Origin of the sequence: Devosia sp. ZB163, from assembly GCF_028613635.1 — a bacterium.
GTDB lineage: Bacteria > Pseudomonadota > Alphaproteobacteria > Rhizobiales > Devosiaceae > Devosia_A.
The window spans coordinates 393,749-504,129 of record NZ_JAQRMY010000004.1 but is presented as its reverse complement, the minus strand read 5'-3'; the positions used below and the strand labels follow the sequence as shown (position 1 = coordinate 504,129).

The following is a 110,381-nucleotide window of genomic DNA, read 5'->3' as shown; positions in this document are numbered from 1 at the left end:
ACGCCCAAGGGCTCGGCCTTCCTCTATGCCCGGCCGGAGGTACAGGGCCTGCTCAATCCGCTGGTCATCAGCCACGGTTGGACCATCGACAGCAAGCAGCCCGATGCCAAGGGCGCCTTCGGCAACTCGCCGTTCATCGACGAGATCGAGATGCAGGGCACGCGCGACCCTTCCGCCATGCTTGCCATCCCATCCGCCATTGCCTTCCGCAAGGAGCATGACTGGGCCTCGGTACAGCGCGCCTGCACTGCACTGGCACAGGAAACCGCCCTCCGTCTCAGCGAACTCACCGGCCTCGCGCCCCTGTCGTCGCCCGAGTTCTCGGCACCGCAGATGGTGGCGATGCCCATCCCGGAATGTGATCCGCAGGAGATCCACAAGCAGTTGTGGGAGCGCTACAAGATCGAGATTCCGGTCCTGAAGTGGAAGGACCACTGCATCGCGCGGCTGTCCGTACAAGGTTATAATAGCAAGCCGCAGATGGACTATTTGCTCGAAGCCCTCACAGAACTCCTGAACTTGAACGCCGAGCCGCAGTTAAAGCGTCAGCACGGCTGACAAATCTGCGGAATTATGCTGAAGGTGCGTCGGACATAGGCCCTGAGCTTGGGGAGCCGCAGTGACGCGAGACGGAGCATTGGACTTTCTCGAACCGCTCGAGACCCGCACGCGTGGCGTGGCGGTGCTGGATGCGCTCGCCGCGATGATCGAGCGCGCCGGCCTCAAGGTGGGCGACCGCCTGCCGCCGGAGATATCGCTTGCCAATACCCTCGGTGTTGGCCGCTCGACCATCCGCGAAGCCCTCAACCGCTGGGAGGGGCTCGGCATTATCAAGCGCCGGCGCGGCGACGGCACTTACCTCGCCGCGCGGGTGCAGACGTCCCGGAGTCTGGTCCCGACCATGATCCGGCTCGAGGGCGAAGCGCTCATCCGCCTCATCGAGGTCCGGCGTGCGCTCGAGAAGGATGTCGTGCGCAAGGCGGCCATCAACGCCACTCCCGCGCAGCGCGCCGAGATATCCCGTCTGGGCGATATCCTCATCGCCGACGTCGACGCACGTCGCAACTGGCACAAGTCCGACTTTGCCTTCCACGGCGCCATCTATGAGGCATCGGGCAACCCGATGTTCGGCCAGATCCTGCAGCGCCTGGACGCGGCGCTCGAACGCTCGAGCGAATCCCCGTTCGGCCGCGACGACTTCGGCCTCGATTCGTTTCCGCCGCACCGCGAGCTCGCCGATGCGATCGTCGCAGCCGACCCCGATGCGGCAGTCGCGGCCATCAACAAGATCCTCGATCTCGTCGAAGCCGACGTCCGCGACATCATCACGGGATAAGCGCTTCGGACTGGCCGTCGCAGCTAGACGGAACAATCAGCCCCTTCATGGCCGGGTTGTCCCCGCCATCCGGCCAAGCGCGCCGTTTGGCGATGACCTACTCTAGAAGTGGTAGCTCACACCCACGTTCACGGCGTGCGTGACGAGGTTCGTCTTCAGCCGCTCGCCATTGTCGATCGCCACGTCGACCATCGAGTAGTTGCCCTTGTACTCGGCGAAAGCCGACCAGCTCTCGTTGAACCGGTACTCGACGCCGAACTGGGCCTGGATGGCCGGACCGCCATACTGGTACTCGAAGGTCTCATCGGCACCGCGAGTGACCTCGACATGCGGGATGGTGATACCCGCGCCGGCGCCGACATACGGCCGGAACGCGCTTTCGGGCCAGAACTTGTAAAGCGCGTTGACGGTCAGGACGTTGAGTCCGTCCGTGAACTCCAGCACCGAGTAGCCCGACTCGGCCAGCGTCTCGTCGTCCGCGTAGACCTTGACGTGGGCGAAGTCGATCGAAAGCCCGGTATTGGGCAGGCCGACATCATCCAGCCACCACGTGCCGCGCACGCCATAGTAAGTGGGGAACTGGAAGGGCTTGCCTTCCCACCCCGCGGTGAAACTGTCGCCGTCGGTCGTCGTCACGCCACTGTGCGACGCGCCCTGGTAACCGCCATAGACTGAAACCTGAAACTGCTGTTGCGCCACAGCCGGGCCAGCGCACAAAAGCGCCACGCCCAGCGTCGCAAGCCAGATCGACTTGTTCGATATCATGTCGGAAAAATGCCCCGTTTCCGACACGCACTCTCGACTCACGCGGGCACGGTGGTCAAGCCCCGCAAGGACACACTGTTCGGCGAAAGTGCAGCAATGTCAGGCCGGATCCGGCGGGCGCCTCGGATAGGTGATCCGCGGCGGGAGCCGGTGATGGATCATGGCCACGGCCACGAGGCACGCCGCCCCGACGACCACCACCACGAACAATGTCTCCGCCGGCATGTGCGTCGAGAACGCCACCAGCGGCACCGCACCCGCCGGCGGGTGCGTTACCCTCAGAGCCAGCATCGTGGCGATCGAAAGCCCCACCGCGATCGTCGCCACCCACCAGGCGTTGGGCAGGACCGCGAGCACGGCCACCGAGATCGCTGCCGCCAGCAGGTAGCCGCCGAACACGTTGGCCGGCTGCGCCAGAGTGCTCTCGGCCTGCCCGAACAGCAGTACCGCCGTAGCGCCGAACGGCGCGAGCAGCATCGGCAGGCCGGTAAGCGCTGCAAGGGCGCCCACCAGCGTCATGGCGACGATGGCGCCGATGCCCGATTTCAGGTGCGAGAGGGCCTGGCCGCGCGGCTCATGCCGGTGGAGAAAATCGAGTAGACGGCGCACGGGGAGGAACTCGGCGGGACGAAATGCACTTTTCAAGCGCAGTTTGCCGCCCGTTTCAAGGGCATACCGCCCATCTGATGTGCAACCTGTGTCTCAGCCGCCACGCTTGGCCCGTTGAACGGCAGCGTCGAAGGCATGAAGGAAGTTCGAGCGGTCCTTGCCGGTGAAGCCTGCGTTGAGCCCCCTGCTCTCCCCCGTTTCCCGCAGGTGCTGGTTCAGCTCACGCATCGCCAGCGCCATGCCGATGGATTGCTCCGTGAACGGCTTTCCCGTCGGTCCCATTACCGTCGCCCCCTTCTTGAGCGACCGGCTCGCGAGTGGAATGTCCGACGTGATCACCACGTCGTTCGCCCCGACATGCTCGACGATCCAGTCGTCCGCCGCGTCGGCGCCCTGCGGCACGACCACATTGCGGATCCTCGGATCGCGCGACGGCCTGAGGCCGAAATTGGCAACGAACGTGACCGCCAGCCCGTGCCGCTCGGCAACGCGGACAATCTCGTCCTTCACCGGACAGGCATCGGCATCCACGAAAATCTGCGGCTCGGTCACAACGTCTTCTCCCGTCAGCACATTCACGCCGCAATAGCCGCGCACCGATGCGACGACAATACAACGACACCGGATTCGCCGATGCGCCTCGCTTCCCTTAGCCTGCTTCTCGTCCTCCCGCTCCTCGCCGCCTGCGACAACTCCCCCAAGGCCCCGACCGGCAACGCCGCGGCGCCCGCCAAGCCCGCAGCAACGAAACCAGCTGCCACCGTTCCCGCCACCTTCCCCCTCGGCGCCCGGCCGATGCTCGGCACCTGGGCAGCCGATGTCAGCGCCTGCGCCGACCCAGCCCTCGTCACCACGGTGTCGGCCACCAGCTGGGATGTGGGCGGCAAGTCCTGCGAGCTCGCGCTCAAGGACAACAAGGACGGCACCTTTGCCGCCACTTGCGGCAAGCAGAACATGACGCTGACGCCCATCTTCGGCCCCACCGGCGAAGGCATCCGCGTCGCTGCGGGCGAAGGCAAACCGACCAACGTCTTCCGCTGCCGGCGCTAGTTCATTCCCTCGACGAAGCCGAGGATGTTGCCTTCGGAGTCCTTGGCCCAGGCATTCTTCACCGACCCGAAGTCGGCGACCCCGTCCTCCGTCTTGAGGTCGGGCAGGTCGTAGTCGATGAACTCGACACCCTTGCCGCGCAGATCCTTCATATCGCCGGCTAGGTCGGCGGTATCGAAGCTCAGCAGCGTGTGCTCGGCGGTGCCGGCATAGTCGGATTTGTAGAGGAACGCGCTCACGCCGTTGAACTCGTAGGTCGCGCCATACTCTTCCTGGCGCGCGGGCCGGAAGCCCAGCTTCTCCTCGTACCACCTGACGGCGCGCTCGATGTTGTGCGCCGGGATCATGGCCGTGACCTTGGTCTGCGAATTCATGGGTTCCTCCATCGCTATCGTGCGGCAACGCATCAGCCAGCAGTAGGGTTTCGCTCGCCTATCGATCCTGCCATCATCGTCGAGGCAAGGAGGCCTGCCCATGACCCCGTTCGAGCGCATCACCACCCAGGTCCAGGCACAGATCCCGCTGGTCCGCGCCATGGAGGCAGCGCTCGGCAAGGAGGTCGCCCACAGGCTGGTGCGCGAGGCCCTCGACAAGGCCAACCGCGAGATCGTCGCCCAGCGCGGCTCCCTCCTCGACATCCCCACGCTCGCCTCGGAGTTCGCCGGCTTCGGCGAAGGCATCCGCTACGAGTTCGAGACCATCGAGCAGACCGACATCCTGCTGCGCAATCAGGTCAACCACTGCGACTACGCCGAGTTCATGGAACAGATCGGCGCCCGTGACCTCGGCGAACTCCTGATCTGCAATGGCGATTTCGCCATGGCGGACGAGTTGGGCCTGAAGCTCGAGCGCACCAAGACCTGCATGAACGGCGATGGCATGTGCAACTTCTGCTACCACCTCAAGCCCGAGCGGCTTGAACCCAACCCCACCTGATCGCAGCGGCTACCGCCCCCACTTCTCCCGCCAGGTCGGCACCACGTCGCCCGGCGCTGGCGTCGCATGATAGATAGCCCGCGCCATCGCCCGACTCAGGCACACCGCCGCCGCGTGCCCCAGCTGCAGCACGTTGAGCACCGGCGTCGAGATCGGCCTGGCCCCCGTCGAAACCGAGAAGATGAGATCGCCGTCCACGGGCGTGTGCGATGGGCTGGATCCGCGCGCGATGCCGTCCTGCGCCGCCACCGCGAACCGCTTCAGCTGCGCCTTGCTGAGATCGGCGTCCGTAGCGACGATGGCGATCGTCGTGTTCGAAATCGGCGTCACCCAGTCGCGCTTCGAGCGCACCGACTGCTCGAAACTCATCGCCGTTGTGAGCGGCCCCAGGCCGCCGAACTCGCCCTCCACCTCGAACGGCGCCGCCCAGAAGTGGGCCGAGTCCCCCATGGTGACGCTGCCGGTCGGGTTGGCCACCACCAGCGCGCCCACCGTGTAGCCGCCCGCGATCTCGAGCGAGGCTGAACCAAGCCCGCCCTTGAGGTTCGCGGTCAGCGCCCCCACGCCCGCCCCGGCGGTGCCTAGCAAGAAGTGCTCGCCCGCGTTGGCCAGAGCCTTGGCTCCAAGCTCGGGATACGGATTCTTGTCCCAATCCTTGTCGCCATTGTTCAGCAGGTCGAAGATGATCGCGCCTGGGACAATCGGCACAGTCGCCGTCTCGACCCGGAAGCCACGCCCCATCTTCCTCAACACGTCGCTTACGCCCGACGCGGCATCGAGGCCGAAAGCCGAACCGCCCGAAAGCACCAGCGCATCAACTTCTTCTACCAGCTTGTCGGGCGCCAGCAGCTCCGTCTCGCGCGCACCGGGCGAGCCGCCCATGACGTCGAACGAGGCTCGGAACGGCCTGTCCGCCACCAGTACGGTCGATCCCGTCTTGATCCTGTGGTCTTCGGCGTTGCCGACCCGGAGGCCTTCCACGTCGGTGATGAGGTTGCGTGGTCCGGTTCGCATCCGGGCTCTCCTTGTCGTCTATGCGGCCGCTCCCAGCCGCTCGTTCACCAGCTTCAGCGCCGCATTCACCGGCACCCCGTCCGGATCCCAGATCCGGCGCATCTCGAGCATCTGCCGGGCAATCGCCCAGTTGCCGAGCTTCAGATGCGCATCCAGCAACAGCTGCCCGAACAGGTCACGCTGCGCATGGCTCCCGCCGATCTCAGTCATCCGAGGATTCGCCACCGAAAGCCACTTCACCGTCGCCGCATAGTCACCGCGGGCATGGCCCACGACGCCCTTCGCGGCCGGCAGCGCCACCTCCCGCCACACCACGCGATCCCAGTCAGCCGAGCGTGCCGCCCGGTCCTCGATCGCCTGCATCAGCTCGACTGCTTCCGCCCGCTCGGCCCGGGCAAGGCCGTAGAGATACTGCAGCGTCAGGAACGGCAGGGTGGTGTCGTGCGCCCTGCCCTTCATCCGGTCGGCCACGTCCTCCCACCGGTTGCCGACATCCATGCCGGCAACCTCCATCCGTGCGAGCAGCGAAACCGCCCCCACCTGGTCCTGCGGCAGGTCCGGCTCGATGCCCCAGACATGGTTGTCATAGGCGTCGAACACGGCCGCGTTGTCGCCCTGGCTGATGTGGAACAGCGCCTTGTGCCACCAGTTGTGCGTGTACATGAACGAATTGAGGTCGACCCAGGTCCTGGAGGCCTCGTCGAGGAACTCGACCCCCTCCGCCACGCGCCCGGTTCCGAGCATCACATGCGCTAGCGCGTGCTGTGCCCACGGCTCCTTGGTCTTCAGCTTCAGCGCCAGCCGAGCCTCCCGCTCGGCCGTCTCGAGGTCGTGCATCTGCTCGTAGCCGAACGCCAGCATGCCATGCAGATACGGGTTCTCGAGGTTGTGCGCCTCTGCCGCCCTGGCGATGCGGAGCATGTTCTTTGCATCGCCGCGGTTGAAGCTGAAATACTGGTGCAGCTTCACCGACAGCAGGTCGCGCGGATACCGCGCAACGATCTCGTCGCCGATGGCCTGCACCGCCGGGATGTCCCCCGCGATCCAGCGCTCGAGCTGCTTGAGGATCATCCGCTCCCGCTCGTTGGCGCTTCCAGCGGCGGCCTCTGCGCGCTTGAGGTAGCGCGAGGCCATCCGCGTCGCTCCATCCGCTTCGAGAAGCATCCAGATGAAGCCGGCATATGTGTTGGCCAGCACCGCATCCGGTTCGCCGTCGGCCGCTCCGATGATGTTGGTGGCCTTCTTCTCGTAGCCGAGGAACGCGGTGACGAAATCGTCGATCCCCCTGAGCGTCGCATCCGACGCCCGGCTCACTTCATTTCCGAAGGCATCCTGTGCCATGCTCGCAATGCCATTTTGTCCAATCGGTCAAACATATACCTGCCATTCGGCCTGTCCACGCCGCCATCAGGCAATTGCTTTCAGGAAGTCGCCATGCCGCAGTTTGAGAACGGCGCTGCCAGCGTCTACTACGAAACCACCGGCTCCGGCCGTCCGCTGCTGCTGATCGCCGGCACCGCGACCGACAGCACTAGCTGGGGGGCTCTCCTGCCCCTCCTGCAGAGCCGCCAGTACATCCTCATCGACAACCGCGGCTCCGGGCAGACGCGCGTCGATGGGCCGATCGAGCTCGCGGAAATGGTCGATGATTGCGCCGCGCTGCTCGATCACCTCGGCCTGGAGCGCGTCGACGTGGTCGGCCACTCGCTCGGCGGCTTCCTGGGCCTGGCCCTCGCCGCAACCCACCCAAAGCGCGTGAACCGGCTCGTGACCCTGGGCGCAGGCACGATCAGCCCCAAGACCCGCGTGCTGTTCCGCGACATGTCGCGACTCTACTTCACCGTGCCGGCGACGGACTGGTTCCGACTGCTCTACCAGTGGCTGTTCTCGACGCCGTTCTTCGCCGACGAGGCGAATGTCGCCGCGGCGGCGGCCACGTCCGCGACATATGCCTACCGCCAGTCGCCGGGAGATTTCGCGCGGCAGGTGGCCGCTATCGATCGCGGCATGGCCGTCGATCTCTCGACCGTCGCCTGCGAAGTCCTGGCTCTCTCCGGCGACTTGGACCTGCTGGCGCCGCCGGGCGCGGTCGAGGAACTGCACAGCCACGTGCCGCGCTTCAGCCATGCGCCGATCGCCAACGCTGCCCACTCGCTTCACTGGGAGGCCCCGGCGGCGGTAGCACGTGAGATCAACGCGTTCCTGCGCTAGATCACCCGGCCGCCGTCGACCTCGAGCGCCACGCCCGTGATCATCGACGCCTCGTCCGAGCAGAGGAAGCACGCAGCATTGCCCATGTCCTCGGGCGTCGAGAAGCGCCCCAGCGGGATGGTCGAGAGGAACTTCGCCCGGATTTCCGGCGTGTCCTCGCCCATGAAGGTCTTCAGCAGCGGCGTCTCACCAGCCACCGGGTTGATGGCGTTGACGCGGATGCCTAGCGGCGCCAGTTCGACGGCCATCGACTTGGTCGCCGTGACCATCCAGCCCTTCGAAGCATTGTACCAGCTGAGCCGTGGCCGCGGGCTTACTGCAGCGGTCGAAGCCACGTTGAGGATCACCCCGGTCCTCCGGGCCTTGAAGTGTGGCACGAGGTGGCGGGCCGTCAGGTAGACCGACTTCATGTTCACGTTGAACACCCGGTCGAAATCCGCCTCGGAAATCTCGTCCAGCGCTGCCGGCTGGTGTGAAACGCCGGCATTGTTGACGAGGATATCCACCTTCCCGAACGCCATCAGCGCCGCTGCCGCCAACTGATTGACGCTCGCATCCTTGCTGACGTCGACATGCCCCGCCTTCTGGCCCAGCTCCCGCGCCAGCGCCTCGGCGCCCTCGAGGTTGATATCCGCAATCAGCACCCGCGCGCCCTCGGCCGCGAACTTGCGCGCGATGCCCGCGCCAAACCCCGATGCACCGCCCGTTACGATGGCGACCTTGCCTTCCAGTCTCATGAAATCACCCGTGCCATGCGGCCACTGTCTTCAACACCGAGAAGCCGTACAGCGCCTCGAAACCCTTCTCCCGGCCATGCCCGGACTTCCCAACCCCGCCGAACGGCAGCTCGACGCCGCCGCCGGCGCCATAATTGTTGAGGAATACCTGCCCGGCCTTGATGGCCTTGGCCATCCGCATCTGCCGCCCGCCATCGCGCGTCCACACGCCCGCGACAAGCCCGAAATCCGTGCCGTTGGCGATCGCCACCGCCTCCGCCTCGTCCTCGAACGGGATCACCACCTGTACCGGCCCAAAGATCTCGTCCTGCGCCAGCCGGTTGTCCGGCCGCACGTTCGCAACCAGCGTCGGCGCCTGATAGTGCCCGCCGCGCGGCGCATCCCCGACAATGATCCCCTGCCCGGCCACCTCGCCGCCGCCGAGATCCCCCAGGAACCCGCCGACTATCTCCTTCTGCCGTTCCGACACCAGCGGACCGAGATCGAGATCTGCCACCGCAGGTCCCACCCTCAGCGCCCGGTAGCGTGCCGCCATCCGGTCCAGCACCTCATCGTGGATCGAGCGGTGCACCAGGATGCGCGAGCTGGCCGAGCAGGTCTGGCCCGCATTCTGGATGCCCGCATTGATCAGGAACGGCAGTGCCCGATCGAAGTCGGCGTCCTCGAACACCACCTGCGGCGATTTCCCGCCCAGTTCCAGCGTCACCGGCACGACATTCTCGGCCGCCGCATGCTGGATCAGCTTGCCCACGCCCACCGACCCGGTGAACGAGATGTGGTTCACCCCCGGATGCGCCGTCAGCGCCGCGCCGGCTTCCTCGCCCAGCCCCGGCACCACGTTCAGCGCCCCGGCTGGCAGTCCGGCTTCCTCGGCGATCTTCGCGAAGGCGATCGCCGTCAGGCACGCCTCCTCCGCCGGCTTCAGCACCGCGGCGTTGCCCATCGCCAGCGCGCCCGTCACCGAGCGGCCGATGATCTGCATCGGGTAGTTCCAGGGGATAATGTGCGCCGTAACCCCGTGCGGCTCGCGCAGCGTGTAGACGGTGTACCCCTCGAGATACGGGATGGTCTCGCCATGGATCTTGTCGCAGGCCCCGCCATAGAACTCGAGATACCGCGCCAGCGCCACGGCATCGGCCCGCGCCTGCTTCAGCGGCTTGCCGACATCCATCGCCTCGATACGCGCGAGATCGTCGACCCGCTCGAGCACTGCGCGCCCGATTTTGCTGAGCAGCCGCCCCCGCTCCGCCGCCGGCATCCGGCCCCACTCACCCGCCAGCGCGGCTTTGGCCGCGCTTACCGCGGCGTCGACGTCCGCCGCCTTACCACGCGCGATCTGCCCGATGGTCTCGCCGGTCGAGGGGTTCTCGATCGGCAGGGAGTCGCCACCTTGCGGCGCCACCCAGCGACCGCCGATGAAGCACTTGGTCGGATCGAAAAAGAGGTTCAGCTCACTCATGGAAACACTCGGCAGATCTTTCGCAGCAGGCTATGCCCCCGCGGTCTCACGCTTGGCAAGCGCGCCTTCGAGGTCCGGCGTCGCGGCCAGCAATTCCTGCGTGTAGGGGTGCTTGGGCGCCCGGAACACCTCCTCGGTCGCCCCCTCCTCGACGATCTTGCCCGCCCGCATCACCAGCACGCGGTCGGTGATCGAGCGCACCACGGCGAGGTCGTGCGAGATGAACAGGTAACTCAGCTGCAACCGGTCGGAGAGATCGGCCAAGAGGTCCAGCACCTGCGCCCGCACCGACACATCCAGCGCCGACACGGCCTCATCGAGGATGATCAGGCTCGGCTCGATGATCAGCGCCCGCGCAATCGCAATGCGCTGCCGCTGCCCGCCCGAGAACTCGTGCACATACTTGCCGGCATCGGCCGCCGAGAGCCCGACCTCCTCCAGCGCCCTCGCCACCCGCTTCTCGCGCGCGACACCCGTCGGCGCACTCGAGCCCAACAGATGGAACGGCTCACTCACCAGCCGGTCGACCCTGTGCCGCGGATTGAACGAGCCGTAGGGGTCCTGGAACACCACCTGCAGGTGCCGCCGGGTCGCGAAGCTCGCACCCCGCTTGGGGTCGATCGGCTCGCCCGAAATCGCGATGCGACCGCCCTGGGTCGGCTCCAGCGCCATGATTGCCCGCGCCAGCGTGGACTTGCCGCAGCCGCTCTCGCCCACCAGCCCGACATTCTCGCCGCGCTCTATCCGAAGGCTCACCCCGTCGACCGCCCGCAGGACCTTGCGCTTCTCGAACAGGCCACGCTTCGGCAGCGGGTACTCCCGCACCACATCGTCCACCGCCAGCACCGGCGTTCCGCCCGTCACCGCCGGCGGTATTCGCGGCGGTACGTGCGAGGAAGCCTCGAACAAGGCCCTGGAATAGGGATGCTTGAGGTTACGGAACAGCTCGACCGTCGGCCCCGCCTCCACCACCTCCCCCTTGCGCATGATCGACACCTTGTCGGCGATCCCCGCAATCACGCCGAGGTCGTGGGTGATGAACATCATCCCCATCCCGTCCTCGTCGACCAGCCGCTGCAACAGCTTGAGGATCTGTGCCTGCGTCGTCACGTCGAGCGCCGTGGTCGGCTCATCGGCGATCAGCAACTTTGGCCGCATCGCAATCGCCATCGCGATCACCACGCGTTGCCGCTGCCCGCCACTCAGCTCGTGCGGATAGCGGTCGAGCGGGAACCGGTTCGCCGGCAGCTCGACGCGATCAAGCGTCTGCCGCGCGACCTTCAGCGCCTCGCTCCGGCTCATTCCGCCATGCACCATGGCCGTCTCGGCCACCTGGTCGCCAATGGTCTTGACCGGGTTCAGCGCCGTCATCGGCTCCTGGAACACCATGCCGGCCGTGCCGCCGCGGATCTTGCGCATCTCGGCATCGGGCAGGCCCAACACCTCGCGACCCTCGAGCTTCACCGATCCCTTCGCCACTGCACTCGGCGGCAGCAGCTGCATCACCGTCAGCGCGGTGATCGACTTGCCCGAGCCGCTCTCGCCGATGACGCCGACGATCTCGCCGCCGTCCACCGTAAGATCGATATCCCTCAGGATCTCGAACGGCCCGATATCGAGCGACAGGTCCTTGATCTCGAGCAGCGGCATCAGCGGCTCCGCCTCAGGCGCGGATCGAAGATGTCGCGCAGCCCGTCACCCATCAGGTTCACGCCCAGCACCATGAGGACGATCGTCAGTCCTGGCACCAGCGCGACATGCGGGGCGATGGCGATCATGGTTTGGCTGTCGGCCAGCATCTTGCCCCAGCTCGGCGTTGGCGGTTGTACGCCCAGCCCCACATAGGCCAGCGCCGCCTCGGCGAGGATGCCGAGCGCGAACTGGATCGTCGCCTGTACCACCAGCGTGTTGAGGATGTTGGGGAGAATGTGCTCCCACGAAATCCGCGCCGCGCCCTTGCCGGCGACACGCGCCGCCATGATGAACTCGCGGTTCCACAGGCTCAGCGCCCCCGCCCGCGCCAGCCGCGCGAACACCGGCATGTTGTAGAGCCCGACCGCGATGATCGCGTTGATCGCACCCGGGCCGAACACCGCCGTGATCAGGATGGCGATCAGCAGCGCCGGAAAGGCGAATACCAGGTCATTGGCGCGCATCAGCACGTCATCGAGCAGGGTGCCGCGGTTCGCCGCCGCCCAGAGCCCGATCGGCACACCAATCACCATCGCGACCGTCACCGCGACGAACGCTACCGCGATCGAGGTCCGCGCCCCCACCATGATCATCGAGAGGATGTCGCGCCCGAAATGGTCGGTGCCGAGCCAATGTGCCGCCGATGGCGGCTTGAGCTTGTTGGGGATGTTCTGCAGCGCCACGTCGTACGGCGTCCACACGAAAGAGATAAGCGCGGCGAGCACGAAGACCATCGTGATTGCCGCCCCGATCAGGAAGCTCGGCGAACGCAGCGCCGCCCGCACCGTGCTGTCCTTGCTGCCGGTCGCTACCGCCGCACTCATCGCGTCGCCCTCCTCAACCGGGGGTCGACCAGCGCATAGGTCACGTCGACGAGGAAGGTGACGAGGATCACCGCGAACACCAGCAGCATCACCACCGACTTCACGACGATCAGGTCGCGCGAGGTGATGCCCTGGAACACCAGCCGGCCGAGGCCGGGCAGGAAGAACACGTTCTCGATGATGATCGCGCCCGCGAGCAGGAACGAAAACTGCAGCCCGATGATGGTCAGCACCGGGATCAGCGCGTTGCGCAGCGCATGCCGCCACAGCGTCTGCCCCTGGCTCAGCCCCTTGGCCCGCGCCGAGCGGATGTAGTCCTCGCCCAGCGTATCGAGCAGCGAGCTCCGCATCACGCGCGCGAGGATCGAGGCCTGCGGCAGCGCCAGCGCGACCGCCGGCAGCGTCAGCGCCTTCAGCGCCAGCAGTGGATCCTGCCAGCCGGGAAAACCACCGGCGGAAAACCATCGGAGCGTGATCGAGAACAGCAGCACAAGCAGCATGGCAAACCAGAAGTTCGGCACCGCGAGGCCGACCTGTGTCGCTCCCATGATGCCGACATCGGTCGCCGAGTTACGCCTCACCGCGGCGAGGATGCCCACCGGGAAAGCGATCAGCGTCGATAGCGCCAACGCGTAGAGCGCCAGCGGCAGCGAAATCCAGATGCGGTCCGCAAACAGCCCCGCCACCGGCACCTTGTAGGTGTAGCTGATGCCGAAATCGCCGTGCAGCAACCCCAGCACCCAGCTGAAATACCGCTCCAGCAGCGGCCCATCGAGCCCCAGCGATTGCCTCAGCGTCGCCACCGCTTCCGGCGTCGCGTTCAGCCCCAGCATGAACTGAGCCGGATCCCCCGGCACCACCTCGAGCACGAGGAAGATGACGATCGAAGCAGCGATTAGGCTGAGAACGAGAGAGACGATGCGACCGAGGAGGAACGAGGGCATCAGCCAACCCTCTCCACGCTCAGGCGTATCCTTGCGTCCCTCATCACCGGGCTCGTCCCGGTGATCCAGCCACCCGCCGTCGGGCGGGTGAAACGAGCTTGTCCGCACCGCAGACGCGGAGCGGCTGGATTGCCGGGACGAGCCCGGCAATGAGGGGCAACTTGGACTGCAAAGGGGTGCAACCGGTCACGAGGATCAGGTATCGGGGCGGGCTTTCACCCCCGCCCCGAACAACTCACTCTTCCCAGGCCACGGCCGTGAGATCGGTCGCCTGCGTCGGCGCGTTCTCCCACAGGCCGGTCAGCTTGGCGTTCTCGACACCGACCTTGGCGAGCTCGAACAGGAAGCCCGCCGCGTAGTTGTCGGCAAGGTTCTTCTGCGCCGCCTTGAGCAGTTCGGAGCGCTTCGCCGGATCCGAGGTCACGGAGAGTTCGGCGATGATCTTGTCGAAGTCGGCGTTCTTGTACTGGAAGTAGTAGTCCGGCCGGGCAAAAATTCCGATGTCGTTCGGCTCGGTGTGCGAGATGATGGTGAGGTCGAAGTTCTTGTCGGTGAACACCTCGCTCAGCCACTGCGCCCACTCGAGGTTCGTCACCTCGGTCTTGATGCCGACGGCCGCGAGCTGGTTGGCGATGATCTCGCCGCCGCGACGGGCGTAGCCCTCGACCGGCGGGAGCTTCAGCGACAGGGTCAGGTCCGTGACACCCGCCTCGGCCAGCAGGGCCTTCGACTTCTCTGGGTCGTAGTTGGACTGTGCGGTCAGGTCGACATAGTCCGGGTTGGCCGGCGACAGGAACGTGCCGATCGGCGTGCCATAGCCGAACATGGCGCCGTCGATGATCGCCTGCCGGTCGATGGCATGGGCGATGGCCTCGCGCACCTTCACGTTGTCGAGCGGCGCCTTGCCATTGTTCATGGCGAGGATGGTTTCGCCCTCGGTGGCGCCGATCACCACGCGGAAGCGCGGATCGTTCTGGAACTGGGCCACGGTTTCGGGCGCCGGGAAGTTCGGGAACGCGTCGACGTCACCCGCCTGCAGCGCCGCGAAGGCAGCGGTCGGGTCCGGGATGAAGCGGAAGGTCGCACCCTCGAGCTTCACCGGCGTGCCCCAGTAGGCGCCGTACTTGCTCAGCGTGATGCTGTCGCCTTCGACGCGGCTGGCGAAACTGAACGGCCCGGTGCCGATGGGGTTGGTCTTGTTGTTCTCGGCGCTCTCCGGCGCCACGATCACCGCGTCGCCCCAGGCGAGGTTGTAGATCAGATTGCCGTCCGGCTGCTTGAGCGTGATCTTGACCGTGGCCGGGTCGACGACCTCCACCGACGCGATCGAGGTGTAGAGCGCCTTCTGCGCGTTCAGCGAATCCTCGGCATTGATGCGGTCGAGCGAGAACTTCACGTCCTCGGCGTCGAAAGCCGAACCATCGTGAAAGGTGACGCCTTCGTTGAGGTGGAAGGTGTAGGTCAGGCCGTCTTCGGAGATGTCCCACGACTTGGCGAGGCCCGGCACGATCGAGCCGTCAGCCGCAAACTTGGTGAGACCCTCGAACACGTTGGAATACAGGACCTCGTCCACCGCCGCCGCTGCTTCGGCGGTCGGGTCGAGGCTCGGCGGCTCGAGCACGAGGCCGATCTTCACGTCGGTCCGCGCCTGGGCCAAAGCCGGAGTCACAGCGGTGGTCATTGCCAGGGCGCCGGCGAGAGCCAGCACGGCCAGTGATGTGCGCATGATTATCCCTTCTGTTTCAGGCCGCTTTACCCCGGCGGCCTTGGGCTGATCCTAGGATGCTTCCGTCGTGAGGTGAACCGGTTGCGAGACCGGAAAATCGCCACCTCTGGTCGCAGTGAGAAACTCTGTTCCACGCCGCGCTCAACTCGCGCGATGCGGGCCCAGCAGGTCGAGCAGCGCCAGCGCCATCACCTTGGCCGAATCCAGCATGTCGTCGACGCCGACCCACTCGTCCGGCTGGTGGGCGAGGTCGAGGATGCCCGGCCCGTAGGCAATGCAGTTCTTCAGCCGCCCGATCCGGTCGATGTGCTTCTGGTCGTATGTCCCGGGCGAGACGACATACTCCGGCGAAACGCCCATCACGTCGCCGATCGCCTTGGCCACCGAGCGCACCACCGGTGCCTCGCGGTCGGTCATGGTGGGCGAAATCGTCCACAGGTCGCGGATTTCGTAGCTGAAGCCCTGCCGCTCGGACTTCAGCCGCTCCAGCAGGTCCACCACCTCCTGTCGCACCGCTGCCGGGCTCTCCTCGATGAGATAGCGCCGGTCGATCACGATCCGCGCCGAATGCGCCACCACCGGCGCAGGAAAGCCGGTGAACCCACCCTCGGGCTCCGCCTGCCCGCCATGCATGGAATTGATGTTCATGGTCGATTGCCGCGCCCCCGGCGGCACCACCGGCATCGCCGTCCGCTTCTCGCTCAGCGCCGGATAGAGCACGTCCTCGAACTCGCGCAGCACCGCCGCCATATGGCGGATGGCGCTGTCGCCGAGGAATGGCATCGAGCCATGGGCAATCCGCCCATAGGTCTCGATCTCCGCCCACCACACGCCGCGATGGCCGAGGCAGATGCGGTCCTTGTTGAGCGGTTCGGGGATGATCACGTGCTGCACGCGCTCGGGCGAGAAGTAGCCCTTCTCGGCGAGATAGGCGACGCCGCCGAATCCCCCCGTCTCCTCATCGGCGGTGCCGGAGATCTCGATCGCCCCCGCATAGTCCGGCACGACGTCCGCGAACGCCTCTGCCGCGATTATCGAAGCAGCCAGCCCGCCCTTCATGTCGCAAGTGCCGCGCCCGTAGATCTTGCCGTCCTTGAGCTCCCCACCGAACGGATCGAACGTCCAGCCCCGGCCGATCTCGACCACGTCATGGTGCGAGTTGAAATGCACCGTCTCGCCCGGTAGCCGCCCCTCACGGCGCGCGACGACGTTCCACCGCGGGTACTTCTCACTGTCGCCTGGTTTCCCCTCGCCGCGCACGAGCTCAACGGCGTAGCCGCGTTTGCTCAAGCGGTTCCTGAGGTACTCGCAGATCTCGAGATAGTTCTCGCCCGGCGGATTGACCGTCGGAATGCGGATCAGGTCCTGCGTCAGTGCGATGAGGTCGTCACGCCGGGCATCGATCTCGGCGGTAAGGCGCGGCTTCACGTCAGCCGCAGCGGAAGCAACAGAGGTCATGGCGCGGCAGACTGTTGGCCGCCGCGCGCCCTGTCAATGCGCCATCCGCGATTTCAGTTCGGCTCGTCGCCGATGGCGAGGATGTTTCCCTCTGAGTCCTTGAACCACGCGCCGTGGTATGGTCCCATCGTGGCCATGCCATTGTCGGTCTTGAGGCCGGGCATGTCGTAGTCCTCGAACTTGACCCCGCGATCGCGCAACATCTTCATGTCGCCCGCCATATCGTCGGACGCAAAGAACATCGCGGTATTCTGCGCACTGCCGGCATACTCGGACTCGTACAACTGGAAAGCCGTGCCTCCAGCGAGGCGGTAGATCGTTCCGGTCGGGTGCTCCTCGGCAGGGTCGAGGCCCAGCTTGTCATGGTACCAGGCCTTGGCTCTGGCCAGATTTGCGACTGGGAGCGTGGGATAGGCACGATGGTCAGCCATCAGCATTTGGCTACCTCCCTTGCAAAAGCCCTCGCCTCAAGCTTACGCCTCTGCGCCAGCCCGTCAAAGCCGTAGAGGACCCTGCATGCCCTTCGCCACCCGCAAGCCTGGTTCCGCCGACATCCTCTACGTCATGGCGCTCGACAACGAGTACGGGCCGCACCTCCGGTCGCGCATCACCCCGGTGATGACCGGCGTCGGCCCGGTCGAGGCTGCCATCGTCGTCACGCACGCACTGAGCAAGCTGGAACAGTCGGGCAAGCTGCCTGCCCTCGTCGTCTCCCTCGGCTCCGCCGGCTCAGCGAAGCTCGAGCAGACCGGAGTCTACCAGGCGACGTCGGTTGGTTACCGCGACATGGATGCCTCGACCCTCGGCTTTGAGCCCGGCGTAACGCCGCTTCTGGATCAGCCCGCCATCATCCCGCTGGGCCCGTTCGTTCCGGGCATCGCGGGAGCCACCCTCTCCACCGGCGCCAATGTCGTCTCCGGCGCCGCCTACGACAGAATCGACGCGGACATGGTGGATATGGAGACCTACGCGGTCCTCCGCGCCTGCCAGCGCTTCAACGTCCCGCTGATCGCCCTGCGCGGCATATCCGACGGCGACGAGGAACTGGGTCATCTCGATGACTGGAAGCGCTACCTGCACATCATCGACGAAAAGCTGGCCCACGCCGTGGACCTGCTCGAAGCCGCCATCGCGAACGGCACGCTCGAATAGGGTCAGCCGCCCTTCTTGGCCCTGCGCGCCCGCTGCCAGTTGATCCACTTGCGCTCCGCCCAGAAGCTGATGCGATTGATCGGCCCCTGCAGGAACGGCAGGTCGATCGCGATGAGGAAGAGCCCGAGCGGCAGCATCCAGACGCCGAGCACCGGCAGGAAGCTGAACACGCCACCGAGGATCAGCAGTATCCCGAGTGGAATTCGGACGAGGCGTGCCGCGGGGCGCCGGATCCACGACAGGAAGCCGGACGTCGCCGGAACGGCCTTGCCGATCCGGTCGAACTGGCGGTGAAGGCGTGCCTCGTGCTTGCTCATCGTCTCTCCCTTTTTGACGGTATCCCTGCATTTGGGGGCGCAAGCCGCCCTGTCAACCCTGCGGCGCCGTGCAGCACCCCTTGAAAATCGCAGGCTGGGTACCGTTACGGCGCCGTTCGGCTGGCCCTTCGACATCGCCCAAGAAGCGCGCTACAGTGACACTACGACGCAGAGGCGGTTACCGCCCGGCGTTCTTGAGCGCCCGCGGCGACTTCCGCCTCCCCGATCGGAAGGAGGATGGAATGACTGGTTTCCACGTGCTTACGAATGCGGGCGAGCGCCTCGACATTCCTCAGGTCCGCTCGATCGGTCCTGCAGACCTGATCGAAGCGCTCAAGCTCGGTTGGCGAGATTTCTGGGAGAAGCCCTCCCACCTCGCGTTCCTAGGACTGATTTACCCGCTTTGCGGCGCAATCCTCGCCGTCTGGTCGTCGGGCAACAACTCCTGGCCCCTGCTCTTCCCGCTCATCTCGGGCTTCGCCCTGGTCGGGCCCTTCGTCGCCCTGCCCATCTACGAGATGAGTCGGCGCGAGGAACTCGGCCTCGATACCCACTGGAGCGCGGCCTTCGACGTGTTCCGCACCCCCGCCTTCGCCTCCATCGCCGCGCTGGGCGTGATGATGCTCATCACCTTCACCGTCTGGCTGATGGCAGCGCAGTTCATCTACGAGCAGCACTTCGGCCCGGGCTCACCCCCGACATTCGCGGCCCTCGTCTCCGAGGTCCTCAACTCGCCGCAGGGCCTGTCCCTGATGATCTGGGGCAACCTGATCGGCTTCCTGTTCGCTGCAGGCGTCCTGGCCAGCATGGTCGTTTCCATCCCGCTCCTGCTGGATCGCGACGTCGGAGCCGCCGTAGCGGTGATGACCTCGCTGCGCGTTACGCTCAAGAACCCGGTCACGATCGCCCTGTGGGGCGTGATCGTCGCCGCACTGCTCGTCATCGGCGCCATCCCGCTGCTGGTAGGACTTGCTATCGTCGTACCGGTTCTTGGTCATGCGACCTGGCACCTCTACCGTAAGGCAGTCGTGCCACCCGGAGAGGCGCATTAACGACTCGTTAATTCGCTCGGCTCAATCTGAGCGGGCTTAAGTAGAGGGCAGGACAATGCCACCGCAGGTGGCCCTGCCCTCGCCCAGTTTCTGGAACCCGGAAATCCTTGGCTGCGTTAGCTCCCCGACCTCTTCAAGGAGCTCCCGTAATGGCCCATTCCAGTGGTTTCGATCTCTCGCATTTCACCGACGGTGCGCAGCAGCGCTTTGGTCGCCAGTTCGCCCACCTTGCCCGCGACGCACGTAACCTGTCCGACACCCTGTCGCACTACACCAACAATTCCCACCACGGCTTGGGCGGCATCGCCCACGATCTTGCCGATGGTGCGAGGCACCAGGGTGCCGTGGCCGCACACGTCCTCGGCAAGCAGGCCTACAAGGCCGGCACGGCCATCCGGCGTGATCCGATCCCAACCATCGTGGCCGTTGCCGGGCTCGCCTGCCTGGTCAGCCTGATGATGTCCTCGAACTCTCGTCGCTGACATCCTCAACGACCTCTTAACTCCAGTGCGTGCATTCTAGGGAGGGCGGGCGGCGTCAGCCCGGCTCCTTAGTTGTACTCGCGTTCTGGAGTCATCGTTGGCAGGGTCCCTGAAGCTGCTGTTCGCGGCGCCGTTGCTGTTGAGTCTCGCCGGCTGCGCCACCTTCTCCCCATTTGGCCTCTCCTCGCGCGATTGCCTCGCGCGGGCCATGTACTTCGAGTCCAACCGCTCGAGCGAAGACGGCATGCTTGCAGTCGGCACGGTGGTGATGAACCGCGTGGCTGACAGGAAGTACCCGCAGTCCGTCTGCGGCGTCGTCGGACAGAAGAACCAGTTTGCCCCGGGCGTTCTGTCCAAGCCCATGAAGGAAAAGCGCTCGGCTGCCCTCGCCTACAGCGTCGCGGACCGCATACTGCGCGGCGAACGGCACCAGACGCTCACCACCGATGTGAAGCACTTCCACACCGCCGGATACCGCTACCCGTACACCAATATGTTCTATGTGCTCGAAGCGGGCGGGAACAACTTCTACGAGAAGCGCAAGTCCGGGACCTTCACCAACGACCCGTTCACGGCCCTCGCCTACTGGTAGCCGCTAAACGTCAGGCTTCTGCCTGGGGACCGGCTCCTGTCGCCGGTCTTGTCCCTGCAACCCAGCCCGCTAGAACGAGAACCCGAACCAGTTCGTGATCACGAACAGCGCGCCGAACACGATCGCCCACAGCACGCCCCAGACGATCATGACCGACGCGACGGCTGCTCCCAGCCCGATCAGGATCCACACCCCGTCACGCTCCAGAATCCCGAGTGCGAGGATGCAGAGCACGAGCGACGGCAGCATGTTGCCGAGCGGAATCGGCAGGAACAGGATGATCGCCATGATCAGGCTCACCAGCCCGACCAGATAGACCGCCGGCCGGTGGGCCATGAAGGTCAGCCGCGGCCGCATGATGCCCTCGGCCTTCTCCAGCCACGGCGCCACCGTCGTCACGACGCGATGGAAATCCACCCGGCTCAGCGAACGGTCGGTAATCACCTTGGGCAGCCAGGGCTTCATCCCGAGCATCAGCTGGAGGGTGAGGAACAGAAGCGGCGCCCCAACGATGGTCGAGAGGCCCGGGGGCATGGGCAAAGCCGTCGGCACCGCGAAAATGAAGATCAGTGCCCCGAGCGCCCGGCGACGCAGAGCCTCAAGCAGATCCCCAATCGAGATGCGCTCCTTCTCTTCGGCGGCTGCAATGGCCGTCAAGATAGCCGAGAGCCTGTCGGCGCCCTCGGCCTGATCTACATGGGAGAGGTCTATCTCGATATCGTTTTGTGTCATCGGAACCGATCATGCAGCGATTCAGATGACCGGCAAGTGAATAACGGCGGCTAGAAGTCGCCGCCGATGTCAAATCCACCGTCACCGCCGCCGAAATCGCCCCAGTCGCCTCCGTCATTGCCAGAATCCTGGTCGTTTTCCGCCTGGTCCTGGTCGTTGACATTGTCGTTACCTTGGTCCTGCGGCTGGTCGTTGGCACCTGCTTCCGACGCATTTGCACCCCCAGCTCCAAGCAGGGAGCCAATGGCGCTGCCGAGCAGAACGCCGCCAGCGACGCCCAGAGCAGTCTGCATCGCACCGGCAAGGAATCCGCCGCCGCCGCCCTGCTGGCCACGCTGAGGGCTTCCGTCGCCGGCATCGCTCGGCCGGTCCCATGGGCTGCGCTGGCGCTGCGCCTGCTGGCCACGATCGCCAAACTGGCCATAGCGGTCCTGGCGCTCGCGTCCGCCGCGAAAGACGTCTTCGAACATGCCGCCGCCACGTCCCCGCTCCTGCCCCTGCCGCTCGAGTTCCTCGATACGGCGCTCCGCCACCTCCAGTGCATGCTGCTGCACGAGGATGGTCTGGGCCATGTAATATGGGGCGCCCGGCTGCCGCGCGATCTCACGCTCGATCAGTTCCTGCGCCTCTGGATCACGCTCCGGGGCCCGGCGCTCTGCGGCGCTCAAGCGGTCGAACAGGCCTTCGATGGCGCGGCGATCTTCCGGGTTCAGCATTTCGGTTCTCCCAATGTTGAACGTCGAGCATTCACTTGGGGACCAACGCCGGCACCGACAATGGGTTCGCCCGGCAAAATCGGACATGCACCCGACGCACACGAAATCAGCGCCATCGTGCATTGACTTGGCGGCCCGCACGCGGAACCCTTCGCCAATCAGGCAACGAGGTCATCATGTCCGACGACGATCTCCCCGAAGACAGCAAGCTGACGAGAACAAAATCCCGCTGGGCCGAACTCGGCAAGTTCCTCACCGGCCACCAGTCGCGGCCCGAGGATGCGCGCTTGCCCCCCGGCCAGCATCTGGTCAAGAACTGGCCCGTCCTCGATCTCGGGCATACGCCGAACGTACCCACTGAGGCCTGGCGGCTCGATATCGCCGGCGAGGTGGAGCACCCGCAGAGCTGGAGCTTCGCCGACCTGATGGCCCATCCGCAGCTCGACAAGGTCAGCGACATCCACTGCGTCACCAGTTGGTCGCGCTACGACAACCACTGGAAGGGCGTCTCGACCCAGCACCTGATGGAGGTGGCCGGCGTGAAGCCCAGCGCTCGCTTCGTGCTTCTTTCCTCGAACGACGGCTACACCACCAACATGGCCATCGAGGACTTCGCATCCTCCGAGGCGCTCATCGCCCACAGCTGGGAGAACGAGCCGCTCACCCGCGATCATGGGGGCCCGGTGCGCCTCGTCGTCCCGCATCTGTACTTCTGGAAGAGCCCCAAGTGGCTGCGCGGCATCGAGTTCGCCGAGCGCGACCACCGCGGCTTCTGGGAAGTCCGCGGCTACCACAACCACGCCGATCCCTGGAAGGAAGAGCGCTACAGCTGAGGGCAGCCCCACGGGGCCGCCTGCCGGATTCTCAGTCGGATATCCTTCCGGCCTCAGCCCGTGAAGTCGCGCTTCCCGACCGGCACGCCGTTGTGCCGGAGGATCGCGTAGGCCGTGGTGAGATGGAAGAAGATCTGCGGCACGGCGTTGAGGGTGATGTGCTCGACTGCCGGCACCTGCTTGTCCTCACCGCGCACCTTCAGGGTCAACACCTTGTTCTCGGTGCCGGCCAGGTCTGCCTCGGAGAAGCCCGATACGAAGTCGAGCCCCTTCTTCACCCGTGCGCGGAGGTCGGCGAGCGTCACCTCCTTGTCTTCCCAGCTCGGGGCTTCGCGGCCGGTCAGGCGCGAAAGGGCAAACTTCATGCGGTCCGTGGTCGATTGCACCTGGAACGTCAGCGGCAGCATATCCGGGGCCAGTCGCGAGGCGCCCAGCACCTCCGGCTTGATCTTGCGCTCGGCGGCATTCGCTTCGGCCTGGGCCAGGATGGCATCCAGGTTGTTGAGATAGCGCGTGAACACCGGAACGGTGATCGCGTACATCGAAATCGACATAAGTATCCTCGGGTTGATCGACGTCAGGAAGGTATCACCAGCTGTGATCCACGCTGCGTTCGCGTGCCACGGGCTGGGCAATGGAGGGCCAGTAGTAGTCCTCGGGAAGGACGACGGTGAAGTCGTATGTGGTCAACACTTCGCCGTCCACGGCGACTTCGATCGAGTGCGCTCCGACAGGGTCGCCGGGGGCCACGCACCACAGGTGGCTGAACCAGCCCTCCTCGTCGATCTCCGGCACGAAGGTGCGCACCGCCACCTTGCCGTCGGCCGAGATATCGATCCCGTCGTCGGGGTCGGTGGCAAGCGTGCCCCAATCGTCGAGCGCCACGGGCAGCGTCAGTTTCTCGGTCGCTGTCTTGGGCGCATCGCCTTCGGCCAGCCGGATATACCAGTTGTAGCAGGCATTGTCGGGCAGGAGCGGAACGACGGTGTCGTTGAGCGTCTCGTCGTTGCCGGCATAGTGGAACGTCACCTGAAACACGGAATCGACCAGCTCCGACGCCTGAGCCGTCGCCGTGCCGAAGCCCGCCAAAGCCACCAGTCCGAGAACGCCGACCCGCATTGTCCCCTCACCCTTGTCGCGGCCGAACTTATCTCCCCAGGCCACTCACCGGAAGTGGATTTGACGCTCACCCGCTTCTGGTGCTTCGCTAGTTCGAAGGAGAACGGCTATGCCCGAGCAGAAGACCAGGCCGGGTGGCGATGTCGGGGAGTTCCTCGCCTCCATCGAGGGCGAGCAGAAGCGCGCCGATGCAGCTCGCCTGGTGGCGATGATGCACCGCGTCACCGGTGAACCGCCCATGCTCTGGGGTGGCTCGATGGTCGGCTTCGGCAACTACCACTACATCTACGACTCGGGGCATGAGGGCGACAGCTTCCTCGTGGGTTTCGCTCCACGAAAGGCCGAGTTCAGCATCTACCTGATGGGCATCTACTTCCCCGACAGCATCGACGCCGCCCGCCTCCTCCTCGAGCATCTCGGCAAGCACCGCATGGGCAAGGCATGCCTCTATGTGAAGAAACTCGCCGATATCGACGAGAAGGTCCTCATGCAGCTCATCGAGCTCTCGGTTCAGAAGCTCCGCGAGCATTATCGCTGAACGCTGGCAATACCTGGCTAAGCTTGTTCCCGTTGGTCATATTCTTACCAGTATCAACGTGTTAGCGTCATCTTGCGGACGCTGCCGTTCCCAGGCGGCGCATTGGAGGGAAGCCAAATGAGCGCCATTCGCCACCTCGCCGGCCTCGCTGCCGGCCTCTTCGCCGTTCTCGCCTTGCTCGCCCCCGTCTACGCCCAGGACATGAGCACCCGCGTCATCGTCCCCGATGCACCGGGCGGCGCCCTGTTCAGCGGCTGCTACCGCGTTCAGCAGCGCCTCTATGGCCCCTATCGCATGGATTTCTGCCTCGAGCAGCGCGGCACCTACACGGTGCGCGGCGGCGGCGTCCGCTGCGACGGCCGCCTCACCTGGTCGGCCCGTGGCCGCGACATCAACATCCAATTGCGCCGCACGCCCTGTGGCAACGGCGTAGCCTGGAGCGGCGACACCATGACCTGCCGCGGCGGCAACCTGCTGCCGGCCTTCCTCGCGCGCATCATCGTGCCGGATGTCCCGGTGCTGCAGACCCTGCGCTGCACCTACACGCCCTCCGTCAGGACCGAGAAGCCGGTCCAGATCACCGCCCGTCGCATCGACTGACGCTTCGCCTGTCCCTCAAAACAAAAGGGGCCACGAAACCATCTCTGGTCTCGCGGCCCCGAAGAGCGCCCACCGCACTGTTGAGGGCTTGGGGGCAGCGGCGGGCTACTCTTCGCGGTTCACCGGATGCATGGGTCGTTTGCAGTAATTCCAGCGAACTACCCATAAGATGGGACATCGAATGGGACAGAAACACCCCCCTCACCGGAACTTGAAGATCATGAACGGCCTGTAACATGCCCGGATTGCCCAACCCCTTCCAGTTCCCTAAGGATGGCCCGCAAAGCGGTCCCCGCCGCCTTGCCAACGAGACCCGCATGGACACGATTACTCCCCCGCCGCTGCCGCAGAAGGCCTTCACCGATCCCCATGCTGCCTGGGCCTATGTCGCCGAGATCTACCACCGCAATACCGGCTTCATCCGCGACCAGTTGCTCGCCCTGACCCGCGGCCAGGTGCCCAAGGGCCGGGTCCGCGCCTTCTATCCCGAAGTCCAGGTCACCTCGCGCAGCTACGGCAAGACCGACAGCACGCTGCCCTACGGCTACCTGCATACCCCGGGCATCTACCGCACCACCGTCACCGCGCCCGACCTGTTCAAGTCCTACCTGATCGAACAGTTCGATGTGATCCTGCGCAACCATGGCGGCGCCATCGAGGTCGGGGAGTCGTCCACCCGCATCCCCCTCCACTTCGCCATTCCGTCGACCGAGCGCATCGACGGCGAGGCCCTCAACGCCCTCCCCATCCCGCTGCGCGACCTGTTCGACGTGCCGGACCTGCAGGACACCGACGACGAGATCGCCAACGGCACCTTCGTCCCCCCGCCCGGTGGCCCCTACCCGCTCGCCCACTTCACCGCGCCGCGCGTCGACTACTCGCTGCAGCGCCTCGCCCACTACACCGGCACCGGACCCGACCACTTCCAGAACTTCGTGATCTTCACGAACTACGCCTTCTACATGGATGAGTTCGCTCGGGTCGCCGAGACGTACATGGCCGAGGGCCATCCCGAGTACGACAGCTTCATCGAGCCCGGCGGCTTCACCACCACCAACAGCCGGCTTGGCGGCGGCACGTCAGGCATCCGCGCCACGCGCATCCCGCAGATGCCGGCACTGCACCTCACCATGCCGCGCAACCGTGGCATCACCATCGTCAACATCGGCGTCGGCCCCTCGAACGCCAAGACGATCACCGACCACATCGCGGTGCTGCGCCCGCATGCCTGGATCATGCTCGGCCACTGCGCCGGCCTCCGCAACTCGCAGGAGCTTGGTGACTACGTCCTCGCCCATGCCTACCTGCGCGAAGATCACGTGCTCGACGCCGACCTGCCCGTCACTGTCCCCATCCCGGCGCTCGCAGAGGTTCAGGTCGCGCTCGAGCAGGCCGTGGCGCAGGTCACCCACCTCGAGGGCATCGAGACCAAGCGCATCATGCGCACCGGCACGGTCGCCACCTTCGACAACCGCAACTGGGAACTGCGCGACCAGGCCGAGATCAGCCGCCAGCTCTCGCAGTCACGCGCCGTTGCCCTCGACATGGAATCGGCCACCATCGCCGCCAACGGCTTCCGCTTCCGCGTCCCCTACGGCACCCTGCTCTGCGTCTCGGACAAGCCCCTCCACGGCGAGCTCAAGCTCCCCGGCATGGCCTCCGACTTCTACCGCACCCAGGTCGCCCGCCACTTCCAGATCGGCTTGCGCGCAATGGAGATATTGCGAGATCAACCCCCGGAGCGCCTGCACTCGCGCAAGCTCCGCAGCTTTGCGGAAACGGCGTTCCAGTAGCCCGCCGGCATCAGGGACGGGGCGTGAAGCGCATGCCCCTCACACCGGCTCGTAGTCGATCTCCAAAAACTTCTCCACCTCGCGCTCCCAGCGCTCCCTGACGAACTTCACGTGCTTCGGGTGCGCATTGTAGGCGTCGTAGGCAGCCTGGTCGGCAAACTCCATCGAGAAGCCGAACTCGTAGTCGTTCTTCTTCGAGGTCTGCCGTAGCTGTTCGAACTTCTCGACGCCCGGGATCTCGGTCAAGACCATGGCGTCGCGCAGGAAGGCCTTCTCCTGCAACGACCCGCGTGCGTGCTTGAGATTGAAGACAACGGTGTGCCGGATCATCCGACTTTCTCCCCCAGAGCCACCGCTTCACTTGCGGCTATTGCCGTCATATTGACGATTCCGCGGCTGGTGGTCGAGGGGGCGAGGATGTGCGCTGGCGCACGCGGGCCCATGAGTATGGGGCCGACCGCGAGTGCGTTGTTCATCTCCTTGAGCAGCGTCATCGAGAGGTTGGCGCTATCGAGGTTGGGGAACAGCAGCAGGTTCGCCTCGCCCTTGAGCACCGAATCCGGGACGTAGCGGCTGCGGAGGTCCTCGTTCAGCGCCACGTCGCCCTGCATCTCGCCCTCGAGGATCATGTCGGGGGCAACCGCCTTCAGCTTCTGATAGGCCTCGCGCATCTTGTAGGCGGTGTCGCCATCGCGCGAGCCGAAGTTCGAGTAGCTGAGCAGCGCGGCCCGTGCCTCGATGTTGAAGCGCTTGAGATGGTCGCGCGCCTGCAGCGCGATCGCGACCAGTTCATCGGACGTCGGGTCCATGTTGACGTACGTGTCGGCGAGGAAGAACGCCCCGCGCGGCATGATCAGCATGGAGAGCGCCGAGACGTCCTGCACGCCGTCCTGCAACCCGATGATCGAGCGGATGTCGCGGACGTGCTTGATGTAGCGCCCCTGGAAGCCGCACAGCATCGCGTCGGCCTCCCCGCGCTTCACCGCCAGCGCCGCGATCACCGTGGTGTTGGTGCGCACGATCGTCCGCGCGATGTCCGGCGTCACCCCATTTCGCCCCACCAGCGAGTGGAACAGCGCGACGTAGTCGCGATAGCGCGGATCGTCCTCGGGATTGATGAGCTCGAAGTCGCGACCCGGCTTGATGGTCAGCCCGAAGCGCTGCAACCGGCTCTCGATCACCTGCGGACGGCCGATCAGGATCGGCTGCGCCATCCGGTCCTCGATCAGCACCTGCGCCGCGCGCAGCACGCGCTCGTCTTCGCCGTCGGCGAAGGCCACGCGCTTCTGCTGGCCGATGACCCGGTCGATCACCGGCTTCATGACGAGGCCGGAGCGGAACACGAACCGGTTGAGGCTGTCCTGGTAGGCCTTGAAGTCCTCGATCGGGCGCTTGGCCACACCGCTGTCCATGGCCGCCTTGGCGACAGCCGGCGCGATGCGGAGGATCAGCCGCTGGTCGAACGGGTTGGGAATGATGTGCTCGGGTCCATACACCGCCGGCTGGCCCGACGGCGACACCTCGAGCCCCGGGTCATGCGCAAGCTTGGCGATCGCCTGTGCGGCCGCGAGCTTCATCTCCTCGTTGATCGTGGTCGCGCCCACATCGAGCGCGCCACGGAAGATGAAGGGAAAGCACAGCACGTTGTTGACCTGGTTCGGATAGTCCGAGCGGCCGGTGCAGACCATGGCATCGGGCCGGATCTCCTTGGCCAATTCGGGCATGATCTCCGGGTTGGGGTTTGCCAGCGCCAGGATCAGCGGATTGGGAGCCATCTTCTGCAGCATCTCGGGCTTCAGGGCCCCCGCCGCCGAAAGCCCGAGGAAGATGTCCGCCCCGTCGATCACTTCGGCAAGAGACGTGGCCTCGCTGTCGTGCCGGCAGAACTTGCCGCGCCATTTGTCGTTCACGTCATTGCGCCGGTAGGTCAGCAGCCCGTCCTTGTCCGCGACCCAGATATTCTCGAGTTGTGCGCCCAGCGCGAGCAGGATGTTCAGGCAGGCGATCGCCGCCGCCCCAGCCCCGGACGTGCAGATCTTCACGTCCTCGATCTTCTTGCCGCTCAGCTCCAGCCCGTTCAGCACCGCGGCGCCGACGATGATCGCCGTGCCGTGCTGGTCGTCATGAAACACCGGGATCTTCATGCGCTCGCGCAGCGCTTCCTCGATGGCGAAGCACTCGGGCGCCTTGATGTCCTCGAGGTTGATGCCGCCGAAGGTCGGCTCCAGCGGCCGCACAACTTCGATGAACTTCTGCGGATCGGTCTCGTCGATCTCGATGTCGAATACGTCGATACCGGCGAACTTCTTGAAGAGCACGGCCTTGCCCTCCATCACCGGCTTGGAGGCCAGCGCACCTATGTTGCCGAGGCCGAGAACAGCGGTGCCGTTCGAGATCACCGCCACGAGGTTGCCGCGCGACGTGTACTTGGTCACCGCCTCGGGATTTTCGGCGATTTCCTCGCAGGGCGCCGCCACGCCAGGGGAGTAGGCCAGCGACAGGTCGCGCTGGTTGCCCAGCGGCTTGGTCGCCTGGATCTCCAGCTTTCCGGGCTTGGGATACTGGTGAAAATGCAGCGCCGCCTCGCGCAGCGCCTTCCTCTGCTCAGACACATCTGACGACATAGTACCCCTCCCGAAACGCGGAGTGAGTGAGTGCCACTAATCTCGGGCGATGAAAAGTGGAACAGGAACCCAATCTCGCGAGTGGCGTCAGCTTGCGGCTGCGCCAGCGGTCGCGTCACCCCACTTAGGCCGCCGCAACCTGCGCCACAAGCGCCGGGTCGACCTCACCTGAACCATTCAGTGCCCGCGCCAGATCCTTGAACGGGGCAGCCTTGAGCGGCGGTGCAAACAGATAGCCCTGGGCCTGCACCACGCCGCGCCCGCGCAGGTAGAGCGCCTGGGCTTCCGTCTCGACGCCCTCGGCGACCACGTCGTTGCCGAGCTCCCGCGCCATCGAGATCAGCCCGTCCAGCACCGGCACCGCCGTCGTGTCGGGCTTGATCATCTCGACGAACACCCGGTCGATCTTGATGATGTCGACACCCAGTGTCTGGAGGTAGGCGAGGTTTGAGTGACCCGTCCCGGCGTCGTCCATGGCGATGCGGCAGCCGAGGGCATGGAGGCCCGCGATCACGCTCTGGGCCTGCTGCATCCTCTCGATCGGCTTGCGCTCGGTCACCTCGAACACCAGCTGGCGAAACTGGATCGCCGAGTTGGCGAAGATCGTCTGCACGTCGTCGACCACGCTGCCGTCACGGAAGTGACCTTCGAACAGGTTGATCGAAATCTTCAGCTCCGGCATGTCCGCACAAAGCCGCTCGAGGTCGACCTTCATCTGCTGCATGAGGCTCAGCGTCATCGGCAGCGCCAACCCCGTCACCTCGGCATACTCGATGAAGGCCCCCGGCGAGACGACCTCGCCGCTCTTCTTTTCCCACCGGCACAGCACCTCGCACCCTGCGAGCGCACCTGTCCTCAGGTTGATGACCGGCTGGTAATACGGCTTGAGCTCGCCCGCTGCGATGGCCCGCTCGAGGTCGAAGGCCGGCAGGTCGGATTTGCGCACATACTGCAGCGCCAGCACCAGGAAGGCGCCGCACATCAACGCCGCCACGACGGTGAAGCTCGCATCGAGGTCGGCATAATCCGCACGCACCATCGCGAACGGCACTGCCGCAGTCACGTGGATCGGCAGCTCCCCGACAAAGCTCTCCGCCCGAACGAATTCCGTCCGCCCGCGCTCGTCATAGGCACGCGCATCGCCAACGGTGATGATCTCGGCGCCATCCGCCAGTGTCAGCCTGACCATCGATGTCGGCTTCAGCCCGCCCACCAGGCTCTCGGCCTCCGCCGCCAGCACGGGCACGAAGGCAGACACCTTGCGCGCCGTCCCGAACGACTGGGTCACCTTGAGGGCCGGCACGCGAAGATCGGCATACTGCACCACTTCCAGCGTCTCGGTGTGGTTCGGCACCGTCAGCGGTCGGCTCAGCGCCGAGTATTTCACGTCCTTGCCCAGCGCGTCGCAATACTGCACGCCATCGGCATTCTCGACCAGAACCTGCTTGAGATAGATGCTCTGCTCGAGCTGCCGGTGCACGTTGGCGACGAAACTGGGCGTACAGAGCGACGGGCTGTCGGCGAGTATCCGCCGCAACGAGGCGATGGCCTCGTAGGCGGTGGCCTGGACCCGCGCCGCCACCGCATCCGCCGATTGCTGCAGAACGGCCCGCTCACGCACCCGAACGTAGGAATCGAGCACGAAATCCACCGCCAGCACCGGCAGGAATGCCGCGATGGCTGCAAGCAGCATCAGCGCATGCGAGTATTTAGACTTCACCCGACCGAATCCGAGCCCACGGAACTAGGCAGAATGTGCCTAGGTCATGGTTTACGGAATGTTAACGCGGCGAGAGAGTCAGTCCCAACCTGAAACGAGAAGGGCGCCACTGGCGCCCTTCGTTCAGTCCTTGACGATGACCCGGATGCCCAACTCGCGCAGCTGCTTGGGATCGGCCGGGCTCGGGGCGCCCATCAGCAGGTCTTCGGCCTGCTGGTTCATCGGGAACAGTGTGATCTCGCGCAGGTTCTGGGCGCCGCAGATCAGCATCACGATACGGTCGATACCGAAGGCCGCGCCGCCATGCGGCGGAGCGCCGTAATGGAAGGCGCGGTAGAGGCCGCCGAACTGCTGCTCGACCTCAGCGCGCGACTTGCCGGTCAGCTCGAACGCCCTCACCATGGTCTCGGGCAGCTGGTTACGGATCGAACCCGACGCGATCTCGAAGCCGTTGCACACCGCGTCGTACTGGTACGCCTTGATGGTCAGCGGATCCTGCGAGTTCAACGCCTCGATCCCGCCCTGCGGCATCGAGAACGGGTTGTGCGCGAAGTCGACGCGCTTCTCTTCCTCGTTCCACTCGTAGAACGGGAAGTCGACGATCCAGCAGAGCTTGAACTGGTCGAGCTCTGTCAGGTTCAGGTCGAGCCCGACCTTCACCCGCGCTTCGCCCGCGAACTTGTACATCTTGTCCGGCCGGCCGAGCACGAAGAACACGGCATCGCCATCAGCGAGATCGAGCTGGCTGCGGATCGCCGCCGTGCGCTCTTCGCCGATGTTCTTGGCCACCGGGCCCGAGCCCGCGCCATCCTTGAAGAAGATGTAGCCGAGGCCAGGCTGGCCCTGGGCCTGCGCCCAGGCGTTCATGCGATCGCAGAAAGCGCGCGAACCACCGGTCTTGGCCGGAATGGCCCAGACCTCGACCTTGTCGTCACTCGCGATCTGGTTGGCGAACACGCCGAAGCCCGAGCCGCGGAAGTGCTCGGTGACGTCCTGCATCTCGATCGGGTTGCGCAGGTCTGGCTTGTCCGAACCGTACTTGCGCACAGCGGTATCGTACGGGATGCGCGGCCATTCCTTGGTCACGGGCTTGCCGTCGGCAAACTCCTCGAACACCCCAGTGATCACCGGCTGCATGGTGTCCCAGACTTCTTCCTGGGTGACGAAGCTCATCTCGAGGTCGAGCTGGTAGAACTCGCCCGGCAGGCGGTCGGCGCGCGGGTCTTCGTCGCGGAAGCACGGCGCGATCTGGAAGTAGCGGTCGAACCCGGCCACCATCAGCAGCTGCTTGTACTGCTGCGGCGCCTGCGGCAGCGCAAAGAACTTGCCCGGGTGGATACGGCTCGGCACGAGGAAATCGCGCGCGCCTTCCGGCGACGACGCCGTCAGGATCGGGGTCGAGTACTCGGCAAAGCCGATATCGCCCATGCGCCGGCGCATCGACGAGATCACCTTGGTGCGCTTGACGATATTGGCGTGCAGCGTCTCGCGGCGGAGGTCGAGGAAGCGGTACTTGAGGCGGATGTCCTCAGGATAGTCGGGCTCGCCGAACACCGGCAGCGGCAGCTCGCTCGCTTCGCCGAGCACCTCGAGCTCGCGGATGAAGACTTCGACTTCGCCCGTCGGCTGCTTGGCGTTAATCGTCTCCGGCGTGCGCGCCTTCACTTCGCCGTCGACGCGGATGACCCACTCCGAGCGTACAGTCTCGGCCAGCTTGAAGGCCGCGGAATCGGGGTCGATCACGAGCTGCGTCAGCCCATAGTGATCGCGCAGGTCGATGAACAGCAGCCCGCCGTGGTCGCGCACGCGGTGCACCCAACCCGACAAGCGCACATTATTGCCCACGTCACCCGTACGAAGGGCGGCGCAGGTGTGTGTGCGATAGCGGTGCATTTGGCTCATCTCTTGTTTCTGAGGCAGGCGGATTCAGGGGCCGGACAAGCGCATGCAAGGCCCCGATTGTCAAGATTTCTGGCATCCGGCGGCAACCGAGGCGCGATTCGATGCTGGAAGGCCGCAGATTCGCCTGTTATTCAGAATTCAAAGCCTTACGACGAAAGAGTCTTATGGAGCTCATCACTTCGACCGACGTGCTCGCCGCCTTCTGCAAGCGTGCCGCCGGTCATGATTATGTGACGGTCGATACCGAGTTTCTGCGCGAAACCACATACTGGCCGAAACTTTGCCTGTTGCAGGCAGCCACCGAAGACGAAGCGGTCCTGATCGACCCCCTCGCCCCCGGCCTGGATTTGTCGCCCTTTCTCGATCTCCTCGCCAACGACAAGGTCCGCAAGGTCTTCCACGCCGCGCGGCAGGACATCGAGATCTTCGTGAAGCTGACGGGCAAGGTCCCCGCCAACATCTTCGACACCCAGATCGCCGCCTCCGTCTGCGGCTTCGGCGACAGCGTCAGCTACGACAACCTCGTCCGCTCGATCACCAAGGTCGAGCTCGACAAGTCGTCCCGCTTCACGGATTGGTCGGCCCGCCCGCTCTCGGAAAAGCAGAAGACCTACGCGCTGGCCGACGTGACCTACCTGCGCGACGTCTACAAGGCGCTGCTCAAGCAGGTCGATGACGCCGGCCGCTGGGACTGGGTCGAGGACGAGCTCGCCATCCTCGAGTCGATCCACACCTATGTCGTCCAGCCCGAGCATGCCTGGGAGCGGCTCAAGGCCCGCCTCAACAAGCCCCGCGACGTCGCCGCCCTGCGTGCCCTGGCCGCCTGGCGCGAGCAGAGGGCGCAGGACACCGACCAGCCGCGCAGCCGCATCCTCAAGGACGACGCCCTCATCGAGCTCGCCACCCAGCGCCCGCTCAACCCCGAGGGCTTCGACAAGCTGCGCGCCGTGCAGCGCGGCTACGGCCGCTCCTCCGCCGCCGGCGAGATCGTCTCGCTGCTCAAGGACGTCGAGGCGCTCAACAAGAACGAGCTGCCCAAGCTGCCCGACCGCTACCGCGGCCCCTCACCCAAGGGCGCCGTAGGCGACCTGCTGCGCGTGCTCCTCAAGTCCGTCGCCGAGGACAACGGCGTTGCCTCGCGCATCATCGCGACGTCAGACGAAATCGACGCCATCGTCCTCGATGACGATGCGGATGTCCCGGCCATGAAAGGCTGGCGCCGAAAGCTCTTCGGCGACAAGGCTCTTGCCATCAAGCACGGCAAGCTCGGCCTCGCCGCCGGCTCCAAGGGCGTCGTCGAGATCGAGATCATCGACGACGAGGACGAGGAATAGGGGGCCCTACCCCGTCACCACGTCCGACAGCTTGAACCCGGCCACGCCCGCCAGTTGATCCAGCCTGCCCCGCAGGTGCTCACCGTCGAGGAACGCCAGGTCCGGCGGAAGGTGCAGCGTCAGGATGGCGTTCGCCACCGAGAAACGGACGCGCGGCAGCACTCCGGGCATCGCCGCCGACATCGGGTAGGCGACGCGGAACAATGCGCCCAGCAGGCGCGCCCGTGCGCTCATCGCCGGGCCTGACAGCGCGAGCAGGTCGGCGCTGATCGATTTCTGCTTCAGCCCCATGTAGCGGACGGCCAGCACCTCGGCGAGAAACGCCCGCCCCGGATGATCGACGCCCGTGGCCGCGCCATAGGCCACCATGTCGACCGCCTGCTCACCACGATAGTCCGGGTGCCCGCGCCAGCCGATATCGGCGAGGTAGCACGCCACCTTGCGCAGGCGCGTCTCCTCCGCGTTCTCCCCTAGCCCGATCGCCTCGATGTAGCCCTCGGTGAATTCGATCAGGTCCTCGGCATGCTGGGGCGACCGCGAACGCAGCACGCTGATCTGCTCCGCCGTCTGCATCAGCGGGTCGACGGCACGCTCCACATCGTCGAGCGAGCCGTAGAGGTAGCCCTCGCGCACGCCCAGTGCCGAGAAGACCACGCTGTCGAACTGCCCCGCCTTCAGCACCTCGATCAGCACGGCCGCGCCGTACGGGACGAGGTCCCGCCGCCCGGAACTCACATTGTCAGAGCCGGGATAAACCTTGCCCATGGCGCTCGCGGCGACAATCTGCTCGCACAGCTCGAGCATATCGGCGGCGTCCACCTCGTAGTGCTGCACCATGTGCAGCGGATAGTTGCGCAGCACCTGATGCACCTTGGCGAGCGACCGCCACGTCCCGCCGACTGCACAGAAGGCGCCGCCCTGCCCCACGAGGAGATTGGACTTCTTGAGGCGGCGCTTGGCCACCGCCAGCGCCTTGGCAGGCGTGTTCTCGGAATCGTCCTGTATCCGGATCACGCCGAGCTCGAAGGTCTCGCCGGTCGAATCGGCTCCCCCCGCAATTGCCGAGAGCTCGAGGCTGCCGCCTCCGAGGTCGCCCACCACGCCGACGAATCCCGGCATGCCGGAGATCGCGCCGAGCGCGGCGAAATGCGCCTCCTCGGCCCCGGAGAGCACGGTCACCTTGGCGCCCATGATCTGCTCGACGGCATCGACGAAGGCCTTGGAATTGCTCGCATCGCGCACCGCCGAAGTGGCGAGGATGTGGGTCGCGCCCACGCGCATCAGCCGGGCCACCAGCGCAAAGCGCTGGATGGCGGTCAAGGCGCGGTCGATGTTCTCGTAGGCAATCTTGCCCGTCTGGGCGAGCCCACGCCCCAGCGCGCAGGCCGACTTCTCGTTGTAGAGCGGAGTGAGCGAGCGGGCATGCCGCTCATAAACGACGAGACGAACCGAGTTCGACCCAATATCGAGCACTGCTACGGGGCGCGCGCCTTTGATGCGGCCCTGAGCGGTGGGGTCGGCATCGACGCCCCAGTATTGATTCACTCGGCAGCTCTCTCTTCGTTGTCACGCTTGAGGGCAGTGCCGCGGCCCGAAAGGCTGGCGTGCGTCATGAAGTAGTCATGCGCATTGTACGGCTCCTCACCCTCCTTCGGTTTTACCCTATCGGAACTGCCGTCGGGAAGTACCTCCCAGCTCTGCTGGTTGTCTTTGAGGTAAGCGACCATCGTCCGATCGAGGATCTGCTCGTGCACTGTCGGGTTGAGGATCGGCACCATGACCTCGACGCGCCAGTCGAGGTTGCGCTGCATGATATCGGCCGAGCTCATGTAGACCTTGGCCTTGCGCGACGGCAGCGGCGCCCCCTGCCCGAAGCAGAAGATGCGGCTGTGCTCAAGGAAACGACCAACCACCGACTTCACCCGGATATTGTCCGAGAATCCCGGAATTCCTGGCCTCAGGCAGCATATGCCGCGCACGATCAGCTCGATCTTCACACCCTTGCGGCTGGCATCGTAGAGCGCGTCGATGATCTCGGGATCGACCAGCGCGTTCATCTTCAGCCAGATGTTGGCGGGCTCGCCGCGCTCGGCGAACTCCACCTCGCGGGAAATGCTGTCGAGCAGCGTCTGCCGCAGCGTCACCGGCGAGTAGGCGATCGCCTCCATCTCGGCGGGCCGGGCGTAGCCGGTGATGAAGTTGAACACCCGCGCCACGTCGCGCGTGATCGATGGCTCGGTCGTGAAATAGCTGAGGTCGGTGTAGATCTTGGCCGTGATCGGGTGGTAGTTGCCGGTCCCGAGGTGGCAGTAGCTGACCAGCTTGCCGTTCTCGCGCCGAACCACCTGGCTCATCTTGGCGTGCGTTTTCAATTCGATGAAACCAAACACAACTTGCGCGCCGGCCCGTTCGAGGTCGCGGGCCCAGCGGATATTGGCCTCCTCGTCGAACCGCGCCTTCAGCTCCACCAGCGCCGTCACCGACTTGCCGGCTTCCGCCGCCTGGATCAGCGCTTTCACGATCGGGCTGTCGCGCGAGGTCCGGTAGAGCGTCTGCTTGATCGCCACCACATCCGGGTCGCGCGCTGCCTGCATCAGGAACTGCGCCACCACGTCGAAGCTCTCGAACGGATGGTGGACGAGCAGGTCCTTGGCCCGGATGGCGGCGAAGATGTCGCCGTTGAAATCGCGGATGCGCTCCGGGTAGCGCGGCAGGTAAGGCACGAACTTGAGGTCGGGCCGCTCGATCGAGCAGATCCAGCTCGCGTCGGCGAGCCCGAGGAAGCCCTCGACCTCGAACGTGTCGGAAGCCTCGACGCCAAGTCGTTCGGAAATGTGCCGGCGCAGGGCGCGCGGCATCTTCTTCTCGATCTCGAGGCGGATCACCATGCCGCGCCGGCGCTGCCGCAGCGCCGACTCGAATTCCACCACCAGATCGGCCGCCTCGTCGTCGATTTCGATTTCGCTGTCGCGGATGATCCGGAACGCCCCCGAGCCCGAAACCTGATAGCCGGGAAACACCTTCGAGATGAACAGGTTGATCAGCGTATCGATGGTCACGACTTCGACGCGCCCGACCACTGCCAGGTCCGCCGGCAGCGTGATGAAGCGGTCGAGGTTCGAAGGCACGCGTACGAGCGCCGTCAGGGTCTGCGTCGAGCCTTCGCGAACCATTTCGAAGGCGAGCGTGAACCCGAGGTTCGGGATGAACGGGAACGGGTGCGCCGGGTCGACCGCGATCGGGGTCAGCACCGGGAAGATCTCCTCGCGGAACAGCTTCTGCAGGTACTTCACCTGCTCCGGCGTCAGGTCGTCCGCCTCATGGATCACCACGTCCTTGGCGAACAGCTCCTCGCGCAGCTGCTGCCAATGGTCCTGCTGCTCGAGGTGCAGGTGCTGGGCCAGCGTCGCGATCTCCTCGAGCTGCTCGGCCGGGCTCAGCCCATCGGCGCTCTGCTTGGTGAGGCCGGCGCGCAACTGGCCCTTGAGACCCGCCACGCGCACCATGAAGAACTCGTCGAGGTTGGTGGCCGAGATCGAAACGAAGCGCAGCCGCTCGAGCAGCGGGTGGTTCACATTGCCCGCCTCCTCGAGAACGCGCATGTTGAACTGCAGCCAGCTGACCTCGCGGTTCACGAAGCGGGCCGGGCTCTGCCGCAGCTCGGCGACATCCGGGGCCTCGGCTGTCTCAACGGCGATCTCGCTCAGCTCATTCATCGTTTTCGGTTCCGAAAGCCATCTCGAGTTGCCCTTCGTCGCGTAGCGCACTGCGGCGCATCAGCGCCTCGCTTGCGATCGAACGGGTGATCGCCGTGCCGCGTTCCAGCGCCATGCGATCCATCATGTCCACCAGGCCGACCGCCTCCTCGGAGGAGCGCTCCATGCGGGCCACGAGGTACGCGATGATCTTGGGGTCTACCGCCACTTGGCGGTCATCGAACAACTTCACGAACATCTGTGACAACTGGATGTCGTCGCTCAGTGACACGCCGAAATGGGCCGCGAGTCGAGCCCGCGATTTCAGATCATCGGTCGCAAACGGCCAGTTTGCAACGGGTTCCCGTGCGGTCAGCAGCAGCGGCCGGCGATCGCGCATGGATTGGTTGAGCAGGTGGAACAGCGCCGCCTCCTCGTAACCGGCGCGATCGGCATCTTCCACCACCAGCGGTCGCGTCCCGCCTTCGCGCGACAACGCCTCGGCAGTGTCCGGCGTGGCATAGTCGGCATCCGCGAATTCGGCCCAGATCCGCGCCAGGTGCGACTTGCCCGAACTCGCTGCACCCTCGATCAGCGTGAGCGGCCCGGGCCAGTGCGGAAAGGCGAGGATATGCGCGTGAGCCAGCTGGTTGCCCTCGCCCACGATGAAGTCGGCCTCCGCATGAGACGGCTCATGCCCGAGTTCCAGCGCCAGTTGCCCGGCCCCCGACGTAGCCGGATCGGATATGATCATTTCCGGGCCGTGGCGCGCGCCTTGGCCGGCTGCGGCTGCGGCTCTGGCGCCGGTTCGACGGGCTCCGCTTCTTCCCCCAGGTAGAGACTCGACTGCTGGTACTTGGTCAGCGCGTAGCGCGTCAGCACGCCGGAAATTGCGGCCAGCGGCACCGCCAGCAGCAGACCCACGAAGCCGAACAGCAGCGCGAAGGCGAACAAGGCGAACATCAGCCACACCGGGTTGATGTTGATGCTCTGCCCCACGAGCTTGGGGTAGAGGATGTTGGCCTCGAGGAACTGCCCCACGAGGTAGACAGCGAGGATGATCACCACGAACACCCACTGCTCGGGCCAGAACTGCACCAGCGCCACCGTCATCGAAAGCGCGAAGCCGATGAAGAAGCCGACATAGGGCACGAAGCTGAGCAGGCCCCCGATCAGCCCGATGGCGAGCCCGTAGTTGAGCCCGCTCAGCGTCAACGCCGTCGAATAGTAGACACACAGCACCAGGATCACGCCGCCCTGCCCGCGGATCACGCCAGCCATGGCGCGGTCGATGTCGCGCAGCACGCCCCTGATCTCTGCCTGGTGCTGGCGCGGCAGCAGGTCGTCCGCCTTGCGCATCATGCCTTCCCAGTCCACCAGCAGGTAGAACGCCACCACCGGGGTGATGAACAGCACCGCAATCGTGTTGATCACCGTGAGCCCGCTCGCCGCCAGCGTGGCCGTCACCAGACCGGCGAACTCCACACCGCGACCGATAAGGTCGGCCAGGCTGTTCTCGAGCTGAGCCGTCCGCTCCGGGCCGAGCCATTCGGTGAATTGCGGCGCCCACTCGCGCAAAAGCTCCTGCAGCGCCGAGACATAGCCCGGCAGCCCGGCGATCAGCCCGCCGACCTGAGCTGCCACCAACGGCACCAGCGCCAGCAGCAGCCCGACCAGCAGCACGATCCCGCCCGTCAGCACCAGCATCGCCGCCCAGCTGCGGCCGATCCCCATCTTCTGCAGCCAGTTGACCACCGGATTGAGCAGATAGGCGAGCGTCAGGCCCACTACGAACGGCAGCAGGATCGAACGAAAGACCCATAGGAGCAGGATAGCGAAAAGGAACAGGCCGACCCATATGAGGACCTGGTTCCTGAGGCCCATCGTTTTGGGCGTCTCTTGCGTCACCGAGGTGGAGCGGTTATCAGCGCTCGACAATTCCGCTACCCCTGAAATCTGGCGAACAGGCCCATGTCCGACGCGCAAAAAGTGCCACCAAACGGCCTCTCGTACAAGCAGGCGGGGGTCGACATAGACGCCGGCAACGCGCTTGTCGAGGCCATCAAGCCCGCCGTCCGCTCCACCCGCCGTCCCGGCGCCGATGCGGAAATCGGCGGCTTCGGCGGTCTGTTCGATCTGAAGGCGGCAGGTTTCACCGATCCCATCCTCGTCGCAGCCAATGACGGTGTCGGCACCAAGCTCAAGATCGCCATCGAAACGGGCAACAATAGCACAATTGGCCAGGACCTCGTGGCCATGTGCGTCAACGACATCATCGTGCAGGGCGCCGAGCCCCTGTTCTTCCTCGATTACTTCGCCACCGGTAAGCTTGACGTTACCGTTGGCGCCGCCATCGTCGAAGGCATCGCCGAAGGCTGCCGCATTGCCGGCTGCGCCCTCATCGGCGGCGAGACGGCCGAGATGCCCGGCATGTATTCTGGCAAGGACTACGACCTCGCCGGCTTCGCCGTCGGCGCCGCCGAGCGCGGCACGCTCCTGCCCCGCCCCGATATCGCGGCCGGCGACGTGCTCGTCGCCCTCGCCTCCTCGGGCGTCCACTCCAACGGCTATTCGCTTGTCCGCAAGATCGTCGATATCTCGGGCATCGACTGGTACCTCCCGGCCCCGTTCGAGCCCGGCAAGTCGCTTTCCGACGCCCTGCTCGTCCCCACCCGCATCTACGTGAAGCCGCTCCTCTCTGCCCTCAAGGCCGGGATCGGCATCAAGGCGCTGGCCCACATCACGGGTGGCGGCTTCATCGACAACATCCCGCGCGTTCTGCCCGACGACCTCTCAGCGCATGTGCAGCTCGACCGCATCCGGGTCCCCAAGGTGTTCGGCTGGCTCGCCCGCGTCGGCGGCATGGATGAGCGCGAGATGCTCCGCACCTTCAACTGCGGCGTGGGCATGCTGTGCGCCGTCGCCAGCGAAGACGCCAGCAAGCTCGTCGAGCATCTCGGCGCCGCCGGCGAAACTGCCGCGATCGTCGGCGAACTGCGCCCCCGCACCGGCGAAGCAGTGACCTTCGAAGGCGCATTAGCGCTGTGACGGACCCCAAGAAGCGCGTCGCCATCCTGATTTCCGGCCGCGGGTCGAACATGGAGGCGCTGATCGCCGCCGCCAAGGCGCCGGACTACCCAGCGCAGATCGTTGGCGTCTTCTCCAACAAGCCTGATGCGGGAGGCCTCCGCACCGCCGCCACGCACGGCATCGCCACCGCCTGGCGCTGGCACAAGGACTACCCCAGCCGCACCGGCTTCGAGCTCGCCCTCTCCGACGTCCTGAGGCTATGGCGCCCGGACATCATCGCCCTCGCCGGCTTCATGCGCATCCTGACGCCCGAGTTCACCGAGAAGTGGAAGGGCCGGATGATCAACATCCACCCCTCGCTGCTGCCCAAGCATAGGGGCCTGCACACCCACGAGGCGGTCCTCGCCGCCGGCGACAAGGAACACGGCTGCACCGTGCACTTCGTCTCTCCCGGCGTCGATGAAGGCCCCACGATCCTCCAGGCCCGCGTCCCGGTCATCCCCGGCGACACGCCCGATTCGCTCGCCGAGCGCATCCTCGTTGAGGAGCACCGCATCTACCCCGAGGCCCTTGCGCTGGTCGCCCGCGGCGCCGCCACCTACACCGGCTGAGCTTCCGCCAGGGTGTAGTCCGGCGCGTAGACGGTCAGCACCTTGCCCGAGCCGGGCCACGTCTCCGACCGCAGAAGCCGCAACGGCACCGCCGGACGCGCCGCGAAGAACGGCACCCCCTCGCCTCCGACGATCGGGAAGTAGGTGATGTGGATCTCGTCCACCAGCTGCTTGGCCAGCAGGTCCTGCCAGAGCAGCCGGCTGAGGATGACGAGAATGTCCCCACCCGGCTCGGCCTTCAGCTCGGCAATGCGCGCCGCCCCTGCATCACGCCCGATGATCTCGGTGTTTTCCCACGGCGCGAGTTCGTCGCGCCCCAGCCGATCCGAGATCACCAGCTTGGGCCGTTCCGCGATCAGCTCCGCAAACGCCCGTCGCACCGGCGTACCCTCCGGGTTGTCGCGCATGCCGGGCCAGTACTGCTTGTTGCCGAGGAATGCCTTGCGGCTCAGCAGCAGGTAGTCTGCCGCCTTCAGCCGTTCGAGGTTGTAGTCGTCGAAGCTCGGATCGGCGTGATAGTCCGGGTGAAAGTACCGGAACAACGGCCCGATATCGCTGTTCGGCCCGTCGTACAGTCCGTCGAGCGTCGCGAAGTTGCTGATCACCACCTTGCGCATGCCGTCCTCCCTCATGCGTCACCCACGCCAGATCATGTAAACATTTGCCCGGCTGTAATGGGAGTCCGCCTTCACCGCCGGCTGATGCTCGAAGCCGGCACTCTCGTACAACCGGATCGCTGTCGCCAGCTTGGTGTTCGTCTCGAGGAAGAGCTCGCGCCCGCCCAGCCGCCGGAACTCGGCGATCGCCGCCTCGATCAGCGCCCGCCCGATCCCCAGCCCCTGCATGGCGGGGTCGACCCCCATCTTTGTCAGCTCGAACTCGCCGGGCTTCACCTGCATCAGCGCGCATGTCCCCACCACCTCGTCGCCGAGCTGGGCGAAGAGGATCTCCCCGCCGGTCGAGAGGATCACCCCCTCCGGGTTCGACAGCACCTCGATATCGTAGGGCTCGAGTTGGAAGTAGCGCTGCAGCCAGTCCGCGTTCAGCCGATAGAAATGGTCGCGCAGTTCGGGCCTGAACGGCACGATCCGCACACCCTCGTCGCGATATGCCGCCGCACGCTTCGTGATAGTCTCGATCAGTTGCGGCCCCGGCACCTGTGCCAGCGCATCCAGCGTCGCTGCGTCCAGCCCATTCTCCCGCACCCGCTGCTCGATGCCCTCCCGCATCGCCCGCCACAGCGGCTTGGCCGTGCGGATCGCCGCCTCGGATTTGCGCGTGAGCGACAGTCGCCGTGTCCGCCGATCGTCGGCGTCGCTCGCGGCACTCAGCCATCCCCCGGCCACCAGCTTGTTCGCCATCTGGCTGATGGCCGAGTGCGTCTGGCCCACCGCAGTGGCAATCTCGCCCACCGTCATCGGACCACGGTCGTGCAGAAGCCTGAGGATGGGGAACCAGCGCCCCTGCAGCTCGATGCCTTGCTGGGCGTAGAGGTCGTCGGCCATCGCGTAGAGCTGGTCGCTGATCGCCTTCAGCTGGCTGCCCAGCGAAAGCAGCCCCATTTCGGACAGGTAGGTCACGGCGCAGTCCTCCCTTGCGATTTATGTAAGCACTAACATATCTCCGGACAGGCCGCCAATCCATCACCGGAATCGATCGCAGCCATTGTGAAAATCGGTTCGACGCGACTCCGTTGCGCCCCTATTTTGCGCACAAACGGAGAACGCCTGATGCCCTCGACCCGCATCGAAACCCGCGCCGGCTGGATCGGCGACCGCCACGAGGCGCTGATCGCCGCAGTCCAGCGTGCCATCGTCGAAGGCATTCGCATTCCAGAGGGCGACCGCGACATCCGGGTCCTCGAGTATCCGCCCCATGCCTTCGCGCCGCCCCCGGGCCGCGGCGCCAACTACACCGTGGTCGAGATCTCCATGTTCTCCGGCCGCTCCCACGACGCCAAGCGCCGCCTCTACGGCGCCCTCGCCCGCGAACTCGCTGCCTTCGGCGTCGACATCGCCGACCTCAAGGTCGTCATCCACGACACACCGCGCGAGAACTGGGGCCTCAGGGGCCAGTCCGCCGCCGATATCGAACTCTCCTTCAAGGTTGAAGTCTGACCCATGCCCCTCCGTTATTGGCTACTCATCATCCTGCTCGGCGCAGTCTGGGGCTGCTCGTTCCTGTTCAACGCAGTGCTCATCCGTGAGATCAGCCCACTCTGGGTCGCTGCAGGCCGCGTCACCATCGGTGCCGCCATCTGCTGGGTCGTCTTCTTCGCCACCCGCAAGAAGCTCCCGACGGACCTCAGCCTCTATCCGCAGTTCCTCATCCTCGGCATCCTCAACTACGCCATCCCCTTCGCCCTCTTTCCCTTCGCCGAAGAGACGGTCGCGAGCTCGATCGTCGGCGTCATCAACGGCATGACGCCCATGACCACGGTGATCGTCTCCCAGCTCTGGCGAGGCGGCGAGAAGGCAACCTGGAACAAGGTCGCCGGTGTCGCCCTCGGCTTTGCCGGCGCGGTCATCCTCGCCCTGCCCTCGCTCGGCGTCGGCGCATCGGCCCAGATCGTCGGCCTGCTCGCCGCCTTCATCGCCACGCTCTGCTATGCCATCACGCTCAACTACGCGCGCCGCTTCGCCAAGGTGGAGCCCTACGCCGTCGCCTCGGCGTCGCTCACCGGCGCCGCACTAGTCTCCATTCCCGTGGCGCTCTTCTTCTCCGGCATCCCCATCATTACCCGCCCCGAGACCTGGGGAGCGCTGTTCGGCATCTCGGTGTTCTCGACCAGCTTCAGCTTCCTTCTCGTCTACTGGCTGCTGCCGCGCGTCGGCGCCACCAACCTCTCCCTCAACACCTTCATCACCCCGATCTCCGCGATCCTGCTCGGCGTCCTCGTCCTCCACGAGCGCTTCGAGTTGATCCACATCCTCGGCATCATCGTGATCTTCCTCGGCCTCCTCTTCATCGACGGCCGCCTGGTCAAAGGCTGGCGCAGAGCCCCCGCCTGATCCTCCCCCGCGGGGCGAGGGAGGGGGACCAGCGAAGCCGGTGGAGGGGGCGGCGGCCCGCCCACTCCATTCACCGCCCATTCATCTCCCCCGCCCCACGCTCGGTCATCATATGACCGAGGGGGAGGTTCACCATGTTCATCGAGACCATTGCGCCAGCCGAGGCCACTGGCGAGATCGCCGAGATGTATGCCGGCGACATCAGGAACTTCGGCTTCGTCATGGAGGGCACCAGCTGCTGGACCGCCCTTCCCCACATCGCCCCGCTGATCGAGCACCTCCTGCAGAAGTCGCGCAGCGAGTTCACCCTGGGCCTTCGCGCCTGGCGGCTCATCACCCTGATCGCCGCAAAGCAAATCCCGTCAACCTACTGCTCGCACGTCTATGCCAAGCTCCTCGTCAAGGACATCGGCTCGCATGAGCAGGTCCTCGCCATCCAGCGCGATTTCCGCACCGCCGGCCTCGATGAGCGCGAGGTCGCCATGCTCGCCTACGCCGAGCATGTCACCATCGATGCCAGCCGGACCACCCGCGCCGATATCGACCGGCTGCGCGCAGTCGGCTTCACCGACCGCCAGATCGCCGAGATCGCCTTCTGCGCCGCCTACCGCTGCTTCATGAGCCGCTACTTCGATGCCGTCGGCGCCACGCCGGAACCGTTCTTCTTCGATCCCGATCCCGCGTTCCGCGCCGCCATGACAGTCGGCAAGCCGATCTAGCCCGGCCGGTCCACCGGCTGCGGCAGGTCGATGGCCGTGCCGCGGTCGGGAGGCACCTCGTGCACATCGCCCCGCAGCACCGCCTCCCTGGTCGGCGTCGAGATATCGATCACCATGCCGTTCAAGTCGCGGATAAGCGCCCTCGTCTGTCCGTAATCCAGCGCCGTTGGCTCGGACACGACGTCGGCGCCGAGCGCCCGCGCCTTGTCGAGCACCGCGAACACGTCGGTTACCTCGAAGGTCAGGTAGGTGCCCTCATGCATGCCCCAGGCGTGCCGGGGGGTGTACTGGCTCATCTGGTCGAGCAGCCCGATCTGCACGCTGGGCTGCCCCTTGGGCGTCAGCACCACGAACCAGTCGCTCTCGTAGATCGTGTCGAGATCGAACAGCTCCCGATAGAAGTCGGCACTGTCGGTGAGATCCTTGCACAGGACATTGAACAGCACGCGGTTGAGCACGGACATGGTGGCCTCCGGACGACTTGGCTAACCAGCGTCAACGGGGGCTCGCCCATAGCGGTTCCCTCAATGCTCGCGCTTCAATCTGGCCGGCCCGGTGCGGGAAGCACTTGCCATCCGCGTCCATGGCGCCTATGTGACAGCCGCTGATCGGGCTTCGCCGCCCGTTTGGTTGGGCCCGTCCGGAGTTTCCACCTCCTGGTCGGGCCCTCTTATTTTCGGCAGTAGCCTGCTGCTACTCGATCCCCAGCTTCTTCTTCAGCAGTTCGTTCAGCGCCTGCGGGTTGGCCTTGCCACCCGAGGCCTTCATGGCCTGGCCGACGAACCAGCCCAGCATGGTCGGCTTCGCCTTCACGGCCTCCACCTGGCCCGGGTTGGCTGCGATGATCTCGTCGATCACCTTCTCGATCGCACCGAGGTCGGTCACCTGCTTCATGCCGCGCCGCTCGACGATCTCGGCCGGCTCACCCTCGGGCTCCTCGGCTATGATCACCTGCAGCAGGTCCTTGGCGCCCTTGGACGAGATGGTGCCCGCTGCCACGAGATCGACGATGCCCGCGATCTGGCCGGGCTTGATGTGCGTCTCGAAGACGCTGAGCCCCTGGCTGTTGGCATAGGCCGCGATGTCGCCATTGACGAGGTTGGCCACCGCCTTGCCGTCGCGCTTGCCGTTGCCGAACTTCACGGCCGCCTCGTAGTAGTCTGCCGACTCGCGCTCGAGCGTCAGCACCATAGCGTCATAGGGGGTGACGCCATAGTCCTTGATGAAGCGCTCCTGCTTGTCGTCAGGCAGTTCCGGCAGATGCTGCGCCAGGTCGTCGATGAACGCCTGGTCGAATTCTAGCGGCAAGAGGTCCGGATCGGGGAAGTAACGATAGTCGTGCGCCTCTTCCTTGGAGCGCATGGAGCGCGTCTCGCCCGTCTTGGGGTCGTAGAGCCGCGTCTCCTGGTCGATGCTGCCGCCATCCTCGAGAATGTCGATCTGGCGGCGCGCCTCGAACTCGATCGCCTGTCCGGCGAAACGGATCGAGTTCACGTTCTTGATCTCGCAGCGCGTGCCGAACTCGCCGCCCGGCCGCCGTACCGACACGTTGATGTCGGCGCGCATGGAGCCCTCCTCCATGTTGCCGTCGCAGGTGCCGAGATAGCGCAGGATCGTGCGCACCTTGCTCAGGTACGCCTTGGCCTCGTCGGACGAGCGCAGGTCCGGCTTCGACACGATTTCCATCAGCGCCACGCCCGACCGGTTGAGATCGACGAAGCTCATGTTCGGATGCTGGTCGTGGATCGACTTGCCCGCGTCCTGCTCGAGGTGCAGCCGCTCGATGCCGATCTCGATGTGCTCCGCGCCGCCCATGTCGAGGAACACCGAGCCCTCGCCCACGATCGGATCTTTGAACTGGCTGATCTGGTAGCCCTGCGGCAGGTCCGGGTAGAAGTAGTTCTTGCGATCGAAGATCGAGCGCTTGTTGATCTGCGCCCTCAGCCCCAGCCCGGTCCGCACCGCCTGGCGCACGCACTCGGCATTGATCACCGGCAGCATGCCGGGCATCGCCGCGTCGACGAACGACACGTTGGCATTGGGCGGCGAGCCGAACTCGGTCGACGAGCCGGAGAACAGCTTGCTCTCGGACAGTACCTGGGCATGCACTTCCATGCCGATGACGATCTCCCAGTCCCCCGTGGCTCCCTTGATGAAGCTCTTGGGGTTCGGGGTGCGCGTGTCGATTAGTGTCATGGGCTCAGGCTCTTGTTCATTCCAACTTTGTCTATGGCATAGCCGAGCGCCAGGGAAAACTTCTCTGCGCGCCAGACGATGCTGAATCCGTGTCGCTCGTAGAAGCGCACGGCTCCCACGTTGGCCGCCAGGGTCTCCAACTCGGCAACCGGATGCCCCGCGACGCTGGCCTGCTCGACCAGTGCGTTCAGTAGCAGTCCCCCGATCCCGCGCCCCTGCGCCTCAGGTGCAACCCACAGGTCGGAGATCAACTGGTCGCCATGCTCGCGCGCGCCCCAGCCAACCGGGTCACCATCCGCTTCCGCCACCAGCATGGTGGCCGAGTGGTCCACGCCGAACGACCTGAACTCGCCGCGCAGCCGGCGGCGGTCGGCGCGGCCGGCATCGTTCAGTGCAAACGCACTGGCCTCCCACGTGGCAAAGCCGATGTCACCAAGCGCCGCGGCCTCCTCGGGGCGGGCACGCCGCAACGTCACGCTCATGGCTGGACCTCAGTCTTCGTCGCTCTCGAGAGAACCGCGATAGGGCGCGAGCCGCTTCTCGAGGCGGATACTCAGCAGCGGATCGCTGCCCTGCGGGCCTTCGCGTTTCAGCACGAGAATCCGGTAGCCCTGGTGCTGGTAGAAGTTCACCGCCCGCACGTTGTCGCTGAGCGTATCGAGCTGCACTCTGTCCGCACCCTCGAGTTCGAGGATCGATTCCATGCGGCGCAGGAGCAGCTTGCCGATCCCCTGGTTCTGCAGGGACGGAGTAACGAACAGGTACGGGATGTAGGCCCGGCTGCGGGCCCGGGCGCACCAGCCGACGGGAACACCGTCGATCTCGGCGACGATCGTCCGATCGAGCAGTTCGTGCACGGCCATGCCGAGCCGGCGCTTTTCGTTCTGGCGGCTTGCCGCCTCGCCGGAGAGAAAGGGCCTCAGGTCGCGTTCCCAGGCGAGCAGCGCAAGGTCTGTCAGCCGCTCCGCTTCGCTTGCCACGGCCTGTCTGACGATGATCTCCGGCGCAGTCATCTGATCGGCTCCGTAATGCAGCCAGCCTAGCCTAACCGTGGCGCTTGCGTGCAGCGATAATGCCCTTTTCGTAGTTCACATTCCAGTTGATCAGCGTGCGCCAGATCAGCTCCGCCTGATCCTCGTCGAGATCGAGCTCCTCGGCACGCTTGCGCTGCTTGGCGATGATCGCCTCGATCCGCGTCGGGTCATAGGCCTCGTGCGGGTCGGTCTTGATCTCGGCCATGCGCGTTACGTAGCTGTGCCGCTCGGCGAGAAGTGACAGCAGTCCCTGGTCGATGCGGTCGATTTCGGCGCGCACGTCTTCCTTGGTCTGGCATTCGGCGGGGGCTTTGGTCACGGGGAGGCACTCGGCGGATTGGGAGAGAGTTGCTGGTTTGCACCGCCTCGCCATTGTTTGCAACCGACCTCTGGCCCCGGCGCCACTCAGCAGCTATTCATCGCTCGTTCATCGGCGCGGCGGCATCACGTCTGCTGCACTGACCCAAGGTGTTTCATGTCTAGCAAAGTTGAGATTGCGTAATACCCCGTCCGCCCGCTGAGCCCTGTGGCCAGCGACGAGTTGCGACGGGGTTACCGGAACCACGCTGCCTGCCAAGCGAGATGCTGGCCGGGGCGTTCTTTCCACGCATCCCAAGGTCTAGACTTTCCATGGATATCTCCCGCCAGGAGCAGCGGGTGCTGCACGTCCTCGCACAGGGCGGCCGCATTCGTGCCCTCAAATCCGAAGCCGGCAAGCTTGTCGGCGTCGAATGTATCAACCGCGACGGCTGGCTGATGGAACGGTGCACCCTGCCCCTGTTCAAGAAGCTGAGAAGCAAGAAGGCCATCGCATCGAGTAACGGTCAGCCCTACCGCATCACGCGACGCGGGCTGGAACTCGCGAGGAGCGAGTTCGACAATCGCTAGCGCAGCAGGGAGCGGCATGATCACAGCCGCTCCCGCCCCAAAAGGAGCCGAGAATGCAGCACAAGGACATCTGGGACGCCGCGGCGGCCAAGTCCTACGACACCCCCGGCATCGGAATGTTCGATCCGGTCCTGCTTGCACAGACCACCGACCGCCTCGTAGCCCTGGCCGAAGGCGGCCGGGCCCTGGAGTTCGCCATCGGCACCGGCCGCGTCGCCATTCCGCTGTTGGAGCGCGGCGTGCCCGTCGCGGGAATAGAACTTGCAGCGCCTATGGTCGATGAGCTGCGCACCAAGGTCGACGCTGCATCGCTGCCTGTTGTGATCGGGGACATGACCACCAGCACCGTCGAAGGCCAGTTCTCCCTGGTCTTTCTCGTCTTCAACGGCATTTCGAACGTGCTGACACAAGCCGAGCAGGTCGAGTGCTTCCGCAACGCGGCGCGGCATCTGTCACCGGGCGGCCGGTTTGTCATCGAACTTTGGGTGCCCGACCTGCGCCGGCTGCCGCCGGGCTCGCAGGCCACGGTGTTCACTTCCGAGCCCGGCTACATCGGCCTCGACACCGTCGACATCCTCAACCAGATCGTAGTCTCGCACCACTTCCGCTTCGACGAACGCAATCAGACGACACTGTTCCGCTCCCCGCACCGCTACGTCTGGCCCGCCGAACTCGACCTCATGGCGCAACTCGCCGGCTTCTCGCTGGAATCACGGCACGCCGACTGGGCCGGCACGCCCTTCACCGCAGAATCCCGTTCACACGTATCGGTATATCGTCTGGAAACCTAGAGCCGCGCAGCTTGCAGGCGCTGCTCACCGAACGGCGACGCTCAAACGCCGAGACAGACCACGCCTCGGCGCGCAATTCGTCCGAAACATCATACTTGCCAGAGCGGCAAGCCGGACTCCTCCGCAAAGCGGTCGTCGGCGGCGTAGATTGGAAGCCCGCGCCTTGCAGCACGCTGGAAGACTTGGCGATCGCCATCGAGATGCGCTCGTTGGGACCACTTGTCGTAGAAATGGTCCGACGATGAGAAGGATACGCCCGTCACGACAACCGCCGGCGCTCCCACTCGAAGGGCAAGCAGCGCTGCAAACACTCCCTGCGATACTCCGCGCTCCAGGTCGCACGATACACCAATGAGCCCAGTCAGCTGGTGGATCACTGCGCCCTTCTGCTCGTCCGACAGTAATGAGATGTAGCCAGCATCATAGCCCCTGGCAGAGACACCGTCCCGCAACTTGGCCTCGTTCCGGGAAGATGCCAGCATGATCAACTGATCGGTCGACCGTCCGTCCAGTAGAGTCCAAACCGCATTTTGATGCGGCTCGTCCTCCATGATCCGATTACGAAGGACGGTGAGGGTTGGCGTTTCGACGCCCCAGCCGTCCAGTCGACCTTGGGACGCGTTGACTGTAACGACCGACCACGTCCCGTCGAAGCCGCGTGGCAACGTTGCGTCGGGCGCGGACCCCACCACGAGAGCCGGTCCTGCGTTGAGCCGCAGGGCATCGAGCTTGCGGTCCAACGCGGGCTTTCGGATAGTGCGGTGGGCCAGTATTTGCCCGAACTTCAGGAGCTGGCGCACGTTCAGTGCGCTCGCTCGCGTAACGCAGCCTCGACCTTGGCCACGTCCTCCGGGTGGTCGACCGCAATGGAGCGATCGGATAGCTCGACGCCAAAAACGTCTAGTCCCATCTCCAGATAGCGCAGCGTCTCGCAATCCTCGATCTCTTCGAGCGGACCCTTTACCTTTTGGTTGGCGAAGGCAGCCAGTTCGACGGGAGGAAAGCCATAGATGCAGACCTGTCTCCAGGCGGCCCGGTACTCATGCCGCTTCGTGCTGGGGATCGCCGCCCGCGAGATGTACAGCAACCTTCCGTCCTGCCGGAAAACCACTTTCGGGATCGACGGATTGCGGAAGTCGTCCTCTCCGATTGCGCAGAACCCCATCAGGAGACGATCTGGATCACTCTCGCAGGCCGCCAGGAACCCCTGGATATCCTCGGGATCGAAGATCGGCTCATCACCTTGCACATTGACGTAGTAGTCCGCCGGACGGGCCATTGCAGCTTCAGCGACGCGGTCGGTCCCGGTCAGGCACTCGTCCGAGGTCATCACCACGTCGGCGCCGGCCCGGCTGCAAAGGTCCACTATGCGAATATCATCCGTCGCAACGGTGACCTGTGACGCTGGGACAGCCTTCAGGCACTGCCGATAGGTCCTCAGGATCATCGGAACGCCCGCGATCATGGCCAGCGGCTTGTCAGGAAAACGAGCCGAGCGGGCGCGAGCGGGCACTATCACCTGTGTTCTCACAGATAACTCCCCGACGCCCGGCCCCCCGAAGCGTACGGACAAAGTTCTAGCAGTCGGATGCCGATCAGCGCTAGTGCTGAGTAACCCCACTCAGCTCGCGAGCAATGTGCTCCCACTCGGAGGAGACGCTGGCGGTGGCGCGTTTGCGGCCGGCGCGGCGGTACCAGTAGTCGGCGTTGCCCATGTCGGCTTCGACCCAATGCAGCAAGGCATGGACCCAGTCGAACTCGAAGGTGCCTTCCATGGACTGCACGATCCGGTGCGCCTCTTCCCATTCGGGGCCGACGCGAAGCTCGCCCTTCTTGATCCACCACAGCGCCTGCAGCGGCTTGGACAGGTCCTTGGGGGGAGCCGACCAATCGAGGGTCGTGAAAACGTCGGCCATGGAGCCAATCCTCTGATACGAAATCACCGGCCTGGCCGGGAGCTCGACAAGTCTCAATTTGCGCATGGGCGGCAAATAGTGCTGAAACCGCTAGGATACAAGCGGTTTCGGCCTCCGGTGGTTATCACCACCACTTGTCAGGGCTGAAGTCGATGTTCGCCGAACGCTCGATGACGCGGCCCGCCGCGAACAGCGTTTCCTCGTCGAACGGCTTGCCGATGAGCTGCAGGCCTAGTGGCAGGCCCGCACCGTCCTTGCCGGCCGGCACCGCGATTCCGGGCAATCCCGCCATGTTCACGGTCACCGTGAACACGTCGTTGAGGTACATCTTGACCGGGTCGGCCTTCATGTCCTCGTCGCCGATGCCGAACGCCGCCGACGGGGTCGCCGGGGTCAGGATGGCGTCGACGCCGTCGTTGAAGACGATCTCGAAGTCGCGCTTGATCAGCGTGCGAACCTTCTGCGCCTGCACGTAATAGGCGTCGTAGTAGCCCGCTGACAGCACGTAGGTGCCGATCATGATGCGGCGCTTCACCTCGCGGCCAAAACCGTGGGCGCGGGTCAGCTCGTAGAGATCGGTGATGTCCTTGCCGGTGTCGCGCAGGCCGTACTTCACGCCGTCATAGCGCGCGAGGTTCGACGACGCCTCGGCCGGCGCCACGATGTAATAGGCCGGCAGCGCGTACTTTGTGTGCGGCAGCGAGATGTCGCGCACCGTGGCGCCCTCGGCCTTGAGCCAGGCGATGCCCTGCTGCCAGAGCGCCTCGATCTCGGCCGGCATGCCATCCATGCGGTATTCGCGCGGGATGCCGATCACGAGGCCCTTCACGCCCCGCTCCACCGCCGCCGCGAAGTCTGGCACGGCGAGATCGACGCTGGTCGAATCCTTGGGATCGAACCCCGACATCGAGGTCATCATGATCGCCGCGTCCTCGACGGTGCGGGCAATCGGGCCGGCCTGGTCCAGCGAGGAGGCAAACGCCACGACGCCCCAGCGCGAGCAGCGACCATAGGTCGGCTTGATGCCCACGGTGCCGGTCAGCGCCGCCGGCTGGCGGATCGAGCCACCGGTATCGGTCGCCGTCGCCGCCGCGCAGAGCCAGGCGGAAACCGCCGCGGCCGAGCCACCGGACGAGCCGCCCGGCACGAGCTGCGCGTTGGAGTTGTTCGCCCGCCAGGGGTTGATCACCGGGCCGTAGTAGCTGGTCTCGTTCGACGAGCCCATGGCGAACTCGTCCATGTTGAGCTTGCCCAGCATCACCGCGCCGTCGCGCCACAGGTTGCTGGTGACGCTCGATTCGTACTCGGGCTTGAAGTCGTTGAGGATGTGGCTCGCCGCCTGGGTGTGCACGCCCTTGGTGCCGAACAGGTCCTTGATCCCGAGCGGAATGCCCTCGAGCGGGCCGCCCTGCCCGGCCGCGAGCTTCGCGTCGCTGGCCTTGGCCTGCGCCTGGGCCTGCTCGCCGGTCACCGCCACGTAGGCATTGAGCTTGGGGTTACCGACCTCGATCGCGTTCAGGTAAGCGCCGGTGAGTTCGCTCGAGGTGAACTCCTTGGCCTTCAGGCCGGCACGGGCAGCAGCAAGGGTCAGGCGGGTAAGGTCGGTCAAAGGCTTGGCTCGCGGGGAAAGGACGCGGGAATTAGTCGACCGCCGTTCCTATAGCTGTGTTGCGATTATCGCAACATTCGCAACGCTCGCCGTATCAAGCGACGGCAGGCTGGCCGATCCGCTTCTCGAAGAAGGCCGACCACTCGCTGTCGGGGTAATCGAGGAACGGCCCCCGCGGCGTGAAGCCGCTGCGGGTGTAGAGCCGATGCGCCTCGGCCATGCCCTCGCCAGTCCCCGTCTCGAGCAGAAGATGCGTGATGCCCTTTGAACGCGCCAGCTCGGTGATCGCCTCGAGCAGGGCCGAACCGACCCGCTGACCGCGGACCGACGGCCGCGTGTACATGCGCTTCACCTCGCCCTCAGTGGCCGAGATCGCCTTGAGAGCCCCGCAACCCACCGCTTCGCCCGCTTCGTTGCGGGCGACGAGCACCGTCGTGTCGGCACCCGCCATCTGCTCCACTGTCATCTTGAACTGGAACTCCAGCGGCGACAGCGGAATCAGGTGTGCGTTCAGTTCTTCCACCAGCGCGCGGACATCGTCCTGCAGCGGCGTCTCGATGGCGATGGTGACGGCCACGGCGTTACTCGACGACCTTGGGCACCATGAAGAAGTTGTCTTCGGTCAGTGGTGCGTTGGCGACGATCTTGTCGGGGTAGCCGCCGTCGGTCACCTTGTCCTCGCGCTGGCGCAGCTTCATCGGCGTCACCGAAGTCATTGGCTCGACACCGGTCACGTCAACCTCGCCCAGTTGCTCGACGAAGCCCAGGATGGCGTTCAGCTCGTCCTGGTACTTTGCGACCTCGCCCTCTTCGATGCGGATGCGGGCCAGACGCCCAATTCGCTTCACGGTAGCGGCATCAACGGACATCAATTCACTCCGAACGTCTCGATTTGCCGCGTTCTAGCAACGGAACGCCGCCGAGAACAACGAAAAGCGTTGATGGGCACCATCAAACTTCCAGCGCCAATCCTGCCTCGAGCGAAGTGAGTCCCGCCCCGTCCAGCCGGCCACCCACCGCCGAGAACGTCCGCTCCACCACATCTTCGGAAGCGGCAACCGCAATCAGCTTCGGCCCGAGCTTGTCGAGCACGTCTCCAGCCAGCCGGTCTGCGCCGTCACCGAACACCACAACCACCGCCTCGCGCCCCCAGCGCCCGATCCTCGGCAGGGGGCCGGTCGCCAGCACCAACGGCGACTCACCCGCCGCTGCGACGACCACCCCACCGGTGATCCCATGCACCGCAACCCCGACCGCCTCGTTGAGCATGCTGCCGGTGCGTTCCGGCTGCCACGCCACCGGATCGACCTGCGGCAGAGTCCCATCCAGTGCGAAGACCCGGTCCGCGCCCGAGACCAGCTCGTCCGAATCCACCCCGCCAATCCCCGCGGGATCGGCAACGAGTATGTAGCCACCGGTATGAATGCGGATCGTCGTGCCGCCGAACCAGGTGAGTTTCATTGCTTGCCTCTTTTGGCGGCCACAGGTAGCCAGAACTGGCCCTCTTTTAAAGGCAGTCGCTTGACCGAGCCCGATCTCAATCCGCTTTCTGCACTGCCGCCGACCGGCAAGCTGCTTGGCCTCGATCTCGGCACCAAGACCATTGGCATCGCCGTCTCCGACGGCATGCGCTACTCGGCCACTCCCCTCGAAACGATCAAGCGCACCAAGTTCACGGAAGACGCGAACCGGCTTCTCTACCTGATTGCCGAGAACAAGATCGTCGGGCTCGTCCTTGGCCTGCCTCTCAACATGGATGGCTCGGAAGGCCCGCGTGTCCAGTCCACCCGCGCCTTCGCCCGCAACCTCGCAGCCAAGGTCAGCATCCCCATCGCCTTCTGGGACGAACGTCTCTCCACCTCTGCCGTTACCCGCACGCTCATCGAAGCCGACGTCCGCCGCGACAAGCGCCGCGAGGTGGTCGACAAGCTGGCGGCGAGCTACATCCTGCAGGGCGCACTCGAGCGGCTGCGGCGGGGATAATTGCCTCGCCCGCTTGCGAGTCCCGCCCCCAAGCGGTAGACCCCCGCGAACATTTGGAACGGAGCGGCATGGCTACTTCTTCGCCAGCATCGGTCACCCCCGCCCAGGCGGCCTCGCGACCCCCTTTCCGCCATCGGCACCTGCTCGGCATCAGCCAGCTCAATCAGTACGAGATCGTTGATCTGCTGGATCGCGCCGAGGCGATGATCCCCATCTCGCGGCAGGAGCGGAAGATCCTGCCGACGCTGGCCGGCAAGACACAGATCAACCTGTTCTTCGAGAACTCGACGCGCACGCAGTCGAGCTTCGAGATCGCCGGCAAGCGGCTCGGCGCCCAGGTCACCAACATGTCGGTGAAGACCTCGTCGGTCGCCAAGGGCGAAACGCTCATCGATACCGCCGCGACGCTCAACGCCATGCGGCCGGACGTCATCATCGTGCGCCACGGGGCCTCCGGTGCGGTGGAACTTCTCAGCCAGAAGGTCGGCTGCTCCGTCATCAACGCCGGCGACGGCGCCCACGAGCACCCGACCCAGGCCCTGCTCGATGCGCTGACCATCCGCCAGCACAAGGGCTACCTCGCAGGCCTCACCGTCGCGATCTGCGGTGACATCGCCAACTCCCGCGTCGCCCGCTCGAACCTCTTGCTGCTCGGCGCCATGCAGGTGCGCACCCGCGTCGTCGCGCCGCGCACCCTCATCCCTAGAGGCATCGAGGCGCTGACCCCCGAGGTCTACACCGACATGCGCAAGGGCCTCGAGGGCGCTGACGTCGTGATGATGCTCCGACTGCAGCACGAGCGCGCCAGCGGCCGCATGATCCCCTCGATCCGCGAGTACTACCACTTCTATGGCCTCGACGCCGAAAAGCTCAGCTACGCCAAGCCCGACGCCATCGTCATGCACCCCGGCCCGATGAACCGCGGCGTCGAGATCGATCCCGCGATCGCCGACGGCCCGCGTTCGGTGATCAACGAGCAGGTCGAGATGGGCGTCGCCGTCCGCATGGCCGTCCTCGACGCCCTGCTGGCCGACCGCGAGGCCGCAGCATGAGCAAGTCCGTAGTCATCAGCAACGCCCGCATCGTCGATCCGGCCACCGACCGCGACTCGCCGGGCGCCATCCTCGTCGAGAAGGGCAAGATCGCCGGCCTCACCAACGGCGCCCCCCAGGGCATCCCCGATGGCGCCGAGCACTACGACGCTGGCGGCATGGTCGTCGCCCCCGGCCTGATCGACATGCGCGTGTTCACCGGCGAACCCGGCCACGAATACCGCGAGACGCTCCAGAGCGCCGCCGCCGCAGCAGCTGCCGGCGGCGTCACCAGCTTCGTCCTCATGCCCGACACCACGCCGGTCATCGATGACGGTGCCCTGGTCGACTTCCTCCTCCGCCGCGCCGGCGCCACCGCCTCGGTCAACATCCTCCCCGCCGCCGCCATTACGCGCGGCCTCAGGGGCGAGGAAATCACAGAGTTCGGCTTGCTCAAGGAGGCCGGTGCAGTTGCCCTGACCGACGGGCGCCACTCTATCCAGTCGGCCGCCTTGTTGCGCTCGGCCTTCAGCTATGCCGCCAATTTCGACCTGCCGGTCATCCACCATGTGGCCGAGCAGAGCCTTGTCGGCGAGGGCGTGATGAACGAGGGCACGCTGGCAACCGTGTCGGGCCTGAAGGGCATCCCGATCGAAGCCGAAACGATCCCTCTCGCCCGCGACCTCCAGCTCGCCGCCCTCACCGGCGTGCGCTACCACGCGGCCCAGATCTCGACCGGCGCTGCCGTCGAGCTCATCGCCGCCGCCAAGCGCCGCAACCGCAGCATCTCCGCCGGCATCTCGATCAACAACCTCGCCCTCAACGAGAACGACGTCGCGCCCTACCGCACGTTCTACAAGCTCTCGCCGCCGCTCCGCTCCGAGGATGATCGGCAGGCCGTGATTGAGGGGCTCAAGTCCGGCGCTATCGACACCATCCACTCCGCCCACGACCCGCAGGACAGCGAGGTGAAGCGCCAGCCCTTCGCCGAGGCTTCCGACGGCGCAGTCGGGCTCGAGACCCTGCTCGCGGCGGCCCTCCGCCTCCATCACTCCGGCGATGTGCCCCTGCTCACCCTCCTCCGCGCCATGACCAGCCGGCCGGCCGAAATCCTCGGCCTCAAGTCCGGCCGTCTCGCCATCGGTGCGCCCGCCGACATCATCATCGTCGATGTCGACTTCCCCTGGGTGGTGAAGGAACGCGAGCTCCGCTCCCGTTCGCGCAACACCGCCTTCGAGGGCGCTCGCATGCAGGGCGCGGTCATGCACACCTTCGTTGCAGGCAAGCCCGTCTTCAGCCATTCTGCGACCCGGGAGGGGGCTGCCGCATGAACTACCTGATCGCTGCCGTGATCGGCTATCTGCTGGGCTCGATTCCGTTCGGCCTGCTCCTGACGCGCGCCGTCGGCATCGATATCCGGTCTATCGGCTCGGGCAATATCGGCGCCACCAACGTCCTGCGCACCGGCAACCGTTGGCTTGCTGCCGGCACCCTGCTGCTCGATGCCGGCAAGGGCGCCGCTGCCGTGCTCATCGCCCGCTGGTTCCTGATCTCGACGCCCGGTTCGGAAACCCTGCTGTCGGACTACTACATCGTCTACACCGCCGGCATCGCCGCCTTCTTCGGCCACGTCTTCCCGATCTGGCTCGGCTTCAAGGGCGGCAAGGGCGTCGCGACCTATATCGGCGTCCTGCTGGCCTGGAACTGGATCGTCGGCCTCGTCTTCTGTGGCGTCTGGCTGATCGTCGCCTTCGGCCGCAAGTTCTCCTCCCTCGCCGCCCTCACCGCCGCGGCCACCGCGCCACTCTTCGCCTATGGCCTCGCGGCCAATGAGGGGCATGCGCTGCTCTTCGCGTCGGCCTGCGGGCTCATGAGCCTCGTGCTCTACTACAAGCACTGGGCCAACATCCGCCGCCTCTGGGATGGCACTGAGCCCAAGATCGGCTCCGAGAAAAAGAGCAGCTGATCCATGGCGAGCGACGGCATCGAACTGACGCCGTCGCAGAGGGTCGCTTGGCTGCGGCTCATCCGTACCGACAATATCGGTCCCCAGACCTTCCGCCAGCTCATCAACCGCGAGGGCTCGGCCGAGGCGGCACTGGAAGCCCTGCCCTCGCTTATCCGCCGCGCCGGCACCGCCGCCCGAATCCCCTCGATCACCGCTGCCGAAGACGAGATCGCCGGCGCCGCGAGACTCGGCGGCCGCGTCGTCGGTTCGGGTGAGCCCGACTACCCGTCCCTGCTCCGCTACATCTCCGGCGCACCACCGATCATCACCATCGTCGGCGGCGAAAACATCGAGTGGTGGCGCTCGGTCTCCATCGTCGGCGCCCGCAACGCGTCGACCGCGGGACAGAAGTTCGCCCAGATGCTCGCCGCCGATCTCGGTGACGCCGGCTACACGATCGTCTCCGGCCTCGCCCGCGGCATCGACGCCGCCGCCCATCGTGCCTCGCTCCGCACCGGCACCGTAGCCGTCCTTGCCGGTGGCCTCGACCACATCTACCCCGACGAGAACATTCCCCTGGCCCGCGATATCGTCGCCGGCGGCGGCGTCCTCCTCACCGAGATGCCGCTTGGCTGGGAGCCCCGCGCCCGCGACTTTCCGCGCCGCAACCGCCTTGTCTCCGGCCTGACGCTGGGCACCGTAGTGGTTGAGGCGGCCAAGCGCTCCGGCTCGCTGATCACCGCCCGGCTCGCCCTCGAGCAGAATCGCGAAGTCTTCGCCGTACCGGGCTCGCCCCTCGATCCGCGGGCAGAGGGCGGCAACGCACTGATCCAGCAGGGCGCCAAGCTCATCACCGGTGCAGCCGACATCATCGAATCCTTGCGCGAGGCGGATCCTTCCCGCGCAAGCCTGCTCGAGCCCGACTGGCTTCCCGACGGCGACGGCTTCGACGCCATTCCTCCGTCGGCCGACGAACGTTCCCGACTTCTGGAGGCCCTGAGCCTGACGCCCGTCGCGATCGACGACATCATCCGCACGACCGGAATCGCAATCAGTCGGGTTCAGACCATGCTGCTTGAGCTTGATCTCGACGGCCGGATCGAGTGGTCCAGCGGACAGCTCGTGGCCCTTCGCCCCTAGCTTCCGGCAGAAGCGCCACCATTCACATTCTTCTTCCCCGTAGGGGAATGTCCGCTCGCTCCGGCCGCCCGGTTGACAGCCCCAAAGCGCTTCACCATGTTGCGCCGCGTTCGAATGCCACTCCGAAAGCTGGACTATGAAGCTCGTCGTCGTTGAAAGTCCCAATAAAATCAAGACGATCAGCTCGTACCTTGGCAAGGACTACGAGGTGATGGCCAGTTTTGGCCATGTCCGCGATTTGCCGGCCAAGGACGGTTCTGTCCTGCCCGACGAGGACTTTGCCATGAGCTGGGAGGTCGATACGGCCTCCAAGAAGCGCCTCACCGACATCGGCAACGCCCTCAAGAACGCCGACGAACTCATCCTCGCCACCGACCCTGATCGCGAGGGCGAGGCGATCAGCTGGCACGTGCTCGATGTCCTCCGGCAGAAAAAACTCCTTAAGGACAAACCTGTCCGGCGCGTCGTCTTCAACGCCATCACCAAGGACGCCGTCACCGAGGCGATGCGCAATCCGCGCGAAATCGACGAGCCGCTGGTCGAGGCTTATCTCGCCCGCCGCGCACTGGATTACCTCGTCGGCTTCACCCTCTCGCCCGTCCTCTGGCGCAAGCTCCCCGGTTCCCGCTCCGCCGGCCGCGTGCAGTCCGTGGCCCTGCGCATCGTCTGCGACCGCGAGTCGGAGATCGAGAAGTTCCGCGCCCAGGAATACTGGTCCATCGGCGCCCGCCTGAACGAAAAGGGCCGCAGCTTCGAAGCGCGGCTCTATTCCGTCGACGGCAAGAAGACCGACAAGCTCGACGTCGGCAACGCTGCCGACGCCGAGGCCCTGAAGGCGGCCATCGAGGCCGGCACCTTCTCCATCGCCGCCGTCGACAAGAAGCCTACCAGGCGCAACCCGTACCCGCCGTTCAGCACGTCCAGCCTGCAGCAGGACGCATCCTCCCGCCTCGGCTTTGCGCCGGCCCGTACGATGCAGATCGCCCAGCGCCTCTACGAGGACGGCATCATCACCTACATGCGAACGGACGCCGTGCAGATGGCGCCCGAGGGCATCGACCAGGCGCGCCGCGCTATCGTCAAGAACTTCGGCGCCGACTACCTGCCCGAAAAGCCGCGCGTCTATTCGACCAAGGCCAAGAACGCCCAGGAAGCGCACGAGGCGATCCGCCCCACCGACATGTTCCGCCATCCGGACACGCTGCGCGGCGACGCCGACCGGCACCGGCTCTACGAACTCATCTGGAAGCGCACGCTCGCCAGCCAGATGCGCTCGGCCGAGATCGAGCGCACCACCGCCGACATCTCCGTCTTCGCAACCAGCCGTGACATCGCGCTGCGCGCGGTCGGCTCCGTCGTCACCTTCCCCGGCTTCCTCGCCCTCTATGGCGTCGAAGCCAAGGAGGACCGCGACCCGAACGCCGAGGAAGACGAGGACAGCCGCGAACTCCCCCCGCTCAATGTCGGCGATCGCCCCAAGCTGGAAGAAGCGCTGATCGAGCAGCACTTCACCCAGCCGCCGCCGCGCTACACCGAAGCCAGCCTCATCAAGAAGATGGAAGAGATCGGCATCGGCCGCCCTTCGACCTATGCGGCCACGGTCACAGTCCTCCAGGACCGCAACTACGTGCGCGTCGAGAAGCGCGCCCTCGTCCCCGAGGACCGCGGCCGCATCGTCACGGCCTTCCTCGAGAGCTTCTTCAACCGCTATGTCGAGTACGGCTTCACCGCCAGCCTAGAAGAGCAGCTCGACCTCATCTCCGACGGCAAGCTCGCCTGGAAGGACGTCCTCCGCGACTTCTGGAAGGAGTTCCAGTCGCATGTCGAGGAGATCAAGGACCTGCGCGTCTCCGAGGTGCTCGACGCCCTCAACGACCTGCTGTCCGACCACATTTTCCCCGCCAGGGCCGACGGATCCGATCCACGTCGCTGCCCCAACTGCGGCACCGGCCAGCTCTCGCTCAAGCTCGGCAAGTTCGGCGCCTTCATCGGCTGCTCGAACTATCCCGAATGCCGCTACACCATGCAGCTCTCTGACGCCGCCACGGGCGCCGCCGAAGCCGGCACTGGGGACGGCATCATTGGCACCGATCCCGAGAGCGGACTCGAGGTCGCCTTGAAAACCGGCCGTTTCGGCCCATATGTGCAGTTGGGCGATGGAGCGGAACCCAAGCGTTCTTCTCTGCCGAAAGGCTGGACTCCGGACAGTGTCACACTCGAGAAGGCGCTCCAGCTCCTCGCCCTTCCCCGCCCCGTCGGCGACCACCCGGAAACGGGCAAGCCGATCACCGCCGGCCTCGGCCGGTACGGGCCGTTCATCCTGCACGATGGCGTCTACGCCAATCTCCCCGATGTCGAGGAAGTGTTTACGGTCGGCCTCAACCGCGCCGTCGACCTCCTCGCCGAGAAGGCAGCAGGCGGCGGGCGCTTCGCCCGGGGCAGCCGCTCGGCACCCGCTGCCATCCAGACCTTCGAGCATGCCGACGGGCCGATCACGGTTCGCGCCGGGCGCTATGGTCCGTATGTGAATCAGGGCAAAGTGAACGCCACGCTGCCCAAGGAGTTGAAACCCGAAGACGTCACTCTCGAACAGGCCATCGAGTTTATCGCGGCCAAGGGTGGGGCTTCGGCAGCAAAGAAATCCTCGTCGCGCAGCGCAGGTGCCAAGAAGGCACCGGCCAAGAAGGCGGCGGCAAAGAAACCGGCGACCAAGAAACCAGCGGCCAAGAAAGCCGCACCGAAATCAAAGTCCGTGGAGGCCTGACCATCCCGCAGGGCCATTCCCGCAACCGCGGGAACCTCTGTTTCTCGGAGCCTCCACCTGAACGGAGCCCCCGCCACTGTGCGGCGCGGCTCCAAGAGTGAACATGGCTCAGAGAACCAAACCAACCAAAACCAAAACCCCGCGGCAGTTCGCCATTGGCGAGCTACCCTCCCGCGAGGCCATCCTCCAGGCGATGGCCGAGAACCCCGACCTTGACGGCAAGCGCGACCTTGCGCGCCATTTCGGCGTTCACGGCGACATGCGCACCCCGTTCAAGGTGCTGCTCAAGCAGATGGAAGGCGAGGGCTTCATCGCCCGCAGCCGCAAGCAGATCCGGCGCACCGCCGCCCTCCCCGCCGTCACCGTCCTCGACATCGCAGCAGACGCCGACCCCGACAATCTCCACGCCTTCCCGGCCCAGTGGAACGACGAGGAAGGCACCCCGCCCCGGGTCGAGGTGAGGCAGCCGAAGGACGCCCGCGTTGTCCCGGCGCCTGGCGACCGCATCCTCGCCCGAATCGATGCCGGCGAGGGCGAAGTGCCCCACTACACCGCCCGCACCATGAAGATCCTCGACAAGCCGCGCCGCGGCCAGATCGGCATCGTGCGCATGGACGAGGGCGGCGCCCGCCTCATCCCCGTCGACCGCAAGCAGCGCGAGATGCGCATCGACGGCGGCGACCTGGGCGACGCGCGCGACGGCGACCTCGTCGAGGTGGAGGTGAAGTTCGCCGGCCGCCTCATGATCCCCAAGGCGCGGGTCAGCTCGGTCATCGGCAATCCCGAATCCGAAGGCGCGGTCTCGATGATCGCGATCCACAACCTCGATATCCCCTACCGCTTCCCCGCTTCCGTCACCAAGGAAGCCGAGGAGGCCACGGATGTCTCGCTCAAGGGCCGCGAGGACTGGCGCCACATCCCGCTCGTGACGATCGATCCGGTCGACGCCAAGGACCACGACGACGCTGTCTATGCCGAGCCGGACGCCGACCCCGGTAACGTGGACGGCCATATCGTCTACGTCGCCATCGCCGACGTCGCCGCCTACGTCCGCCCGGGCACGGCACTCGATCGCGAGGCCTACATCCGCGGCAACTCGGTCTATTTCCCGGACCGCGTGGTGCCGATGCTGCCCGAGCGCATCTCCAACGACCTCTGCTCGCTGCGCGAGGGCGAGAACCGCCCCTCGCTCGCCGTCCGCATGGTCTTCGACAAGACCGGCCGGAAGCGCAGCCACACCTTCCACCGCGTGCTGTTCCGCTCGGCCGCCAAGCTCAGCTACCAGCAGGCCCAGGCGGCGATCGACGGCAAGCCCGACGACAAGACCGGCCCGATCCTCGACACCATCCTGCGCCCCCTCTGGGCGGCCTACGCCGTCATGGCACAGGCGCGTGACGCCCGTGGCCCGCTCGATCTCGATCTCCCCGAGCGCAAGATCATCCTCGACAAGGCCGGCATGGTCGTCGACGTGAAGGTCCCCGAGCGGCTGGAAGCGCACCGGCTCATCGAGGAGATGATGATCGCGGCCAATGTCGCGGCCGCGGAGACGCTGGAGAAGCACAAGAGCGCCCTGCTCTACCGGGTGCACGACGTCCCCAGCCAGGAGAAGCTGGTCGCCCTGCGCGACTTCCTGTCCTCGCTGTCGCTGCCGGCGCCGAAGTCGGATGCCGTTCGGCCAGTCGACTTCAACCGCATCCTCGACAAGGCGCGCACCGAGGGCAAGATCCAGCAGGTCTCCGAGATCGTCCTCCGCACCCAGGCGCAGGCCGAGTACGCGGCCGAGAACTACGGCCATTTCGGCCTCAACCTCGATCGCTACGCCCACTTCACCTCGCCGATCCGCCGCTATGCCGACCTGATCGTGCACCGTGCCCTGATCAGCGCGCTGAGCCTCGGCAAGGACGGCCTCACCGACAGCGAGATCACTAGGCTCCCGGGCATTGCCGAGCACATCTCGTCGACCGAGCGGCGGGCCATGCTCGCCGAGCGCGAAACGATCGACCGGCTGCTGGCCCAGTTCCTGTCCGCCCACGTCAACGCCCGCTTCCAGGGCCGCATCTCGGGCGTCACCCGCTCCGGCCTGTTCGTCCGCCTCAAGGACACCGGCGCCGACGGCTTCATTCCTGCATCAACGCTGGGCGCCGACTACTACCGCTTCGTCGAAGAGATGCAGGCCATGGTCGGCGACCGGACCGGTGAGACGTTCCGCATCGGCGACGACGTCGAAGTTCGCCTGCTCGAAGCGGCCCCGATCGCCGGGGCCCTGCGCTTCGAGCTCCTGAGCGAAGGCGCCCGCGGCGTTCCGTCATCTGGCAAGCGCGGCCGCAGGGGGCCATCTACCCCTCGAGGCAAGGCAGGCGCCCATCGCAAGCCCGCCAAAAGGAAGAGATAGTCGGCCAATGGCTGTTCAGGTTGAGACTTATCGTGAGCGTCGTCCGCTGTGGAAGGCTATCGGCAATGGCATGGCCTGCCGATGCCCCAGCTGCGGCAAGGGCAAGCTCTTTCGCTCCTACTTGAAGCTGAACGAGGCGTGCTCGAACTGCGGCCTCGATTTCACCGCAGCACGCGCTGACGACTTCCCGCCCTACATCGCCATCTTCATCGTCGGCCACGTGCTCGTCGGCTGGATGCTCCATGCCGAGATGTCAGGACCATCCGATCCGATGCTCTACGTCTGGACGATGATTCCCGCTGCGATCATCCTGCCCCTCATCATGCTGCCTTCCATCAAGGGCGGAGTGGTTGGGCTGCAGTGGGCCACCCGCATGCACGGGTTCGACGCGAGCCGGACGGACCACGACCGCCACGATTCCTAGGCTCCGACGTTCGCCAGCCGTCGACCCGGCTTGGCCTTTGCCCCCGCCGTGCCTCAGGATATCGCCTTGACAACCGGCCGAAAATCCGTAGGTTCCGGCCAAATTTGAGCGGCCCCCTGGCCCGCGTGAATTCAGTGCCGCGCGTTACTCGCGCGGCAAGCCGTTTCAAGGAACCTGAACCATGGCCAAAGCCGTATCTCTCAAGATCAAGCTCGTGTCGACCGCTGACACCGGCTACTACTACGTCACCAAGAAGAACTCGCGTACGCAGACCGAGAAGCTCTCGTTCAAGAAGTACGATCCCGTCGTGCGCAAGCACGTCGAGTTCAAGGAAGCCAAGATCAAGTAGGATCGGGTTTTCCGACGCCTTCAAAGAGCCCCGCCCTCGCGCGGGGCTTTTCGTTTTCGGCATCACGAATGGAAAACGCCCGCCCCTGTATAGGGACGGGCGTTCCTGAAGAAGATGGCTGGTCCGCAGCGGCATGTCGAAGAGGCCACTCTTGTCCACTGCGGACCAGCCGCCCTACGGACCCAGGAGTTGCGGCGGACCTGAGGAGAACCGTAGGGGTGACTGCTGACACCGGGTGTCGGCGTGTCTGGTAGAGCTAACTTAACGCTTTCTTGCGGCTAATCAAATAGCTCGTCCAACAACGTTACTAACCCTTAACCTTAACCGGTGCGATTTTTGACCGACGCAGGCTGGGTCAACTACGCCGCGTCGTACACGACGCGATTGCGGCCTTCCCGCTTCGCCCGGTACAGCGCCACGTCCGCGCGCTTCAGCAGCACCTCCGGCGTATCGCTGCCGCGCTCGTTGAGCGCCAGGCCGATCGACACCGTAACGCCCAGCGGACGGCCATTCCCGCCCTCGAAGTTCTTCTCGGCGACCGCATTGCGCACACGCTCGGCAACGCCCTGCGCCTGCCTGAAGTCGGTATCGGGCATCAGCACCACGAACTCCTCGCCGCCGAATCGGCAGGCCAGGTCCACACCGCGGATGTTGCGGCGTAGCCGGTCGGAGAACTGACGCAGAACAGCATCGCCGGTGTCGTGACCGTGCGTGTCGTTAACCATCTTGAAGTAGTCCATGTCGATCAGCATCACCGCCATGTCGCGGTGCTGCTGCTGCGACTTCGATAGCATGATCGACAAATGCCGGTCGAAATAGCGGCGATTGTAGAGCCCGGTGAGTTCGTCGATCACCGCCAGCGCAAGCGTGTTGGTCACGCTCTGGCGCAACTCCACCGCATAACGCTGCCGTCGAATCTGGGTCCGGATGCGCGCCACGAGTTCGTTGCGCTCGACCGGCCGCATGATGAAGTCGTTGACGCCGAGGTCGAGCCCGCGCACCACCCGCGCGCGATCATCCTCCTCGGCAATCAGGATGATCGGCAGCGTCCGCGTCTGCTCGGCCGTCCGCATCTGCGAGCAGACCCGCAGCGGATCGAAGTCGCCCAGCGCCATCGAAACCAGGGCCAGCTCGTAATCCCCGCCGCTCACCGCCAGCGCGGCATCGCTCGGATCACCCAGGACGTCCACGCGGTTGTTAGCCGACAGGTAGCCACGGATCCGCTCGGCATGCCGCACATCGGTATCCACCAGCAGGATCCGGCCATCCTCGTGGTCGACCGTGTCCAACGCCCGGGTGGCATCTTCCATCGCGATGTCCTGCCCGGTGCTGGCACGCGCCCGGAGCTCGTCGGTCAGGGCCTTGAGGCGCACAAGGCTCTTCACCCGCGCCATCAGTTGCACATCGTCCACGGGCTTGGTGATGAAGTCGTCCGCCCCGGCCTCGAGGCCACGGACACGATCCGACGGCTGATCGAGCGCCGTCACCATCAGCACCGGAATATGGCTGGTCGCGCGGTCGGCCTTGAGCCGCGCACAGACCTCGAAGCCGTCCATCTCGGGCATCATCACGTCGAGCAGGACGATGTCGATATCGCCCTCGGCGCATATGGCCAGCGCGTCCTTGCCGTTCGACGCGGTAACGACGTCGAAATACTCAGCCGAAAGCCGCGCCTCGAGGAGGCGCACATTCGTTGGAATATCGTCGACGATCAGCACCCGCGCCGTCAAAGACCTCAACCCCCGCGATTTGAGGAAATCTGCCCGTTTGCCAGCTAGTTGGCTGGTCCAATGTAATGGGCAATCGTTTCCAAAAAGTGAGGCACCGAGATGGGTTTGGAGATGTAGCCCTCGCATCCGCCCTGGAGAATCCTCTCCTCGTCGCCCTTCATGGCGAAGGCGGTCACCGCGATGACGGGAATCGACGCCAGTTCGTCGTCTTCCTTGAGCCACTTGGTGACGACGAGCCCGGAAACTTCCGGCAGCTGGATGTCCATCAGGATCAGGTCCGGCTTGTGTGCCCGAGCAAGATCCAACGCCTCCAGCCCGTTGCGGGTCTGGATGATCGAGTATCCGCGAGATTCGAGCAGATCGTTGAAGAGCTTCATATTGAGCTCGTTGTCCTCAACGATCATCACAGTCTTGGGCATAAGGCCTCCGATCCACCGCCTGGAGTCGGCCGGGCACTCGTGTTCTGCCCGAACTTGCTGGTAACATCAATCGATTACCAAAGCGCCAAACGAGCCGCCGAACTTGCCCAGATCCATAGAACTCACCAGCCGCTCGCTCGGCGAAATGTGCCTGCATCACCTGGCGGAGAATCCCGCCCAGCTCGCGGAGTTCATGACCATGACCGGCTACTCGCCAGACGCGCTGCGCCGGTCCGTCGGGGGCGACGCGCTCGACCGCGGCCTCATCGACTACTTCGCCACCAACGAGGCCCTGCTCCTCTCGCTAGCGGCCAACAACGGCTTCGGCCCCGACGACTTCATGCGCGTCTGGGCCCGGCTCAATCCCTCGGGCTGATCATGCTTTCGCTCTGCCGCGACTGTTCGGCGACGGTGGAGGCCTTCGAGCCTCTCGCCCGTTGCCGCGCCTGCGGCTCGCCTCGGATCATCGCTCATGGCGAACTGGGCGCCCTGTCGATCGCCCATGTCGACTGCGACGCCTTCTACGCCTCGGTGGAAAAACGGGACAATCCGTGCCTCGTGGACAAGCCGCTGATCATCGGCGGCGGCACGCGCGGCGTGGTCTCAACCTGTTGCTACATCGCCCGCCAGTACGGCGTGCGCTCGGCCATGCCGATGTTCCAGGCCAACAAGCTCTGCCCCAATGCAGTGGTCATCCCGCCTAACATGGCGAAATACGTGTCCGTCAGCCGCGAGATTCGCTCCCTGATGGACGCGCTCACGCCCCTCGTCGAGCCGCTGTCGATCGACGAGGCCTTTCTCGATCTCACCGGCACCGGGACCCTGCACCGGGCGAGCCCGGCCGTGGTCCTTGCGCGTTTCGCGAGGCAGGTCGAGCAGCAGGTCGGCGTCACCATCTCGGTCGGGCTCAGCCACAACAAGTTCCTCGCCAAGATCGCCTCGGACCTCGACAAGCCCCGCGGTTTCGCGGTGATCGGAAAGGCCGAGACCCTGGGCTTTCTCGCTCGCCAGCCCGTCAGCCTGATCTTCGGCGTCGGCAAGGTGTTCGCCGAGACCCTGCACAGGGATGGCTACGACACGATCGGGCAGTTGCAGCAGGCCGATCCCACCGACCTGATGCGCCGCTACGGCGAATCGGGAGCCCGGCTTGCCCGCCTGTCGCGTGGTGAAGACACCCGGGTTGTCTCCACCGACGACCAGATGAAGACCGTTTCGGCCGAGACGACCTTCAACACCGACCTCACATCGTTCGACGAGCTTTCGACCGAGCTACTCGCCCTGTGCGAGCGGCTTTCGGAGCGGCTGAAGGCCAAGGGCATCGTCGGCGATACCGTTACACTGAAGCTGAAGTCGGCTGGATTTCGCTTGCGCACCCGCGCTCGGGCCTTGATGATCCCCACGCAGCTTGCCAACGTGCTCTACGAAACCGGCGTGCAGCTACTCGCCCGCGAGCTCGACGGAACCGCGTTCCGTCTGATCGGCATAGGCGTGAGCGGCATCTCGGCGGCAGATGGCGTCGATCCGGTCGACCTCATCGAGCCAGGCGTTGCCCGCAGGGCAGCCGCCGAACGGGCGATCGATCGGGTCCGGGACCGGTTTGGGCGGGACGCAGTGGTGCGCGGCAAGCTGTATGACCGGGCCAAGGCTCGCGCCAGTAGACAAGCAGACAGTCAAGAAGAAGAGAACCAGGATGACCAGCCCCATCGATAAGCTCCGAGAGTACGGCTACGAGCTGCCCCAGCCGAAGGCGCCGGTTGCGACCTACATTCCGATCACCCGCACCGGCAACATCATCTACGTCTCCGGCCAGATTTCCTCCGATGCCAATGGTGTCGCCGCCGGCAAGCTCGGCGAGACGATGAACGTCGTGCAGGGCGGCAACGCCGCCGAACTTGCCGCCGTGAACTTCCTCAGCCAGATCGTCCACAGCGCCGGCATCGACCTCTCCCGGGTCAAGAAGGTTCTCAAGCTCACCGTCTTCGTGAACTCGACCCCCGATTTTGCCGAGCATCACCTCGTCGCCAACGGCGCGTCGAACCTCATCGTCGGCGTCCTGGGCGACAAGGGCAAGCACGCCCGCTCTGCCATCGGCATGGTCGCCCTTCCGCTCGGTGCCGCCGTGGAGGTAGAGGGCATCATCGAGGTCGAGGACTAAGGTCTCCGGCGACGCGCAACTGTCATCTGGGGGTGCTAGCGCCCTCGCCTTCGCAACCCCATATGACGGCTTGATCCCATGTGCGCCAAACCCGTTTTCGATCGTCCCATCGCCCATCGTGGCCTGCATGACCGCGGGCGCGGGATCATCGAGAATACCGCCAGCGCCTTCGCCGCCGCGATCGAAAAGGGCTACGCCATCGAATGCGATGTGCAGCTCAGCCGCGACGGCATCCCGATGATCTTCCATGACGATGATCTCGACCGGCTGACCGGGGTCGAAGGCCCGGTCAACGCGCGCACCATGGCCGAGCTCGCGAGCTACAAGCTGCTCGACAGCGCCGCAGGCGACACCCCGCAGCGCTTCACCGAGTTCCTTGCCCAGATCGGCGGCCGCGCCCTGCTCCAGATCGAGCTCAAGCAGCAGCCGAACCAGGCAGCCACCGAAGTTCTCGCCCAGACCGTCATGGATGCGCTCAAGGGCTATCGCGGCCCGGTGACCATCGAATCCTTCGATCCCAAACTCCTGATCGAAGTCAGGAAGCGCGGGGCCACGATGCCTCTTGGCATCGTCACCTATGGCTACGACGAGCCCGACTGGGACAATCACCTATCCGACAGCACCAAATTCGTGCTGCGCCACCTGCTCCACTATCCGATGAGCCGGTTCGATTTCATCTCGTGCCGCGAGGTTTCGCTCGATCTGCCGGCCGTGCGCCTGTTTCGCTCTCTCGGCGTTCCGGTCACCGCCTGGACGATCAAGACGCCGGCGGCGGCAATGGCCGTCATCGGCAGGGCCGACCAGATCGTTTTCGAGGGGTTCGAACCACCAAGTGCCTGACAGCCCGCTCAGCGCCAGCATTGTCGGCTCCATCGCGGAGATCCCCGCGGAGGTGTGGAACGGGTTGGCGCCAAGCCACGACGGCGTCGTCGATAACCCTTTCCTCGACCACGCCTTCCTGCTGGCGCTCGAGCAGTCCGGCTCGGCTTCCAACCGCACGGGCTGGCAACCGCAGCACCTCGTCCTCAGCAACGCGTCCGACGATATCCTCGGCGTCATGCCGCTCTACCTGAAGTCGCATTCCCAGGGCGAATACGTGTTCGATCACGGCTGGGCCGACGCCTTCCAGCGCGCCGGCGGCGACTACTATCCTAAGCTCCAGTGCTCGGTGCCCTTCACCCCCGTTACCGGGCCGCGCTTCCTCGCCCGCGACGAGCCCAGCCGCACCGCCCTCCTCCGCACCGCCGAGATGCTGGCGACGCGCAACAACGTGTCCTCGATCCACGCGACCTTCGTTACCGAGGCCGATGCCGAGCTCGCGCGGTCGTCCGGCTGGCTCGTTCGCCACGACACGCAATATCATTGGCACAACAATGGCTTTGCGACCTTCGAAGAATTCCTCGAAACCCTGTCATCTCGTCACCGCAAGGTTACCCGACGAGAACGCCGCGATGCATTGACCGCCGAAGGCCTGACCGTGAAGTGGCTGACCGGCTCGGACCTGACGGAGGCGGTCTGGGACCAGTTTTTCGAATTCTACCAGGATACCGGCAGCCGCAAGTGGGGACGCCCCTATCTCAACCGGCGCTTCTTCTCCCTGCTCTCGGCCGCCATGGCCAATCGTGTCCTGCTGATGTTCGCCTATGACGGCGACGAGCCGATCGCCGGCACGTTCAGCCTCATCGGCCACGACCGCCTCTACGGCCGCTACTGGGGCGCCACCCGCAACGTGCCCTTCCTCCATTTCGAGCTCTGCTACTATCAGGCCATCGACTACGCCATCGCGCACAAGCTCGCTGTCGCCGAAGCCGGCGCGCAGGGTGAGCACAAGCTGGCGCGCGGCTACGAGCCGACCCTCACACGCTCAGTCCACTGGATCGGCCACCCCGGCCTGCGCGACGCCATTGCCCGCTTCGTCGCCCAGGAGCGGACCTCCGTGGCCCGCGAACAGGAGCAGTTGGAGCGCTATACTCCCTTCAGACATGGGGAGCGCCAGTAGCATGCCTGTTGCACCGCGCCCGTGGGTGTGGTTCCAAGGCAGCTGACTTTACGCAACCAACCTCGACGCGGTATTTTCCCGCCTCAGCGAGGCCATACTCCCCCGACAAGGAGTGGGCCTGCCGAGGCGGCGGACGGAGACGGCATGAGCAAGCGCATCGCGATCGCAGCGATTGGAACGATGGGTGACGTACAACCCTTCGTTGCGCTGGCTCTCACGTTGATGAAGCGCGGCCACTCCGTGGTGCTCTGCGCCACCAGCGACTTCGAGACCTTCGTTCGCGGTCAGGGCGTTGAGTTCGCGACCCTCGGCAGCGACATCCAGGCCTTCATGCGCCAGAGTCAGTTCGACCTCGTGATGTCGAAGAACTCGCTGCTCTACGCGCCCAAGCTGTTGCGCGATGGCCAGAAGATCATGAAGGAAGCCTGCCGGCGCCTCTGGGCCACCGCCCAGGATGTCGACTGCATTATCTTCCACCAGACCACGAACTTCGCGGTCGATGTCGCCGAAGCCCTCGACATCCCGGCCATCATGACGGCCTTCCAGCCGATCAATCCGACCGGTGAGTTCCCCTATTTCGGCTACGAGGGCCCTGCCCCGGAACCGCTGTTCAACCGCATCAGCCTCGATCCGCTGTTCAACCGGTTGAGCTACGTGGTCCAGGCCGCCCACCAGAGCTACTACGACTTCCCGCGCGACCGCATGCGCGCCAAGCTCCTCGGCCTCAGGAGCCGCAAGCGCTCCGGCTTTTCGAAGAACTCCCGCGGCGAGCCGATCCCGGCCCTGCACGCCTATTCCCGTACCATCTCCCCGCCGCCCGGCGACTGGCCGGAGACCACCACGGTCACCGGCTTCTGGCGGCTCGACGACAGCACCGGTTGGGAACCCGACGCGAACTTCAGGCGCTTCCTCGATAGCGGCGACGCCCCCATCTATCTCGGCTTCGGCTCGATGCCCTGGGGCGCCCAGCGCAATACCGAGATCGTCACCCGCGCCCTGCGCGAATGGGGCGGCCGCGCCGTCGTCGGCAAGGGCTGGGGCGGCATCAAGGCCGAGGACCTGCCCGACACCGTCTACGTGATCGATAAGGCCCCCCACACCAAGCTCTTCCCGCTGATGAAGGCCCTCGTCCACCACGGCGGCGCCGGAACGACCTATGCCGGCCTCTTTGCCGGGCGGCCGACCTTCGTCGTCCCCCACTTCTTCGATCAGCCCTACTGGGGCCGTCGCGTCTACGAACTGGGCTGCGGACCCGCGCCGGTCAAGCTGCGCAAGCTGACCCCGGGCATCCTCGCCTCGGCGCTCGAGGAACTCTCGACCGATCCCTCCTTCGAGATCGCCGCCACCGAGCTGCGCGATCGGCTCGTGCTCGAGGACGGCACCGGGCTCGCGGCCGATATCGTCGAGGAGACGATCGAGACCTACCCCGGCAACTACTATTCCGACGACCAGGAGATGGGAGAAGCTTCGTGACCGCGTATGACCCGGGCAATATCTTCGGCAAGATCATCCGCGGCGAGATCCCCGCACACAAGGTCTACGAGGACGCCGACGTCTTCGTGATGATGGACATCTTCCCCCAGTCCAAGGGGCACACGCTCATCATCCCCAAGGCGCCGTCGCGTAACCTCTTGGATGCCGATCCGGCGGTGCTGGTCAAGGCCATCCCGCATGTTCAGCGCGTCGCCAAGGCCGCCCAGAAGGCGCTCCAGCCCGACGGCATCCGTGTGGTCCAGTTCAACGAGGCGCCCGCCGGCCAGTCGGTGTTCCACCTCCACTTCCACGTCATCCCCATCTACGAGGGCGTGGAACTCGGCCGGCACGGTCAGGGCAAGGCCGACGACGCCGAGCTCGCCGAGCAGGCCAAGGCCATCGCTGCCGCGCTCGCCTGACGTGACGCCCGTCCCGCAGCTCAGCCTCGGCTTGCTGCTCACCGCCGCCGCCGGGATGATCGACGTCGTCGGCTTCATCGAGCTGGGCGGCTTCTACACCTCGTTCATGAGCGGCAACACCACGCAGCTCGGCGCCGGGCTGGCGCATCTGGGGCCGGCCCTCGCGCTGCCTGCCGGACTCATCGTCATGTTCGTGGTGGGCAGCTTCCTCGGCAGCCTCGTCGGCGGCAGCACCGACCGGCGCCGTTCGATGGGTGTGCTGGCGCTGGTGCTCGCCGGCCTCGGCATCACGCTGGCGCTCAGCGGGCTCGGGTTCTCCGCCGCGCAGGCCATGCTGGCGCTGGCAACCGCAGCCGGTGCGCAGAACGCCATCATGTCGCCACGCGGTGCCGTCCGCCTCGGCGCGACCTTCGTCACCGGCACACTGTTCGCCGTCGGCCAGGATCTCGCCCGCACAGTGCGCGGCGAAGCGCCGCCGCTGCGCTGGCTCCAGCACCTGCTGGTCTGGCTGGCGCTGCTGCTCGGCGCCCTTGTCGGCGGCGTCGCCTATGGCGCCTGGCACCTCTGGGCCCTCGCCCTGCCTGCCACGATCTACGCCGCCTTCTTTGTCGGCCTCGCGCTCCGCTAGCTCAAGAACTCAGTCCGGGCCCGTTCGATCACCAGCGAGCGGATCGCCACGTTCCGCGGCTGGCCGAGGACGAACAGGATCGAGTCCACCACGTCCTTGTCGCTCAGCGCATCCTCGATGCCGCGCGGGTGGTCCCAACTCTCCTCGAGGGGCGAGGTGTCCTCGATATGCCCGGGATAGACCGAGGTGACGCGCACGCTCGTGCCCGCCATTTCCTCGGTCAGCGCCTGCACGAAGCCGTTCTGGGCGTGCTTGGCGGCCACGAACGGTACGGACGAGCCGCGCATCCGCGCATAGGGCAGCCCGCTCATCGACACCACGGTATGGATATCCGCCTCCGGCCGTTTCAGCAGCAGCGGCAGCATCCGGCGCGTCAGTGCCATGGTGCCGGTCACCGTGGAGTCGACGACGGCGGCGATCTGCGCGTCGGTCATTGCCGTGTAGGCGCCGCCTACCCACTGCGAGCCGGAGTTGACGAGGATATCGAGCTCGGGATGCACCGTGGCGATCTTGCTCGCCGCGCCGGTCACCGACAGCGGGTCGGCCAGGTCGCAGACGAAGGCGTCGGGGCGCTTCCCCGTTCGCTGCTCGATCGCATCGGCCACCGCGCCGATGCCGGCCGTATTGCGTCCCAGCAGCAGCGGGATCATGCCGCGGTCCGCTGCGACAATCGCCAGCGCTGCGCCCAGCCCGCGCGCCGCGCCGGTGATGGCAATCGTCTTGCCCTCTAGTCTCATTTCATTCCCCCCAAGAAAAAGGCCGGGATCGCTCCCGGCCTTGCATAAGTCCCTGCATGGGATCTCAGCTTTTCTCTTCCGCCGGCTTGTCGGCGGCCTTGGCCTTCTTGGCCCCACCCTTGGGGCCGGTGATGGCCTTGGGGCGCGCCGGCCGCGGCGGCACCGAGATCAGCTCGAGCTTCGCGTCGGGACCGACGCCCACAACGGCCACCGTCACCGAACCGCCATTCTGCAGCTCGCCGAACAGCACCTGGTCGGCCAGCGGCTTCTTGACGTGTTCCTGGATCACGCGGCCCAGCGGACGCGCGCCCATGCGCTCGTCGTAGCCGCGGATCGCCAGCCACTCGGCGGCTTCCGGGGTCAGCTCGATCGTCACGCCGCGTTCGGCCAGCTGGCCTTCGAGCTGCAGGACGAACTTCTCGACCACGCGACGGACAACTGCCGGCGGCAGCGGACCGAAGGAGATGATCGCGTCGAGCCGGTTGCGGAACTCCGGCGTGAACATCCGGTTGACCGCTTCCTCGTCGTCACCCTGCTCGCGCTTCCGGCCGAAGCCGATTGGCGACTTCTGCAGTTCCATCGCGCCGACGTTGGACGTCATGATCAGGATCACGTTGCGGAAGTCGACCGACTTGCCGTTGTGGTCCGTCAGCTTGCCGTGGTCCATCACCTGCAACAGGATGTTGAACAGGTCCGGATGAGCCTTCTCGATCTCGTCGAGCAGCACCACGCAGTGCGGATGCTGGTCCACGCCATCGGTGAGCAGGCCACCCTGGTCGAACCCGACATAGCCGGGAGGCGCGCCGATCAGGCGGCTGACCGTGTGCCGCTCCATGTACTCCGACATGTCGAAGCGCAGGAGCTCCACACCCAGCGTATCCGCCAGTTGCTTTGCCACCTCGGTCTTGCCGACGCCGGTCGGGCCGGTGAACAGGTACGAGCCGATCGGCTTTTCCGGTTCGCGGAGGCCCGCACGCGCCAGCTTGATCGCCGAACTGAGGGCCGTGATCGCCGCATCCTGGCCGAACACCACGGTCTTGAGATTGTTCTCAAGGTTGGCGAGCAGCTCGGAATCCGACTTCGACACCGACTTGGGCGGAATCCGCGCCATGGTCGCGATGGTGTTCTCGATGTCGCTCACGTCGATGGTGGTCTTGCGCTGGTCAGGCGTGAGCAGCATCTGGCTGGCGCCCGTCTCGTCGATCACGTCGATCGCCTTGTCCGGGAGCTTGCGGTCGTTGATGTACCGCGCGCTCAGTTCCACCGCGGCCTTGAGGGCATCATCGGTGTACTTGAGCTTGTGGTAGTCCTCGAAGTACGGGCGCAGGCCCTTCACGATCTCGATGGCGTCCGGAATGGTCGGCTCGGCCACGTCGATCTTCTGGAAGCGGCGCACGAGTGCCCGGTCCTTCTCGAAGAACTGGCGGTATTCCTTGTAGGTCGTCGAGCCGATGCAGCGGATGTTGCCCGAAGCCAGGGCCGGCTTCAGCAGGTTCGAAGCATCGAGCGCGCCGCCCGAAGTGGCGCCGGCGCCGATCACGGTGTGGATCTCGTCGATGAACAGGATCGCGTCCGGGTGCTTCTCGAGCTCCTTCATCACGGCCTTGAGCCGCTCTTCGAAGTCGCCGCGATAGCGGGTGCCGGCAAGCAGCGAGCCCATGTCGAGCGCGTAGATCACCGACTCGCGCAGCACCTCGGGGACATCGCCCTCGACGATCTTGCGGGCCAGGCCCTCGGCGATCGCGGTCTTGCCCACGCCCGCGTCCCCGACATAGAGCGGGTTGTTCTTCGAACGCCGGCAAAGGATCTGGATGGTGCGGCGCAGCTCGGAGTCGCGGCCGATCAGCGGATCGATCTTGCCCGCCCGGGCCTTCTCGTTGAGGTTGACGCAGAAGTCGGCGAGGGCCGAGTTCTGCCCGTTGCCGGCGCGCTCGCCCTCCTCGCCCTGGCCGTGCCCGGTCGGGCTCTCGGCGCCACGAACGCGGCGCTCCTCGCTCGGACCCGACTTGGTGATGCCGTGGGAGATGAAGTTGACCGCGTCGAGCCGCGTCATGTCCTGCTGCTCGAGGAAGTAGGCGGCATGGCTCTCGCGCTCGGCGAAGATCGCGACGAGCACGTTGGCACCAGTAACCTCCTCCTTGCCGGAGGACTGCACATGGATGACGGCGCGCTGGATCACGCGCTGGAAGGCAGCGGTCGGCCGCGCGTCCTGCCCGTTGGGCACGACGAGGCTGTCGAGCTCCTCGTTGATGAAGTCCTCGAGATCCGACTTCAGCGCCTCGATATCGACGTCGCAGCCGGTCAGCACCGCGATGGTGTCGCGGTCGTCGGTGAGGGCCAGCAACAGGTGCTCGAGGGTGGCGAACTCATGGGCACGCTCACGCGCCAGGTTCATCGCCTGATGGAGGGCCTTCTCAAGTCCGCGGGAGAAAGAGGGCATATGTCCGTTCCTATTGCTTTTCCATCACGCACTGAAGCGGGTGCTGGTTCTTGCGAGCCGCGTCCATGACCCTGGTGACCTTCGTCTCGGCCACCTCGAAGGGGTACACGCCACATTCGCCGACGCCCTGATTGTGGACGTGAAGCATGATGCGCATGGCCTCTTCGCGGGTCTTGTTGAACACGTCCTGCAGTACCAGGACGACGAACTCCATGGGGGTGTAGTCGTCGTTGAGCAGCAACACCCGATAGAGGCTGGGCCGCTTGCTCCTGGTCTTCGGCTTCGCGATGGTCGCCGTATCTTGCTTGCTTCCACCGGACCCTTGCCGGTTGTCGCCCTCATCGCCCGCTCCCCGGGGGGAAACGCTGGATGCACCTCTCGGCGCGGTCTCCAGTTCGATGGCGGCACGCATGGCTCGGGTCTGGGTGAGATCGGTTCGAAGCAGCATGGTAAGGGCCATTATGTAGGGATAGTGACCCGCTTGTTAAGTGGCCTGATACCTAAACTTTGGAGCAGGTACCCCGCCCCCGGCCCCGTTAACCAAGTGCCCGCCAACGCTCCGCATTTTACGAAAAGGTAACATCGGCGCCATAATGTCCCATTTAGTATGACGCATGTCGGGCCCGGTATTGGGAGAGGCCCGCTACCGCTAGTTGTGTCTTGAGTACGGGTGCCTCGGCGCCCGAGTGTAGTTGGAGTACCGGGTGCTTTCACCGAAGCATTATTCCCTGATGCGAGGCCACATTCTCCGTCTCGCAACCGCCCTGCTTGTGGCCTTCGCCCTGCTGTTACCGGCAGTTTCGACGGCTGACGCAGCCTCTGTTCCCCGCAAGTACGCAGGCATTGTCCTCGACGCGAAATCCGGCAAGGTGCTCTACGAGAGTTCCGCCGATGCTGCGCGTTACCCCGCATCCGTCACCAAGGTGATGACCCTCTACGTCCTGTTTCAGGAGCTCGAGGCGGGTAACATTTCGTTGAAGACCAAGTTCAAGGTCTCCAAGTACGCCGCTTCCGCCGTGCCGACCAAACTCGGCGTTAAGGCCGGCTCAACCATCACTGTCGAGAACGCCATCAAGGCGATGGTCACGATCTCGGCCAACGACATCGCACGCGTCATCGCCGAGAACATCTCAGGCTCCGAGAGCGCGTTTGCCCAGCGCATGACCTCGACGGCCAAGGCGCTCGGCATGGCCAGCACCACTTACAAGAACGCCTCTGGTCTGCCCAATCCGGGCCAGGTGACGACGGTTCGCGACCAGGCCATCCTCGGCGTCGCCGTCTACCAGCACTTCCCCAAGTACTACGAGTACTTCCAGACCAAGTCGTTCTCCTACGGCAAGCGCACGTACGGGAACCACAACCGTCTCCTCGGCTCCAACGGCGTCGACGGCATCAAGACCGGCTACACCAATGCCTCGGGCTTCAACCTGCTGACGGCTGCCCGCTCGGGCGGTCGCCACATCGTCGTGGCCGGCTTCGGCTTCGACAAGTCCGGTTCGCGCGACGCCAAGGTCCGCGAACTCGTCAAGACCTACCTGCCCAAGGGGCGCTCCGGCGGCTATCTCGATGTCGCCATGATCCCGCAGCCGGGCCGCAAGGGCTCGACCGTCATGGTCGCGTCCACCGATCCCGTTCCGGTGATGCCGGCCCCCTACCCGTCCTTCCGCCTCGCCAGTGCAAGCGTCACCGCACGCCTGCAGCCGGTCGAAGCAGCCCAGCAGCCCGAAGACATCACGGTTGCGGCAGTCAACTCCGCCGCCCCGATGCCGAGCACGCGTCCGGCCGACCTTGGCTTCGACGAGGCCGTGCAGGCTGCACAGTCGCTTGCCGCGGCGCCGACCACTGCCAGCGTCATGCCGCAGAACGACCGTCCGCTCGACGTCATCGGCGCCTGGCTGAGCGACACCTTCTCGCTTGGTGCTGCCCCTGCTCCGCTCGGACAGACGGCGCCGTCCGCTCCGCTGCTGCCGCCGGTCGGCATCGGCGACCAGGGCGAACCCATCGATCTGATGACCTCGGGCAGCACCGCTGTCGCCGCGACGCCCGTCGAGGCGCAGCCGGCACCGGAGCCGCTGGCCGTCGCTTCGGCATCTCCGACGCCGGGGCTGACGCCCGTGCAGGAGCCTGCTGGTGGCTGGATCGTCCAGATCGGAGCCGCTCCTACCGAGTCCGGCGCGAACACTCTCATCACCGATGCCTCGTCCAAAGTCGGCGGCCTCGGCGGGTTCAGTCCCTATGTCGAGCGCTTCGAAAAGAACGGGCAGACGTTCTTCCGCGCTCGATTTCGAGGATTTGATGACCGCGAAACAGCATCTGATATCTGCAACGCGATGAAAAACGCTAAGATGAGCTGCCTAGCGATGCAATCCTGAGCACGTAGAGCAGCCGCCCAGGGAAGCGAATTTGTGGCCCGTGTTGGAGTAGCCCAAATGAGCGAAGTGTCTAGTCTGACTGAACTGGCCCGATTTGTTGGTCAGTCGAGCTTTGTGTCCGAAGATGTGGCCGTCCGCCGCCAGGCGGTCAACGCCATGGTCGCCCGGATCAATCCAGCCCTGCGACGCCGGGGCGTAACCGATATGCTGGGAGTGGTCATGGCGCTGAGCGCCCGTACCCGCCGCATGTTGATGCCGCATGTCGAGGTCGATCTCGACGTCTTCGGTCCCGATGGGGCCCGAGCCGTCCGGGTAACGCTGCCGCGGCGCGCCTGAGCTACTCGCCGGCCATGTGCTCGAACTTGGTCGGCCCCGAAGCACTCGCCGCCAGCGCTTTCTCGCCTGCGATGCGGGCCTTGGCGTGTTCGCTGACCGGCAGCCGCAACGCGTCCACCAGCGCACGATACTCCTGCCTGGCGCTCAGGTGAGACATCGACGGCAGGCCGCCCAGCATCTCCTCGTCGAGCGGGTCGAACACCGTCATGCCGGTCGGGAACAGCGACCGGAACACGACCCGCTCCGCGATCCCCTCGGCGACCCGGCATCCAAGCCGCACGGCGATCTTCTCTATCGCCCCCTGCACCACCTTGGTCGATCGCGACGGCAGCATCGAGATGCGGTTGCGCACGATCACCCAGTCGATGGTGCGCCCGTCGATCGACAGCCGTTCCGTCCGTGCCCGCTGCACCAGCCGGGCATAGTGGCTCATCTCCCGCGGATCGCCCGTCACCGGGTCCACATGGGCCATCACGTCCAGGTCGATGATGGAGTCGTTGAGCGGCGTGATCAGGGTATCCGCCAGCGAGTGGGCGAGCCGGGTGAGGTGCGTATCGAAGCCCGGCGTATCGACGATAAGGAAGTCGGCGCCCCCCTCCACCTCGATGATCGCCTGCCGGAAGAGGTCGAACTCGACCCGCTGGTTTTCCTTCACCGAGTCCGACTTGGAGAGCGGCAGGTGGTAGTGGGTCGCGTGTGGCAGCGTGAGGTCGTGCGCCTGCGCCCAGTTGCGGCGGTTACGCACATACTGCGTCAGGGTCTGCTGACGGCTGTCCACGTCGATCGAGGCGACGCGAAAGCCCTGGTACATAAGGAAGACGGCGAGGTGAAACGCCGTCGTCGATTTACCCGAGCCGCCCTTTTCATTGCCGACGACAATGACATGCGTCCCCGTCCTACCCATGGTCCATCCTCTTCGTACCCCGAGTCCGACGCCCCCTCGGGACACGAGCTAACCAGCCCTGCCCCGAAAGAATGGCGGGATCGCCGGGACGGTTTCAAGAGGGGATTGTTGACCTCAATCTATCGTTAACCACTGGACGCGGCGTCAAAGCCGCGCTTCAAGCGCCGCGCTGTCCGGCAGGAACAGCATCTGCCCGCGCTTGTTGGTCTCGTACACGAAATCCCTAAGTGACGGACTCTCATGGGTGAATCGCGAGATATCGCCAACTATGGCAACGCGAAGCCCGTAGTTCTGGAACTTCTGCAGCGCCGCCCCCGCAAGCCCGCTGCTCAGCCAGAAGAAATCGTCAGCCATCCGCTCCACCTCGAGCACGACCAGGTCGATGTCGAGCCCGTACGTGGCGCCGATCGCATCGAGCGCGTCGGACTCCGACGTGATCGCCCCGTCGTAGAAGCCGACGGTCGTTCCCTTGATTGTCTCGACCCTCATCAGATCAGCCCCAGTCTCGCGAGTTCCTCAGCCAGCTCCGGCGAGCCGCCTTCATCAAATCCGGCATGGGTCATGTCGGCAGGCGCATCCTTCGGGTCGAGGTACCGCCAGCCCTGGAACGGCGACTTCGGCCGCGGGATGGTGCGGACCATGTCGGGCGCCATGATGATGTCGCAACACTTGAGCCCCTGCTCGTCCACCGCCTCGGCGAGCCTGAGGATCGGCTGGCGGCAGCGGACCACGCCGGCGATCACCCAGTAGATCGATCCCTGCCCTTCGATCTCGTCGCGGCGCTTGGGCATCGTGCGCGTGCGATGGACGTGTACGTCCTCGCCATAATCCGCACCCCACCAGTGGGCCCGCTCGCTGCGGTAGCCCTCGAGTTCCTCCAGCGTCGATACCCCGACGCAGAGCTTGATCATATGCATCATGCGTTGCCGGCTGCGTCCCGCTTGGCGCGGATGATGTCGATCTCATCCTGTTCCACGATCCACGGCTCCTTCACCGCCTCGGCGAACCACTCCTGGAACGCCGGCACGGCATAGATCGCCTCGACATATTCCTGGGCGAGGTCAGTGACCGGTAGCTCGTAGGTCCGGATGCGCGTCGCCACCGGTGCAAACATGGCATCGGCGGCGTTGAACGATCCGAACAGGTACGGCCCGCCGGAGCGCGACAGCAGCTCGCCCCACAGCCGCTCGATGCGCTTGAGGTCGTCCGCGACCTCGTCGACATCCACCTTGCCCGGATGCGAGCCCCTGAGGTTCATCGGCGCGTTGTTGCGCAGCGCCGTGAACCCGCCATGCATCTCTGCCGCGGCCGCCCGGGCCAGCGCCCGCTCGACGCGGTTGGAGGGCCAGATGCCCTTGGCCGGGTACTTGTCGTGCAAATACTCGATGATGGCGATCGTTTCCGGCACCACGACGTCCCCGTCGATCAGTACCGGCACCTTGCCGCTCGGCGACTTCCGGCGGAGATTCTCCTGCCAGCCCTCGCCGCTGAGCAGCGCCATCTCCTCGTCGAACGGGATACCGAAGTGCTTGAGCACGAGCCAGGCGCGTAGCGACCAGCTCGAATAATTGCGATTGGCGAAGATCAGCTTCATGGGGAGCCTCAATGCGGAAGGGCGCCGAGTGGCCCGGCGCCCTTCCAAACTCTCTACTATCGCAGGACCTTCAGGTCCAGTTGCGCTCCGTCCTAGGCGCCGGCAACGATAGTGAACACGAGTGACATTGCCAGCAAACAGACGAGTGTCCAGGACACCGTCGGAAGTGCGGAACGCCACCATTCGGTCTTTGACTGGCCTCTCATCAAAGTTCCTTCCTGCCGTTCACGGGACTGCCGCAACCACACAGGTGACGGAATTGCAGCAGTAATGATTCGTTAACTCGGCAAAGGTGCGTTGGGAAGTGGCGCGAATGCCACAGTGGATGAGTCGAGATTTATCGCTAACGCCCGTCAGAACAGGCCGAACCACAGCCCCGCGAGCCCCAGGAAGACGAAAAATCCGATCACATCGGTGATCGTTGTAACGAACACCGACGAGGCAACGGCGGGATCGACCTTCAGCCGGTTCAGCATCAGCGGGATCAGCACGCCGCCCGTTCCGGCGACGATCATGTTCACCACCATGGCGAGCCCGATAACCATCCCCAGGCTGATATTGAGGTAGCGAAGGGCGGTGACCACGCCGATCAGCACCGCAAAGATGCAGCCGTTGATGAACCCGCCGAGCACCTCGCGCGTGATGAGCCTGCGTACCCGCATCCGGTCGAGGTCGCGCGTGGCGAGCGCACGCACCGTCACGGTCATGGTTTGCGTGCCGGCATTGCCGCCCATCGAGGCGACGACGGGCATCAGCGCCGCCAGCGCGACCATCTGCTCGATCGTGGCGTTGAACAGGCTGATGACGAACGAGGCCAGGATCGCCGTGAACAGGTTCACCACAAGCCACGGCGCACGGCTGCGCACCGTCGCGAGCACGTTGTCCGACAGCTCTTCGTCGCCCACCCCACCCATGAGCTTGATGTCTTCCGTCGCCTCTTCGTGGATCACGTCGACGATGTCGTCGACCGTCAGCACACCAACGAGCCGCTTGTTCTCGTCGACCACACCGACCTCGACGAGGTCGTAGCGCTCGAAGTCGCGCGCTGCCTCCTCCTGGTCCTCGGTGGCGTCGACGGTGAGGACGTCGCTGTTCATCAGGTCCTCGATCCGCACCTTGCGCTGCGCCCGCAGGAACTTGTCGAGGGGGATCGTCCCCAGCAGCCGGTAGCCCGGATCGACCACGTAGAGCTGGAAGAACTCGTCGGGCAGGTCCCGGTCGGCGCGCAGGTAGTCGATCGTCTGCCCGACCGTCCAGAACGGCGGTATGGCGATGAACTCCGTCTGCATGCGCCGGCCGGCGGAGTCCTCGGGGAAATCGAGGCTTCGCTTCAGGCTCAGCCGCTCGAAGGCCGGCAGCTGGGCGAGGATTTCCTCGCGCTCGCCCGCGTCCATATCCTCGAGGATGTAGACGGCATCGTCGCTGTCGAGCGTGGCCACGCCGCGGGCCACATCCTCGGTCGGAAGCTCCTCGATCAGGTCGTTGCGGACGCTGTCGTCGACCTCCGTCAGTGCCAGGTAGTCGAACCGGTCGCCGAGCATCTGGACGAGGGCGACGCGCTCATCCTGGTCCAGCGCCTCGAGCACGTCGCCCGCGTCGGCGGCGTGCAGCGGCTCCATCATCTCGGCGACGTCCTCGACGTCCCGCTCGGCGAGGTGCGCCCGCAACCGTCCGAGCCAGTCGGCGTTGAGATTGAAATCCGGGTCCCGAAACGCGTTCGGATCCGGCCGGGCTTCCCCGAGTTCGGCGATGTCGGATTCGTCGGTCATGGAGACCCCGGGAGGCTGGCGCTTCGGGTTGGCCTAGGGTGTAGCCAATCGCCTCGGGATGCGCCAGACTCGTGGCACGGCTCGGCCGCTGTTTTTTGCTTCGCTCCGAGGGAGATGGCGATGGCGAGAGAATCCGAGATCGAGCGAATGCTGCGGCTGTGCGCGGAGCTCAGCCTGCCCGACGTCGCGCTGTCGACCAGCTACGGTGCGCCGTCGATCAAGGTGAAGGGCAAGAACTTCGCCTCCGTCCGCGGGCCGCAGGAGATGGTGCTCCACTGCCCCCTCGAGCAGAAGGAACTGCTCATGGAAATGGCGCCGGACATCTACTGGCAGACCGACCACTTCAAGGGCTGGCCGGGCCTCCTCGTCCGCCTCGAGATCATCGGCGACGAAGAACTCTCCCTGCGCCTCGAGGACGCCTGGCGCTTCCGTGCTCCAAAGCGGCTCGCCGACGCCTACACCATGTCCAGGAGCTACGCCGAACGGGCAGAGTAGCTCCCGGATTGGCTGCCTCAGCTTGGCCTCATGGCCGGGCATGCCCCGGCCATCCAGTCACGCGGCGTCTGCCGCGTGAGAGGGTGCTCGCACGTACGGCTAGGGCGTCAGGTCCTTCGGCGGCTCGATGCCGTTGATCAGCGATGCCGTCGTCACCGTGTTGGCGAGAAGGCATACGATGGTCATCGGCCCCACCCCGCCCGGCACCGGCGTGATCGCCCCCGCAACCTCGGCGGCAGCGGCATAGTCCACGTCACCGAGCAGCCGGGTCTTGCCCTCACCACGCTCAGGCGCGGGAATGCGGTTGATGCCCACGTCGATGACCGTAGCACCCGGCTTGATCCAGTCGCCCTTGATCATCTGCGGCCGGCCCACGGCTGCAACGACGATGTCGGCCCCGCGCACCACGGACGCCAGGTCCTTGGTCTTCGAGTGCGCCACCGTCACAGTGCAGTTTTCACGCAGCAGCAGCTGCGCCATGGGCTTTCCTACGAGGTTGGAGCGCCCGATGATCACCGCGTTCAGGCCCTCGAGCGAGCCCAGCGTATCGCGCAGCAGCATCAGGCAGCCGAGCGGCGTGCACGACACCGGACCCGGCAGGCCGATCTGCAGCTTGCCGACGCTGGCCGGAGTGAAGCAGTCGACGTCCTTGTCCGGCGAAATCGTCGCGATCACCTTGTTCGGGTCGATCTGCTTGGGCAGCGGCAACTGCACCAGGATGCCGTGAATGGCCGGATCGTCGTTGAGGTTCTTCACCAGCGCCAGCACCTCGGCCTCCGACGCATCCTCGGGAAGCTCGTACTTCTCCGAGTGCATGCCGACTTCGACAGTCTGCTTGGCTTTCTGGCTCACATAGATCTGGCTGCCCGGATCATGCCCCACGATCACCACGGCGAGCCCCGGCGTCACATCATGCTCACGCTTCAGGCGTTCGACATGACCGGCTATCCGGGCGCGCAACCCCTCTGCATAGGCCTTTCCGTCGATGATCTTGGCGGTCATTGGAACTCCTCGGGCTGGAGCCGCCGATATGGAACAAGTCGCCTTCCGGCGCAACCTCAGTAGGGCGCGCGGATAACGATCCCGTCCGCCTCGAGCGCCTGCCGCACCGCTCGCGCGATGGCCACCGCTTCCTCGGTATCGCCGTGGATGCATAGCGACGTGGCGCTGGTCGCGATCACGGTTCCGTCGATCGCCACCAGTTCCCCCGCCTGCGCCAGCCGCACCGCCCGCTCGGCAATCATGCCGGCATCGTGCAGCACCGCGCCCGGCTCCGATCGCGGCACCAGCAGGCCATTCGGCTGGTAGGCCCGATCGGCATAGGCCTCGCGCACCACTGGATAGCCCATCGCCTCGGCCACCTCGACCTGCGCGCTCCCATCGATCGCCAGCACCGACAGCCCGGGGACCAGTCCCGTCACTGAGGCAAAACACAGCGCCGCGACGGCGGGTTCCTCGGCGGCCATATTCGCCAGCGCGCCGTGCAACTTCAGGTAGCGCACCGGCACGCCCTCGTCCCCGGCAATCTCGACCAGATCGCGTACCTGCCCGCGCACCTGCTCATCGAGCTCCTCCGGCGGCAGCACCAGCCGCCGCCGCCCGAAATGCTCGCGATCAACGAACCCCGGATGCGCTCCGACGGCGACGCCGCGCCGGTGAGCCGCGCGCAGCGCGACCCGCATCGTCGTTTCATCTCCGGCATGACCGCCGCACGCGATCGAGGCCGACGACACGATGTCCAGCAGCGCCTCGTCGCCCGGCATGCCCTCGCCGAGGTCGGCATTGAGATCGAGCGTCTTCACCGCATCAGTTCCTGTGCATGGGCCACGGTTATCGGCTCGAAGCGCACCTCGCTGCCCGGCCGCAACTGCGCCAACCTGTCGAGGTCGGCCGTGACCACGGTCGCGATCCGAGGGTACCCGCCGGTTGGCTGGTGATCCCGCATCAGCACGATCGGCGTACCATCACCGAGAATCTGGACATCGCCCGGCACGACGGCATCGGACACCAGCGAGAGAATGCCCGCCCCGGCAAAGACATTAGCCCTATCAGTGAGCCGCACACCCATCCGGTCGATCTGATTGGAAATGACAAAACTCTCCTCGACGAAGCGCTGCCGAATGGCAGGATCGAACCCGTCGGCATGGATCCCCCAGGTGACCCGGATCGGCCCAGCTGCCACCTCGGCAGCATGCGGATGCGGCGCCCGCCCTGGCGCTAGCGCAGCGCCGAACCGCAGGACGTCTCCTTTGCCCAGGGCCCTCCCGTCGAAGCCGCCCAATCCGGCGATCGAGCTCGTGGCGCGGCTACCCATCACCACCGGAACATCGATCTCCCGGTCGAACCGGATGTAGCCATAGTTGCCCGCCCCGCCCGGCAGGATGTCGACCACGCTGCCTGGCCCCAGCACTACTCGCGTCGGCCACAACTGCGACACGCCATCGACCTTCAGCGTGAAATCCCCACCATCGAAGGCGCAGGAAACGCCCTCGTCCTCGACCAGAAAGCTCAACCCGGCCTGCGTGAACTCGATACCGGCACTGCTAGCCGCGCCCAGCCAGCCGCCTGCACGCCGGAACGATGTCCTGTCCATCGGGCCCGAGGCGCTGATCCCGTGGCGAAGCTGACCCGGTCGGCCGGCATCCTGTATCGTGGTGAGCGGGCCCGCGCGGACAATCCTGATGGTCACAGCGCCACTGCCTCGAACTGGATCCGATCCCCCGCCACCACCGTCGTCGGCGTATTCGCTCCGGGATCGAAATTACGAAAACCGGTCCGCCCGATGATGTGCCAGCCCGTCGGAATCGGCGTCGATGTCACCGCAGTCTGTCCGGCCGCGAACAGCACCGTCCCCGCGGGCACCTGCCGCCTCACCACCTGCCGCCGCGGCACCGCAAGCGCGTCCGGATGCATGCCGCAATAGATGAAGCCCGGCGCAAAGCCGGTCGCAAGCACGCGCAGCGGTCGCGCGTTATGGGCAGCGATGAACGCATCGCGGGTCAGTCCCGTGACCTCAGCCAGCTCGTCCAGGTCCTCGCCATCGAACACCACCTCTATCGACCGCTCGACGCCGTCCTCCACTTGCTCGCCGGCAGGCGCCATCAGCAGCCGTACCTCGCCGGCCAGCCGTTCGAAGCCGATGGCACGTGGGTCATAGCGAAGCAGCACGGAGATCAGGTTCGGCACCACCTCGACGACACCGCCTATCCCGGCACGTTCCACCCGCGAGGCGAGCGCCACAGCCGCAAGATTGGCCTCGTCCGTCAGCGTCTCTCCGAAACGGACCAGCAGCCCCTGATCGCCGATCGGCAGGATAACCGGTGTCAAATCAAGGGCTCCCGATACATGCCGCCTGACTAGCACGCCGCTTGCGGCCTGTCGCGACAGTCGATACAGCCGACCCCATGCCGATCCCCGGAACCAAAGTCACCGTCGAAGGCCACGCCATCGTCTCCGTCGACGGCATGATCGCCGCCGCCGATGGCAGCATGCCCGCCGCCCTGCACAGCGATGCCGATTGGCGTCTCTTCCAGGCAGCGCTGGATCGCGCCGCCATCGTGGTGCTGGGCCGCCTGGGCCACGCTCGCCACCCCAACCCGGGCCGCCGGCGACTGGTCCTCACCAGATCCGTCGCCGACCTGGCATCCGACCCGGGCGATCCGCTGGCCACCCTCTGGAACCCCGGGGGCATCGCCATCGCCGATCTGCTGGCTCGATTGGGCATCCTCGAGGGGACGGTCGCCGTCACCGGCGGAACGGGCACGTTCGACCTGTTCGTGCCCCACTACGATCGCTTCATTCTCTCCGAGGTCCGCTCACTGACCCTGCCCGACGGCATCCCCTGCTTCAGCAAGGGCCACCCCCGGCTCGTCCTGCCGGGCGCCGGTCTCGAGGCTCGCGACATGGAAGTCATTGATCGGGGTGTCGTGCAGACCCAATGGGTCAGGCCCTCGGCAACGGCCGCCTAGGCAGGCCAGTTCCGCTTCAAGGCTTCATCAGCCAGTCGATCAGGCCAATCTCCGCGTCCTCTGGCTGTGCAACGGCTGTGGCTCCGACGAGCAGCAGCGCATTCACCACCAGCAGCACGGCGAACATGCCTATCAAGCGCACGTACATCATGCAGAATCAGTAACATGCGCCGCCCCGGAAAATCTTTCTCAAGATGGCGCGTGTTCTATACTGTACAATCAGCGCATCACATTTGCCGCCATGCAGCGAATAGACGGCAGCCCGGACAGTCTGACGATAAGAAGATCAGACGCAGTCGATCCCTTCTGAGCAATCAGCCCGGCTCGTCTATCCGGAAGCCGACCTTCATCACGACCTGGTACTGCGCGACCTTGCCGCTCTCGATCGAGCCCCGGATCTGCTCGACCTCGAACCACTCGAGGTTCCTCGTCGTCCGGTGGGCGCGCGCGATGGCGCCCTCGATCGCATCAGTCACGGACTCGGTCGATGAGCCCACGAGGTCGATTCTCTTGTAGATATGGTTGGGCATGACAGTCCCCTTTCCTGCTCGAATGGGCGGCATGGCCCGCGTACCGCGAACCAGCCTACGGCACGCCCGTCGGCGGGAACTGTCAAGGATAATGGCGGGTAGGGAGGGATTCGAACCCCCGGAACGCTTGCACGTTCGCCGGTTTTCAAGACCGGAGCAATCAACCGCTCTGCCACCTACCCGACGGCTTCGCGTTTAGCGGTCTCGGGCCGCTACGGCAAGAGCAGCGTCGATCCGGTCGTCTTGCGATCCTCAAGTGCCCGCTGTGCCTCGGCCGCCTTCTCGAGCGGCCAGGTGTGGTCGATCGCAACGCTGATCTTGCCCAACTCGATGAGGTTGAACAGCGCATCGGCGGCGGTGCGAATGTCCTCCGCCGTGCGGAAATAGGCCCCGCTGGTCGGTCGCGTGACGTAGAGCGATCCCTTGTCGGCGAGAATGCCGAGGCGCGGCACCGATACCGGCCCCGAGGCGTTGCCGAAGCTCACCATCAGGCCGCGCGGACGCAGGCAATCGAGCGACGGCTCGAACGTTGCCGCGCCGACCCCGTCATAGACCACGTCGACGCCCTTGCCGCCGGTGAACTGCCTGACATGCTCGACGAAATTCTCCGTCCGGTAGTTGATGGCAAGGTCCGCGCCGTTCTTGCGCACGATCTCGCACTTCTCCTCCGATCCGGCCGTCCCGATCACCGTGGCGCCAAGCGCCTTGGCCCATTGCGTCAGAATCTGCCCGGTTCCGCCCGCCGCGGCATGCACGAGAATCGTCTCACCCGCCTTGAGCGCATACGTCCAGTGCAGCAGGTAGAAGGCCGTCGTACCCTTGAGCAGGGACGCGGCCGCCACCTCGTAGGTGATGTTGTCGGGGAGCCTCACGGCCTTGTCGGCGGCAAGCAGGCGTTCCTCGGCATAGGCGCCGACCGCCCCCGTGTACCCGACCCGGTCGCCCACGGCGAAGTCGGTGACGCCGGGGCCCACGGCAACCACGTCGCCCGCGCCTTCATTGCCCGGCACGAACGGCAGCGCGACCTTGTAGAGCCCCGAGCGCTGGTAGGTGTCGACGAAGTTGATGCCGATCGCCCGATGCCGCAGCCGGATCTGCCCCGGACCGGGGGCACCGACCTCGATATCCTCGAGCTTCAGCTTCTCCGGCCCACCATACTCATGAACGACAAAAGCGCGGGTCATGGTTCACTTCCTTGGTGCGGACTTGGGCTTCGAGCGGGCCCGCGAGGCGGGCGTCGACTTCGGCCTGGCCTTCGCCGGCGCCTCGCCGTCGGCAACTGCCGGAACCGCCGGAGCCGTCGCGGCGGCTACTGGCCTCCGGCGCTGCCTGCGCTCCTTGGCAATGACGTTGACGGCCTCGACGAGAACCGAGAACGCCATGGCCGAGTAGATGTAGCCCTTGGGGATGTGGAAGCCGAGGCCATCGGCGACCAGCGACGTGCCGATCAGCAGCAGGAAGGCCAGCGCCAGCATCTTGGTGGTCGGATGCTTGGCGACGAAATCTGCAACCGGGCCGGAGGCGACGAACATCACGGCGACAGCGACGATCACCGCCGCGACCATCACTTCCACATGGTCGGCCATGCCGACTGCGGTGACGATCGAATCGACGGAGAAGACGAGGTCGATCAGGATGATCTGGCTGATGATCGCGGCGAACGCCATCGTGGCCGTGCGCTTGAGGTTATCCTCCTCCTCATGCGGCGCCTCCATCTCGGCGTGCATCTCGTGCGTCGCCTTGTAGATCAGGAAGCCACCGCCCAGGATCAGGATCAGGTCTTTCCACGTCGGCGCGAACCCGGCGACATCGAAGGCCGGCTGCGTGAGCCCGATGATCCACGAGATGACCAGCAGCAGGGCGATGCGGAAGATCAGCGCCAGCGCCAGGCCCAGCTTGCGGGCCTTGTCAGCCTGCTCCTTGGGGAGCCGCGACACGAGCACCGAAATGAAGACGATGTTGTCGATGCCGAGCACGATCTCCATCGCCGTGAGAGTCAGGAAAGCGGCCCACACGTTGGGGTCGTAGAGAAGTTCAAGCATCGACGGCTCCGGAGGTCTTGCGTGGCGCCATACTTATGATGGGACGCACACAGTTGAAAGGGCACGTCTTTGCCCGCTCACAGCGATGTATTTTCTCGTTCTGCACATATGGCTTGGGACGATCCACTCTCCGGCCGGCTGGCCCCTCGCACCATCCGTTGCTATCCTGAACGCCGTTCGTGTCTGAAAGCTCCCGTCACATGGATTCCTTCGCTCCCATCCCCGCACTGGCTGGCGGGGTGCTCATCGGCCTCGCATCCGCCCTCCTCTGGCTCGGCAACGGCCGTATCGCCGGCATCTCCGGAATCTTCGGCCAGCTGTTGCCGCCGGCCCGTACGGTAATCTGGCGCCTCGTGTTCCTCGTCGCGCTCGTGCTTGGCACGTTCGCCGCATCCTGGCTGCTTCCCGGCCTCGGCGTTGGCGGCCCCGGTGGACAGCCGGCACAGCTGGCCGCGCCGCCGCCGGGCTGGAAGATTCCCGCCCCGCTCTGGATCGCTGTATCGGGCCTCCTGATCGGCTTCGGCACCAAGATCGGCAACGGCTGCACCTCCGGCCATGGTGTCTGCGGCATCGCGCGCCTGTCGAAGCGTTCCTTCGTTGCGGTCGGAGTGTTCTTCTCCGTCGCCATCCTTACCGTCGCCATCACCGGGATCGTCTGAAATGGCCGCGCAAATCCGCCTTCCCTACCTCGCCACGGCCGCGCTCAGCGGCCTGCTCTTCGGCGCCGGCCTCTACGTCTCGCAGATGGTCGATCCGCTGAAGGTCCTGCGCTTCCTCGATTTCGGGGCCATTCCGACCGGCGGATGGGACCCGAGCCTCGCCTTCGTCATCGTCCCCGCCATCGTCGTGATGTTCATTGCGGTACGCATCGGCCGCCGCCGGCAGGCTCCGCTGTTCGATACCCGGTTCAACGAACCTGAGTTCCACCACATCGACGCCCCGCTGGTCGGTGGCGCAGTCCTGTTCGGCATCGGCTGGGGCATGTCCGGCATCTGCCCCGGCCCCGCGATCTCGCTGATCGCCTTCTGGCCGCCCGACCTGCTGGTGTTCCTTGTCGCGCTGTTCGTGGGCTCCTACGCCGGCGCACTGATCATCCCCAGCGGCCGCGACAAGCGATTGGCGCTGGCCCGATGAGTGCACGCTACGATGCCATTGTCGTCGGCGGCGGGCTGGCCGGCGTCGCCGCCGCCGTCGCGGTGGCCAAGGCGGGCCTGAACACCCTGCACCTCGCGCCCAAGGGCCCGCCGGATCGCCGCACCTCGGCGCTGATGGGCCCGAGCGTCGACTATCTCCGCTCGGCCGGGCTGATCGACCGGCCCGCCGACATCGGCCATCCGCTGACGCAGATCCGCATCATCGATGCCACCGACCGGCTCATCCGCGCTCCCGAGACGCTGTTCGACAGCAGCGATGCGGGCCTCCCCGCATTCGGCTGGAACTTCCCCAACATCAAGCTGCTGGAAGCCTTCGAAACTGCCCGCAGCCGCCTCGCCAATCTCGAAACGCGTGAGGTCGCCCTCAGCGGCATCGAACGCACCACGGACAGCTGGCAACTGACGCTCGCGGACGGCGAGCTTGTCGAAGCCCCCCTCGTGGTCGGGTCCGACGGCAAGAAGTCGCTCGTCCGCGTCGCCACCGACTTCCGCGCCCGCGAGCACGGCTTCACCCAGGCCGCACTCGTTTGCGACCTCGAACTGGCCCGCCCGCTCGGTGGAGCATCGGTCGAGTTCCACTACGAACAGGGGCCGTTCACCCTCGTGCCAGCCGGTGGATCCCGGGCGAACCTCGTGTGGATCGATGATCGCGAAGTGCTGAAGGCGGCCCAGGCAGCCGGTCCCGAAGGACTGCGGACCACCTTCCTCGCCAAGTCTCAGCGCCTGTTCGGCGACATCCAGCTGCTGACGCCGGCCCACATGTTCCTGCTCTCGACCCTCACGGTCCAGCGCGCCGGCATGAACGGCATCGTCCTCGCCGGCGAGGCTGCCCATGCCTTCCCCCCGATCGGAGCACAGGGCCTCAACCTCGGCCTGCGCGACGTGGCCGACCTCGCCGCAGCGCTCGCGGCCGCCGATCGCAGCCAGCCCAGCTGGGCCATCGCCGTCAGCGAGGACTATTCGCGCCGCCGCGCCGACGACCTCGAGCGCACCGGTGGCATGGTGGATACGCTGTTCCGGTCCCTCCTCAGCGACTACCTGCCTGCCCAGGCGCTCCGTGCGGGTGGCCTCTGGGCCCTGCGCCTGCTGCCGCCCCTGCGCAAGCAGGCCTTCGGCCTCGGCATGGGCGAACGCTGAAAACAAAAAGGGCGCCGGTTGGCGCCCTTTCTTCATTCCGATTGTAGCCCGCTTACTGCGGAGCAGCTTCGGCAGGTGCAGCACCCTCGGTGCCCATCTGCTGACGCAGTTCTTCGGCGCGATCCTGCAGCTGCTTCTCGAGAGCGCTCGGCGTCGCGGCCTGCTTGTTGAACTCGTCGAACGTCATCGCGGCCTCGCCGTCATAGACGGACGTGAAGCCCGCGAGGCTGATGCTGATGACGAGATCCTTGTTCTGCCGGTTCTTCGCCGTCAGCTTGAGCGTGCCGCCCTTCTTGAGGCTGTTGACATAGGCCTCGTTGATCACGAGCTGCGTCGCGCAGCTCTGGGGATCGCACAGCATGAACGGAACGCGGATCGGCTTGCCGCCGTCGATCTGCCAGGTGAGGCCGAAGGGCAGGAGTACCCCGAGCGGCACCGCGGCAACGGCGAGCAGACGGCTTTCCTGGCCCGGATCGTCGCGCAGCAGGAACGAACCCAGGAACTGGCCGTTCGTTACGACGACCTGGCGCATGATACAGGCCTTCTTGCCCCCGTCGATCGGGTCACAGACCTTGAGCCAGTTCTTGGTCGGATCGGCGTTGGTCGGCGCTGCCGGAGCAGCTGCCTGGTCACCCGCCGCCGGGGCCGCCCCTTCAGCGGGAGCTGCCGGCTGAGCAGCGTCCTGCGCGTACGCCCCGAACGAGGGCATCATCAGCGCGGCGACCGCGAAACCAGCAACGACGAGCTTTTTGAGGGTCATTGATTTTCCTTGTGGTGTCCTACCATCGGTGACTCTCCCGGCCACCCTAATTCGTGCGCTGTTCAATGCACGAATTCGGGCAATAGCATGGCCGAGCAGACTTCCGGAAGCTCTTAACCGGCCAGTGTTGCCGCAACGCTCGATTCCGTCGCCAGTCGCGCCATCTTGGAGAGGATTGCCGCCGTACCCTTTAGCCGCGCTTCCGGTGTTGGCCAGTCCCTGCTGAACACAAGTTTCTGATCAGGCTTGATGCGCACCGACATGCCCGGATCGGACACGAGGCGCACCAGCCCGGCCGGATTCGGGAACTCGTTGTGCCGCAGGGTGATCACGGCACCCTTCGGCCCGGCATCGACCTTCTCCACATTGGCCGTACGGCAGAGCGACTTGACGAGGATCACCTTGAGCAGTGCCTCGACCTCCTCCGGCAACGGCCCGAACCGGTCGATCAGTTCCGCGCCCGCAGCATCGATCTCGCGCGCATCCGTCAGGTCGCCAAGACGCCGATAGAGCTGCATCCTCAGTTGCAGGTCGGGCACGTAGTGCTCCGGGATCATCACCGGCATGCCGAGCGAGATCGTCGGGCTCCACTCGTTGCGGTCCTCGTACTCGACATCGCCGTCGCGCAGCGCCGCCACCGCCTCCTCCAGCATCGCCTGGTAAAGCTCGAACCCGACCTCGCGGATGTGCCCCGACTGCTCCTCGCCCAGCAGGTTGCCGGCGCCGCGGATGTCGAGATCGTGGCTCGCGAGCTGGAAGCCCGCACCGAGCGTCTCCAGCGACTGCAACACCGTGAGGCGCCTCTCGGCCGTGTCGTTGAGCTTGCGGTCGGGCGGCACCGTGAACAGCGCATAGGCACGCTGCTTGGCCCGCCCGATACGCCCGCGGATCTGGTAGAGCTGCGCCAGCCCGAAATTGTCGGCCCGGTGCACCACCAGCGTGTTGGCATTGGGGATGTCGAGGCCGGACTCGACGATCGTCGTCGACACCAGCACGTCGAACTTGCCGTCGTAGAAGTTGTTCATGATGTCGTCGAGCTCGCCCGGCGGCATCTGGCCATTGGCCACCACGTAGCTGATCTCCGGCACATGCTGGCGCAGGAACTCGGCGATATCCGGCTGGTCCTTGATCTTGGGGACGACGTAGAACGCCTGCCCGCCCCGATACTTCTCGCGCAGCAGCGCCTCGCGCACGCTGAGCGTGTCGAAGGGCGAAATGAACGTACGCACCGCCAGCCGGTCCACCGGCGGCGTAGCCAGCAGCGACAGGTCGCGAACGCCCGTGAGCGCCAGCTGCAGCGTCCGCGGGATCGGCGTCGCCGTCAGTGTCAAGACGTGGACGTTGCCCTTGAGCTCCTTGAGGCGCTCCTTGTGCCCCACACCGAAATGCTGCTCCTCGTCGATAATGAGCAGCCCCAGGTCCTTGAACTGTATCGACTTCGAGAGCAGCGCGTGCGTACCCACGACGATATCGACAGTTCCCTTGGCGAGCTCCTCCTTGGTGCCCTTGAGCTCGCTGGCGTTGACCAGCCGCGAGGCCTGGCGGATGCGCAGCGGCAGCCCGGAGAAGCGCTCGGTGAAGGTCCTGAAGTGCTGCCGCGACAGCAGTGTCGTCGGTACGACCACCGCCACCTGCCGGCCCGACATCGCCACGGCGAACGCCGCGCGCAGCGCCACCTCGGTCTTGCCGAAGCCGACGTCACCGCAGACGAGCCGGTCCATGACGCGACCCGAAGCCAGGTCCTCGAACACGGCAGCAATCGCCGCAAGCTGGTCCTCAGTCTCGTCGTACGGGAAGCGAGCCGCAAATTCCTCGTAGAGCCCATGCGGCAGGTCGATCGGGTCGACCGTGAGCAGTTGCCGCTGCGCCGCGATCTTGATGAGCTGATCCGCCATCTCGCGGATGCGCTTCTTCAGCCGGCTCTTCTTGGCCTGCCATGCAACGCCACCGAGCTTGTCCAGCTCGGAGATCGAGTCCGAGCCATAGCGCGACAGCAGCTCGATGTTTTCGACCGGAAGGTAGAGCTTGGTGTTCCCGGCGTACTCGATCTCCACGCAGTCGTGCGGCGCGTTCTGGACCTCGATCGTCTTGAGGCCGAGGAACCGCCCGATTCCGTGGTCGACGTGAACGACGAGGTCACCGGCAGCGAGACCCGCCGCCTCCGTCAGTGCGTCCGAGGCGCGCTTGCGCTTCTGCGGCCGCAGCAGCCGCTCGCCAAGGATGTCCTGCTCCGACAGCACCAGCATGTCGTCCGTCTGGAAGCCGGTCTCGAGTCCCAGCACCACCAGCGCCGTGGTCTCGGCAGACGTCGTCTCGGCGTCGCGCCAGTTCTCGGCCATGCGCGGATGCGCGAGGCCATGGTCGGCCAGCACCTGCGCCATGCGGTCGCGCGAGCCCTCCGACCAGCAGGCGATGATGGTCTTTCGTCCCGCCTTCCGCTGCGTCTGGAACAGCTTCACTACGGACTCGAACAGGTTGACGTCCTGCGCCTGCCGCTCGGCCGCAAAGCTCGGCGCCACGCGCCCACCGGCGTCGTCGCCCTTCTTGCTGTCGGGGGCCGTGAACGGAGAAAGCTGGACCACGGCGTTGTCGGCTGCCAGCGCGTAGATCGGCCGGGTCATCTCATAGAGATACTCGGGCGGTACAGGCTTGTACGGCGCGGCGCCCTGCCCCGACTGCTTCTCGTTCCGCGCATCGTCGCGCGCCTGGTAGTAGTCCGCCACCTGCGCCTGCCGGTCGATGAACGCTTCCTTCGCCTGGTCGTCGAAAACCAGCGGCGCGCCATCGACATAGGCCGTGAGGTGGTCGAGTTCCTCGTAGAAGAACGGCAGCCAGTGCTCCACACCCGGATAGCGCTGGCCGGCGCTCACCGCCGCGTAAAGCGGATCGTCCACCGTGTTGCCGCCGAACATCGTGGTGTAGCGCGCGCGGAAGCGCTTGATCGCCTCGTCACTCAGCAGCACCTCGCTCATCGGCGCCAGCGCGACGTGCTTGATGTTGCCCGTCGTACGCTGGCTGTCCGGATCGAAAGTGCGGATCGTCTCGAGCTGCCGCCCGAAGAAGTCGAACCGCAGCGGCGTCTCGGCGCCTGCGGGGTACAGATCGACCAGCCCGCCGCGCACGGCATACTCACCCGCCTCGCGCACCGTCGGAACACGCAGGTAGCCATTTCCGGCCGCCCACCCGATCAGCTTTTCGCTGTCGACCACCTGCCCCGCCGCCGCGGCAAAGCTCATGCCCGCGACGACATCGCGAGGCGCGAGCTTCTGCACCAGCGCATTGACGGCAGTGAGGACAATCGCCCCCTTGGCCGCACCGCTCGCCAGCGTCGAGAGTGTGGTCATTCTCGCAGCGATGGTAACCCCGTTCGGAGACACGCGATCGTACGGCAGGCAGTCCCACGCCGGCAGCGTCAGGATCTGGTGCCCCGGCATCAGCTGCTCGAGAATTTCGGCCATGCGCTGCAGGCGCCGTCCATCGCGCGCGACAAACACGGCGCTCACCTGAGCATCCGGCGCTGCCCTCAACCTCTCCTCGACCAGCCGGGCGAACACCACCGGCTGCATCCCGTCGGGAACGTTGGAAATCGTGCGGTCGGCGCGTTGATCCGTCATTTGGCGATCCGGAAGCGAAGGAGGTCGGCGAGCAATGCGTGGTCGGCGTCTGCCGGCGCGGGCTCCTGCCCGGTCAGCCACTTGAGGAGGTCGGTGTCCAGTTCCTCGAGAATTGCCTCGAAGCGGTCCAGTTCCGAGCCGTCCATTTCAACCAGCCGGGCGTCGGCATACGGGCCCAGCAGCAGGTCCATTTCCTTGGTCCCGCGATGCCAGGCGCGATAGCGCATCCGGCGGAGCCGCATAGCAGAATCTTCACCGGCGTCTTTTTGGAGGGCCATGAGCGGGTCGTCTCGGGAGATGGGAGAGGCTGTTTACCCCTTTGTCGCCGGGGTGTCCACGAAGCTGCAGTGGATTGTCCGCGCAGGCATTCCACAATCAGCTCGGGCTTGACCGTTTCCCTTTGCCCGGCACATTGGCGGCATGGCGCGTCCCCCGATCCTCGATCCGCTGTTCCGCTCGCTGCACTCGATCAAGGGTGTGGGCCCGCAGCTATCGGCCCTGCTCACCCGCTTCTTCGGCGCACCCGAAGGGCAGGAAGCGATCGCGCTCGACCTCCTGATGCACATGCCGACCGGCGTCGTCGACCGCCGCCGCATGGAGGGCATCGCCAATGCCGTACACAACAACATCGCGACGCTGATGCTCCACATCGACCGGCATCAGCCGCCGCCGCGCGGCCGCCCGAACGTGCCGCATCGCGTCTTCGCCCACGACGAGACCGGCGAAATCCAGCTCGTCTACTTCCGCGCCCAGGGCGGCTGGGTCGAAAAGCTCCTGCCCGTCGGGGAAACCCGCTACGTCTCGGGCACCATCGGCTTCTTCCAGGGCGAAAAGCAGATCACCCATCCCGACTACGTCGTCGAAGTCGACAAATTCGAGGACATGCCCCTGGTCGAGCCGGTCTACCCGCTCACTCACGGCCTCAGCTCACGCGCCCTCATCAAGCTCACCCGGCAGGTGCTCGACACCCTGCCTGACCTGCCCGAGTGGATGCCCGCCGAGCGCATCGTCGAGTTCGGCTGGCCGACCTTCCGCGCCGCCATGTCCGGCTCGCACGCCCCCGAAACGCCTGACGACGCGCAGCTTTGGTCGCCGAACCGGATGCGCCTCGCCTACGATGAATACCTGGCCGGCCAGTTGGCCCTGCTCATCGTCCGCTCGCAACTGGTGGCGCCGCGCGGCATCGCCCGCACCTTCACCGGCGAGATCACCTCGGCCGTAGCCGCCACCCTGCCCTACACCCTCACTGAAGGCCAGCGCCTCGCCGTCGAGGACATCCGGCACGACCTCGCGGCCTCCGAGCGCATGTCCCGCCTCGTCCAGGGCGACGTCGGCGCCGGCAAGACCGTGGTCGCCCTGATGGCCATGGCGGCGGTAGCCGAGAGCGGCGCCCAGTCCGCCATGATGGCGCCGACCGAGCTTCTCGCCGCGCAGCATTACCGCTCACTCGCCCCGATCTGCGTGAAGGCGGGCCTCGCCATCGAGCTGCTTACCGGCAAGATGCCCGCCGGCGACCGCCGCGCCGCCCTGGAACGCCTGCGCACCGGCGAAAGCCACATCGCCGTCGGCACGCATGCCCTGTTCCAGTCCGGCGTGGAGTTCCACAACCTCGGGCTCACCGTCGTCGACGAGCAGCACCGCTTCGGCGTCCACCAGCGCCTCGCCCTCAGCGAGAAGGGCTCGCACGCCGACCTGCTCGTCATGACCGCCACCCCGATCCCGCGCACGCTGGTGCTCACGCACTTCGGCGACATGGCCGTCAGCATCCTGCGCGAAAAACCGCGCGGCCGGCAGCCGATCGACACCGCCGTCCTCTCGATCGCGGAGTACGACCGCGTCGTCCAGCGGCTGAAGTCGCGCATCGACGAGGGCGCGCAGGCCTTCTGGGTCTGCCCTCTCGTCGAGGAGAGCGAGACGCTCGAGGTCGTTGCGGCCGAAGACCGCTTTGCCGAGCTGAAGAAGGTCTTCGGCGACCAGGTGGTCCTCATCCACGGGCGCATGAGCGCCGCCGCCAAGCAGGAGGCGATGGACCGCTTCCAGCGCAACGAGGCCAAGATCCTCGTCGCCACCACCGTCATCGAAGTCGGCGTCGACGTCCCCAACGCCACCATCATGATCATCGAGCACGCCGAGCGCTTCGGCCTCGCCCAGCTCCACCAGCTGCGCGGCCGTGTCGGTCGCGGCACCCAGCGCTCCGCCTGCCTGCTCCTCTACAAGGAACCGCTCAGCGAGACAGCCCAGGCCCGCCTCGACACCATCAAGCGCACCGAGGATGGGTTCGAGATCGCCGAGAAGGACCTCGAGCTGCGCGGCCAGGGCGACGTCCTCGGCACCCGCCAGTCCGGCATGCCCGGCTACCACCTCGCTGTCCCCGACGTGCACCGCCACCTGCTCGAATGGGCCCACGACGACGCCAAGGCATTTCTCACCCGTAACCCCGGACTGACCGGTGCAGATGGCGATGCGCTCCGCATCCTGCTCTACCTGTTCCGCAAGGACCTTGCGATTCCCCTCCTCCGAGCGGGGTGAGGCAGGATCAGAAGCCGGCGGGCAGTAGTGGTCCGGTGGGTTATCTCAGGCTCTGCCTCCCTCCCCCTTGAGGGGAGGGATTGAGGGAGGGTGAGGCGCTGCGATCACCGACAGCCCCCAGCCCCGACGCCCCTCAGTCGACCGCGTACTTTCTCAGCACGTCGATCTCCACGTACTTCAGCACCGACTGGTGCGTGGACTTCAGCACCACCTGCGGCGCCATGCCGGCCTCCAGCGCCTCGACCCAGCGCAGCGCCACGAGGCACCAGCGGTCGCCACTCTTGAGACCCGGAAAAGCGTATTCCGGCATCGGCGTCGACAGATCGTTCCCGCGCGACTTCGAGAAGGCGAGGAACGCGTCGGTCATTACCGCGCAGACCGTGTGGCGCCCCTCGTCCATCGGCCCCGTGACGCAATGGCCGTTGCGAAAGAACCCGGTCAGCGGGTTCATCGAGCAGAGCTCCAGCGGCCCGCCCAGGACGTTCCGCTCGGGCCCCTGCTCGAAGAACGGCTTATTCAACCGTCACGCTCTTGGCGAGATTGCGCGGCTGGTCCACGTCCGTGCCCATGAAGGTCGCAGTGTGATAGGCCAGCAACTGCACCGGGATTGTCGCAAGGATTGGCGCGACGAAGCTCGAGACCTTGGGCAGCACGAGGATATCGTCCACGCCGTGCCCGACCTTGGCAGCCCCCTCTTCGTCCGTGATCAGGATGATCTTGCCGCCACGCGCCGCGACCTCCTGCATGTTCGAGAGCGTCTTCTCCATCAGTTCGTCCGAAGGCGCGACGACGATTACCGGCATCAGCTCGTCGACCAGCGCGATCGGCCCATGCTTCAGTTCGCCTGCAGCATAGGCCTCGGCATGGATATAGCTGATCTCCTTGAGCTTCAGCGCACCTTCGAGCGCAATCGGGAACATCTGCCCGCGGCCGAGATAGAGCACGTCCTTGGCCTTCGACAGGCGCTTGGCGATATCCTCGACCTGCCCCTCGAGCGCCAGCGCCGCCGAGATCGCCGCCGGCAGCGAGGTGAGGCTGCGCACCAGCTCCGCCTCCCGAGCCCTGTCGATCTTGCCGCGCGCGACGCCAGCCGCGATCGCGAGGCTCGCGAGGGCCGTCAGTTGCGCCGTGAACGCCTTGGTGGAGGCGACGCCGATCTCGGGCCCGCACAGCGTCGGGAACACGACCTGGCTCTCGCGCGCCATGGTCGACTCGGGCGAGTTCAGCAGCGAGGCGATGTGCTGGCCTTCCCGCGCGCAGTAGCGCAGCGCCGCCAGCGTATCCGCCGTCTCGCCCGACTGGGAGATGAAGAGGCTCAATCCGCCTTCTTCCAGCGGTGGCTCGCGATAGCGGAACTCGGACGCCACATCGACATCCACTGGGAGTCGCGCATAGCGCTCGAACCAGTACTTCGCAACGATACCGGCATAGGACGCCGTCCCGCAGGCCGAGATGGTCAGCCGCGTGAGACCGGCGAAGTCGAACGGCAGGCTCTCGCGCAGCGCCACCCTCTCGGCGCCCATGTCCACATAGTGGCTGAGCGTGTGCGAGACGGTCTCGGGCTGCTCGTAGATCTCCTTGGCCATGAAGTGCCGGTGGTTGCCCTTGTCGACCAGCAGCGCCGAGGCCGCGGAGACCAGCATCTCCCGCTGTACGATCGCATCGGACCCATCGCGGATGGTGACACCGCCCTTGGTCAGCACGGCCCAGTCGCCATCGAGCAGGTAGCTCAGCCGCGACGTGAACGGGGCCAGCGCCATTGCGTCCGACCCCAGGTACATCTCGGTCGTGCCGAAGCCGATGGCTAGTGGCGCGCCACTCCGTGCCGCGATCAGCAGCGCTTCCTCGCCCTTGAACATGAAGGCGAGAGCGAAGGCGCCGCGCAGCTGCTTCAGCGTTCGCGCCACCGCCATCTCGGGGTCGAGGCCGCGGTCGAGCTCGCGCGTCACCCACAGCGCCACCGATTCCGTATCGGTCTGTGTCCGGGGCAGGTAACCGTCCCCGGCAAGGTCCGCGAGCAGTTCGCGAAAGTTCTCGATGATGCCGTTGTGGACCACGGCGACCTTCTCGGTCGCATGCGGATGGGCATTGCCCTCGGTCGGCGCACCATGAGTGGCCCAGCGCGTATGGCCGATGCCGATATTGCCCGCCAGCGGCTCGAAGTTCAGCCTCGCCTGCAGGTTCCCGAGCTTGCCTTCGGCCCGCCGCCGGCTGATCTGGCCGGCTTCGAGCGTCGCCACGCCCGCACTGTCGTAGCCGCGATACTCCAGCCGCTTGAGCGCATCCACCAGCCGCGGCGCGACCGGTTCGACCCCGATAATCCCGACAATGCCGCACATGTGAGGCTCTCTCCTACTTGCCCGACCTTGCTCGCTTGATCGCTTCGGCGCGCGCCTTGAGCTTGGGCGCGTACCCCGCCTTGTTTTCCTGCCGCGCCCGGCCCAGGGCCAGCGCATCCGGTTCCACGTCCTTGGTGATGACGCTTCCCGAGGCAATGTAGGCGCCGTCCCCGATGGTCACCGGAGCGACCAGCGACGAGTTCGAGCCGATGAAGGCATTCGCCCCGATCGTCGTCTTGGACTTGTTCACGCCGTCATAGTTGCAGGTGATGGTCCCCGCGCCGATGTTGGTCTTGGCGCCGATCTCGGCGTCGCCGAGATAGCTCAGGTGACCGGCCTTCACGCCGTCATGGATGACCGCGTTCTTTACCTCGACGAAGTTGCCGATATGCACGGCGTCGCCAAGCTCGGCGCCCCCACGCATGCGAGCGAACGGACCAATGGTCGAACCCGACCCGATCGTCGCCCCTTCGATATCGCAGAAGGCGCGGATCTCGACACCATCGGCAATTTTCACGCCCGGCCCGAAGACCACGTTGGGGAAGATCGTCACGTCGCGGCCGATCTCGGTGTCGTAGCTGAAATAGACCGTCGATGGATCCTTCAGCGTAACCCCCGCCTTCATGAAATCGTCGCGCCGCAGCTCCTGGAACTGCGCCTCGGCGCGAGCGAGCTGAGCGCGGTCGTTGACGCCCATCACGTCCACTTCCGGCGCTACGGCATAGCTGACCTTGTAGCCAGCCGCATTGGCAAGCTCGACCAGGTCGGTGAGGTAGTACTCCCCAGCCGCGTTGTTCGCGTCGAGCTTGTCGATCAGGGAGCGGAACACTTCCGCGCGGAACGTCAGGATGCAGGCGTTGCAGAGCCCGATCTCGCGCTCGGCGGGCGTGGCGTCCTTGTGCTCACGGATAGCGAGCAGCCGGTCACCGTCTGTGATCAGCCGGCCATAAGTGAGTGTATCGCGAGGCTCGAAGCCCAGGATCGCCGCGTCCCAGCCGTCATCCAGTCGATCGAGGACACCCTGAAAGTTCTCCGGGCGGAGCAGCGGGTGGTCCCCGTAAACCACCGCGATGTAGCCATCAAAGTCGTCGAAGGCCTCGCGGGCCATCGAGGCCGCGTGGCCCGTGCCCTTGCGTTCCAGCTGTTCGAAGAATTTGACCGCAGGGGCCGCCGCGCTGATGGCTGTGCGGACCGCGTCGTGTCCCGGACCGGTGACGAGCGCGACGCGCGTCGACCCCGCACCGATCGCGGCGTTCACGACATGGCCGACGATCGGCAGCCCACCCACCTGGTGCAGGACCTTCGGGATATCCGAGCGCATGCGCGTGCCTTCGCCCGCAGCCAGGATGATCGACAGCAGTTCAGTCATGGAGGGCCCTCTGGAGGGTCATCGTTTCCCTCGTGTTTATGGCAGCAAGTTGTTGGGAATCCGATAACTCGCCGAGTGAGTGGTAAACTGTAGATCGGGCCTGATTCGTAAGGCCTTAGGGGGCTTGGACTTGGCTAGGGCAGCAGAGCAGTTTCGACCCGCGGACGTCACCGCATGGGGGATCGTCGCGCTGGTCGTGTGGGCAGTCGCGATTCTGGGCGCCAACCTCTCCGGCATCATCCCGCCGAGCGTCTATGGCGCCCTGCATGCCTCGCGCCTCGAGGGCTCGACCCTCAACCAGCTCCGCTCGCAGGTCGCCACCCTCGAAGCCGACGCCACTCGGCTCAAGCAGGAGAACCTGCAGCTCGCCCAGCGCTTCACCATGAACGAGGAAGCGGCGGGCGCCGTGACCAAGCGCGTCGGCGCACTCGAGGTGAGCCTGCCGCGGCTGATCGAACAGGCGCAGGCGCGCCGCCCCGCCGCCGTCGTCGATACGATGTCGACTGGCTCCATCGGCGCCGGCAAGACCCTGACCTTCGAGACCGACGGGGGCACCGTTGCTGTCCAGCAGCGCCCGATCGACCCGGCAACGGGCGAGGTGAAGCTCGCCGTCATGCCGCTCGCAGCCACCATGCCGGCAGCTATCCCGACCGCCACCCCTGCACCCGGCATCGCCCTGGGTGTGCCGGTCACCGCCGATGCCGCCGAGGCGCAGTGGCAGGAGATGCTGTCCGAGGTCGGCACCATGCTCGTCGGGCTCTCGCCCGTGCTCGGCCAGAGCCCGGACAGCAGCGCCAAGCTGCTCATCGCCGGTCCGCTCGTGGATCGGGCCACCGCCATCGAGCTCTGCTCGCGTCTGGGCAAGGCTGGCGTTTCCTGCGAGCCCACCGAATACCGGGGCGACCCGCTGCCGCTGCTAAACTAGCCGATTGCAATTGACAGGCGGGAGCGAATGCCTATGTTCCGCGCCGATCCGCAGGCTGTGGATCGACTGAGATCGAACCGCACGGTTCCCGATCCCGCCTAGGCGCCCGTAGCTCAGTGGTAGAGCATCCGACTTTTAATCGGATGGTCGATGGTTCGAATCCATCCGGGCGTACCACTCCCCCAAAACCCCCTATGGTTCGCTCAAAAAGCTGCGACCGGAGCCTATGCGACTCCGGCCGTTTCGCTCGATGGACTAGTCCGCTGGTGCCGGGTGGCACGTATCAGCAGTTGACGTACCGGTTGCTGAACCCCGGCGGGCGCATCAGGCCCCAGCTGCCGCCCACGAGCGGCTGGTAGTTCGTGTAGGCTGGGTCCTGCACCACGCAACGGTTCACATACCGATTGCCGTAGTTCATGTACCGGTTCCCATACCGGGGCCCGTAGTTCACATAGCTATTGCCGTAGCCTGGCCCCAGATAGCGGTTGTTGTATCTGTTCGAGTACCCCGGAGGCCGCATCAGGCCCCAGCTGGGGCCGACGAGCGGCGCATAGTTCGTGTAGTCGGTGGTATCGACCACACCCCGGTTGGAATACCGGTTGACGTAGCGCGGGGCAAAGTAGCGGTTGACAAACCTGTTGGGGTAACCGGGCTGCGCCACCACGCCGGTATCCACGATCGGAGCCCGGCTTCCGTACATTTGGGCGTTCGCGGGTCCCGCAAACATCGCCATCACGCTGGCGAGGGCGACCGCCGAGGCGGCAAGGGCGAGCTTGTGCATCGTCCTTCTCCCTACTGCATGTTGCATGAGGCGACCGTCATGTAGCGCCGTCCCGGGTTGCCGAAGGGTGACGACTATGAATCGACTGCTAGTCGAATTAGCCGCTCTTTGCGCCGATCGCGGCCACGGCATCCATGGTTTCCAAAGGCTTCGCCGTGGAACCGCTCGCCCTCGAGTGGATTGATCTCATCACGTGTCGATGAGCAATCCCATGACTGGCGGTCCCTTCCACGCATTCGCCACCGCAGTCTCGAAAGGAGCGGGCACTCCCTACTCCTTTACGATCGCCTGTGGCGTCACAAGCGCGCCGACAGGGAGGTTCGTCGGTGCCGAGGAACTGACTGGACAAGAGCTTCATCAGCTTCGCAAGGTGATCACCGAGCGCATGCAACGCGACGAGCAGGCGCTGGCAGAATCGACCAGCGGATGAAGCAAGCCACGCGCCGGGAGGACACTGTATGAACACTGCAAACCTGCAGCTCGAGGGGCTCTACCTCGCCATCGCTGCCATGCACGAGATGCTGATCAGCAAGGGGACGGTGTCTCGACAGGAGGTGGACGCCGCCATGCGGGCGGCAGAGAGGACGGCCATGAACGACGACCGGTCAGGCGACCTTCGTCCGGCCGAGCGCGACGCTCTGGCTTTCCCGGCCCGTCTCCTGAGGTTGGCGAATGCGACGGTCTCCGAGAACGGCGCACAATCGTTCAGCGCTCTGGCCCGCGGTGTCGGCAGCAGCAAGCTGCCCTACCACGACCAGCGCTGACGATCGAGCGACGGCCCGGACCAGATCAGCTTGTGGCCGCCGCCGTCTTCCGCCGCGTAGATGCGTGAGCGGCGCGCTTCGTCGCCATAGGTGACGGCAATTCGCTTGGCCTCGCCCTGCGCTTCTTCGCGGTTCTCGAACGGGCCGTAGGCTTTGCCTTCGCAGTCGATCCACCAGGAGCCCAGGCTCTCGATGACGACAAACCAGCAGGTCTTCATCAGTGCTCCCCGGCCGCTGGTCGGCGGCCACGTTGGGTTGCAGTCAGGTACGGCCGGCAGCCATGCGCCGGGCAACGTTGAGCGGCGCGAACAGCCGGGCGATACGCGCCGTGCTGATCCCGTCGTCGAGCTCGCCGAAAGCGGCGATCAGGGCGTGATCCGGACCGGCCTCGCGTCTGAGGTCGTCGGCCGGCACTTCGGTCTGCACCTGATGCCACACGCGTGCCTCGTCGAACGCGAACGCCGCGGTGATCACGAGGTGCTTGTCACCCTTGTCGGGCCCGAAACGAACGAGCAGGTGACTGCACCTGTCTTCGTTGCGGGAAATGAAGAGCGCCTTTTCGCGCTCCAGCGCCACAACAGTCTCCCCGACGAGAATCTGTTTGCGCCTTCTAGATTTTGCAGTCACCGGAATAGGCCCCCCGATTGCTGCTGGACTCGCACTTAAAGGCTAGGAAGCCAGTGTGGCCCGCGAACGACGAGATTTGGGCGGAGCGGCGAGGCAGAAACCCGTATCGATTGCGGCAAACCCCGTACCGCCTCCACGTTTGACGCTTTGAGGTACCAGGACGACGCCATGGCTCTGGGAACATTGCGCTTATTCCGCTCGCCCGCCTTGCCCAACGCGCCGGCAGACGAGGCTTCGCCCCGTCCGGGCGGCCACCAATTGTGGCAATCTCACCCCAGTAGCGCCACATTTACGGCGCCGCTGGTATGACCAATTCGGGCCTGCGCCCGAATCACAGGGTAGATCAAGGACATGGCCAGCAAGCCGCTGCGTGTTATCGTCTTAGGAGCCACCTCGGGCATTGCCCAGGCCACGGCACGCCTCTACGCGGCTGAAGGCGCGGACCTGCTGCTGGTCGCCCGCGACGCCGCCGCCTTGGGTCGGCTGCAGTCCGAGATGCTCGCGCTCGAGGCCCACCGCTGCGAGCTGCACACGATCGACCTCACCACCGCTTCGCCAGCAATTGAGCTGCCCCGGCTTGCCGAACAGCTCGGCGGCGCGGACCACATCCACATCGCCTACGCCATCATGCCGCCGCAGCCCGTGGCCGCCGCTGACCTCGCGATCGCCCGCGCGATGATGGAGACCAACTACACCTCCACCGCCCTGTGGGCCCTCGCCGCGGCCAACCTGCTCGAGGCCCAGGGGCACGGCTCCCTCGTCGTCCTCGGCTCGGTCGCCGGCGATCGCGGCCGCCGCAAGAACTTCATCTACGCCTCGACCAAGGCCGGCATCGAGACCCTGGTCGAAGGCATCGCTCATCGCTTTGCCGGTAAGGAACCGCGCGCGGTCGTGGTGAAACCCGGCCCAACGGCCACGGCCATGACGGCGAACGGCCCTGAGGGCCGGAAACTGGCCTCGGCCGAGCACGTCGCACGCATCGTCCGGTCGGCAGCGGATCGCGGCGGGCCGGTCCAGTACGCCCCCCGCCGCTGGTGGTTGATCATGCAGGTCGTGCGGAACCTGCCCTGGTGGCTGTTCCGCCGCATCGACATCTAGCGGCGAGGCAGGGGCCCCCGTCCGGCCCCTGCCCCATTCCACGGGGTCAGTACGGAGTCCACTCGTCGTCGTCGCCCCAGTCCTCGTCGTCATAGACGGGGTAGAGCTTCTTGATCCTGTCGACGACGCCCGAGCAGCGATGGATGCGCATCGAGTAGTACCAGTCGTCGTAGCCGGCCTGCACGCGCACGCGGTTCTTGCTCAGGTGGTTCACGATCTCGACGTCGAAGAAGCCGTAGGCCTTGAGGCCCTTGCGGATCTGCTTGTCGGTCAGGCACCAGTTGAAGAAGTCGTTCGGCGCGTAGTCCTTCTGCTTCTTGAACTGCTGCAGTTCCTTCGGGCTGCCCTGCGGCTTCACGTCGAGCGAGAAGCCATTGAGATTGGGGGCGGCCTCCGCCGGGACCACGCTCAAGGCGGTGCCGGCCAGGGCGATGGCGACGACCGCTGCGCGGCTTGTCTGCCGGATGAGTGTGAGGACGGTCATTTCAGTCGTTCCTGTGGTTGGTCAATGCTGCATCTGCAGCGTTGGGGCCACCCTGGCGCGCTGAAATTGAATGGGTTTGGAACCGGCCGCTCAGAAACCGTTCAGCCCGGCGCCGCACTTATGCCGCGGTCACCACAATGGCGCCACGACGCGTCGCGACGATCGTGTGCTCGTACTGAACGCAAGGGGCCGCCGGGCTCGCCACCAGCGTCCATTCGTCGTCCTCGTCGCGCTGCTCGGCCATCCTACCGCCGAGCGACAGGAACGGCTCGACTGTGAACACCAGCCCCTCGGTGATCACCCGCCGCTCTGACCGGTCCGGCCACGTAGCGATCTCGCCCGGCTCGTCGTGGAGGCTGTCCCCCACCCCGTGGCTCGCGAGGTTCTCGATCAGCGTGTAGCGGTTCTTCTTGGCGAAGGCACCGATGGCGTTTCCGATGCCGGCGAACGGCGCACCGGTCTTGACCACCCGGATCCCCTCCCACATGGCTCGCTTCCCGTCACGGCAGAGCGTCACCAGCCGCGGATCGGCCTCCGGCACGACGAAGGACGCGCCGGTGTCGGCAAAGACCCCGTTCAACTCGGCCGAGACGTCGATATTGACGAGGTCGCCCGCCTTGATCACGCGGCTGCCGGGAATGCCGTGCGCGATCTCCTCGTTCACCGAAATGCAGGTTGCACCGGGAAAGTCGTAGGTGATCACAGGCGCGGACCGCGCCCCGTTCTCGTCGAGGATGCGGCGCCCGATATCGTCAAGCTCGAGCGTCGTGATCCCCGGCCGCAGCGCCGCCGCCATGGCGTCGCGCGCCACCGCGCAGATGCGGCCGATGGCCTTCAGTTTCTCGAGTTCGGCTTCTGTGGTGATGGTCATGCCCGCTTCTGCGCCGCCATCGCCTCGAGGTCAACGGTCCGTTGCCGCTGGAATGGCCCGCACCTCGGCCAGCCGCTCCTTCGAGTAGTCATCGTCCCAGCACACGGCGGCCTCCCAGGCA

Annotated in this window: 121 protein-coding genes and 2 tRNA genes (2 of these 123 running past the window's edge); 51 read left to right on the top strand and 72 right to left on the bottom strand. The window is 65.6% G+C overall.

Translation table 11 applies throughout. The features are described from left to right. Together PRN20_RS20750 and PRN20_RS20745 are read left to right on the top strand one after the other, a co-directional pair. Window positions 1-558, top strand: the 3' end of a protein-coding gene (locus PRN20_RS20750; protein WP_273959544.1) for an aminotransferase class V-fold PLP-dependent enzyme. 648 nt of this gene lie to the left of the window's left edge; 558 of the gene's 1,206 nt are visible here — the last part of the coding sequence; its start codon lies off the left edge, out of view; its stop codon occupies window positions 556-558. A gap of 79 nt (window positions 559-637) precedes the next feature. After that, window positions 638-1,336, top strand: coding sequence for a FadR/GntR family transcriptional regulator (locus PRN20_RS20745; protein WP_273959543.1), 699 nt, complete (start codon window positions 638-640; stop codon window positions 1,334-1,336). A gap of 102 nt (window positions 1,337-1,438) precedes the next feature. Here PRN20_RS20745 and PRN20_RS20740 read toward each other — a convergent pair whose 3' ends face one another. The 3 genes from PRN20_RS20740 to PRN20_RS20730 form a co-directional block, all read right to left on the bottom strand. Next, the gene (locus PRN20_RS20740) at window positions 1,439-2,101 is read right to left on the bottom strand and encodes an outer membrane beta-barrel protein (protein WP_273959542.1); all 663 of its coding nucleotides are present in this window, start codon (window positions 2,099-2,101) and stop codon (window positions 1,439-1,441) included. Window positions 2,102-2,200: 99 nt separating this feature from the next. Further along, complete coding sequence (locus PRN20_RS20735) at window positions 2,201-2,710, bottom strand: HPP family protein (protein ID WP_273959541.1); 510 nt, start codon at window positions 2,708-2,710, stop codon at window positions 2,201-2,203. A gap of 93 nt (window positions 2,711-2,803) precedes the next feature. Beyond that, entirely contained in the window at window positions 2,804-3,262 is a 459-nt protein-coding gene (locus PRN20_RS20730) for a YaiI/YqxD family protein (RefSeq protein ID WP_273959540.1), read from the bottom strand. An 81-nt stretch (window positions 3,263-3,343) separates the two neighbouring features. On the opposite strand from PRN20_RS20730, the gene PRN20_RS20725 reads away from it, so the two are divergent. Next, window positions 3,344-3,760 (top strand): hypothetical protein, encoded by a 417-nt coding sequence (locus PRN20_RS20725; protein WP_273959539.1) that lies wholly within the window; start codon window positions 3,344-3,346, stop codon window positions 3,758-3,760. Here the strand turns inward: PRN20_RS20725 and PRN20_RS20720 are convergent. Next, the gene (locus PRN20_RS20720; protein ID WP_273959538.1) at window positions 3,757-4,134 is read right to left on the bottom strand and encodes a VOC family protein; all 378 of its coding nucleotides are present in this window, start codon (window positions 4,132-4,134) and stop codon (window positions 3,757-3,759) included. The genes PRN20_RS20725 and PRN20_RS20720 overlap by 4 nt on opposite strands. Before the next feature lie 100 nt (window positions 4,135-4,234). On the opposite strand from PRN20_RS20720, the gene PRN20_RS20715 reads away from it, so the two are divergent. Next, window positions 4,235-4,696, top strand: a complete 462-nt coding sequence (locus tag PRN20_RS20715) for an L-2-amino-thiazoline-4-carboxylic acid hydrolase (protein ID WP_273959537.1) — start codon at window positions 4,235-4,237, stop codon at window positions 4,694-4,696. A gap of 9 nt (window positions 4,697-4,705) precedes the next feature. Here PRN20_RS20715 and PRN20_RS20710 read toward each other — a convergent pair whose 3' ends face one another. Further along, on the bottom strand, window positions 4,706-5,710 hold the full coding sequence (locus PRN20_RS20710; RefSeq protein ID WP_273959536.1) for a P1 family peptidase: 1,005 nt from the start codon (window positions 5,708-5,710) through the stop codon (window positions 4,706-4,708). Window positions 5,711-5,728: 18 nt separating this feature from the next. Continuing rightward, window positions 5,729-7,024, bottom strand: a complete 1,296-nt coding sequence (locus PRN20_RS20705) for a tetratricopeptide repeat protein (RefSeq protein WP_273959535.1) — start codon at window positions 7,022-7,024, stop codon at window positions 5,729-5,731. A 120-nt stretch (window positions 7,025-7,144) separates the two neighbouring features. Between PRN20_RS20705 and PRN20_RS20700 the strand changes: the two genes are divergently transcribed. After that, window positions 7,145-7,921 carry an alpha/beta fold hydrolase gene (locus PRN20_RS20700; protein WP_273959534.1) on the top strand — a complete coding sequence of 259 codons (777 nt, stop codon included), beginning with the start codon at window positions 7,145-7,147 and terminating at the stop codon, window positions 7,919-7,921. Here the strand turns inward: PRN20_RS20700 and PRN20_RS20695 are convergent. The 8 genes from PRN20_RS20695 to PRN20_RS20660 all read right to left on the bottom strand — a co-directional run bounded on the left by PRN20_RS20695 (window position 7,918) and on the right by PRN20_RS20660 (window position 17,192). After that, complete coding sequence (locus PRN20_RS20695) at window positions 7,918-8,658, bottom strand: SDR family oxidoreductase (protein ID WP_273959533.1); 741 nt, start codon at window positions 8,656-8,658, stop codon at window positions 7,918-7,920. The two genes, PRN20_RS20700 and PRN20_RS20695, sit on opposite strands and share 4 nt — an antisense overlap. 4 nt (window positions 8,659-8,662) lie before the next feature. Continuing rightward, a complete protein-coding gene (locus PRN20_RS20690; RefSeq protein ID WP_273959532.1) occupies window positions 8,663-10,117 on the bottom strand; it encodes an aldehyde dehydrogenase family protein in 1,455 nt (484 codons plus the stop codon). A 30-nt stretch (window positions 10,118-10,147) separates the two neighbouring features. Next, complete coding sequence (locus PRN20_RS20685; protein WP_273959531.1) at window positions 10,148-11,767, bottom strand: ABC transporter ATP-binding protein; 1,620 nt, start codon at window positions 11,765-11,767, stop codon at window positions 10,148-10,150. Next, complete coding sequence (locus tag PRN20_RS20680) at window positions 11,767-12,633, bottom strand: ABC transporter permease (RefSeq protein ID WP_273959530.1); 867 nt, start codon at window positions 12,631-12,633, stop codon at window positions 11,767-11,769. The genes PRN20_RS20685 and PRN20_RS20680 overlap by 1 nt, the downstream gene beginning before the upstream one ends. Then, complete coding sequence (locus tag PRN20_RS20675) at window positions 12,630-13,577, bottom strand: ABC transporter permease (protein WP_273959529.1); 948 nt, start codon at window positions 13,575-13,577, stop codon at window positions 12,630-12,632. The genes PRN20_RS20680 and PRN20_RS20675 overlap by 4 nt, the downstream gene beginning before the upstream one ends. Window positions 13,578-13,812: 235 nt before the next feature. After that, the gene (locus tag PRN20_RS20670) at window positions 13,813-15,303 is read right to left on the bottom strand and encodes an ABC transporter substrate-binding protein (RefSeq protein ID WP_273959528.1); all 1,491 of its coding nucleotides are present in this window, start codon (window positions 15,301-15,303) and stop codon (window positions 13,813-13,815) included. 141 nt (window positions 15,304-15,444) lie between these two features. Then, window positions 15,445-16,761, bottom strand: coding sequence for an acetylornithine deacetylase/succinyl-diaminopimelate desuccinylase family protein (locus PRN20_RS20665; protein ID WP_273959527.1), 1,317 nt, complete (start codon window positions 16,759-16,761; stop codon window positions 15,445-15,447). A 53-nt stretch (window positions 16,762-16,814) separates the two neighbouring features. Further along, on the bottom strand, window positions 16,815-17,192 hold the full coding sequence (locus PRN20_RS20660; protein WP_273959526.1) for a VOC family protein: 378 nt from the start codon (window positions 17,190-17,192) through the stop codon (window positions 16,815-16,817). An 85-nt stretch (window positions 17,193-17,277) separates the two neighbouring features. Here PRN20_RS20660 and PRN20_RS20655 point away from each other — a divergent pair, with 85 nt between their 5' ends. Beyond that, entirely contained in the window at window positions 17,278-17,913 is a 636-nt protein-coding gene (locus tag PRN20_RS20655; RefSeq protein WP_273959525.1) for a 5'-methylthioadenosine/S-adenosylhomocysteine nucleosidase, read from the top strand. Window positions 17,914-17,915: 2 nt separating this feature from the next. Here PRN20_RS20655 and PRN20_RS20650 read toward each other — a convergent pair whose 3' ends face one another. Continuing rightward, a complete protein-coding gene (locus PRN20_RS20650) occupies window positions 17,916-18,230 on the bottom strand; it encodes a hypothetical protein (protein ID WP_273959524.1) in 315 nt (104 codons plus the stop codon). 242 nt (window positions 18,231-18,472) lie between these two features. On the opposite strand from PRN20_RS20650, the gene PRN20_RS20645 reads away from it, so the two are divergent. The 3 genes from PRN20_RS20645 to PRN20_RS20635 all read left to right on the top strand — a co-directional run bounded on the left by PRN20_RS20645 (window position 18,473) and on the right by PRN20_RS20635 (window position 20,356). Further along, window positions 18,473-19,282, top strand: a complete 810-nt coding sequence (locus tag PRN20_RS20645; protein WP_273959523.1) for a DUF2189 domain-containing protein — start codon at window positions 18,473-18,475, stop codon at window positions 19,280-19,282. Window positions 19,283-19,431: 149 nt separating this feature from the next. Continuing rightward, window positions 19,432-19,764 carry a hypothetical protein gene (locus tag PRN20_RS20640; protein WP_273959522.1) on the top strand — a complete coding sequence of 111 codons (333 nt, stop codon included), beginning with the start codon at window positions 19,432-19,434 and terminating at the stop codon, window positions 19,762-19,764. 97 nt (window positions 19,765-19,861) lie between these two features. Continuing rightward, entirely contained in the window at window positions 19,862-20,356 is a 495-nt protein-coding gene (locus PRN20_RS20635) for a cell wall hydrolase (RefSeq protein WP_273959521.1), read from the top strand. A 69-nt stretch (window positions 20,357-20,425) separates the two neighbouring features. Here the strand turns inward: PRN20_RS20635 and PRN20_RS20630 are convergent, their stop codons facing one another. Together PRN20_RS20630 and PRN20_RS20625 are read right to left on the bottom strand one after the other, a co-directional pair. Continuing rightward, entirely contained in the window at window positions 20,426-21,088 is a 663-nt protein-coding gene (locus PRN20_RS20630; RefSeq protein WP_273959520.1) for an exopolysaccharide biosynthesis protein, read from the bottom strand. 50 nt (window positions 21,089-21,138) lie between these two features. After that, entirely contained in the window at window positions 21,139-21,804 is a 666-nt protein-coding gene (locus PRN20_RS20625; RefSeq protein WP_273959519.1) for a DUF2076 domain-containing protein, read from the bottom strand. A gap of 176 nt (window positions 21,805-21,980) precedes the next feature. On the opposite strand from PRN20_RS20625, the gene PRN20_RS20620 reads away from it, so the two are divergent. Then, entirely contained in the window at window positions 21,981-22,637 is a 657-nt protein-coding gene (locus PRN20_RS20620) for a sulfite oxidase-like oxidoreductase (protein ID WP_273959518.1), read from the top strand. Between the two features lie 53 nt (window positions 22,638-22,690). Here PRN20_RS20620 and PRN20_RS20615 read toward each other — a convergent pair whose 3' ends face one another. Beyond that, entirely contained in the window at window positions 22,691-23,191 is a 501-nt protein-coding gene (locus tag PRN20_RS20615; protein WP_273959517.1) for a DUF1993 domain-containing protein, read from the bottom strand. Between the two features lie 34 nt (window positions 23,192-23,225). Then, window positions 23,226-23,756 (bottom strand): hypothetical protein, encoded by a 531-nt coding sequence (locus tag PRN20_RS20610; RefSeq protein ID WP_273959516.1) that lies wholly within the window; start codon window positions 23,754-23,756, stop codon window positions 23,226-23,228. Window positions 23,757-23,865: 109 nt separating this feature from the next. Between PRN20_RS20610 and PRN20_RS20605 the strand changes: the two genes are divergently transcribed. From PRN20_RS20605 to PRN20_RS20595, 3 genes are all read left to right on the top strand, one after another. Next, window positions 23,866-24,294 carry a DUF1801 domain-containing protein gene (locus tag PRN20_RS20605; protein ID WP_273959515.1) on the top strand — a complete coding sequence of 143 codons (429 nt, stop codon included), beginning with the start codon at window positions 23,866-23,868 and terminating at the stop codon, window positions 24,292-24,294. A 117-nt stretch (window positions 24,295-24,411) separates the two neighbouring features. Further along, a complete protein-coding gene (locus PRN20_RS20600) occupies window positions 24,412-24,894 on the top strand; it encodes a hypothetical protein (RefSeq protein WP_273959514.1) in 483 nt (160 codons plus the stop codon). Between the two features lie 317 nt (window positions 24,895-25,211). Further along, window positions 25,212-26,687, top strand: a complete 1,476-nt coding sequence (locus PRN20_RS20595) for an AMP nucleosidase (RefSeq protein ID WP_273959513.1) — start codon at window positions 25,212-25,214, stop codon at window positions 26,685-26,687. A 39-nt stretch (window positions 26,688-26,726) separates the two neighbouring features. Here the strand turns inward: PRN20_RS20595 and PRN20_RS20590 are convergent, their stop codons facing one another. From PRN20_RS20590 to aspS, 4 genes are all read right to left on the bottom strand, one after another. Beyond that, window positions 26,727-27,017 (bottom strand): Dabb family protein, encoded by a 291-nt coding sequence (locus PRN20_RS20590; protein ID WP_273959512.1) that lies wholly within the window; start codon window positions 27,015-27,017, stop codon window positions 26,727-26,729. After that, a complete protein-coding gene (locus tag PRN20_RS20585) occupies window positions 27,014-29,311 on the bottom strand; it encodes an NADP-dependent malic enzyme (protein WP_273959511.1) in 2,298 nt (765 codons plus the stop codon). Before PRN20_RS20585 ends, PRN20_RS20590 begins: the two co-directional genes overlap by 4 nt. A 124-nt stretch (window positions 29,312-29,435) precedes the next feature. Continuing rightward, window positions 29,436-31,031, bottom strand: coding sequence for an EAL domain-containing protein (locus tag PRN20_RS20580; RefSeq protein WP_273959510.1), 1,596 nt, complete (start codon window positions 31,029-31,031; stop codon window positions 29,436-29,438). A gap of 123 nt (window positions 31,032-31,154) precedes the next feature. Next, the gene (aspS, locus tag PRN20_RS20575; RefSeq protein WP_273959509.1) at window positions 31,155-32,924 is read right to left on the bottom strand and encodes an aspartate--tRNA ligase; all 1,770 of its coding nucleotides are present in this window, start codon (window positions 32,922-32,924) and stop codon (window positions 31,155-31,157) included. 173 nt (window positions 32,925-33,097) lie between these two features. Here aspS and rnd point away from each other — a divergent pair, with 173 nt between their 5' ends. Next, entirely contained in the window at window positions 33,098-34,267 is a 1,170-nt protein-coding gene (gene rnd / locus PRN20_RS20570; RefSeq protein WP_273959508.1) for a ribonuclease D, read from the top strand. Window positions 34,268-34,273: 6 nt separating this feature from the next. Here rnd and PRN20_RS20565 read toward each other — a convergent pair whose 3' ends face one another. Genes PRN20_RS20565 through PRN20_RS20550 form a run of 4 tightly spaced genes read right to left on the bottom strand, consistent with a single transcriptional unit; the run spans window position 34,274 to window position 39,900 of the window. Beyond that, entirely contained in the window at window positions 34,274-35,812 is a 1,539-nt protein-coding gene (locus PRN20_RS20565) for a Ppx/GppA phosphatase family protein (RefSeq protein WP_273959507.1), read from the bottom strand. Further along, window positions 35,809-37,983 carry an RNA degradosome polyphosphate kinase gene (locus PRN20_RS20560; protein WP_273959506.1) on the bottom strand — a complete coding sequence of 725 codons (2,175 nt, stop codon included), beginning with the start codon at window positions 37,981-37,983 and terminating at the stop codon, window positions 35,809-35,811. Before PRN20_RS20560 ends, PRN20_RS20565 begins: the two co-directional genes overlap by 4 nt. Then, window positions 37,976-38,716 (bottom strand): hypothetical protein, encoded by a 741-nt coding sequence (locus tag PRN20_RS20555; protein ID WP_273959505.1) that lies wholly within the window; start codon window positions 38,714-38,716, stop codon window positions 37,976-37,978. Before PRN20_RS20555 ends, PRN20_RS20560 begins: the two co-directional genes overlap by 8 nt. After that, window positions 38,713-39,900 carry an AI-2E family transporter gene (locus PRN20_RS20550; protein ID WP_273959504.1) on the bottom strand — a complete coding sequence of 396 codons (1,188 nt, stop codon included), beginning with the start codon at window positions 39,898-39,900 and terminating at the stop codon, window positions 38,713-38,715. The genes PRN20_RS20555 and PRN20_RS20550 overlap by 4 nt, the downstream gene beginning before the upstream one ends. Before the next feature lie 33 nt (window positions 39,901-39,933). On the opposite strand from PRN20_RS20550, the gene purM reads away from it, so the two are divergent. Beyond that, window positions 39,934-41,010, top strand: a complete 1,077-nt coding sequence (gene purM / locus PRN20_RS20545; RefSeq protein ID WP_273959503.1) for a phosphoribosylformylglycinamidine cyclo-ligase — start codon at window positions 39,934-39,936, stop codon at window positions 41,008-41,010. Beyond that, window positions 40,998-41,603 (top strand): phosphoribosylglycinamide formyltransferase, encoded by a 606-nt coding sequence (gene purN, locus PRN20_RS20540; RefSeq protein ID WP_273959683.1) that lies wholly within the window; start codon window positions 40,998-41,000, stop codon window positions 41,601-41,603. The genes purM and purN overlap by 13 nt, the downstream gene beginning before the upstream one ends. Here the strand turns inward: purN and PRN20_RS20535 are convergent. Together PRN20_RS20535 and PRN20_RS20530 are read right to left on the bottom strand one after the other, a co-directional pair. After that, window positions 41,591-42,220, bottom strand: a complete 630-nt coding sequence (locus tag PRN20_RS20535; RefSeq protein WP_273959502.1) for a dihydrofolate reductase family protein — start codon at window positions 42,218-42,220, stop codon at window positions 41,591-41,593. The two genes, purN and PRN20_RS20535, sit on opposite strands and share 13 nt — an antisense overlap. Before the next feature lie 18 nt (window positions 42,221-42,238). Continuing rightward, complete coding sequence (locus PRN20_RS20530) at window positions 42,239-43,183, bottom strand: bifunctional helix-turn-helix transcriptional regulator/GNAT family N-acetyltransferase (protein ID WP_273959501.1); 945 nt, start codon at window positions 43,181-43,183, stop codon at window positions 42,239-42,241. 150 nt (window positions 43,184-43,333) lie between these two features. On the opposite strand from PRN20_RS20530, the gene PRN20_RS20525 reads away from it, so the two are divergent. The 3 genes from PRN20_RS20525 (at window position 43,334) to PRN20_RS20515 (ending at window position 45,333) form a co-directional block, all read left to right on the top strand. After that, window positions 43,334-43,720 carry a tautomerase family protein gene (locus PRN20_RS20525; RefSeq protein ID WP_273959500.1) on the top strand — a complete coding sequence of 129 codons (387 nt, stop codon included), beginning with the start codon at window positions 43,334-43,336 and terminating at the stop codon, window positions 43,718-43,720. Between the two features lie 3 nt (window positions 43,721-43,723). Then, window positions 43,724-44,614, top strand: a complete 891-nt coding sequence (locus tag PRN20_RS20520; RefSeq protein WP_273959499.1) for a DMT family transporter — start codon at window positions 43,724-43,726, stop codon at window positions 44,612-44,614. 134 nt (window positions 44,615-44,748) lie between these two features. After that, complete coding sequence (locus PRN20_RS20515) at window positions 44,749-45,333, top strand: carboxymuconolactone decarboxylase family protein (protein WP_273959498.1); 585 nt, start codon at window positions 44,749-44,751, stop codon at window positions 45,331-45,333. On the opposite strand, the gene PRN20_RS20510 is transcribed toward PRN20_RS20515, so the two are convergent. From PRN20_RS20510 to PRN20_RS20490, 5 genes are all read right to left on the bottom strand, one after another. Continuing rightward, window positions 45,330-45,797 carry a VOC family protein gene (locus PRN20_RS20510; RefSeq protein ID WP_273959497.1) on the bottom strand — a complete coding sequence of 156 codons (468 nt, stop codon included), beginning with the start codon at window positions 45,795-45,797 and terminating at the stop codon, window positions 45,330-45,332. The two genes, PRN20_RS20515 and PRN20_RS20510, sit on opposite strands and share 4 nt — an antisense overlap. Window positions 45,798-46,026: 229 nt before the next feature. After that, a complete protein-coding gene (gatB, locus tag PRN20_RS20505; protein WP_273959496.1) occupies window positions 46,027-47,529 on the bottom strand; it encodes an Asp-tRNA(Asn)/Glu-tRNA(Gln) amidotransferase subunit GatB in 1,503 nt (500 codons plus the stop codon). Further along, on the bottom strand, window positions 47,526-48,011 hold the full coding sequence (locus PRN20_RS20500; protein WP_273959495.1) for a GNAT family N-acetyltransferase: 486 nt from the start codon (window positions 48,009-48,011) through the stop codon (window positions 47,526-47,528). Before PRN20_RS20500 ends, gatB begins: the two co-directional genes overlap by 4 nt. 9 nt (window positions 48,012-48,020) lie before the next feature. After that, a complete protein-coding gene (locus PRN20_RS20495) occupies window positions 48,021-48,542 on the bottom strand; it encodes a GNAT family N-acetyltransferase (RefSeq protein ID WP_273959494.1) in 522 nt (173 codons plus the stop codon). 31 nt (window positions 48,543-48,573) lie between these two features. Then, on the bottom strand, window positions 48,574-48,882 hold the full coding sequence (locus PRN20_RS20490) for a chorismate mutase (RefSeq protein ID WP_273959493.1): 309 nt from the start codon (window positions 48,880-48,882) through the stop codon (window positions 48,574-48,576). A gap of 311 nt (window positions 48,883-49,193) precedes the next feature. Between PRN20_RS20490 and PRN20_RS20485 the strand changes: the two genes are divergently transcribed. Together PRN20_RS20485 and PRN20_RS20480 are read left to right on the top strand one after the other, a co-directional pair. Next, window positions 49,194-49,451 (top strand): YjhX family toxin, encoded by a 258-nt coding sequence (locus tag PRN20_RS20485; protein WP_273959492.1) that lies wholly within the window; start codon window positions 49,194-49,196, stop codon window positions 49,449-49,451. 53 nt (window positions 49,452-49,504) lie between these two features. Then, on the top strand, window positions 49,505-50,242 hold the full coding sequence (locus PRN20_RS20480; protein WP_273959491.1) for a class I SAM-dependent DNA methyltransferase: 738 nt from the start codon (window positions 49,505-49,507) through the stop codon (window positions 50,240-50,242). An 89-nt stretch (window positions 50,243-50,331) separates the two neighbouring features. Here PRN20_RS20480 and PRN20_RS20475 read toward each other — a convergent pair whose 3' ends face one another. The 7 genes from PRN20_RS20475 to PRN20_RS20445 all read right to left on the bottom strand — a co-directional run bounded on the left by PRN20_RS20475 (window position 50,332) and on the right by PRN20_RS20445 (window position 55,228). Further along, window positions 50,332-50,982: a hypothetical protein gene (locus PRN20_RS20475; RefSeq protein ID WP_273959490.1), complete on the bottom strand. Its 651-nt coding sequence runs from the start codon at window positions 50,980-50,982 to the stop codon at window positions 50,332-50,334. Between the two features lie 62 nt (window positions 50,983-51,044). Next, window positions 51,045-51,773, bottom strand: coding sequence for a 3-deoxy-manno-octulosonate cytidylyltransferase (locus PRN20_RS20470; RefSeq protein WP_273959489.1), 729 nt, complete (start codon window positions 51,771-51,773; stop codon window positions 51,045-51,047). Window positions 51,774-51,843: 70 nt separating this feature from the next. Further along, window positions 51,844-52,158: a hypothetical protein gene (locus PRN20_RS20465; RefSeq protein ID WP_273959488.1), complete on the bottom strand. Its 315-nt coding sequence runs from the start codon at window positions 52,156-52,158 to the stop codon at window positions 51,844-51,846. Window positions 52,159-52,282: 124 nt separating this feature from the next. Then, the gene (gatA, locus tag PRN20_RS20460) at window positions 52,283-53,767 is read right to left on the bottom strand and encodes an Asp-tRNA(Asn)/Glu-tRNA(Gln) amidotransferase subunit GatA (protein WP_273959487.1); all 1,485 of its coding nucleotides are present in this window, start codon (window positions 53,765-53,767) and stop codon (window positions 52,283-52,285) included. A gap of 94 nt (window positions 53,768-53,861) precedes the next feature. Next, window positions 53,862-54,344, bottom strand: coding sequence for a GNAT family N-acetyltransferase (locus tag PRN20_RS20455; protein ID WP_273959486.1), 483 nt, complete (start codon window positions 54,342-54,344; stop codon window positions 53,862-53,864). 4 nt (window positions 54,345-54,348) lie between these two features. Further along, window positions 54,349-54,636, bottom strand: a complete 288-nt coding sequence (gatC, locus tag PRN20_RS20450) for an Asp-tRNA(Asn)/Glu-tRNA(Gln) amidotransferase subunit GatC (protein ID WP_273959485.1) — start codon at window positions 54,634-54,636, stop codon at window positions 54,349-54,351. An 82-nt stretch (window positions 54,637-54,718) separates the two neighbouring features. Then, entirely contained in the window at window positions 54,719-55,228 is a 510-nt protein-coding gene (locus PRN20_RS20445; protein ID WP_273959484.1) for a hypothetical protein, read from the bottom strand. Between the two features lie 60 nt (window positions 55,229-55,288). Between PRN20_RS20445 and ruvX the strand changes: the two genes are divergently transcribed. The 9 genes from ruvX to rpmG all read left to right on the top strand — a co-directional run bounded on the left by ruvX (window position 55,289) and on the right by rpmG (window position 65,798). Beyond that, window positions 55,289-55,750 carry a Holliday junction resolvase RuvX gene (ruvX, locus tag PRN20_RS20440; RefSeq protein ID WP_273959483.1) on the top strand — a complete coding sequence of 154 codons (462 nt, stop codon included), beginning with the start codon at window positions 55,289-55,291 and terminating at the stop codon, window positions 55,748-55,750. Window positions 55,751-55,818: 68 nt separating this feature from the next. Then, on the top strand, window positions 55,819-56,802 hold the full coding sequence (locus PRN20_RS20435; protein WP_273959482.1) for an aspartate carbamoyltransferase catalytic subunit: 984 nt from the start codon (window positions 55,819-55,821) through the stop codon (window positions 56,800-56,802). Then, window positions 56,799-58,112, top strand: coding sequence for a dihydroorotase (gene pyrC, locus PRN20_RS20430; RefSeq protein ID WP_273959481.1), 1,314 nt, complete (start codon window positions 56,799-56,801; stop codon window positions 58,110-58,112). The genes PRN20_RS20435 and pyrC overlap by 4 nt, the downstream gene beginning before the upstream one ends. After that, window positions 58,109-58,747, top strand: a complete 639-nt coding sequence (gene plsY / locus PRN20_RS20425; RefSeq protein ID WP_273959480.1) for a glycerol-3-phosphate 1-O-acyltransferase PlsY — start codon at window positions 58,109-58,111, stop codon at window positions 58,745-58,747. The genes pyrC and plsY overlap by 4 nt, the downstream gene beginning before the upstream one ends. A gap of 3 nt (window positions 58,748-58,750) precedes the next feature. Next, window positions 58,751-59,869, top strand: a complete 1,119-nt coding sequence (dprA, locus tag PRN20_RS20420) for a DNA-processing protein DprA (RefSeq protein ID WP_273959479.1) — start codon at window positions 58,751-58,753, stop codon at window positions 59,867-59,869. Between the two features lie 136 nt (window positions 59,870-60,005). Continuing rightward, window positions 60,006-62,633, top strand: a complete 2,628-nt coding sequence (gene topA / locus PRN20_RS20415; RefSeq protein WP_273959478.1) for a type I DNA topoisomerase — start codon at window positions 60,006-60,008, stop codon at window positions 62,631-62,633. 103 nt (window positions 62,634-62,736) lie between these two features. Beyond that, window positions 62,737-65,025 (top strand): ribonuclease R, encoded by a 2,289-nt coding sequence (gene rnr, locus PRN20_RS20410; RefSeq protein WP_273959477.1) that lies wholly within the window; start codon window positions 62,737-62,739, stop codon window positions 65,023-65,025. 7 nt (window positions 65,026-65,032) lie between these two features. Continuing rightward, on the top strand, window positions 65,033-65,449 hold the full coding sequence (locus PRN20_RS20405; protein ID WP_273959476.1) for a DUF983 domain-containing protein: 417 nt from the start codon (window positions 65,033-65,035) through the stop codon (window positions 65,447-65,449). 181 nt (window positions 65,450-65,630) lie between these two features. Next, on the top strand, window positions 65,631-65,798 hold the full coding sequence (gene rpmG / locus PRN20_RS20400; RefSeq protein ID WP_273959475.1) for a 50S ribosomal protein L33: 168 nt from the start codon (window positions 65,631-65,633) through the stop codon (window positions 65,796-65,798). Window positions 65,799-66,157: 359 nt separating this feature from the next. Here rpmG and PRN20_RS20395 read toward each other — a convergent pair whose 3' ends face one another. After that, complete coding sequence (locus tag PRN20_RS20395) at window positions 66,158-67,528, bottom strand: PleD family two-component system response regulator (RefSeq protein ID WP_273959474.1); 1,371 nt, start codon at window positions 67,526-67,528, stop codon at window positions 66,158-66,160. A 44-nt stretch (window positions 67,529-67,572) separates the two neighbouring features. Beyond that, on the bottom strand, window positions 67,573-67,947 hold the full coding sequence (locus tag PRN20_RS20390) for a response regulator (protein WP_273959473.1): 375 nt from the start codon (window positions 67,945-67,947) through the stop codon (window positions 67,573-67,575). A 103-nt stretch (window positions 67,948-68,050) separates the two neighbouring features. On the opposite strand from PRN20_RS20390, the gene PRN20_RS20385 reads away from it, so the two are divergent. From PRN20_RS20385 to PRN20_RS20350, 8 genes are all read left to right on the top strand, one after another. Further along, window positions 68,051-68,323: a DUF3572 family protein gene (locus PRN20_RS20385; protein ID WP_273959472.1), complete on the top strand. Its 273-nt coding sequence runs from the start codon at window positions 68,051-68,053 to the stop codon at window positions 68,321-68,323. A 2-nt stretch (window positions 68,324-68,325) separates the two neighbouring features. Then, a complete protein-coding gene (locus tag PRN20_RS20380; RefSeq protein ID WP_273959471.1) occupies window positions 68,326-69,657 on the top strand; it encodes a DNA polymerase IV in 1,332 nt (443 codons plus the stop codon). Beyond that, entirely contained in the window at window positions 69,638-70,102 is a 465-nt protein-coding gene (locus PRN20_RS20375) for a RidA family protein (RefSeq protein ID WP_273959470.1), read from the top strand. The genes PRN20_RS20380 and PRN20_RS20375 overlap by 20 nt, the downstream gene beginning before the upstream one ends. 78 nt (window positions 70,103-70,180) lie before the next feature. Further along, window positions 70,181-70,942 (top strand): glycerophosphodiester phosphodiesterase family protein, encoded by a 762-nt coding sequence (locus PRN20_RS20370; protein WP_273959469.1) that lies wholly within the window; start codon window positions 70,181-70,183, stop codon window positions 70,940-70,942. After that, entirely contained in the window at window positions 70,935-72,101 is a 1,167-nt protein-coding gene (locus PRN20_RS20365; protein ID WP_273959468.1) for a GNAT family N-acetyltransferase, read from the top strand. Before PRN20_RS20370 ends, PRN20_RS20365 begins: the two co-directional genes overlap by 8 nt. Window positions 72,102-72,245: 144 nt before the next feature. Then, a complete protein-coding gene (locus PRN20_RS20360) occupies window positions 72,246-73,574 on the top strand; it encodes a glycosyltransferase (protein WP_273959467.1) in 1,329 nt (442 codons plus the stop codon). Further along, a complete protein-coding gene (locus PRN20_RS20355) occupies window positions 73,571-73,993 on the top strand; it encodes an HIT family protein (protein ID WP_273959466.1) in 423 nt (140 codons plus the stop codon). The genes PRN20_RS20360 and PRN20_RS20355 overlap by 4 nt, the downstream gene beginning before the upstream one ends. Before the next feature lies 1 nt (window position 73,994). Beyond that, complete coding sequence (locus PRN20_RS20350) at window positions 73,995-74,621, top strand: YoaK family protein (RefSeq protein ID WP_273959465.1); 627 nt, start codon at window positions 73,995-73,997, stop codon at window positions 74,619-74,621. Here the strand turns inward: PRN20_RS20350 and PRN20_RS20345 are convergent. The 3 genes from PRN20_RS20345 to clpS form a co-directional block, all read right to left on the bottom strand. Next, window positions 74,618-75,358, bottom strand: a complete 741-nt coding sequence (locus tag PRN20_RS20345) for an SDR family oxidoreductase (protein WP_273959464.1) — start codon at window positions 75,356-75,358, stop codon at window positions 74,618-74,620. The two genes, PRN20_RS20350 and PRN20_RS20345, sit on opposite strands and share 4 nt — an antisense overlap. A gap of 64 nt (window positions 75,359-75,422) precedes the next feature. Continuing rightward, entirely contained in the window at window positions 75,423-77,798 is a 2,376-nt protein-coding gene (gene clpA / locus PRN20_RS20340; RefSeq protein ID WP_337956272.1) for an ATP-dependent Clp protease ATP-binding subunit ClpA, read from the bottom strand. A 10-nt stretch (window positions 77,799-77,808) separates the two neighbouring features. After that, window positions 77,809-78,210, bottom strand: coding sequence for an ATP-dependent Clp protease adapter ClpS (gene clpS, locus PRN20_RS20335; RefSeq protein ID WP_273959463.1), 402 nt, complete (start codon window positions 78,208-78,210; stop codon window positions 77,809-77,811). 292 nt (window positions 78,211-78,502) lie between these two features. Here clpS and PRN20_RS20330 point away from each other — a divergent pair, with 292 nt between their 5' ends. Together PRN20_RS20330 and PRN20_RS20325 are read left to right on the top strand one after the other, a co-directional pair. Next, the gene (locus tag PRN20_RS20330; protein ID WP_273959462.1) at window positions 78,503-80,170 is read left to right on the top strand and encodes a serine hydrolase; all 1,668 of its coding nucleotides are present in this window, start codon (window positions 78,503-78,505) and stop codon (window positions 80,168-80,170) included. A gap of 57 nt (window positions 80,171-80,227) precedes the next feature. Further along, the gene (locus PRN20_RS20325) at window positions 80,228-80,506 is read left to right on the top strand and encodes a hypothetical protein (RefSeq protein ID WP_273959461.1); all 279 of its coding nucleotides are present in this window, start codon (window positions 80,228-80,230) and stop codon (window positions 80,504-80,506) included. Between the two features lies 1 nt (window position 80,507). Here PRN20_RS20325 and PRN20_RS20320 read toward each other — a convergent pair whose 3' ends face one another. The 5 genes from PRN20_RS20320 to mgtE form a co-directional block, all read right to left on the bottom strand. After that, a complete protein-coding gene (locus tag PRN20_RS20320) occupies window positions 80,508-81,410 on the bottom strand; it encodes a division plane positioning ATPase MipZ (RefSeq protein ID WP_273959460.1) in 903 nt (300 codons plus the stop codon). 144 nt (window positions 81,411-81,554) lie between these two features. Continuing rightward, window positions 81,555-81,899 carry a DUF4180 domain-containing protein gene (locus PRN20_RS20315; protein ID WP_273959459.1) on the bottom strand — a complete coding sequence of 115 codons (345 nt, stop codon included), beginning with the start codon at window positions 81,897-81,899 and terminating at the stop codon, window positions 81,555-81,557. Then, a complete protein-coding gene (locus PRN20_RS20310; RefSeq protein WP_273959458.1) occupies window positions 81,899-82,330 on the bottom strand; it encodes a DUF1489 family protein in 432 nt (143 codons plus the stop codon). The genes PRN20_RS20315 and PRN20_RS20310 overlap by 1 nt, the downstream gene beginning before the upstream one ends. After that, entirely contained in the window at window positions 82,327-83,004 is a 678-nt protein-coding gene (locus PRN20_RS20305; RefSeq protein WP_273959457.1) for a glutathione S-transferase family protein, read from the bottom strand. Before PRN20_RS20305 ends, PRN20_RS20310 begins: the two co-directional genes overlap by 4 nt. A gap of 353 nt (window positions 83,005-83,357) precedes the next feature. Further along, window positions 83,358-84,773, bottom strand: coding sequence for a magnesium transporter (gene mgtE, locus PRN20_RS20300; protein WP_273959456.1), 1,416 nt, complete (start codon window positions 84,771-84,773; stop codon window positions 83,358-83,360). A 114-nt stretch (window positions 84,774-84,887) separates the two neighbouring features. On the opposite strand from mgtE, the gene PRN20_RS20295 reads away from it, so the two are divergent. Continuing rightward, complete coding sequence (locus PRN20_RS20295) at window positions 84,888-85,268, top strand: MmcQ/YjbR family DNA-binding protein (RefSeq protein ID WP_273959455.1); 381 nt, start codon at window positions 84,888-84,890, stop codon at window positions 85,266-85,268. Between the two features lie 99 nt (window positions 85,269-85,367). Here PRN20_RS20295 and PRN20_RS20290 read toward each other — a convergent pair whose 3' ends face one another. The 4 genes from PRN20_RS20290 to PRN20_RS20275 are packed head-to-tail and all read right to left on the bottom strand — an operon-like array spanning window position 85,368 to window position 88,595. Next, entirely contained in the window at window positions 85,368-86,270 is a 903-nt protein-coding gene (locus PRN20_RS20290) for a bifunctional methylenetetrahydrofolate dehydrogenase/methenyltetrahydrofolate cyclohydrolase (RefSeq protein WP_273959454.1), read from the bottom strand. A gap of 56 nt (window positions 86,271-86,326) precedes the next feature. Next, window positions 86,327-87,070 (bottom strand): LamB/YcsF family protein, encoded by a 744-nt coding sequence (locus tag PRN20_RS20285; RefSeq protein WP_273959453.1) that lies wholly within the window; start codon window positions 87,068-87,070, stop codon window positions 86,327-86,329. After that, window positions 87,067-87,957 (bottom strand): biotin-dependent carboxyltransferase family protein, encoded by an 891-nt coding sequence (locus PRN20_RS20280; protein ID WP_273959452.1) that lies wholly within the window; start codon window positions 87,955-87,957, stop codon window positions 87,067-87,069. Before PRN20_RS20280 ends, PRN20_RS20285 begins: the two co-directional genes overlap by 4 nt. Next, window positions 87,954-88,595, bottom strand: a complete 642-nt coding sequence (locus PRN20_RS20275) for a 5-oxoprolinase subunit B family protein (RefSeq protein WP_273959451.1) — start codon at window positions 88,593-88,595, stop codon at window positions 87,954-87,956. Before PRN20_RS20275 ends, PRN20_RS20280 begins: the two co-directional genes overlap by 4 nt. Before the next feature lie 77 nt (window positions 88,596-88,672). Here PRN20_RS20275 and PRN20_RS20270 point away from each other — a divergent pair, with 77 nt between their 5' ends. Beyond that, entirely contained in the window at window positions 88,673-89,236 is a 564-nt protein-coding gene (locus PRN20_RS20270) for a dihydrofolate reductase family protein (protein ID WP_273959450.1), read from the top strand. Between the two features lie 16 nt (window positions 89,237-89,252). On the opposite strand, the gene PRN20_RS20265 is transcribed toward PRN20_RS20270, so the two are convergent. The 5 genes from PRN20_RS20265 to PRN20_RS20245 form a co-directional block, all read right to left on the bottom strand. Continuing rightward, window positions 89,253-89,387 (bottom strand): hypothetical protein, encoded by a 135-nt coding sequence (locus PRN20_RS20265; protein WP_273959449.1) that lies wholly within the window; start codon window positions 89,385-89,387, stop codon window positions 89,253-89,255. A gap of 163 nt (window positions 89,388-89,550) precedes the next feature. After that, the gene (locus tag PRN20_RS20260) at window positions 89,551-89,766 is read right to left on the bottom strand and encodes a dodecin (protein WP_273959448.1); all 216 of its coding nucleotides are present in this window, start codon (window positions 89,764-89,766) and stop codon (window positions 89,551-89,553) included. A 92-nt stretch (window positions 89,767-89,858) separates the two neighbouring features. Further along, window positions 89,859-89,948, bottom strand: a tRNA-Ser gene (locus PRN20_RS20255). 30 nt (window positions 89,949-89,978) lie between these two features. Then, complete coding sequence (locus PRN20_RS20250; protein ID WP_273959447.1) at window positions 89,979-90,950, bottom strand: quinone oxidoreductase family protein; 972 nt, start codon at window positions 90,948-90,950, stop codon at window positions 89,979-89,981. A gap of 3 nt (window positions 90,951-90,953) precedes the next feature. Beyond that, window positions 90,954-91,808, bottom strand: coding sequence for a TerC family protein (locus tag PRN20_RS20245; RefSeq protein ID WP_337956271.1), 855 nt, complete (start codon window positions 91,806-91,808; stop codon window positions 90,954-90,956). Window positions 91,809-92,008: 200 nt separating this feature from the next. On the opposite strand from PRN20_RS20245, the gene PRN20_RS20240 reads away from it, so the two are divergent. Genes PRN20_RS20240 through PRN20_RS20230 form a run of 3 tightly spaced genes read left to right on the top strand, consistent with a single transcriptional unit; the run spans window position 92,009 to window position 94,099 of the window. After that, complete coding sequence (locus PRN20_RS20240; RefSeq protein WP_273959446.1) at window positions 92,009-92,467, top strand: YeeE/YedE family protein; 459 nt, start codon at window positions 92,009-92,011, stop codon at window positions 92,465-92,467. A 1-nt stretch (window position 92,468) separates the two neighbouring features. Further along, window positions 92,469-92,942 carry a DUF6691 family protein gene (locus PRN20_RS20235; protein WP_273959445.1) on the top strand — a complete coding sequence of 158 codons (474 nt, stop codon included), beginning with the start codon at window positions 92,469-92,471 and terminating at the stop codon, window positions 92,940-92,942. Then, complete coding sequence (locus PRN20_RS20230) at window positions 92,939-94,099, top strand: FAD-dependent monooxygenase (protein WP_273959444.1); 1,161 nt, start codon at window positions 92,939-92,941, stop codon at window positions 94,097-94,099. Before PRN20_RS20235 ends, PRN20_RS20230 begins: the two co-directional genes overlap by 4 nt. Before the next feature lie 52 nt (window positions 94,100-94,151). On the opposite strand, the gene PRN20_RS20225 is transcribed toward PRN20_RS20230, so the two are convergent. The 3 genes from PRN20_RS20225 to PRN20_RS20215 all read right to left on the bottom strand — a co-directional run bounded on the left by PRN20_RS20225 (window position 94,152) and on the right by PRN20_RS20215 (window position 98,664). After that, window positions 94,152-94,859, bottom strand: a complete 708-nt coding sequence (locus PRN20_RS20225; protein ID WP_273959443.1) for an invasion associated locus B family protein — start codon at window positions 94,857-94,859, stop codon at window positions 94,152-94,154. 113 nt (window positions 94,860-94,972) lie between these two features. Further along, window positions 94,973-98,473 carry a transcription-repair coupling factor gene (mfd, locus tag PRN20_RS20220; RefSeq protein WP_273959442.1) on the bottom strand — a complete coding sequence of 1,167 codons (3,501 nt, stop codon included), beginning with the start codon at window positions 98,471-98,473 and terminating at the stop codon, window positions 94,973-94,975. After that, complete coding sequence (locus tag PRN20_RS20215) at window positions 98,470-98,664, bottom strand: FAD assembly factor SdhE (protein WP_273959441.1); 195 nt, start codon at window positions 98,662-98,664, stop codon at window positions 98,470-98,472. The genes mfd and PRN20_RS20215 overlap by 4 nt, the downstream gene beginning before the upstream one ends. Before the next feature lie 229 nt (window positions 98,665-98,893). Here PRN20_RS20215 and recG point away from each other — a divergent pair, with 229 nt between their 5' ends. After that, entirely contained in the window at window positions 98,894-101,002 is a 2,109-nt protein-coding gene (gene recG / locus PRN20_RS20210; protein ID WP_273959440.1) for an ATP-dependent DNA helicase RecG, read from the top strand. A 133-nt stretch (window positions 101,003-101,135) separates the two neighbouring features. Here recG and PRN20_RS20205 read toward each other — a convergent pair whose 3' ends face one another. From PRN20_RS20205 to glmU, 3 genes are read right to left on the bottom strand one after another with little or no spacing between them, the layout of a single operon-like run. Continuing rightward, on the bottom strand, window positions 101,136-101,522 hold the full coding sequence (locus tag PRN20_RS20205; RefSeq protein WP_273959439.1) for a DUF2237 family protein: 387 nt from the start codon (window positions 101,520-101,522) through the stop codon (window positions 101,136-101,138). Beyond that, window positions 101,515-103,341: a glutamine--fructose-6-phosphate transaminase (isomerizing) gene (gene glmS / locus PRN20_RS20200; RefSeq protein WP_273959438.1), complete on the bottom strand. Its 1,827-nt coding sequence runs from the start codon at window positions 103,339-103,341 to the stop codon at window positions 101,515-101,517. Before glmS ends, PRN20_RS20205 begins: the two co-directional genes overlap by 8 nt. Before the next feature lie 13 nt (window positions 103,342-103,354). Next, window positions 103,355-104,710 carry a bifunctional UDP-N-acetylglucosamine diphosphorylase/glucosamine-1-phosphate N-acetyltransferase GlmU gene (glmU, locus tag PRN20_RS20195; protein ID WP_273959437.1) on the bottom strand — a complete coding sequence of 452 codons (1,356 nt, stop codon included), beginning with the start codon at window positions 104,708-104,710 and terminating at the stop codon, window positions 103,355-103,357. A 130-nt stretch (window positions 104,711-104,840) separates the two neighbouring features. Between glmU and PRN20_RS20190 the strand changes: the two genes are divergently transcribed. Next, window positions 104,841-105,635 carry a hypothetical protein gene (locus tag PRN20_RS20190; protein WP_273959436.1) on the top strand — a complete coding sequence of 265 codons (795 nt, stop codon included), beginning with the start codon at window positions 104,841-104,843 and terminating at the stop codon, window positions 105,633-105,635. Between the two features lie 102 nt (window positions 105,636-105,737). Beyond that, window positions 105,738-105,812 (top strand) — tRNA-Lys (locus tag PRN20_RS20185). 106 nt (window positions 105,813-105,918) lie between these two features. On the opposite strand, the gene PRN20_RS20180 is transcribed toward PRN20_RS20185, so the two are convergent. Next, a complete protein-coding gene (locus tag PRN20_RS20180; protein WP_273959435.1) occupies window positions 105,919-106,416 on the bottom strand; it encodes a hypothetical protein in 498 nt (165 codons plus the stop codon). 211 nt (window positions 106,417-106,627) lie between these two features. Here PRN20_RS20180 and PRN20_RS20175 point away from each other — a divergent pair, with 211 nt between their 5' ends. Together PRN20_RS20175 and PRN20_RS20170 are read left to right on the top strand one after the other, a co-directional pair. Then, entirely contained in the window at window positions 106,628-106,846 is a 219-nt protein-coding gene (locus PRN20_RS20175; protein ID WP_273959434.1) for a hypothetical protein, read from the top strand. A gap of 28 nt (window positions 106,847-106,874) precedes the next feature. Beyond that, entirely contained in the window at window positions 106,875-107,180 is a 306-nt protein-coding gene (locus PRN20_RS20170; protein ID WP_273959433.1) for a hypothetical protein, read from the top strand. On the opposite strand, the gene PRN20_RS20165 is transcribed toward PRN20_RS20170, so the two are convergent. Together PRN20_RS20165 and PRN20_RS20160 are read right to left on the bottom strand one after the other, a co-directional pair. Beyond that, window positions 107,162-107,398, bottom strand: coding sequence for a hypothetical protein (locus PRN20_RS20165; protein WP_273959432.1), 237 nt, complete (start codon window positions 107,396-107,398; stop codon window positions 107,162-107,164). The two genes, PRN20_RS20170 and PRN20_RS20165, sit on opposite strands and share 19 nt — an antisense overlap. Before the next feature lie 43 nt (window positions 107,399-107,441). Continuing rightward, on the bottom strand, window positions 107,442-107,756 hold the full coding sequence (locus tag PRN20_RS20160) for a hypothetical protein (protein WP_273959431.1): 315 nt from the start codon (window positions 107,754-107,756) through the stop codon (window positions 107,442-107,444). 402 nt (window positions 107,757-108,158) lie between these two features. Here PRN20_RS20160 and PRN20_RS20155 point away from each other — a divergent pair, with 402 nt between their 5' ends. After that, window positions 108,159-108,905, top strand: coding sequence for an SDR family NAD(P)-dependent oxidoreductase (locus PRN20_RS20155; RefSeq protein WP_273959430.1), 747 nt, complete (start codon window positions 108,159-108,161; stop codon window positions 108,903-108,905). Between the two features lie 46 nt (window positions 108,906-108,951). On the opposite strand, the gene PRN20_RS20150 is transcribed toward PRN20_RS20155, so the two are convergent. The 3 genes from PRN20_RS20150 to PRN20_RS20140 form a co-directional block, all read right to left on the bottom strand. Beyond that, window positions 108,952-109,389 carry a hypothetical protein gene (locus PRN20_RS20150; RefSeq protein WP_273959429.1) on the bottom strand — a complete coding sequence of 146 codons (438 nt, stop codon included), beginning with the start codon at window positions 109,387-109,389 and terminating at the stop codon, window positions 108,952-108,954. Window positions 109,390-109,507: 118 nt separating this feature from the next. After that, entirely contained in the window at window positions 109,508-110,260 is a 753-nt protein-coding gene (gene map / locus PRN20_RS20145) for a type I methionyl aminopeptidase (protein ID WP_273959428.1), read from the bottom strand. A 30-nt stretch (window positions 110,261-110,290) separates the two neighbouring features. Further along, a protein-coding gene (locus PRN20_RS20140; protein WP_273959682.1) for a phosphotransferase crosses the window boundary here: on the bottom strand, window positions 110,291-110,381 show its end. Its footprint extends 662 nt past the window's final position; the window shows 91 of its 753 coding nt (coding positions 663-753); its start codon lies off the right edge, out of view; its stop codon occupies window positions 110,291-110,293.

Bases quoted from the DNA above. Each gene is read 5' to 3' on its own strand.
- PRN20_RS20740 (WP_273959542.1), bottom strand. From the start codon at position 2,101: ATGATATCGAACAAGTCGATCTGGCTTGCGACGCTGGGCGTGGCGCTT.
- PRN20_RS20725 (WP_273959539.1), top strand. From the start codon at position 3,344: ATGCGCCTCGCTTCCCTTAGCCTGCTTCTCGTCCTCCCGCTCCTCGCC.
- PRN20_RS20720 (WP_273959538.1), bottom strand. From the start codon at position 4,134: ATGAATTCGCAGACCAAGGTCACGGCCATGATCCCGGCGCACAACATC.
- PRN20_RS20715 (WP_273959537.1), top strand. From the start codon at position 4,235: ATGACCCCGTTCGAGCGCATCACCACCCAGGTCCAGGCACAGATCCCG.
- PRN20_RS20710 (WP_273959536.1), bottom strand. From the start codon at position 5,710: ATGCGAACCGGACCACGCAACCTCATCACCGACGTGGAAGGCCTCCGG.
- PRN20_RS20700 (WP_273959534.1), top strand. From the start codon at position 7,145: ATGCCGCAGTTTGAGAACGGCGCTGCCAGCGTCTACTACGAAACCACC.
- PRN20_RS20695 (WP_273959533.1), bottom strand. From the start codon at position 8,658: ATGAGACTGGAAGGCAAGGTCGCCATCGTAACGGGCGGTGCATCGGGG.
- PRN20_RS20690 (WP_273959532.1), bottom strand. From the start codon at position 10,117: ATGAGTGAGCTGAACCTCTTTTTCGATCCGACCAAGTGCTTCATCGGC.
- PRN20_RS20685 (WP_273959531.1), bottom strand. From the start codon at position 11,767: ATGCCGCTGCTCGAGATCAAGGACCTGTCGCTCGATATCGGGCCGTTC.
- PRN20_RS20680 (WP_273959530.1), bottom strand. From the start codon at position 12,633: ATGAGTGCGGCGGTAGCGACCGGCAGCAAGGACAGCACGGTGCGGGCG.
- PRN20_RS20675 (WP_273959529.1), bottom strand. From the start codon at position 13,577: ATGCCCTCGTTCCTCCTCGGTCGCATCGTCTCTCTCGTTCTCAGCCTA.
- PRN20_RS20670 (WP_273959528.1), bottom strand. From the start codon at position 15,303: ATGCGCACATCACTGGCCGTGCTGGCTCTCGCCGGCGCCCTGGCAATG.
- PRN20_RS20665 (WP_273959527.1), bottom strand. From the start codon at position 16,761: ATGACCTCTGTTGCTTCCGCTGCGGCTGACGTGAAGCCGCGCCTTACC.
- PRN20_RS20660 (WP_273959526.1), bottom strand. From the start codon at position 17,192: ATGGCTGACCATCGTGCCTATCCCACGCTCCCAGTCGCAAATCTGGCC.
- PRN20_RS20655 (WP_273959525.1), top strand. From the start codon at position 17,278: ATGCCCTTCGCCACCCGCAAGCCTGGTTCCGCCGACATCCTCTACGTC.
- PRN20_RS20650 (WP_273959524.1), bottom strand. From the start codon at position 18,230: ATGAGCAAGCACGAGGCACGCCTTCACCGCCAGTTCGACCGGATCGGC.
- PRN20_RS20645 (WP_273959523.1), top strand. From the start codon at position 18,473: ATGACTGGTTTCCACGTGCTTACGAATGCGGGCGAGCGCCTCGACATT.
- PRN20_RS20640 (WP_273959522.1), top strand. From the start codon at position 19,432: ATGGCCCATTCCAGTGGTTTCGATCTCTCGCATTTCACCGACGGTGCG.
- PRN20_RS20630 (WP_273959520.1), bottom strand. From the start codon at position 21,088: ATGACACAAAACGATATCGAGATAGACCTCTCCCATGTAGATCAGGCC.
- PRN20_RS20625 (WP_273959519.1), bottom strand. From the start codon at position 21,804: ATGCTGAACCCGGAAGATCGCCGCGCCATCGAAGGCCTGTTCGACCGC.
- PRN20_RS20620 (WP_273959518.1), top strand. From the start codon at position 21,981: ATGTCCGACGACGATCTCCCCGAAGACAGCAAGCTGACGAGAACAAAA.
- PRN20_RS20615 (WP_273959517.1), bottom strand. From the start codon at position 23,191: ATGTCGATTTCGATGTACGCGATCACCGTTCCGGTGTTCACGCGCTAT.
- PRN20_RS20610 (WP_273959516.1), bottom strand. From the start codon at position 23,756: ATGCGGGTCGGCGTTCTCGGACTGGTGGCTTTGGCGGGCTTCGGCACG.
- PRN20_RS20605 (WP_273959515.1), top strand. From the start codon at position 23,866: ATGCCCGAGCAGAAGACCAGGCCGGGTGGCGATGTCGGGGAGTTCCTC.
- PRN20_RS20600 (WP_273959514.1), top strand. From the start codon at position 24,412: ATGAGCGCCATTCGCCACCTCGCCGGCCTCGCTGCCGGCCTCTTCGCC.
- PRN20_RS20595 (WP_273959513.1), top strand. From the start codon at position 25,212: ATGGACACGATTACTCCCCCGCCGCTGCCGCAGAAGGCCTTCACCGAT.
- PRN20_RS20590 (WP_273959512.1), bottom strand. From the start codon at position 27,017: ATGATCCGGCACACCGTTGTCTTCAATCTCAAGCACGCACGCGGGTCG.
- PRN20_RS20585 (WP_273959511.1), bottom strand. From the start codon at position 29,311: ATGTCGTCAGATGTGTCTGAGCAGAGGAAGGCGCTGCGCGAGGCGGCG.
- aspS (WP_273959509.1), bottom strand. From the start codon at position 32,924: ATGCACCGCTATCGCACACACACCTGCGCCGCCCTTCGTACGGGTGAC.
- rnd (WP_273959508.1), top strand. From the start codon at position 33,098: ATGGAGCTCATCACTTCGACCGACGTGCTCGCCGCCTTCTGCAAGCGT.
- PRN20_RS20560 (WP_273959506.1), bottom strand. From the start codon at position 37,983: ATGAATGAGCTGAGCGAGATCGCCGTTGAGACAGCCGAGGCCCCGGAT.
- PRN20_RS20555 (WP_273959505.1), bottom strand. From the start codon at position 38,716: ATGATCATATCCGATCCGGCTACGTCGGGGGCCGGGCAACTGGCGCTG.
- purM (WP_273959503.1), top strand. From the start codon at position 39,934: ATGTCCGACGCGCAAAAAGTGCCACCAAACGGCCTCTCGTACAAGCAG.
- PRN20_RS20535 (WP_273959502.1), bottom strand. From the start codon at position 42,220: ATGCGCAAGGTGGTGATCAGCAACTTCGCGACGCTCGACGGACTGTAC.
- PRN20_RS20525 (WP_273959500.1), top strand. From the start codon at position 43,334: ATGCCCTCGACCCGCATCGAAACCCGCGCCGGCTGGATCGGCGACCGC.
- PRN20_RS20520 (WP_273959499.1), top strand. From the start codon at position 43,724: ATGCCCCTCCGTTATTGGCTACTCATCATCCTGCTCGGCGCAGTCTGG.
- PRN20_RS20515 (WP_273959498.1), top strand. From the start codon at position 44,749: ATGTTCATCGAGACCATTGCGCCAGCCGAGGCCACTGGCGAGATCGCC.
- PRN20_RS20510 (WP_273959497.1), bottom strand. From the start codon at position 45,797: ATGTCCGTGCTCAACCGCGTGCTGTTCAATGTCCTGTGCAAGGATCTC.
- gatB (WP_273959496.1), bottom strand. From the start codon at position 47,529: ATGACACTAATCGACACGCGCACCCCGAACCCCAAGAGCTTCATCAAG.
- PRN20_RS20500 (WP_273959495.1), bottom strand. From the start codon at position 48,011: ATGAGCGTGACGTTGCGGCGTGCCCGCCCCGAGGAGGCCGCGGCGCTT.
- PRN20_RS20495 (WP_273959494.1), bottom strand. From the start codon at position 48,542: ATGACTGCGCCGGAGATCATCGTCAGACAGGCCGTGGCAAGCGAAGCG.
- PRN20_RS20485 (WP_273959492.1), top strand. From the start codon at position 49,194: ATGGATATCTCCCGCCAGGAGCAGCGGGTGCTGCACGTCCTCGCACAG.
- PRN20_RS20480 (WP_273959491.1), top strand. From the start codon at position 49,505: ATGCAGCACAAGGACATCTGGGACGCCGCGGCGGCCAAGTCCTACGAC.
- PRN20_RS20465 (WP_273959488.1), bottom strand. From the start codon at position 52,158: ATGGCCGACGTTTTCACGACCCTCGATTGGTCGGCTCCCCCCAAGGAC.
- gatC (WP_273959485.1), bottom strand. From the start codon at position 54,636: ATGTCCGTTGATGCCGCTACCGTGAAGCGAATTGGGCGTCTGGCCCGC.
- PRN20_RS20445 (WP_273959484.1), bottom strand. From the start codon at position 55,228: ATGAAACTCACCTGGTTCGGCGGCACGACGATCCGCATTCATACCGGT.
- PRN20_RS20435 (WP_273959482.1), top strand. From the start codon at position 55,819: ATGGCTACTTCTTCGCCAGCATCGGTCACCCCCGCCCAGGCGGCCTCG.
- pyrC (WP_273959481.1), top strand. From the start codon at position 56,799: ATGAGCAAGTCCGTAGTCATCAGCAACGCCCGCATCGTCGATCCGGCC.
- plsY (WP_273959480.1), top strand. From the start codon at position 58,109: ATGAACTACCTGATCGCTGCCGTGATCGGCTATCTGCTGGGCTCGATT.
- dprA (WP_273959479.1), top strand. From the start codon at position 58,751: ATGGCGAGCGACGGCATCGAACTGACGCCGTCGCAGAGGGTCGCTTGG.
- topA (WP_273959478.1), top strand. From the start codon at position 60,006: ATGAAGCTCGTCGTCGTTGAAAGTCCCAATAAAATCAAGACGATCAGC.
- rnr (WP_273959477.1), top strand. From the start codon at position 62,737: ATGGCTCAGAGAACCAAACCAACCAAAACCAAAACCCCGCGGCAGTTC.
- PRN20_RS20405 (WP_273959476.1), top strand. From the start codon at position 65,033: ATGGCTGTTCAGGTTGAGACTTATCGTGAGCGTCGTCCGCTGTGGAAG.
- rpmG (WP_273959475.1), top strand. From the start codon at position 65,631: ATGGCCAAAGCCGTATCTCTCAAGATCAAGCTCGTGTCGACCGCTGAC.
- PRN20_RS20390 (WP_273959473.1), bottom strand. From the start codon at position 67,947: ATGCCCAAGACTGTGATGATCGTTGAGGACAACGAGCTCAATATGAAG.
- PRN20_RS20380 (WP_273959471.1), top strand. From the start codon at position 68,326: ATGCTTTCGCTCTGCCGCGACTGTTCGGCGACGGTGGAGGCCTTCGAG.
- PRN20_RS20375 (WP_273959470.1), top strand. From the start codon at position 69,638: ATGACCAGCCCCATCGATAAGCTCCGAGAGTACGGCTACGAGCTGCCC.
- PRN20_RS20370 (WP_273959469.1), top strand. From the start codon at position 70,181: ATGTGCGCCAAACCCGTTTTCGATCGTCCCATCGCCCATCGTGGCCTG.
- PRN20_RS20360 (WP_273959467.1), top strand. From the start codon at position 72,246: ATGAGCAAGCGCATCGCGATCGCAGCGATTGGAACGATGGGTGACGTA.
- PRN20_RS20345 (WP_273959464.1), bottom strand. From the start codon at position 75,358: ATGAGACTAGAGGGCAAGACGATTGCCATCACCGGCGCGGCGCGCGGG.
- clpA (WP_337956272.1), bottom strand. From the start codon at position 77,798: ATGCCCTCTTTCTCCCGCGGACTTGAGAAGGCCCTCCATCAGGCGATG.
- clpS (WP_273959463.1), bottom strand. From the start codon at position 78,210: ATGCGTGCCGCCATCGAACTGGAGACCGCGCCGAGAGGTGCATCCAGC.
- PRN20_RS20325 (WP_273959461.1), top strand. From the start codon at position 80,228: ATGAGCGAAGTGTCTAGTCTGACTGAACTGGCCCGATTTGTTGGTCAG.
- PRN20_RS20320 (WP_273959460.1), bottom strand. From the start codon at position 81,410: ATGGGTAGGACGGGGACGCATGTCATTGTCGTCGGCAATGAAAAGGGC.
- PRN20_RS20315 (WP_273959459.1), bottom strand. From the start codon at position 81,899: ATGAGGGTCGAGACAATCAAGGGAACGACCGTCGGCTTCTACGACGGG.
- PRN20_RS20310 (WP_273959458.1), bottom strand. From the start codon at position 82,330: ATGATGCATATGATCAAGCTCTGCGTCGGGGTATCGACGCTGGAGGAA.
- PRN20_RS20305 (WP_273959457.1), bottom strand. From the start codon at position 83,004: ATGAAGCTGATCTTCGCCAATCGCAATTATTCGAGCTGGTCGCTACGC.
- mgtE (WP_273959456.1), bottom strand. From the start codon at position 84,773: ATGACCGACGAATCCGACATCGCCGAACTCGGGGAAGCCCGGCCGGAT.
- PRN20_RS20295 (WP_273959455.1), top strand. From the start codon at position 84,888: ATGGCGATGGCGAGAGAATCCGAGATCGAGCGAATGCTGCGGCTGTGC.
- PRN20_RS20290 (WP_273959454.1), bottom strand. From the start codon at position 86,270: ATGACCGCCAAGATCATCGACGGAAAGGCCTATGCAGAGGGGTTGCGC.
- PRN20_RS20270 (WP_273959450.1), top strand. From the start codon at position 88,673: ATGCCGATCCCCGGAACCAAAGTCACCGTCGAAGGCCACGCCATCGTC.
- PRN20_RS20265 (WP_273959449.1), bottom strand. From the start codon at position 89,387: ATGATGTACGTGCGCTTGATAGGCATGTTCGCCGTGCTGCTGGTGGTG.
- PRN20_RS20260 (WP_273959448.1), bottom strand. From the start codon at position 89,766: ATGCCCAACCATATCTACAAGAGAATCGACCTCGTGGGCTCATCGACC.
- PRN20_RS20250 (WP_273959447.1), bottom strand. From the start codon at position 90,950: ATGACCCGCGCTTTTGTCGTTCATGAGTATGGTGGGCCGGAGAAGCTG.
- PRN20_RS20245 (WP_337956271.1), bottom strand. From the start codon at position 91,808: ATGCTTGAACTTCTCTACGACCCCAACGTGTGGGCCGCTTTCCTGACT.
- PRN20_RS20240 (WP_273959446.1), top strand. From the start codon at position 92,009: ATGGATTCCTTCGCTCCCATCCCCGCACTGGCTGGCGGGGTGCTCATC.
- PRN20_RS20235 (WP_273959445.1), top strand. From the start codon at position 92,469: ATGGCCGCGCAAATCCGCCTTCCCTACCTCGCCACGGCCGCGCTCAGC.
- PRN20_RS20230 (WP_273959444.1), top strand. From the start codon at position 92,939: ATGAGTGCACGCTACGATGCCATTGTCGTCGGCGGCGGGCTGGCCGGC.
- PRN20_RS20225 (WP_273959443.1), bottom strand. From the start codon at position 94,859: ATGACCCTCAAAAAGCTCGTCGTTGCTGGTTTCGCGGTCGCCGCGCTG.
- mfd (WP_273959442.1), bottom strand. From the start codon at position 98,473: ATGACGGATCAACGCGCCGACCGCACGATTTCCAACGTTCCCGACGGG.
- PRN20_RS20215 (WP_273959441.1), bottom strand. From the start codon at position 98,664: ATGGACCTGCTGCTGGGCCCGTATGCCGACGCCCGGCTGGTTGAAATG.
- recG (WP_273959440.1), top strand. From the start codon at position 98,894: ATGGCGCGTCCCCCGATCCTCGATCCGCTGTTCCGCTCGCTGCACTCG.
- glmS (WP_273959438.1), bottom strand. From the start codon at position 103,341: ATGTGCGGCATTGTCGGGATTATCGGGGTCGAACCGGTCGCGCCGCGG.
- glmU (WP_273959437.1), bottom strand. From the start codon at position 104,710: ATGACTGAACTGCTGTCGATCATCCTGGCTGCGGGCGAAGGCACGCGC.
- PRN20_RS20180 (WP_273959435.1), bottom strand. From the start codon at position 106,416: ATGCACAAGCTCGCCCTTGCCGCCTCGGCGGTCGCCCTCGCCAGCGTG.
- PRN20_RS20175 (WP_273959434.1), top strand. From the start codon at position 106,628: ATGACTGGCGGTCCCTTCCACGCATTCGCCACCGCAGTCTCGAAAGGA.
- PRN20_RS20170 (WP_273959433.1), top strand. From the start codon at position 106,875: ATGAACACTGCAAACCTGCAGCTCGAGGGGCTCTACCTCGCCATCGCT.
- PRN20_RS20165 (WP_273959432.1), bottom strand. From the start codon at position 107,398: ATGAAGACCTGCTGGTTTGTCGTCATCGAGAGCCTGGGCTCCTGGTGG.
- PRN20_RS20155 (WP_273959430.1), top strand. From the start codon at position 108,159: ATGGCCAGCAAGCCGCTGCGTGTTATCGTCTTAGGAGCCACCTCGGGC.
- PRN20_RS20150 (WP_273959429.1), bottom strand. From the start codon at position 109,389: ATGACCGTCCTCACACTCATCCGGCAGACAAGCCGCGCAGCGGTCGTC.
- map (WP_273959428.1), bottom strand. From the start codon at position 110,260: ATGACCATCACCACAGAAGCCGAACTCGAGAAACTGAAGGCCATCGGC.